The sequence below is a fragment of the Marinobacterium sp. LSUCC0821 genome (assembly GCF_012848475.1).
GTDB lineage: Bacteria > Pseudomonadota > Gammaproteobacteria > Pseudomonadales > Balneatricaceae > Marinobacterium_E.
On the sequence record NZ_CP051666.1, the window covers coordinates 1009085 to 1124427 of the forward strand.

Consider the following 115343-nt stretch of genomic DNA (forward strand, 5'->3'; position numbering starts at 1 on the left):
TTACTGAGGTGTATCAAACAGCAAAATCACACCCTCACAAAGGTAGTTGGAAAAAGGCACTCACAGCATTTCGATCGCGACTCCATTGGCACTGCCACTTTATTCAGAAGTTTGAATCTGAAATCAGCATGGAACGTGAGCCAGTTAACCCCGGTTACATAAACTTCCCATGGCGAAATGATAGTAAAGTTGTACAGGATCTTCGTGCTTGGGAAGCAGGCAATACTGGAGTTCCGCTCATTGATGCAACCATGCGAGCACTCAATGAGACCGGGTACATCAACTTTCGCATGCGCGCCATGCTAGTAAGTTTTCTCTGTCACTATCTAAGAATTGATTGGCGTTTAGGCGTTCATCATCTTGCCCAACAATTTCTCGATTTTGAACCAGGCATTCACTACCCACAATTTCAGATGCAAGCAGGTGTTACGGGTATAAATACAATTCGTATATACAACCCTACCCTACAGGCACAAAAGCATGATCCAGACGCAGCGTTCATAACTAAGTGGGTCCCTGAATTAGCGAGCTTACCCGTCGAGCTAAGGTTTGAGCCCTGGAAGATGGGTATGCTTGAGCGAATGATGTTAGATCAGGATTATAAGTACCCTGACCCAATTGTAGAACTGGAGAAGGCAGCAGCAGAAGCGAGAGATCTGTTCTGGGGATGGCATAAACGCGCTGAGGTGAAGCAGTTTAATTCAGAGGTATTAAAGCGGCATGTAGTGGGGTCAGAGTAGTCTAATAAGACTACTCTGACCCCGATGTGCGAAGTGCATAGCCAAGTAGATCAAAGTACTTTCGAAAAGCTGCATCAACTTTTTGAGCCTCACTCTCAAGCAGATACCTACCTTCGGTGTCTCGCATCAAATCTTTAGGATTAATCAGCAGACTATTTTTAATCACAGCTCTAGAAATCCACGACTCGAACGCACGAGCGAATAGCTCTTCTGGCAAGCTCCAATAGAGTCCACCTGCACGCTTATCAAGCACTACAGCGCGTTTTACATAGTCACTAGCACTTTGATGGTCATCTGATAGAAAAATCGTTTTAAAAAGCTTTAATAAAGCATTATTAAGCGGGTGTGGTTTGAAGGTGAAATCAGCTAACCAAGCGGTGGTGGCAAACCTAGCTCCTGTATCCTCTTCAAAGCAGGTACTTGAAAGGTAGTGATCCAGTGCGTGGGCCCACTCATGAGCAAGACTTCCAATGCCTGCATGCTTAGCAAGCGCCAATACTCTTGCAGATGGCTGATAGTGTGCACAGACACCCGGTTGACCACCGGTACCGTAGTGAAGAGATAGGGTGCCACGCAGGGAGATGGCAAAATTGGGCAGGGCTAATATCTCTTGAAGATCGAGCAGCGCGATGAAGAACTCCTCTGCACGCTGCTTCTGTTCGGCATCCTTTACCCAGGCCCCAATCTTAACGGAGCGGAAATCGAAGAAATTTCGCACCTCGTTAAAACCAGGTGAATGACCTAGGTTTCTGGCAGGGCCATTGCGCCATACGCGATTAAGTGCCAATGAAAAATGGCTCCAGATTAGAGATCAATTTCCAACAGAGGTGTTTTACTACGAGAGCAGCAGACAGTGATCTGACGGTTAGCCGCATGCTCCTCATCACTCATGTAGAGATCTCTATGGTCAGGCTCGCCTGAGATCACATCCACCAAACAGGTACCGCAGACACCCGACTCACAAGAGAGTGGTACGAAGACGCCAGCATCTTCGAGCACTTGAGAAATGGTCTGGTCTACTGGAATCTGATACTCTTCACCCGAAGATTTTAGCTTCACGGTAAAAGGCTTATCACCATCCTCTAACTCTGGGACCGCTGCATTGAAGTATTCTCGGTTAAGTTGATCTGAACGCCACCCTGCCTCTTTGGCCACTTCCAACACTGCATCAATAAAGCGCTGCGGGCCACAGACATAGAGCTGCTCATCAGCGCCAGGAGCTGCAACCTTATCTGCTAAATCAAGAGTCCCCTCTGATGAGAAACTAAACTGAACAAAATCACTATTTATTAAATCAGAATAAAAAGCCGCTTTATCTGAAGACTTTGCCCGGTAGAGAAGATCAAATTTGCTACCACGTCCTTCAAGTTCACGTGCCATAGCCAACATCGGAGTGATACCAATACCTGCGGCAAAGAGGCGGTGATTTGAGGCTGTCTTCAAGCCGAAATGGTTTTGCGGCTCATCTGATTCAATAACGTCATCCACAGCTAAAGCAGCAACTGCTTTAGAGCCACCACGCGACTCACTTTCAATAAGCACTGCCAACTCATATGCTGCAGGACTCTCTGATGGGTTACACAGCGAGTACTGTCTGCTCAGACCTTTACCAAGGTGAAGGTTAAGATGCGCACCTCCGCCAAAACCTGGAAGCGCTGCACCATCAGCCGACTCTAGTTTTAAACCAACAATCTGATCGGTTAGTTGAGTTTTACTCGCTACACGTAACTTGAGCATCAAGCACTCTCCTGTTCAGCTTTGATTGCCCTATCAATTAAACGACGCGCCTGCACACCACCCGCATCGATATCAAGCTTCAGAAGGTCACGATCTGGGTAACGCGACAGGTTACGCTGCTGCGCCTCAAGAACCTCTAAATCTTCTGCGAAAATACCACCCTGCCCTTCACGGATCTTGTCGGTAAGCTCTGCATCTTGCGCCTGGAAGTTACGTGCCATGCCCCAGAAATAGTGCATGTTCTCATCAGTCTCTGGTGTTATGAAATCAACTACAACACTGCCTGCGCGTTTCTCTGCCGGCGCTTCAAAACCACCATTACCGGCAAGTGCGACACCCACATCAATCATGATATGGCTAGGTGTGTTAAAGCGGCAGATCTGCCAACGATCAACGTCAGCATCCTTATCAAGACCTTGAAAGCCCATCGCCATCTGCCAGAAGGGAGGCGCTTTAATATCACTCATGTAACGCTCGGTAATAACCTGATCACCCTCCATACGAGTCTTTACAGGTGTCTCATCGATCTCTTTCTGACCGATACTAGTCGAGTGAACATAGGTCTCGTGCGTTAAGTCCATAAGGTTATCGATCATTAGACGGTAGTCACACTTGATGTGATAGTGGCCGCCACCGTAGGCCCAATCGTCCGACTCTGCCCAGTGGAAAGTCGGTACTGGTGTCTCGGCCGCAACCGCTTTATCGCCAGGCCATACCCAGATAAAGCCGTACTTCTCTTCTACAGGAAACGACTTAGTACAAGGGAAGCGATCGGTACGCTGCTTAGGCATAGAGAGGGTATTACCATCCGGCCCCATGCGCAGTCCGTGATAGCCACATACCAGCTCACCATCTTCAACGTAACCTAAGGACATGGCTGCACCACGGTGCGGACAGAAGTCCTCAATAGCCGCAATCTTGTCACCCTTGCCACGGTATAGCACTAAGTTGTGGTTACAGATAGTGCGACCCAGCGGCTTATCAGCCACCTCATTAGACATGGCAGCCACGTACCAAGCGTTACGGATATGCATGACGAACTCCTTTTAATTTTATGAAGCCAGTATCGCAATTTACTGCATACTTCCCAACGCAAAAAATCGCTATAAAATTGCACTTTTCGATCAAATAATACAAATTAAGTTGAATTACTTAAAATAGATTTACTTTTTTCGTCATGCAGAGCTCTAATAAATCACAACAAACGCCCAACTATGCACTCTATGGTGATAGCCAAGGTGACGCTGAAGCGGGGTTTGTGCACATAGAAACTGTGCAAAAGAGTAGTAAGCCCTATAAAGGTGTCATTAAACCGCACCAACATCGCGATCTTTTTCAAATATTAATCATCGAACGCGGTGAAGCTGAAATTCAGTTGGGGGATGACCAGATATCCATCAATGAGCCAGTCGTAGTCACACTGCCACCAGAGAGCAGACACGGTTTCCATTTCCATAACGGTATACGTGGAGTCATTTTAAGCATTGCCCTTCCTCTAATAGAGAGTAGCAGAGAACGGCTATCGAACAGTGCCTCCATTTTACTATTGGGCGAGAAAGCGGATACCGCTAAACAGATACTCACCATCGCTAATCTTCTGATAGAGGAGCAACAACAACCCACTGATCAACAAGGTGTATCACTTCACCTAATCGATACGCTGTTTGCCATGATTAAGCGGGTAGATAACGCACTCACACTCAGTGACAAGTTACCGGAGACTTTAAAACGCTTCTCACAGCTAATCGAAAACAAACTGGACCAACGACTCGATATAGATGATTACGCAGCAAAATGCGGTGTATCAACTAGCACCTTAAATAGACTTTGTAAGCAGCACTTTGGCAAAAGCTCGCTGCAGATGATTAATCAGCGATTAGCCATTGAGATTAAACGAAGATTAGCCTTTACCCAGCGTTCTATTGCGCTGATCTCAGATGAGTTAGGTTTCAGCGAACCGGGGTACTTTACCCGTTTCGTGAAACGAGAGTTAGGTGAAACACCGATGGCGTTTCGCAAGAGACATAGGTTTGGGCAATGACTGTAGGAACCTACCCGAAGGGTCGGTGACCTAGTTCGGCACCCCTACGGGGAGCCTCGTACAGTAGAGCAGGCCTTTCAGACCAGCGCCGCCGCAGCCCCAATCAGCCCTGGCTCATCCGCCATCATCACATAAGTCGGGATAGAAGCCATATAGCCATCAAAGCGCCCTTTCGCTTCAAAACGAACACGGAACGAGCTCTGTTTGAAGAAATCGATCATACGTGGAGCAATACCACCGGTGATGTAGACACCACCCTGCGCACCATAAGAGAGTGCGAGACTTCCAGCCACACTACCGTATATCGCACAGAACTGATCTAGGGTTTCAAGAGCAAGCTGATCGCGTTTCTCAAATGCTAGATGTGAAATTTCAGCGGGCTTCAAACGCTCTACCGGTTCATCACGGATATCACCTAGCGCCTGGTAGATATTTTGAATACCCATGCCTGAAACCAAACGCTCAGCGGAGACATGCGAGTAGCGCTTCATCAACCAGCGAAGGATCTCAATCTCTTGTTCGTTGATCGGGGCAAAATCTACATGACCACCCTCGGTCACCAGTGGAATAGCAACACCGTTTGAACGCACCAACCCAGAAACACCCAGGCCAGTACCCGCACCTAAAACAGCGATAGGGAAACCCTCGAGTGGGGCACCCTCACCCACTTGAATCAGCTGCTCAGACTTAAGCACTGAGGCTGCATAGGCCATGGCAGCATAATCATTGATGACGCTAAGCGTCTTAAAGCCAAACTTAGCTTGTAGTTCTGATTTAGAGAACTTCCAGCCACTATTGGTCATGCTAATCATGTCCAGATGGGTAGGACAGGCAATTGCAATACAGACACGTTCCGGAACATCACTGCCAATCTGTTTTAGATAGGCTTCGATAGCATCATCAATATTAGGAAAATCTTCAACAGCAAGATTCACAACCTGCGTGGGATTTAAACTTCCAACCTCAACCAAAGCAAAGCGCGCATTGGTACCACCGACATCAGCAATTAGAGATACGTTTTGATCGTACATATTCGTTAATAACTCATAAGTAAGTTTATTACAAAATTTTATAACTCTTTCCAAACACTGGAGCTCTGAAGTTGGAATTTATAGTTATCAGGCTTTCTGATAAGTTAAGCGTCAAGGCGTGTTTACGAAGGCCTAGTGGAGCTATGTCTAGAAAACACAACGCAGAGGGTTAATTTATCTGGAAGCCCCGAAGGGAGCGCTAGTTCTGCTAACTAAAAATTCCACCGAAAGAGCGACCTCATTTCGCTGGATAGCGAGTATCCTTCAAGCTGTCTTTAATCGCCTTAAGGTGTTTCAAGAAATCCGGACCACGGCGAAGTGTTACACCAGTCGCCAGGATATCAATCACAGTCAAATGCATAATTCGTGAAGTCATCGGCATGTAGACATCGGTATCCTCTGGTGCGTCCACATCCACAACAATCGAACAGTGGTCTGCCAACGGTGAATTAGGCGCAGTAATACCTATAACGGTAGCTCCAGACTGACGGCCGATTTCAGCCACATCAACAAGGTCTTTAGTACGTCCCGTGTAAGAGATCACAACGATAACATCACCTGTACTAGACGCTGCAGCAGACATACGCTGCATCAGGATATCATCGTACGCCGTTACAGGAATATTAAAACGGAAGAACTTGTGCTGTGCATCAGTCGCCACAGGCCCAGAAGCACCTAGACCATAGAACATGATCTGCTTAGCTTGAATCAGCTGATCCACAGCCAAGTTGATTGTCTGTGGATCGATATTCTTCTTAGCTTGTACAAGGGCTGCGATAGTCGCGTCGATGATTTTGTTAGTGTAACTCTCAGCATCATCGTCTGGCTCTACGTTACGGTTGACGTAAGGCACACCACTCGCCAAAGCTTGTGCAAGATGGAGTTTAAAATCGGGAAAACCCGCTGTATTAAAGCGCTTACAGAAACGGTTAACTGTAGGCTCACTCACCTGTGCAGCGCGCGCCAAAACAGCAATAGAGGAGCGCGTAGCAGCCTGCGGATCAGCAAGAATCACCTCTGCCACCTTACGTTCAGACCGATTCAATGAGTCAAGTTCGTTACTGATCTCTTGAACAATATTGGTCGCCATCGCGTTCATCTCCTAACACTTAAAACTCAATACTAATCTGGTACTCAGTTCGCATAAATTATTAAATCTGCGCCACTGACTCTTGAATCAATCCTGATACCCAACTCAATTGGTAAGAAGATTCAACAAAGAAGTTACTAAATTACCGAGAGAGATTAACAAAACTGAAAAGAAATTACTTCATTTTTGTATCAATTACATAAAAATGAGTATCTGCCTAGTGAACCAAAATGAGAGCAAATAACCCTTACAACCCATTAAATATTGAAATATACATAGAGATAGATGGTATAAAGAGTTTGGCAGCAGCTATTGTACTAAAGTTAAAAAAGGGTAAAAATGTACGTAATTTTACAACATTTATAAATTAACTAACTTACCTAGAGCTAACTTGCCTAAAAAGTTACTTAAAGAGTTACGTAAGAAATTACATAAAAAATTACATAAGAGAGGTTCAACATGACAATCCGCGTAGGCATTAATGGTTTTGGTCGTATCGGCCGCATGGCATTTCGTGCCATTGCTCAGGAGTTCAACAGCGATATTGAAGTTGTGGGAATTAACGATCTTCTAGATGCTGAATACCTAGCCTACATGTTGAAATACGACTCTGTGCACGGTAACTTCAAAGGGGATATCAAAGCTGAGAATGGCAACCTCGTCGTCAACGGCAAAACGATTCGTTTAACCGCAGAGCGGGACCCAGCCAACCTAGCTTGGGACGCAATTAATGCGGATCTTGTGCTTGAATGTACCGGTTTCTTCCTCACGGAAGAGGGTTGTCAAAAACACATCGATGCTGGCGCCAAAAAGGTAGTTATGTCAGCACCATCTAAAGATGGCACACCGATGTTTGTATACGGTGTGAACCACGAAACTTACGCAGGACAAGCGATTGTCTCTGCTGCATCGTGCACAACAAACTGTTTAGCACCTGTTGCTAAAGTACTGAATGACAACTGGGGCGTGAAACGCGGTCTAATGACCACCGTACACGCAGCTACAGCAACACAAAAGACTGTCGACGGCCCATCATCTAAAGATTGGCGCGGTGGCCGCGGTATTCTTGAAAACATCATCCCCTCTTCAACCGGCGCTGCAAAAGCGGTGGGCGTTGTCCTTCCAGAACTTAACGGAAAACTAACCGGCATGGCCTTCCGAGTACCTACATCGGACGTATCCGTGGTTGACCTAACGGTTGAACTAGAAAAGCCAGCGAGCTATGAAGAGATCTGTGCAGCAATGAAAGCAGCCTCTCAGAGCGGTGCTATTAGCGAGACCTTGGGTTACACAGATGAAGCGGTGGTTGCCACCGATTTCCGTGGCTGTAACAAGTCATCCATCTTTGACTGCGCTGCCGGCATCCAATTGGATGAAACCTTTGTCAAAGTCGTCTCTTGGTACGATAACGAATACGGCTACACCTGTAATATGTTACGTTTTGCAAAAGTTGTCGCAGCGTAAATCAAAACTGAATAAGCCAGGCCTCTATGCCTGGCTTATTCGTGATATAACATACTCTTAACACAAGAGTGTTTTGATTAGTCGGACTTAATGATTAATCAAAACATTTTTGCTGATGCACTAACTGTGTCAGCCCATTTAAGGATTGATAATGGAACGCAGAACGAAGATTGTAGCGACCCTTGGCCCAGCAACTGACAGTCCAGAGGTGCTAGAGCGCCTAATCCAAGCAGGCGTCAATGTGGTGCGCCTCAACTTCTCGCACGGCAGCCCTGAAGACCACAAAAATCGCGCTGCGATGGTACGTGAAGCAGCTGCAAAAGCGGGTCGATTCGTCGCTATCTTGGGTGATTTGCAAGGCCCAAAAATTCGTATTGCACGATTCACCAATACAAAAATCCAGCTTGCCGTCGGAGATAAGTTCGCCCTTGATGCCTCAATGGATAAGACCGCAGGTACACAAGAGGCGGTTGGCATCGATTATGAAGCCCTCGTCGATGACTGCGATGTGGGTGATCTTCTGCTACTTGATGATGGCCGCGTGCAACTTCGCGTTACAGAGAAAAAACCACAGCGCCTAGAGTGTGAAGTGGTGATTGGTGGCCCTCTTTCAAACAACAAAGGGATCAACCGTCAAGGCGGCGGTCTCTCTGCGGGTGCACTGACAGATAAAGACCGTGCAGACATTAAAACAGCAGCTGAAATTGACGTGGATTACCTAGCCGTATCCTTCCCAAGGTCGGGCGATGATATGCGCCAAGCTCGCACCCTGATGAAAGCGGCAGGCGGCAATGCAGGACTGGTCGCTAAAATTGAACGCGCAGAGACTGTTAGCTGTGTTGAGAACATCGACGAGATCATTCGCGCATCTGACAGCGTCATGGTGGCACGTGGCGACCTGGGTGTAGAGATTGGTGATGCAGAACTCATCGGCATCCAAAAACTGATCATCGCACGTGCTCGCACACTCAATAAAACAGTTATCACAGCCACCCAGATGATGGAGTCGATGATCAGCAGCCCAATGCCAACACGTGCAGAGGTATTCGACGTTGCGAACGCCGTACTGGATGGTACCGACGCTGTCATGCTTTCAGCAGAGACAGCGGCAGGTGACTACCCTATCGAAACGGTAGAGGCAATGGCACGCGTTATCATCGGTGCAGAGAAGAACCGCTCTTCTCAGGTCTCTAAACACCGCATGGATGAAGAGTTCACCAACGTTGATGAGTCCATCGCACTGGCTGCAATGTACACTGCAAACCACCTGAAAGGTGTTAAAGCGATCATCTCCATGACAGAGACCGGTGCTACCCCGCTACTGATGTCGCGCATCCGTTCAGGCCTGCCGATATATGCGTTTTCACAACACCCAAAAACCCAGACACGCGTTGCACTCTACCGCGGTGTTAAAACCGTCCCATTCGACAGTGCTGACATCCCTAACCAGGAGGTCAACCAGCGCGCTGTAGACGAGCTACTGCGTCGTGGCGTTGTGTCAGAAGGCGATATCGTACTCATCACTAAAGGTGACTACGTCAACGCACAGGGCGGCACCAACACCATGAAGATCGTCCGCGTCGGCACCGCGATTCAGTAAATTCTACTGTCAACCTCTGTGGGTCTGACCTCCGGTCTGACCCAACCCTATAAGCATCTTCCAGAGATCTGAGCGTAACTCGACAGTGGGGTCAGTCCAGAGGACAGACCCCAACACCCAAACCAACTACGCAGCTCCGGGTCTGACCTATGGTCTGACCCAACTCTAGCAGCATCTTCCAGAGACTCAGCGTAATTCGACAGCGGGGTCAGTCCAGAGGACAGACCCCGGCGCCCTATCCAACCACAAAGCGCCGGGTCTGACCTATGGTCTGACCAAACCCTATCAGCATCTTCCAGAGACCTTAGCGTAATTCGACAGTGGGGTCAGTCCATAGGACAGACCCCAACACCCTATCCAACCACAAAGCGCCCGGTCTGACCTATGGTCTGACCCAACTCTCGCAACATCTTCCAGAATCCTGGGCGTAACTTAACAGCGGGGTCAGTCCAAAGGAGAGACCACGGTGTACTGAACCAACCCTATCTAAACACCCAAAGCCTTGCCAAAACGAAGGTCAGCAACGGCACAACAAAAATCATCGGCACAACTGCAAATAGGTAATCAACCTGCAACACTCCAGTGACGACCCAAACAGCAAATGAGTTTAGAAGCAATCCCGATAAAGCCACTACCAAAAACCTAAATTGATAGTTAAAGGCCTTGTGTATTTTTTCGCCTTGCGTTTGTATGCGAAATGTCCAGAAAAAATGGCCGGAGTAAGAGAAAAAGAAAGCAATAAGAAAGGCTATCAAATTGGCTAACATTGGCTCCATATACCAACCCAAAATGCCATAGACAAGCGCATGCACACCTGTAGCTATCAAACCCACTGATGCGAACTTCGAGAGCTGAACTAAAAGAGAAAGCAGCTTAGTGGACACAGCCTACTTTTCAGCCTCTTCGTCAAAACCCACTTTTTCACGAATCAGATAAATCGGACGACGCTTGGTTTCAATAAAGATTCGTCCTATATACTCTCCAACAACACCCAGCCCCATAAGAATGGCGCCATTGAAGAAGAGCATAATAGCGACTAGCGAGGGGTAACCTGCCACACTATTACCATACAGGAGCGTATCCACCACAACGTAGAGAAGATATAACGCAGAGAAGACCGACAATCCAAAACCAAGATAGGTCCAAATACGCAATGGCGTAGTGCTAAACGAGAAGATACCATCCAGAGCAAAGTTCCAAAGTTTCCAACTACCCCACTTACCCTCGCCAGCGAAACGCTCTTCACGCTTAAAATAGAGCTGTGTCGTTTTAAAGCCTAACCAAGCAAATAAACCCTTCATGAATCGCGTTCGCTCAGGAAGCTGCTTAAGCGCTTCAACTACTCGCCTATCCATCAAACGGAAATCACCCGCATTATCTGGCAGATCTACTTCACTGACGCGACTAAAAAGCTTATAAAAACCATTCGCTGTAAAGCGTTTCATAAAACTATCTGTCGAGCGATCCGAGCGAATCGCCAATACAACATCGAAACCTTCTTGCCACTTGGCGATCATATCTGGGATCAACTCTGGAGGATCTTGCAGATCGACATCCATCGGAATCACAACATCACCGCTGCATAACTCTAACCCAGCCGTTAAGGCCGGCTCTTTACCAAAGTTACGCGATAGATCTACTACCTTGATGTTTGGGTAATCAGTCCTCAACTCACAAAGCTGCGTGTAGGTGGTATCACGACTTCCATCATTCACACAGACAATCTCGTAATCTAAGCCAGTCGATTTCAGAATCGGTGTAATACGCTCAAAAAAAGGAGTAAGACTCTCCGACTCATTAAAGACAGGAACAACAATCGAGAGAAGAGGAGAAGATGGAGTAGCGCTCACAGGCAAGGTCACTTATTTATGGATGGTGGTATAGCAATGTATTCAATTTGAATCGGTTTGTCAGCTTTTGATGGGTGCCAAATGAATGCGCGGCGCTTTGCATCTGAAAGTTTGAATCCTTTAGACTCAATAAAATCACTCATAGAAGCAGATAATGCCTGCCCTGCCAGCCAAGCAACCAGCACACCATCTTCCGAAATATCATTATCAGAAACCCATGGCGATTTAACTAAATCGGCATCAATACGCACGCGTAACTTCTTGCCACCACTAGAGGTAATCAAACCACCCAACCAATCAGTAGCTGCAACGATTTTAATTTGCGATCCTGTCTCAGATTGATAAGCAGATCTAAGCTCACGAGCGATTTCTGCTTGGGGCCACAGAGTACGCATAGGCTTATCACTCATATCCGCGCGGTAGATATGCTGAACAGCATAAAGCACACCAACTAAAGGTAGTAACAGCAGAGCACCCAAAATGATTCGTCGTGCTCGAGCATCCGTAATCCGACCACCCAAGAAGTAGAGCACCACCAAGCCACAGAAATTAAACATAGGCGTGCCCCACATAGGCTTAAGCCCCATGCCCGCAATAACTGGCAGTAGAGCAACCATCACAACAGGGGCAACAACAACCAACCATAGGAAGGTGGTTTTATCAGCAAGACGAGCCGCCTTAGCCACTAATGCACTGCGCCCCACTAAGCCACCAACTATAAGTAAAATTACAAAAAATAGATGGTCAGCCAGCTGTGCAGCTATGAACGAGACACTGTCCGCAATACCACCACTACTCGCACGATCTTGTGCGTAGTGAATAGGAAGAAAATCGGAATCGATTAAGTACGACACCTGTGGCCAGGCAATGACCAAAAAGAGAATACCCGTTAACCAAGGGCCTATACCTTTAAATGAGCTACGCCCAGCTGGAGTCACTAGCAACCAGATGAATACCCATAAAAGCAGGATTCCTGCAGAGTACTTCGACCAAACCATCGCACCCGCAATTACGCCCAACGCAAACCAATAGAAAAGCTTCTGAGTAGATACCGCCCGCCAAACAACTAGAGTCGCCATAGCCCATAACGGCATCTGCAACACATTGTGGTTAAATTCCGGCGTTGGCCAGTGGTAGTAGAAGATAGAGCTCGTAAGCAGCGTAGCGACTAGTGCTTTCTGCTTGCCGATAAACTCTCTGCTTAAGAGATAGATAGCAATATAGGCAACAACTATTGAGAGCTGAGAGAGTAGATAGACAGCCTCAACCTTACCAGTGATACCTATGAATAGATCGAGCAACAAGCCAGGTAGGTTTGGATGTTTGTAGTTTGCGATGACACCTTCACCACTGAGAGTCATTAGTTCAGCGACATCGAGCGGGAGCGCGGTGTGGAAGGCAGGTGCTATTAGGCCCCAAACAAGGATTTGGAGTGTAATTAGAAGCCAAAGTGAATAGCGTTCGATGAAGTTCATAACAAAGGGGTCAGAGTAGACTTGCAACAAGTTGTAAGACTACTCTGACCCCGACGTCGTAACAATGTTTGGACATAAAAAAAGAGGGGCTAAAAGCCCCTCTACTATCTAACAAGCTGCTGAGTCTAGCTCAGCGCTAAATTAGAATGCGTAAGATAGACGAACGCCGAAGATATCTTTAGAAGCTGTAGTGTTGTACTCAGCAGAACCAGCACCAACGATTACGTCAGCGCCAGCGATACCAGCAACATCTTCTAGAGTGTAAGAACCGAAGATACGATCTTCTTCGTTAGCACCGTTTTCGTTCTTCTGCATAGCAACACCAAAGCCCATGTAAGAAGCATTGATGTTAGAAGACTTAGCAGTACCTTTCTTACCGTAAGAAACGTTAAGAGCAACACCGTTTAGGTCCATGCCAGCAGTAGCAGATACACCAGTAGTACCAGCAGCTGAATCATCTTCAATAGCAGCTTTAACAGATACACCTGAAACTGCAGTAGAAAGACCTAGAACAACTGAAGTGTCAGCATCAGTGATGCGCGAAGCAACAGAAACACCTAGGTTATCAATAGAAGTAAGGTTAACCTGAACGTTACCAGAGTTACGACCGAAAATCGCAGAGTTCTCGTAACCACCAGCCAATGCAGCAGCAGCAGCAGTTGAAGTTGCTAGGCCGTTAGAAGTGTTAGCTGCTTCGAAAGTATCAGCACCTGAAGAGAATGCTTTGAAAGTTTCGAATTCACCAAGCTGTACGTTTGCATCTGCATTACCAATAGTTAGCGTAACGTCATCGAATGCAATTGCTTCGGTAGAAGTAAAAGTGCTTTCGATAAGAGTAGAACCACCAGCTGTAGTAGCAGCCTGGGCGTTTGTTGAACCCATATTTAGGTTTACAGTAGCACCGTAAGATGCGAACGCACCGTTAGCGCCTTCTGAACGGCCAGAAACAGCTAGCTGTACACGACCAGCAGTAGCAGTAGCGCCGTCAGTATCAGTTACCTGGTAACGAGCAGAACCGCCGATAGTTAGGTCAGCCATTGCTGGTGCAGAGATCGCAGTAGCGATCGCGATTGCAAGAATCTTTTTCATTTGGAAATCTCCAGAATTTTTAATTTAAGCCTCAAATATCCGGCCAAATCTTCGTCAATGTACGGATACACCAAACCCGTTTGGCTTTGGACAGAATGCACTTTAGCGCCCGATATTACTGAGGTCAACTTAGGTTTTACAAAAAGTTCCCACAATTCCAACTTTTTCTTGTTAATTTTCTGTTAAGAAAACGCATAAACTATAAAAATCATTTAAAAACATACACTTATATTAATTGTTCAGCTTTAGTTAATTTTGATATTTTTTTGTTATATAGAACCTATTATTTTGGAATATAATCTATTTTCAAAGAATTAGCAGAATTTACCTGGGGTCAGAGTCATTCATGCGAATGACTCTGACCCCGACATAAAACCACTCCCAAATCCAACACCGATGTAGTAAACTTACAGAAATTATTAAAAATCGATCTATTAATCGATATATGTAAGTTAAATTACGTAAAAAGAGACGTTCGAGGACGATATGAACCTACTTAGCTCTTCAGTAACATGGAAAAAGTTACAACAATTAGCAAACGAGACTACTAACGATCGTATTGCTGACTATTTCTCAGCCGATAAGAAGCGCTTCGATAAGATGAGCATTCGCTTAGGTGAGCTTTTCCTCGACTACTCTAAAAACAAGATTAACGACGATGTATTAAAAGCACTGATCGATCTTGTTGAGCACTCCTCTCTTCGCCAGCGCCGCGCTCAGATGTTTAGCGGCGACATTGTAAACGTTACAGAGAAACGACCTGTCCTACATACCGCCTTGCGTAACCGCGGCGAAGAACCTGTCATCGTTGATGGCAAGGATGTAATGCCAGAGATTCGTGCGAGCCTAACTAAGCTGAAAGAGTTTAGTGAGAAAGTACGCAGCGGTGAGTGGAAAGGCTTTAAAGGCAACCGTATTACTGACGTCGTAAACATAGGTATAGGTGGTTCTGACCTTGGCCCTAATATGGTGGTACGCGCCCTACTTCAAAATAAACACCCTGACTTGAAGTTCCACTTCATCTCAAACGTAGATGGCCAACATATAAAGAAAGCTTTAAAAGGCCTGGATGCTAAATCGACACTATTTGTTGTCTCTACTAAGACCTTCTCTACCCAAGAGACTCTACTGAACGCTAAAACCGCACGCCGCTGGTTCCGTGAACAGACCGGTGGTCATGAGGACATCAGCCAACACTTTGTAGCGGTTTCAACAAACCAAGCCGCTGCGATGGAGTTTGGTATTGCCCAAGAGAACATCTTTGAATTCTGGGCATGGGTTGGTGGTCGCTACTCGCTTTGGTCATCTATCGGATTACCCATCGCACTATCAATCGGATATGACGCTTTTATAGAGATGCTGGAAGGCGCCTACGAGATGGACCGCCACTTTGTAGAAGCCCCGATGGATAAGAACATGCCTGTGCTTATGGCATTGATTGGCATTTGGCATATCAACTTCCTAGGTGCAGAGACTCAGGCGATTATCCCTTACGACCAAGCGCTGCATCAGCTACCTGCTTTCCTACAGCAGTTGGATATGGAGTCAAACGGCAAGTCAGTTGATATCAATGGAGACCCAGTTGATTACGCAACGGGGCCTATCGTTTGGGGGCAGACTGGCTCTAATGGCCAACACGCCTTCTTCCAGCTTCTGCATCAGGGTACACGCTACGTCCCAATCGACTTTATCGCATCCCTTGAAGCTGATGAGCAGACGGAAGAGCACCACTTCGCACTACTCACTAACATGCTTGCTCAAGCAAACGCATTTATGAATGGTGATGATTCGGATGGCTTGCTTGAGTACCAAACCTGTCCAGGTAACCGCCCGAGTAACGTGATTTTGATGGATAAAATTAGCCCACGCAGCCTAGGTGCACTTATTGCCCTCTACGAACACAAAGTCTTTGTACAAGGGGCAATCTGGAACATCAACTCTTTTGACCAGTGGGGTGTACAGCTTGGTAAGCGCCTAGCGAATGAGATTAGTCATAACATTGGTGAGTCGACTAAGGATTATGACCAGTCTACACAAGGTCTGATGGCGCTTGTTCGCAAACACATGAAATCATAATCCAACATCGGGGTCAGAGTAGTCTTATTAGACTACTCTGACCCCGTCATCAACTGGTTTGATTCACATCTTTCAGGTAAGGTCACTGTTCATCAATAATCCATGAATTTCATTACAGATGAACTCTCTACTTCGCCCAAAGCCAACTATCTTCATCGCAACCGCCGTTGCTATTTTTCTACTTAACCAGTCTCTATTTAGCACCGTAAACGCCATTGGAGCCTATCTCCCTGAGAGTCTATGGGTGCTCATTACCAACCTTGGCGATACCTCTGTGGCACTGGCCATTATTCTTGCACTTTATGCATACAAACAAGACTCGGGGGTTCGCCTGCTAATCGTAGCGATCATCGGTACTTTGGTTATTCAGGGGCTGAAACATCTATTTGGTGTAGACCGCCCGCCAGTAGCTTTAGATTTGAATAGTTTTCACCTAATCGGTTCCACGGTTAAATCCCCCTCTTTCCCATCCGGCCATACCGCAACTGCATTTATCGGTGCTGGTATTCTGGCGGCCCAGTATCCGCTTACTTGGGTTAAGCGAGTCGTTTTGATTTGCGCTGGTCTAATAGGTCTATCGAGAATCATGATGGGTGTGCACTGGCCTTTTGATGTCTTGATTGGTGCAATACTTGGCTGGGTTATTGGATACTACGGATATCAGAAGTTAATGACCGTGCAATTTAATAAACGACTATCAACCTGGATTAGTGGCGCTGTCGTTCTAATCATTCTGATTAACGCTATAACTTATCACCTACCCTATAGCGAGTTTTGGCCAACGGTCTATGTTCACTATGCAGCGGTAGCATTAGCACTTATTGGCGCGTTTCGTGCGGTTAAAGTTCTTACTAAGGGGTGATCGAGCTATGAAAATTATGACTGTTTTTAAGCGAATAACAGTAGTAGTAACTTTTATCTATTTTTCAGCATGCGGGTATATGTACTTCGCTCAGGACTCATTGATCTTTAAACCTACACACGAAGTAAAGCCGGTAACCGAAGTATTTCCCGGTGCTAGCGAATATTGGATTAGCACCACAGAGGGCAATACCCTTCAAACCTGGTACAAACCTGCCTCTTCAGGTAAAGAGACTCTGGTCTATCTACATGGCAATGCGGGCAACCTGAGTACTCGTGGACGTTTGATCAATATTCTCTCTGAAGATGATCGCGGTCTTCTGATCTTTAGCTGGGGTGGTTTTGGTATGAGCGAAGGCCAGCCCAGTGAGCAGAGCTTCTATAGTGATGCACGAGCAGTATTTGATTGGTTAGAGAGTAACAAAGGACTTAAGGCTAGCGATCTTATTGTCTACGGGGAGTCTTTGGGTACTGGTGTCGCTGTGCAGTTGGCGACAGAACTGAACTTTAAAGGCGTTATTCTCGCCGCACCTTATACATCTATCGCGCAGATGGCTGCGAACGACTACCCTTGGCTGCCGGTTAATCTACTTCTCAACCATCGCTTCGACTCAATTGATAAAGTCACAGCGATCACCGAACCCTTGGTCGTGATGCATTCGACTGATGATGACACCATTCCTTTTGAACAGGGAGAGTTGTTGTTTAAAGCTGCTACTGAGCCGAAGTTGTTTATGCCTTTTACTGATCGGCAGCATACGAAGTTTCGGTCTGAGGATGTTGATCGGGCAATTCGGTGGATATTGGACAAGCAATGAATAGCAGAAAAGGATCATGAACTTGGCGCGAGACTGAGATATACAAATCGCTTTGCGATTTGATCGCGGCTTGCCCTTTGGGCAATGCGCTCCTACAGGCACTCTGTAGAAATTTTAGAGATGACGTAAGAACGGCTTAAAACAAAAAAGCGACCCTAGGGTCGCTTTCCTTCATAGCTAGTAACGAATTACTTCATTGCCCAGCCAGTCACTTCAGATAGGGCTTTGCCGATATCTGCTAGTGAACGTACAGTTTTAACACCTGCGTCTTCTAGTGCTGCGAACTTCTCGTCTGCAGTACCTTTACCGCCAGAGATGATTGCACCAGCGTGGCCCATGCGTTTACCTGGAGGAGCTGTTACACCAGCGATGTACGACACAACAGGTTTAGTTACGTTTGCTTTGATGTAAGCAGCCGCTTCTTCTTCTGCTGAACCACCGATCTCACCGATCATTACAATCGCTTCAGTCTGTGGGTCGTTCTGGAACATCTCTAGGATATCGATGAAGTTAGAACCAGGGATTGGGTCACCACCGATACCAACACAAGTAGACTGACCGAAGCCAGCGTCAGTTGTCTGTTTAACCGCTTCGTACGTAAGAGTACCAGAGCGTGAAACGATACCAACTTTACCTGGTAGGTGGATGTGACCTGGCATGATACCAATCTTACATTCGCCCGGCGTGATAACACCTGGACAGTTAGGACCGATTAGACGCACGCCTAGCTCATCACACTTAACTTTACACTGAAGCATGTCCATTACTGGGATGTGCTCTGTGATACATACGATTAGTTTGATGCCAGCGTTAGCCGCTTCAAGGATCGAATCTTTACAGAACGCAGCTGGTACGTAGATTACTGATGCTTCTGCGCCAGTCTGTTCTACTGCTTCTTTAACTGTGTTGAATACAGGAAGGCCTAGGTGAGTTGAGCCACCTTTACCTGGAGTAACACCACCAACCATTTTGGTGCCGTACGCGATAGCCTGTTCAGAGTGGAAAGTACCCTGACCACCAGTGAAACCCTGACAGATTACTTTGGTGTCTTTGTTAATTAGTACTGACATGATTAGTTGCCTCCTGCTGCTTTAACTGCTTGCTGTGCAGCGTCAGTCAGACTGGTTGCCGCGATGATATCCAAACCAGATTCAGATAGCAGTTTAGAGCCGAGGTCAGCGTTGTTACCTTCAAGACGAACAACAACAGGTACACTTACACCCACTTCTTTAACAGCGCCGATGATACCTTCTGCGATAAGGTCACAACGAACGATACCACCGAAGATGTTTACAAGAACTGCTTTAACTTTGTCATCTTCTAGGATGATCTTGAACGCTTCAGTTACGCGCTCTTTAGTCGCGCCGCCACCAACGTCAAGGAAGTTAGCTGGGAAACCACCGTGAAGAGAAACGATGTCCATAGTACCCATTGCAAGGCCAGCACCGTTAACCATACAGCCGATGTTACCAGTGAGTGCAACGTAGTTAAGATCCCACTCAGCCGCACGTGCTTCACGAGCGTCTTCCTGTGATGGATCTTCCATCGCCTGGATGTCTTTGTGACGGTATACAGAGTTACCATCGATAACGATTTTCGCATCTAGACAGTGAAGGTTGCCTGCATCAGTGATTACTAGAGGGTTGATCTCTAGAAGTGCTAGGTCTTTCTCTTCGAACATTTTCGCAAGACCCATGAAGATGCTTACGAACTGTTTGATCTGGTCACCCTGAAGACCAAGCTGGAACGCAAGTTCACGGCCCTGGTATGGCTGAGCACCAGTTAGCGGATCGATAGTCGCTTTAAGAATCTTCTCTGGAGTTTCGTGCGCAACTTTCTCAATCTCAACACCACCTTCAGTTGACGCCATGAAAACAATACGGCGTGAAGAGCGGTCTACAACTGCACCAAGATACAGTTCGTTTGCGATGTCTGTGCAAGTCTCTACAAGAATCTTAGAAACTGGCTGACCGTTCGCGTCAGTCTGGTAAGTTACAAGGTTTTTACCCAACCAGTTAGCTGCAAATGCCTGCGCTTCTGCTGGAGAGTCTACCAATTTCACACCGCCCGCTTTACCGCGGCCACCAGCGTGTACCTGTGCTTTAACAACCCACTTGTCGCCGCCAATTTTTTTGGCTGCTTCAGCGGCTGCTTCCGGCGTATCGACTGCAATGCCCTGAGACACTGGCAGACCGTACTGTGCAAACAGCTGCTTGCCCTGATACTCGTGAAGATTCATTCTTTAATCCGTTACTTAGTCGGTTATACGAACATGGGGGTCACCCCATGCAACGTGCAGTAAAAGGTGCTAACGAGCTTGTGGCTCGCCGCACCTAGTTACAGCGATTAACGCTTTTTGCGATTAGCAATGTGGATAGCGTGGTTATCCACAGCAAGAGCTGCTTCGTGGATCGCTTCACTCACAGTTGGGTGAGCAAATACGGTCAACTGCAGATCTTCCGCACTTGATGCAAACTCCATTGCGATAGTGCCCTGAGCGATAAGCTCAGATGCGATACCACCTACAATGTGGACACCAAGAATACGGTCGGTGGTTTCATCAGCAAGGATCTTAACGAAGCCCTCTGTTGCATTCGCTGCCATGGCACGGCCAGATGCTGCGAATGGGAATTTACCACTCTTATACTTGATACCTTCTGACTTCAACTGCTGTTCAGTCTTGCCGACCCAAGCAAGCTCAGGGAAGGTGTAAATGATGTTAGGGATACAGTCGTAGTTCATTGCAGCTTTGTGACCAGCAATGATATCCGCAACCATAATGCCCTCTTCTGAAGCTTTGTGTGCAAGCATTGGACCACGTACAGAGTCACCGATAGCGTAAACGCCAGGAACTTCTGTACGGCAGTTCTCATCAACGAAGATGAAACCGCGCTCATCCAACTTAACACCTGAATCTGCTGCAAGCAGGCCGTTGGTCTGTGGCTTACGGCCTACAGCAACGATGAGCTTATCAACAACGATCTCTTTGTCGCCTTCAGCGTCGGTGAACTTAACAGTAACCTTCTTACCTTTAACTTCAGTGCCCGTACAACGTGCATTGAGTTTGATATCCAGACCCTGTTTAGTCAGTAGTTTGAACGCCTCTTTAGATAGCTCCTGATCAGCAAGTGATAGGAAACTATCCATCGCTTCAAGTACAGTCACTTTAGAGCCACAACGTGCCCAGATAGAGCCCATCTCAAGACCGATAACACCAGCACCAATAATACCAAGGTGCTCTGGCACTTCATCTATATCAAGAGCGCCTGCGTTATCAAGAATTAGTCCATCTGTAAGTGGCGCTGGTGGAATCTCTACAGGTACTGAACCTGATGCAAGAATCACGTTGTCCGCTGAGTAAACAGTCGCTTTACCATCGGCTGCAGTCACTTCTACTTGCTTACCCGCAAGTAGCTTACCCATACCAGCAAGCAGCGTTACGCCATTTGCTTTAAATAGGCCAGCGATACCGCCTGTTAGGTTTTTAACGATGGTGTTCTTACGCGCAACCATCGCTTTAGTGTCGATACGAACGTTATCGGCAACGATACCCTGAGATGCGAAACCGTGTTGTGCTTCGTGAAGTTTGTGAGTCGTTTCAAGTAGCGCCTTCGATGGGATACAACCCACGTTTAGACAGGTACCGCCTAGGACAGCGCCACCTTTATCATCTACCCATTTCTCTACACACGCAGTTTTCAAACCAAGCTGTGCTGCACGAATCGCTGCAACGTAGCCACCAGGGCCTGCACCGATTACGATTACGTCAAATTTATCAGACATTCTCTATTCCCTGTCTTTAAGCAACTTTAGATTGCGATTCTGCTATTAAACGTCAAGAAGCATACGTGCTGGATCTTCCAGCAGGTCCTTGATAGTAACCAAGAATTGTACCGCTTCCTTACCATCGATCATACGGTGGTCGTAAGAGAGCGCTAGGTACATCATTGGCAGAATTTCAACCTGACCATTCACAGCCATTGGACGATCTTGGATCTTGTGCATACCAAGGATCGCAGTCTGTGGTGGGTTAAGAATTGGCGTAGACATTAGCGAACCAAACACACCACCGTTAGTGATAGTGAAGGTACCGCCCTGCATATCTTCCATGCCCAGTTTGCCGTCACGGCCACGCTTACCGAAGTCAGCGATAGTCGCTTCAACTTCTGCAAGGCTCATCGCGTCTGTATCGCGAAGTACTGGAACCATAAGACCACGATCAGTAGATACCGCTACACCAATATCCTGGTAGCCGTGGTAAACCATATCGTTGCCATCGATTGATGCGTTTACAGCTGGGAAGCGTTTTAGCGCTTCAGTTGCTGCTTTAACGAAGAACGACATAAAGCCTAGACGTGTACCGCCGTGAACCTTCTCAAACAGATCTTTGTACTGTTTGCGAAGCTCCATCACTGGCTTCATGTTCACTTCGTTGTAAGTTGTTAGCATTGCTGCGTTCTGCTGTGCTTCAACAAGACGTTTAGCGATAGTTGCACGTAGACGTGTCATTGGTACACGTTTAGAGATGCGCTCACCCGCTGGAACATTCAATGGAGCAACTGCTGGTGCAGAAGCCGCTGGAACTGCTGCTGGAGCAGATGCCGCTGGCTTAGAAGCAAGGTAGTTCATCACATCTTCTTTAGTGATTCCGCCATTCTTGCCTGTCGCAGGAATCTTGCTTGCATCAAGACCGTTTTCGTCGATCAGTTTGCGCGCTGCTGGGCCAACTTTATCAGCATCACCCGCTGGTGCTGCTTCAGCTGCTGGAGCTGCCGCTGCTGCTGGAGCCGATGCGCCTGCTGCGCCCGCTTCAAATTTAGCAAGGATCTCTTCGCTAAGAACGGTCTCGCCCTCACCTTTTAGGATCTCTGTGATCACACCATCAGCTGGTGCAACAACTTCCAGAACAACCTTATCAGTTTCAATATCAACGATGAGTTCATCAGCTGATACAGCTTCACCCGGCTGTTTGTGCCATGTAGCGACTGTACCGTCTGCTACTGATTCCGGAAAAGTAGGCGCTTTAATTTCCATTGACATGCTATTTCCTTTATTGCCTTAAGCTCGTCTTGTGAACGAATTCTTTCTATTAACCGTTAAGTGCGTCGTTAACCAATTTCTCTTGCTGCTCTGCGTGTACAGACATGTAACCTACTGCAGGTGCTGCAGCGTGTGGACGGCCAACACCGTCTAGGTGAATCTCTGGTTTCACGCGGCGAAGCGCAGCGCGCATGTGGTGCTGACTACAGTACCAAGCACCCTGGTTCATTGGCTCTTCCTGACACCAAACCACTGATTTCAGATTCTTGTACTTAGCAAGCTCTTCAACCAACTGCTCTTCTGGGAATGGGTAAAGCTGCTCGATACGAACGATTGCAACGTTCTGCTGAGCAAGCTCTTCACGACGGTTGTATAGGTCGTAGTAAACCTTACCGCTACACATCACTACGCGATCAACTTTGTTTGCATCTAGCGCATCCACTTCACCAATCACTGGCTGGAAGGTACCTTCTGCTAGCTCTTCAAGTGTCGAGATCGCCTGCTTGTGACGAAGTAGAGATTTAGGCGACATGATCACCAACGGCTTGCGAAGTGGGCGAATCACCTGACGACGCATGAGGTGGAAGATCTGTGCTGGTGTAGTAGGCACACAAACCTGCATGTTGTGCTCTGCACATAGTTGCAAGTAACGCTCTAGACGCGCTGAGGAGTGCTCTGGGCCCTGACCTTCAAAACCGTGCGGTAGAAGCATAGTCAGACCACATAGACGCTGCCACTTCTGCTCACCAGAGGTGATGAACTGGTCGATAACAACCTGCGCACCGTTTGCGAAGTCACCGAACTGAGCTTCCCAAATAACCAATGCATTAGGTGTAGTCGTTGAGTAACCATATTCAAATGCAAGAACCGCTTCCTCAGAGAGGTAAGAGTCGTGAATTGTGAATGGCGGCTGATCTGGTGCCATGTTCGCAAGTGGCGTGTAGATGTGCGCATCTTTCTGGTCATGCAGTACCGCGTGACGGTGCGAGAAGGTACCACGACCTACATCCTGACCTGTCAAACGAATTGGGTGACCTTCAGCCATGATCGTTGCATAAGCAAGTGTCTCAGCAAAGCCCCAGTTAGCAGCCATCGCACCGTGTGCCATCTTCTGACGATCTTCATAGATCTTAGCAACCTGGCGCTGTACAGCGAATCCTTCAGGAACAGTAGCGATGTTAGACGCAAGTTCTTGAAGCAGTTTGATATCAACACGAGTATCACACTCGAATGACCACTTGTGGCCAAGGTACGGCGTCCAGTCAACAAACAGTTTGCTATTAGGCTCAAGTACTAGTGAGTGAGCAACGTGTTGGCCATTTTCAAGTGCCGCACGGTAATCCTGCTCCATCGCTTTGCTCTGCTCAGCGTTAATCACGCCTTCGCCGATCAACTTAGCTGCGTATAGCTCACGCGTAGTCTTCTGCTTTTTGATCACATCGTACATCAGTGGCTGAGTACCGCTTGGCTCATCCGCTTCGTTGTGACCACGACGACGGTAACAAACAAGGTCGATTACGACGTCGCGTTTAAATTCATTACGGTAATCAACAGCAAGCTGAGTGACGAAGCGAACCGCTTCTGGATCATCACCGTTCACGTGGAAGATAGGCGCCTGAACCATCTTAGCGACATCAGTACAGTACTCAGTAGAGCGAGCATCTTCCTGCTTAGAAGTGGTGAAACCAACCTGGTTGTTGATCACGATATGGATAGTACCGCCGGTCTTGTATGCGCGCGTCTGAGACATCTGAAGTGTCTCCATCACAACGCCCTGACCTGCGAATGCCGCATCACCGTGGATGTTTACAGGTACTACAGTAGTACCTACTGGATCTTCACGGCGATCCTGACGAGCACGTACAGAACCTTCAACTACTGGCGCTACGATCTCAAGGTGAGATGGGTTGAACGCCATCGCGATGTGAACTTCACCGCCGTCGGTCAATACGTTAGAAGAGAAACCCTGATGGTACTTAACGTCACCAGATGTCTCTACAAGTTTCTTACCTTCAAACTCGCTGAATAGGTCTGCAGGGTTCTTACCGAAGATGTTTACCAGTGTATTTAGACGACCGCGGTGCGCCATACCGATAACAACTTCTTTGGCACCAAGCTTGCCGGCACGCTGAATCAGAGTGTTAAGAGAGACGATCAGTGATTCGCCACCCTCAAGACCGAAGCGTTTAGCACCAGCGAAGCGTGAACCAAGGTACTTCTCAAGACCTTCAGCTGCAGTTAGGCGCTCTAGCACCATCATCTTCTTATCAGCTGGTACTACAGGGTGTGCACGAGTTGGCTCTAGACGAGACTGAAGCCATACACGCTCTTCAGTATTAACGATGTGCATGTACTCAGTACCCACCGTTGTACAGTAAGTCTGTTTAAGGCCATCAATAATTTCACGAAGTGTTGCTTCCTCTTTACCAAACTGCAGATCACCCAACTGGAATACAGTGTCGAAATCCGCTTCAGATAACTCATGGTAACGAGGATTTAAGTCAGCAATAGCTTCACGCTGAAGTAGATTCAGCGGGTCGATATTAGCGACCTGGTGACCACGTACTCGGTAAGCGTTGAATAGTGCTAGTGCACGAACCTGTTTTTTCTCGTGTTCAGAGCTTACAGATGAAACTGCTGCTGGCTGAGCACGTTTTTGATTCTTTGCGATATATTGGAAATGTTCGCGAATCGGCGCGAGGGGAACATCTTGAGAGAAGTTGTCGCCGACTTTAGGGAGTTTATCAAACTCTTCTCGCCACTCAGTTGGAACAGAGTTCGGATCGAGAAGGTAGGTTTCGTATAGCTGCTCCACATAGGAGAGGTTGCCGCCGTATAGATGAGCATTCTTCCAGAGTTGCTCCATCAGACCGTCTTGCATTATTTAATCACCCTCGTTGCGGGGGATATGGACCTCCAAAGCTCTTTTGAAGCCTCTTCATCCTTCACCCTGCTGATTCTATTTTCTCATTTCAGCTGTTTATCGAGACCCACCCCGATAAAACTTGCGTAGTGTACGCCTTTTACACACCTTATAACACCGGTGTTTTTTCAATTTTATACTAAAGTAATCAATGTTTTATCGCTGTATGGAATAAGGTAATTCGTTTGTATTTTAAGAACGGCTTTTTATGCGCGTTTGGCTATTAAGTAAGAGTTTTTTGAACTATGTTAGTGGCAATTTCACGCACAAGGAGAGACCGTGAAGCAGTTTTTGACCCTTCGATCTGTGTCGAGCATGACACTTTTTGGCGCTATGCTCACAACATTAGCAACACAGATCAAAATTACTGACCTGACTACTCTCTCCGGCGCACTTATCTGGATCTACACACTACTCTCGTTTGGCAATCTAAAAGAGAAACAGAAACGCCAAATTGGAACGCTTTTTACTATAGGGACACTCTGCCTGCTAATCGCCTTCACCATCAAGCCAAGCGGCGATGCACTAGAGCCACTTATATATGCCAACCAATTAATTATCACACTACTTGCGGCCGTTTCGTTTCTTCGAACGATTGCCAGCATCAATAGTGATAGTCAGCTGGCTTCCGGGAAAAGCTCAATAGCCAGAACTCTATTAGGCAGCCATATTATCGGCGCGGTTATCAATATATCAGCAACCCAGCTGTTTGCTGATCGCATTCAAAGAGAGAGCAAACTATCAAGACTCCAGGCCATCACACTATCCAGGGCATTTGGAATCTGCGCCTTTTGGTCTCCCTTCTTTGCTGCAATGGGCGTCACACTCACAACCGCAGCAGGCGCACAACTCTCAACACTCGTTGTTTGGGGCTTACCCGTTGCACTAGTCAGCCTCGCCTTCACCTACTTCCAGGTCGCTAAAGCCGCGTTATCCGAACCTTTCCACGGCTACCCTGTATCTTTTGAAAGCTTAGCACTCCCAGTATCGCTTGCTGCATTGGTATTGATAGCGCACTTCGGCATGCCATCAATATCGGTCATCGTTTTGGTCTCAATGACTAGCGTACTGATGACACTGATAATTGCCGCATTGAAAGCCAAACTATCTAAGGTTACACATCATATTCACGATGGGCTTGCCGACTCATCAGGGGAGGTTTCCCTTTTTCTTGCCGCTGCCGTTTTAGCGACTGGAATTAGCGCACTGTTAGGTGCAACCGAATTAAAACTAACACCAAATCAGTTTGGCCCCTTTGAAGCTTCAGCAACACTTTGCATTCTTATTGGTTTAGCGATGATTGGTGTGCACCCAGTAACATCCAACCTAATTACTGGCACACTCCTTGTGCCTGTGGTTACCGATCCAAATCTACTAGGCATGACACTTCTTTTTGCCTGGTCACTTGGAGTGACCGTATCACCACTCTCTGGCAGCCAGATTCTTTTGCAAGCAAGGTATGGCGTGAGGGCGAGAGATTTGATGCAAGCAAACCTGCCCTATCTTGGGTTGATGTTGCCAGTCTGTTTTGGGGTGCTTTATCTATACGGGATTATCTATATGGGGTCAGAGTAGTCTAACAAGGATTTGCTAGACTACTCTGACCCCGGAATCTCATGACCCAACCTTTTCCGCGTTTCCCAGAAAAACAAAAACCCGCCGAAGCGGGTTTTTCTTTCACACGAACCTTTGTTATTAGGTTGCCTGCGAGATAAGCATGTTACGGATCTTACCAATCGCTTTGGTTGGGTTAAGACCTTTTGGACATACGTTTACACAGTTCATGATGCCGTGGCAGCGGAATACGCTGAATGGGTCATCAAGATCAGCTAGACGCTCGCGTGTTGCGGTGTCGCGGCTATCTGCAAGGAAACGGTACGCCTGTAGCAAGCCAGATGGACCGATGAACTTGTCTGGATTCCACCAGAACGAAGGACAAGAGGTCGAACAACATGCACAAAGGATACACTCGTATAGACCATCAAGTTCTGCACGCTCTTCTGGAGACTGCAGACGCTCGATCGCTGGAGCTGGTGTATCGTTGATCAAGAATGGCTTGATCTTCTCGTACTGCTTGTAGAACTGAGTCATATCGATAACAAGGTCACGAATAACTGGCAGACCTGGAAGCGGACGAAGAACTAGCTTGTCGTTTTTAACCACTTCAGAAAGCGGAGTAATACAAGCAAGACCATTCTTACCGTTCATGTTTAGACCATCCGAACCACACACACCTTCACGGCATGAGCGACGGTAGGTCAACGTTGTGTCTTTCTCTTTGAGCAACTGGAGAAGATCCAGCACCATGATGTCCTTACCGCCAGGGATATCAATGTGGATATCCTGCATGTAAGGAGCATCATCGATCTCAGGATTGTAGCGGTATACACTCACTAGCATCTTAATGGCTCCTTAGTAAGTTCGAACTTTCGGTGCGAATGCTGGAACGGTTTTCGGTGCAAAGTTAACTGCACGTTTACCGACAGACTTATCCGCTGGGTAGAACACAGAGTGGCATAGCCAGTTTTCGTCATCACGTTCTGTGAAGTCGTTACGAGCATGCGCACCACGAGACTCTTTACGAACCTCAGCTGCGATAGCAGTTGCTTCAGCAACTTCCATCAAGTTCTCAAGCTCAAGCGCTTCGATACGAGAGGTGTTAAATGCACCGCTCTTATCGTCTAGGTGTAGGTTATTCACACGCTGACGAATCTCTGCAAGCTTAGCTAGACCAATCTGCATTGACTCACCATCACGGAATACACCGAAGTAAAGCTGCATGGTGTTCTGAAGATCTTTACGAACATCAGCTACTTTCTCACCGCCAGTCGAGTTATTTAGACGGTTCAAGCGAGCCATTGCCGCTTCGATATCAGCTTCAGTAGCATCAAGAGCTTCGTAGCCATCACGCATCTGCTGTTCGATCTGGATACCCACAGCGCGACCGAATACAACAAGGTCAAGAAGTGAGTTACCACCGAGACGGTTAGCACCGTGAACAGATACACAAGCCACTTCACCTGCAGCAAATAGACCTGGAACGATCTTATCTTCACCAGTTACTGGGTCTGGGTTGATCGCCTGACCACCAATGTTGGTAGCAACACCACCCATCTGGTAGTGACAAGTAGGTACTACTGGGATTGGTTCTTTAACTGGGTCAGCAGCAGCGAATGTCTGAGACAGCTCACAGATACCAGGAAGACGAGAGTGAAGAACCTCTTCACCTAGGTGATCAAGTTTCAAGTAAACGTGATCGCCATCTGGACCACAGCCACGACCTTCTAGAATCTCAAGGATCATAGAACGTGCAACTACGTCACGACCTGCAAGGTCTTTAGCGTTTGGCGCGTAACGCTCCATGAAGCGCTCGCCATCTTTGTTTACAAGGTAACCACCTTCACCACGACAACCTTCAGTTACAAGCACACCAGCGCCTGCAATACCGGTTGGGTGGAACTGCCACATCTCCATATCCTGCGCAGCAACACCAGCACGCAGAGCCATACCCATACCGTCACCAGTATTGATCAATGCGTTAGTTGTTGAAGCGTAGATACGACCTGCACCGCCAGTAGCGAGTACAGTTGCTTTAGCTTTAATGTAAACCGTTTCACCAGTTTCGATACAGATTGCGATAGTACCTACAACAGCACCTTCAGCATTCTTAACAAGATCAACCGCGTACCATTCGTTAAGGAATGTAGTACCGGCTTTCATGTTTGCCTGGTAAAGCGTGTGAAGTAGCGCGTGACCTGTACGGTCAGCAGCAGCACAAGTACGTGCAGCCTGGCCACCTTCACCGAAGTTCTTAGACTGACCACCGAATGGACGCTGGTAGATACGACCTGTCTCAGTACGTGAGAAAGGAAGACCCATGTGATCAAGTTCGAATACAGCACGTGGACCTACAGAACACATGTACTCGATAGCATCTTGGTCACCGATGTAGTCAGAACCCTTAACGGTGTCATACATGTGCCAGCGCCAATCGTCATTTGGATCAGCTGAAGCGATTGCACATGTAATACCACCCTGCGCAGACACAGTGTGCGAACGCGTTGGGAATACTTTAGTTACACAGGCAGTGTTAAGGCCAGACTGAGCCAACTGCAGTGCTGCGCGCATACCTGCGCCGCCGCCACCTACTACGATGGCATCAAATGTAAGCGTACGAAGCTTAGTCATTGATTAAACCCCCCACAGAATCTGAACGCCCCATACCACGTAGATAAACGCGAGCAGGCCACAAACAGACTGGAAAACAAAACGGATACCGGTTGGTTTGATGTAGTCAGTAGAGATAGACCACATACCGATCCAAGAGTGCGCTACTAGTGAAAGCAGAGCCAATAGGGAGAAGATGCGCATCGCCGTACCTTCGAACAGACCCTTCCACGTGTTGTAGTCAAGATCTGGATTAAGCAGTACGTACGCAACCATAAAGATCGAGTAAGACGCTAGGACAACAGCAGTTACACGCTGCATCATCCAATCATATAGGCCACTACGACCAAAGCTAGTAATAGAAGTTACCATACCCAAACTCCTGCCAGCAGAATTGCAACAGCAGACAGAGCTAGCGTTACTTTCGCAGCAGCTTTGCCTGATTCAATCTCTTCACAGTAACCCGCATCCATTACTAGGTGCTTGATACCAGCGAAGAAGTGGTAGAACAGCGCAGATAGAAGACCCCAAGCGATTAGCTTAGCTAGGAACGAGTCAGTCAACAGTTCAGCAGCTGCATCGAAACCTTCTTGAGACTCAAGAGAGAGGCTCAGTGCGTACATCATGAAGATCGAGCCAAAGAATAGCGCGAGTCCCGATACACGGTGAAGGATTGACGTTACAGCCGGTAGCGGCTGTTTAATTGTACGAAGATCGAGGTTTACAGGTCGTTTTTTGTTCACGGCTCTAGTTCACACTTTTGTGCCCTTCTACGGGGCCTCGGTTACTAGTTAGTACCTGGTATACGGTGGCAATATTGCAACCGATCAGGACGACGAAGAAATTTACTTTATGCACTATGGAAATAAGCTTATTTCAATTTGTGCAGTGCGCAATTTCCGAGTCGTGATTATACCAATCGAACCTTTTTTGACAATCGAACTTAGCGCGTATTAGCCAATGGTTTAATACGATAAGAACCAATAACCATGCAATTTGCGCCAAACCCCCAACTAAAGGGGCATATATCATTTTGCAATTAGATTATGACTTTTGCGCTGCACAAAACTAACGTTGACAAAGATTTTCGCGTCACTATAGTGAAACCGCCTTATAGAGATCCAAGCCACCCTTGGATACCCTCTTGAGAAGCTCAGTAAACCCTACTGAGCTGTAACGGATATAGATAGGAGCCTACAATGGCTGAGAAATTTGCACGTTTAAGTATTGATGGTCTGGAAAAAGAGATCCAGCTTCCAATCTACAGTGGCACAGAAGGTCCAGATGTTATCGACGTTCGCCCACTAACTGGCGAAGGCCTTTTCACTTACGACCCAGGATTTGTATCAACTGCGTCATGTGAATCTAAAATCACCTACATCGACGGTAACAACGGTGTACTTCTTCACCGCGGCTACCCAATTGAAGAGCTTGCAGAGCACTCAGACTACCTAGAAGTGTGTTACCTACTTCTTAATGGCGAACTGCCAACACCTGAGCAGAAAGAGAAGTTTGACTACACTGTTGCTAACCACACAATGGTTCATGAGCAACTACGTACCTTCTTCCAAGGTTTCCGTCGTGATGCACACCCAATGGCTATTATGTGTGGTGTAGTAGGTGCACTTTCAGCGTTCTACCACGACTCACTCGATATCAATAACCCATACCACCGTGAAGTGTGTGCGTACCGCCTAATCGCGAAAATGCCTACTCTTGCGGCTATGTGTTACAAGTTCTCAATCGGCCAGCCGTTCATCTACCCACGTAATGATCTTGGTTACGCAGAGAACTTCCTGCAGATGATGTTTGCAACGCCTTGTTCTGATTACGAGATCAATCCAGTACTTGCTCGCGCAATGGATCGTATCTTCACACTGCACGCAGACCACGAGCAGAACGCATCGACTTCGACTGTACGCCTAGCGGGTTCATCAGGCGCTAACCCATTTGCTTGTATTGCAGCAGGTATCGCAGCACTTTGGGGCCCTGCACACGGCGGTGCTAACGAAGCTGTACTTAAGATGCTTGCTGAGATCGGTTCGGTTGAAAACATCCCAGCATTTATTGAGAAAGCGAAAGATCCTAACGATCCGTTCCGTCTAATGGGCTTCGGTCACCGCGTATACCGCAACTTCGACCCACGCTCACGTGTTATGAAACAGACTTGTGACGAGGTTCTTGCAGAACTGGGTATCGTTGATGACCCAATGCTAGATATCGCGAAAGAACTTGAGCGTATCGCCCTTGAAGATGAGTACTTTGTAAGCCGTAAGCTCTACCCTAACGTAGACTTCTACTCAGGTATCATCTTGAAAGCGATCGGTATCCCAACTTCAATGTTTACCGTAATCTTCGCCCTATCTCGCACAATCGGCTGGATCTCTCACTGGAACGAGTTCCACTCAAGCCCGAACAAGATCGGTCGTCCTCGCCAGCTATACACTGGTGCAGAGAAACGCAAACACCCACGCGCTAAGTAATTAGAACGTAGGTTTAAAAAACCCAGCTTCGGCTGGGTTTTTTATTGGTCGGCATCCCTCCGGGGAACCTCCTACAGACGCACCCTGTAGGAACCTCCCCACAGGGGTGGTGAAATCTACCTTCGCACACGCAATAAATTTAAGAAGTAATTAAGTTACATCTGAGACTTGTTACTTAATCGTTCTTTGTTAGTATCTTTATCCAAGCTAAATCGTTTAAGTAAAACCTTAAGTAATTTAGTTTTCTTACGAGAATATTTTCCAAAGTGCGGAGAAAAAATAATGAAAACAGCATTTAAACCTAGCTTGCTAGCACTAGCAGTAGGCCTATCATCTTCAGCTATGGCTGCTGATCTAATGTACCCAATTGGTGAAGGCGCATTCAGCTGGGACGCATACAATAAATTTGCTGCTGCAAATGACTTTACTGGTGAAACCCTCACCATGACAGGTGCTACAACAGGTAACGATGCACAGCGCTACCGTAACCTTTACGCTTACTTCACTGAAGCAACTGGCGCTAAAGTAGAATACTCTGGTTCTGAAAGCTTCGAGCAGGATATAGTTATCGCTTCTAAAGCTGGCGGTCTTCCAGACGTATCTGCATTCCCTCAGCCTGGTCTTGCAAAAGACCTAGCGAAAGGCGGCTTCATCAAAGAACTTACAGCAGAACAAGATGCTCGCATCCGCAATGATTTTGCAGCAGGTAACTCATGGGCTGACCTAGGTACTTTTGATAACGGTAAAGGCGGTAAATCGCTATTCGGTATCTTCTTCGGTACTGACGTTAAATCTCTTGTTTGGTACTCACCAGAGCAGTTCGAGGAAGGCGGATACGAAATTCCTCATACTCAGGAAGAACTTATGGCTCTGAGCAAGCAGATCGTAGCTGATGGTGGCACACCTTGGTGTATCGGTTTAGGTTCAGGTGCAGCTACTGGCTGGCCAGCAACAGACTGGGTTGAAGATATGATGCTTCGCACTGTCTCTGTTGAAGAGTACGATCAGTGGGTTGCTAACGACATGAAGTTCAACGACCCTCGTGTAATCAATGCAATCGAGAAGTACGGTGAATTCGTTCACGCTGCTGGCTTTGCTGATGGTGGTCCAGAAGCTGCTGCATCTGTCGACTTCCGCGACAGCCCAGATGGTCTATTTGAGCTTCCACCAAAATGTTACATGCACCGTCAAGCTTCATTCATTCCAATCTTCTTCCCAGAAGGTGTAGAGATGGGTAAAGATGCTGACTTCTTCTACTTCCCACCTTTCGAAGCAAACGCTGAACTTGGTCGTCCAGTATTAGGTTCTGGTGGTCTAGTATCTCCATTCAATGATCGTCCGGTAACTACTGCATTCATCAACTTCCTGCAGACACCTATCGCACACGAAATCATGATGGCTCAGGGTCAGTTCTTGACTCCGCACAAAGATGCGAACCTAGATATCTATACTAGCGATACTCAGCGCCAGCTTGGTGAGATCCTTACTACTGCAACAAGCTTCCGTTTCGACGGTTCTGACTTGATGCCAGGTGAGATTGGCACTAACGCTTTCTGGACTGGCATGGTTGACTACACTACCGGTACAGACGCTAAGACTGTTGCTGATGCAATCCAGAAACGTTGGGATAGCATTAAGTAATTCGCGTTAAATAGGGTTTTCTTTTCAGAAAACCCTACATCTATACGGCCCGGTCTCTCCGGGCCGATTTTAATCTAGGAGAGTGATAATGAGCCCATTGGTTCAGGGTATAGTAACCATCGCACTTGGCGTTGGTGGTAGCATTGCCTACTTTTACCTATCAAATCTATTTCTCGACAAGGTTCTCTTCCCTGCACGCGGTGAGAACATTTCAAGAAACATAAACCGCGCAAATACGATTAGACCCTGGTTATTTCTTGGTCCAACGGCTTTGTTGCTTGCTATTTATCTCTTCTACCCTGTAGTTGGCTCTTTCGTACGCTCACTGTACAACCGTGATGGTGATCTCTTTATAGGTTTTGACAACTACACAACATTTTTCGCTTCAGATGGCTTTCAAACAGCCTTCATGAACAATGCTTTATGGGCGCTAGTTGTTCCCGCCCTATCGACATTCCTAGGCCTTGTTATCGCTCAATTAACAGACCAGTTAAAGTGGGGAAACATTGCCAAATCTATTATCTTTATGCCAATGGCAATCTCTTTTGTCGGTGCTTCACTGATTTGGAAATTTGTCTACGCAAACGATCCAGACATAGGTCTGATTAATGCAATACGCGGCTCTTTCGGCCTAGAATCAATGGATCCATTACAGGTACCTTTTTGGAATAATCTATTTCTCATGGTGATTCTGATTTGGGTACAGACCGGATTTGCAATGGTCATTCTATCTGCTGCTCTACGAGGTATTCCAGACGAGACTATTGAAGCGGCTATCATTGATGGAGCCAACCCATTCCAAGTTTTTTTCAAAATCCAAATACCACAAATCACAACAACAATCGTAGTTGTATGGACAACTATCACTATTCTAGTCCTGAAGGTATTCGATATCGTTTATGCCATGACAGGCGGTAACTTCGACACTCAAATTCTACCGAGTTACATGATGCAGTTTATGTTCCGTGATGATGGTCGAGCGACTGCTATTGCAGTTGTCATTATGCTTATTGTCTCACCAGTAATGATTCAAAACGTTCGTCAAGCACGACGTGAGATGAGATAAGGAGTAGACCATGGATAATATTGCAGGCAAAAAATCAGCTCTGACCTGGGCAACTCGACTAACAGTTTTTGCACTTGTTGTAATCTGGTTAATCCCAACGACAGGTCTCTTAGTTTCATCCTTCCGAGATCGTGATCAGATTTCCGCTACGGGCTGGTGGTTATCCCCTTTCTCTGTCGAACAGGGCCTCCGCGGTAGAACAACTATCGAAGGTGTAATCAAAGAGGGTGATACATATATCTCTAGAGGTTCACTTTTCGATGATGAAGAGATATTAAAATCGGTAGGAGATACACGCCCTCCTATTTCAGCGTTTGGTACAACCGGTCGCGATCCAGGCAAATACCCATCTGGTGAGTTAGCCGACATAGGCAAGGGCAACAAACTAGTAGTTAATGCCGATGGTACTTATGAGTTTTTCTCTTCTAAAGCTCCTGGAAGCACAGGACAGCGCGTATATGTAATCGCATCTATGCCACCTGACTTTTCTTTTGAGAACTACATAACTGTGTTAACAGCTGACAAAATGGATGTTGCTTTCATAAACACACTGACGGTTACCATCCCAACGACCATTATCCCGATTTTAATGGCAGCCTTTGCTGCATACGCACTAGCTTGGATGGATTTTAAAGGCCGAGGGTTGCTTCTGGGCGCAGTTGTAGCGGCACTTGTTGTGCCACTGCAGCTTGCACTCGTACCCGCCTTACAACTACACAACGCTGTAGGTATCGGGCAAAGTTTTCTAGGGATCTGGTTAGCACACAGCGCGTTTGGACAACCTCTTGCTGTCTATCTACTTAGAAACTATATGATCGGATTACCTAAAGACATCATAGAATCAGCACGTGTTGATGGAGCAACTGACTTTCAGGTATTTGTGAGAATAGTATTACCGCTCTCCTTCCCTGCTTTAGCATCATTTGCAATTTTCCAGTTCCTATGGACTTGGAATGACCTACTGGTTGCGAAGGTCTTCCTTCCCTCAGCAGACGAAGCAAAAGTTATGACCGTAAAAATTGCTGATGACCTGCTTGGTTCACGCGGCGGTGATTGGGGCATTTTAGCGACAGCCGCTTTCGTATCGATTGCAGTACCTCTACTAGTATTCTTTACACTGCAACGCTACCTCGTACGTGGATTACTGTCTGGGTCAGTTAAATAAATAAGAATGTGGTTGTAGACAACTACTGTCAGTTAGAAATTAGATCTAATCCATTAGTGGGTAGTAGATCAAAAACCTTTAAAAGAGGGAGCCAAAAATGGCTGAATTAAAACTTAGTGGTGTTCGCAAGACTTATGGCGGCGAAATTGATGTTCTAAAAAACATCAATCTAGAGATTAACCAAGGCGAGCTAGTTGTATTTGTTGGACCTTCTGGTTGCGGTAAATCAACACTTCTCCGAATGATTGCAGGCCTTGAAAAGATCTCTGACGGCACCCTAGAAATCGATGGCCAGGTAGTAAATGATGTGCCACCTGCACAGCGTGGCATAGCCATGGTTTTCCAAAGCTACGCGCTCTACCCTCACATGACGGTGCGTGACAATATGTCTTTCGCACTGACTCTAGCGAAAAAATCTAAAGAAGAGATTAACGAAGCAGTAAACAAAGCTGCTGATATTCTTCAGCTGTCGGATTACCTTGATCGCTTACCAAAAGCGCTTTCAGGTGGTCAGCGCCAACGCGTGGCTATCGGTCGAGCTATTGTTCGTGACCCTAAGGTATACCTATTTGATGAGCCTCTATCAAACCTTGACGCAGCTCTTCGTGTAGCAACTCGAATTGAGATTGCTCGCCTTAAAGAATCGATGCCAGACAGCACTATGATCTACGTAACTCACGATCAGGTTGAGGCCATGACTTTAGCTTCACGCATCGTTGTACTTGCGGACAAAGGCATTGCCCAAGTAGGTACGCCGCTAGAGCTTTATGAGACACCAGAGAATGAATTTGTTGCTCAGTTTATCGGTTCCCCTTCAATGAACCTGCTTAGTGGTGAAATTGTTGCTACCGGTACGCAGACAACAGTGAAACTTGATGCCGGCGGAACAGCGACCTCATCAATCGCAACGAATAATGACCAACTAGGTGCACGAGTTAATATTGGTGTACGCCCAGAAGACTTTGAAATCTGTGAAGGTGATGACTGGTTCTTCCAGGGTAAAGTTGACATCACAGAGGCACTTGGTGAAGTAACATTAATGTACTTCGAGCCAATCAATGGAGCAGATCCTGTCGTAGGCAAGCTACAAGGCATCCATAAGGACGTACGCGGTACAACTGCCAAATTCTCTGTTGCTCCAGAGAAAGTTCATCTGTTCAAAAACGGCATTACAATGCGCTAAGCGCGAAGAATTAATTAGTAACTAACTATCCCGGCTCATTGACTATATGAGGCCGGGATTTTTTTAAGGAAAACGAAGCTATGAATACGGATTGGTGGAAAGGCGCGGTCATTTATCAGATTTATCCGCGCTCATATCAGGATTCAAATAACGACGGAATCGGTGATATCCCAGGTATCACCTCACGTTTGGAACACATAGCAAACCTAGGTGCTGACGCCATTTGGTTATCACCTATTTTTACATCGCCCATGAAAGATATGGGTTATGACGTTTCAGATTACTGCGATATCGATCCGTCGTTTGGCACGTTGGCTGACTTCGACGCTATGATCGAAAAAGCTCACGCTCTCGGTTTGAAAGTCATGATAGATCAGGTGATTAGCCACTCATCAAACGAGCATCCGTTCTTTCAGCAGAGCCGAATGGACAAAACAAATGATAAGGCTGACTGGTATGTATGGGCAGATCCAAACCCAGATGGCAGTGCTCCAAATAACTGGCAAGCAATCTTTGGTGGTATAGGCTGGAGTTGGGAACCACGTCGTCGCCAGTACTACCAGCACAACTTCTTGGCTGAACAGCCGGACTTCAACTTCCACAACCCTGAAGTGCAGCAGTACCATCTAGATAATATGCGCTTTTGGTTAGATCGAGGTGTTGACGGTTTCCGTCTAGATACTGTGAACTTCTACTTCCATGACAAGCTGCTTCGTAACGACCCAGCGAATCCAAAAACAGATCCAGAAAAAGGTGAGTGGAATCCATACCACTACCTTTACCATATGTTCTCCAAAAACCAGCCAGAGAACCTGGTATTTCTGCAGAGGATGCGTGCCCTATTGGATGAGTACGATGATCGTACTTTGGTCGGTGAAGTGGGTGAAGCACACCACCCCATCGAGATTATGGGACAGTATACGACTGACAATCGCTTACACATGGCGTATTCGTTTGAGATGCTTAGCTATCAATTCACTCCTAAACACTTCCGCCATCAGGTTGAGGCTTTCTTTGAAGGAGCTCCTAACGGCTGGCCATGCTGGGCATTTTCGAACCACGACGTAGTACGTCACGCTAGTCGCTGGTACAAAGAGGGCATGGATCGTAATGACCTTGCTAAGCTTGCAGGTGCGTTGCTGCTAACCCAACAAGGTTCGATCTGTATCTATCAAGGTGAAGAGATGGGGCAGCTTGAGACTAACCTTGAATACAGTGAACTTACCGATCCTCAAGGAATTCGTTTCTGGCCTGAAGATAAAGGCCGCGATGGTTGTCGAACACCAATGACTTGGAGCGCCAACGAGACCAACGGCGGTTTCGGCAATGTTAAACCTTGGCTTCCAGTTAAACAGCCTCAGCTAGAGCGTTCCGCAGATACTCAAGTGGGGGTCGATGGCTCTGTATTTGAAACCTATCGTGAGATTCTGAAGATTCGCGGCGAGTCGCAGGCGCTACGCACTGGAGCTACTGAGTACATCACTTCAGACGAAGCTATCTTAGACTTCATTCGTGGCGGAGAGATTCAGTGTATTTTCAACCTCTCTGATAAAGCTCAAAGCTACACAGCGAAAAACGGCACGGTGCTCATCAGCAACCAAGCTGAAGAGCATAATGGTCAATTTACGCTTAAAACTAATGGTTTTGTCCTGCTTCGACTGAACTAAGAAGCATTAGGGTCTATTAGGTCTGACATTGAGCAATGTACTGGCCAATAGATCCTTTTTTATTTCTGCGGAGATACACAATGAAATATAACGGATTTGAGCGTAAATGGTGGAAAGAACAAGTGGTCTACCAGATCTACCCTCGCTCATTTAAAGACTCCAACGGTGATGGCATTGGCGATATTCAGGGCATCATCTCGGAGCTTGATTACCTTAAGGATTTGGGTGTCAATATTATCTGGCTCAGCCCCCATTTCGACTCACCCAATGACGATAACGGCTACGATATTCGCGACTACCGCAAAGTGATGGATGAGTTCGGCACAATGGCAGACTTCGATGAGATGCTCGCTGGCATCAAAGAACGCGATATGAAGCTGATTATCGATCTTGTGGTTAACCACTCCAGTGATGAGCACGAGTGGTTCGAACAGAGCAAGTCCTCAAAAGATTCTCCCTACCGTAATTACTATATCTGGAAACCTGGAAAAGATGGCGCACCGCCCAATAATTTTCCCGCCTTCTTTGGCGGCTCCGCTTGGGAGCAATCTGGCCAAGACGGCGAGTACTATCTGCACTACTTCGGTAAAAAGCAGCCGGATCTTAACTGGGAGAACCCCAAGCTGCGCAGTGAAATCTATGAACTGATGCGTTTCTGGCTAGACAAAGGGGTAGATGGCTTCCGTATGGACGTTATCCCGTTGATTTCAAAAGATCAAAACTACCCTGACCTAGATGCCGAGACCCTGCACCACCCAGAGACATTCTATGCATCCGGTCCTCGGCTGCACGAATTCCTGCACGAGATGAACAACGAGGTGATGTCACAGTACGACGCATTTTCGGTAGGCGAGTGTTTCGGTATCAATGCCGCGCGAGCACAGCGTCTAACTGACGAACGTAGGAGAGAACTTGATCTGGCCTTTATCTTTGATATCGCGCGAGTAGGTAGAGACAACTGGCGCCAGACTGGCTGGGCCCTACCCGATTGGAAAGGGCTCTTCTCCGTTCAGGCGGGAGCAGATCAGTTCCACTGGCCTACCATTTTTTTGACCAATCACGACAACCCTCGAGCTGTTAGTACCTTCGGGAACGCCTCAGCCGAATATCGTGACCAGTCTGCTAAGTTGCTAGCGATGCTGCTGCTGACACAGAAAGGCACTCCCTTCATCTATCAAGGTGAAGAGATCGACATGACCAACTACAACTTCACTGACTTTAGCCAGTTTGATGATATTGAAGTGCGAGGCATGCTGCCTCAGGTAACCGAAAATGGAGTTCCGCAATCAGAGTATCTCTACCATCTAAACCAGACGGGGCGTGACCATGCGCGCACGCCGATGCAGTGGAGTGATGCGCCAAACGCTGGATTCACCAGCGGTGAAAAGAGCTGGTTCTTAGTAAATCCAAATTTTAGCGACATCAATGTGAAGGCAAACCAGCAAGATCCGAACTCCGTACTGGCCTTCCATAAGCAGCTTCTATCGTATCGCAAAGAGAATCTAGATCTAATCTATGGCGACTACTACGATATCGATCCCGATCATGGCTCAGTATTTGCCTATTCCCGTTCGACCGAAACATGCACCCACCTTGTGGTTCTTAACATGTCGAACGAGGCGATCGCCTTCGTGCTGCCAGAGCAGTTCGACGGATACGATTGCACTCTGTCGAACTACCCTAACAAGAGCAAAATCACTCAATCTACAGCTAATCTAAGACCATGGGAGGCTCGGCTTTACCGATTAGCCATGTAATAAAAAATTCTTAAAGGCAAGAGCGCTCCCCTTGGGATAGCGCTCTTGTGTTTCATAATCAACGTAGACAATCCCAAACCGCTGTGAATAGCCAAACGCCCACTCAAAGTTGTCCATTAGTGACCAGGCGTAATAGCCTTTCACTGGAACCCCTGAGGATATTGCTCGATCAACAGCGCCTAAATGTGTTTGAAAATACCTTTGACGCTGCGCATCCTCGCATTTGCCACTTACAATAACGTCATCCGTAGCAGCGCCATTCTCGGTAATAAACCAAGTTGGCATAGGCCAGCTTGCTTGGAGCTCTTTAAGAAGCTGTTCTAAACCCTCTGGATATACTTCCCATCCAATATGAGTTCGCTCAACATTTGGAATATTTACTTGTTCATACCCCCTAATATTATCAGCTTGCTCTATAACCGCTCTGGTGTAGTAGTTAACACCAACAAAGTCGATGGGCTGACTAATTAAATCGAGATCTTCTGGCTTAAAGAGATCGCTCATAGATAGGTTCGGCAGATCTAAACATTCTGGGGGTTTCTTGCCATTTAAAGGATCGAACCAAAAATCGTTCAATTCAGCCTGATGGATTTCAGCCGCTTTTTGATCACGTTCAGAGGATGTATGTGGAAATGACACTATTGGATTAATCACAATACCAAGCTGAGCCGAGGGGTTAATCTCTCTCATTTTCTTGATCGCTTTGCCATGTGCCATCAAAAGTCCCTTACCTACAGCCATCGCTTCATAGCGATCTGTCTTACCAGGAGCGTGAATCCCTAGATCAAAACTCAAGAAGCTAGAGCACCATGGTTCATTATGTGTCGCCCAATACTTAACACGGTTTCCATAGCGTTCCATTACCAAAGCCGCATAATCGGAAAACAGATTTTGAACGTCAGAATTTGTCCAGCCACCGATCTGCTGAAGATGGTCTGGTAGATCCCAGTGATAGAGAGTGAGCATCGGCTCAATGCCTCTCGCTAACATTCCATCGATCAACCTTTCATAGAACAACAAACCTAATTCATTAGGATTGCCATTGATATCTACAACGCGTGGCCAAGCAATAGAAAATCGGTAAGAACTAAAACCAAGCGATTTGATGAGATCTAAATCCTCTTCGAAAAGGTGGTAGTGATCACAAGCAACACCACCCGTTGAACCATCTAAAATTCGCCCCTTCTCTTCACAAAACGCATCCCAAATCGAAGCCAAGCGACCATCAAGGGTAGCTGCACCTTCAATCTGATAACTCGAAGTAGCAACTCCCCAGACAAAATCCTTGCTGCGCATTATTGATGTTTCGCTTATCAACTCATCAATTTTTATTTTATTCATTGTTTATCCATACCCTAGATCTCATTGATGTCACAAGACTACCCTGCCCTCTAAAAACTTACAGGCACTTTTCGCACACGCGGTAAATTTAAGAGGAAGTTAAGTGCATTTACGATACTTACAGAGCAACAGATTTGATACGATTTCTAAAACGTTTAAGAAAACGTAAAAACCATCATTACCTGATAATTTCTACCTTAATGTCTAAGCCAATCCACGCATCTGATCTACAGCATTTCCAAGCCCCAAAAGGCTGGATAAACGATCCTAATGGATTGGTCTATTGCAATGAAACCTATCACCTCTTCTACCAGCATCATCCTGATGGGATGACCTGGGGGCCGATGCATTGGGGGCATGCTACTTCAAAAGATCTAGAAACCTGGTCTCATAAACCGATCACTCTAGTTCCAGACGAGCTTGGCGCATGCTTTTCTGGTAGTGCGGTTGTTGATTGGAAAGATAGTTCAGGCCTATTTAAAGGCAAATCAGGCCTAGTTGCTTTCTATACTGTGCATCGCGAGTTAGATGGTTTTGATCGCGGTTACATTCAGGATCAGTGCATTGCATATTCAAGTGATGGTGGTGAGAGCTGGACTAAATACGAAAATAACCCGGTTCTTCTTAATCCAGGATTTTCTGATTTTCGCGATCCTAAGGTCTTTTGGCATGAAGAGAGTCAGCACTGGATTATGTGTTTGGCAACACGTCAAAGCATTAGTTTTTATAGATCTAAAAACCTGACCAAATGGCAATTTTGTTCTGAGTTTGGTGAGGGGCAAGGTGCACATGAGTGGCACCCGTGGGAGTGCCCTGACCTATTTAAACTAACTTCCGAATCAGGTGAATCTGCTTGGGTACTCATTGTTGGCATCGGCATGAGCCCAGATGTTCATTTTGGCTCATACACACAATATTTTGTGGGTAGTTTTGATGGTAAAACTTTCACTAATGCGAATAACCCCGAGACAATTCTCTATCTAGATGAGGGGCGTGATTACTACGCTACTCAAAGCTGGTCCGACGCCCCCAATGGTGCGCGACTTGGCATCTCTTGGATGAATAACTGGCGATATGCAAACGAGATACCTGCCGTGATTCGTCGCGGTCAGATGGGGATCCCACGCTCATTTAAACTGGTTAGTTGTGATGAGGGATTACGAGTTGCGCAAAGTTTCGCACCTGAGATTGCTTTGGATCGTCTACTTGAAGAGGAACTTAATGATCAGGAGTTTCTGACTCTAGATACTGCAACAAATGAGCACGGTAAAGCGACCATCAATTTTGCAGTGCACAGTGTTGTTGAGCTTCGTTTTGCTAGTGCGACCGATCAGATCAATATCGCACGTACCGAGACCGGTTTTACTATTCAGATGGTTCGTATCAGTGATTCAAGTGACTTGCTGTTTAAAGAGAACTTCTCTCACGACTACACACGTTCGTTTGCTTACTCCTCTTCTGAAATAACCATTGAGTGGTTGGTGACTCCTTTTGGTGTGGAGCTTCTATTGGCTGATGGGTTGGTGAGTGTAACGCAGCTGTTTGAGACTGCTGGACTCTCTGCCGACTGAAAAAGCGGATGACAGGCTGAAGGCCTGTCACCTGCATACTGAACCAACTACGAAGCTGCCGTGACTGGCTTCAGCCTGTCAACGGCTCTACCAGCGTCTTCCAGACACAGATCCGTTCGCACCCGCGTAACGTTTCAGCAAATTTAAGCTCGAAAAACCGTTGCCTCTCCCCTTAAATTTGCTAGCATCTAAATCGTTTAAGTAATTTCTTATTAGGAGCACAGGGATGGCCAGTTCAAACCCTTGGTGGAAAGGCGGAATCATCTATCAAATTTACCCACGCAGCTACATGGATAGTCGCGGGGACGGCATTGGCGATCTTAAAGGCATCACCATGAAGCTTGAGTATGTCGCTTCGTTAGGCGTTGATGCTATCTGGCTCTCACCTTTCTTCAAATCACCGATGAAAGACTTTGGTTACGACGTAAGCGACTACCGCGATACCGATCCAATGTTCGGAACCATCGACGATTTCAAAGCTCTGGTTGCTGAAGCTCATCGCCTCAACATAAAGGTGATGATCGACCAGGTTATTAGCCACAGCTCTGATCAACATGAGTGGTTCCAGGAGAGTCGTTCATCACGTACCAACGCAAAAGCGGACTGGTATGTGTGGGCAGATCCTAAAGAGGATGGCACACCTCCAAACAACTGGCTATCTATCTTCGGTGGCTCAGCATGGCAGTGGGATACTCGTCGTCAGCAGTACTATCTGCACAACTTCCTTGTAAGCCAGCCAGATCTGAACTTCCATAACCCTGAGGTGCGCAAAGCCAATCTTGATAACATGCGTTTCTGGTTGGATCTTGGAGTAGATGGTTTCCGCTTGGATACGGTTAACCTCTACTACCACGATGCTGAACTTCGTGATAACCCACCTTGGCCTGCAGATCAGCTTCCAACAGGGGGCATTCCTCGCAGCAACCCATTCTCGCGCCAGCGTCACATCTATAACTTGAGCCGACCAGAAAACCTCGCATTCCTGCAAGATATGCGCAAACTAATGGATGAATACCCTGAAACAACCTTGGTAGGTGAGATTGGAGTGGACCCATACAGTGCACTTGAGCGTGTAGCAGAGTACACCAGTGGCGGTGACAAACTTCACATGGCTTACACCTTTGACCTGCTAGAAGAGCAACACGATACGGAATACATCCGCACAGTATTACGAAACTTCCGCGCAGGCGCAGGCGATGCTTGGCCATGCTGGGCAATCTCTAACCACGACGTACAGCGCAGTGCTACTCGTTGGGGTCGTGATGAGGATCCAACGCGCTTCCCACAGGTATCACTAGCAATGCTAATGAGCCTTCGCGGCAGTGTATGCCTCTACCAGGGTGAAGAGCTTGGCCTACCTCAAGCCGATGTACCGTTTGAGAAACTTCAGGACCCCTATGGCATTGAGTTCTGGCCTGAATACAAGGGCCGTGATGGCTGTCGTACCCCGATGCCATGGACAGACAGTGACCACGGCGGTTTTGCTCTAGTAGAGCCTTGGCTTCCAGTCGATGCAAACCACCTACCCCTTTCAGTCTCAGAGCAGGACCAAGAGGCTAACTCTGTTCTAAACGCTGTTCGGACATTTATCCATTGGCGTCAGAAACAGAGTGCACTGATCGATGGCGAGATGGAGCTTGTTGAAAATACGGGCGATGCTCTTATTTTCAAACGATGCAATCAGGAGCAGAAGCTATTAGTCGCTATCAATATGACGGGGAACGATATCTTCCTGCCTTGGAGCGAAGAGGTGAAATCGGTGCATACTGAGCACGGATTCACTGGACGTTTCATTGATGGCGAGATTCAACTGCCAGCTTACCAAGCGCTGTTTGCAGAGATCTAACAAACGGGGTCAGAGTCGTCTTATTAGACAACTCTTAATTTGATTACTCAGACCCCAGTGTAGGAAACGCTATGACCAAAAAAATGACCATTAAAGATGTCGCCAAAGCGATCGGTGTATCGACAGCCACTATCTCTAATGCCTTTAATAGACCAGACCAGCTATCAGAAGCCCTACGCACTCGCATTCTTGCCCAGTGTAAAGAGCTAGGCTACGTAGGACCAAGTGCTGCTGGGCGCTATTTAAGGACTGGTCGTAGCGGGGTTGTTGGGGTGGTGCTTAGTGATCGCCTTGCTCACTCAATGAATGATTACGTTGGCAGTCACTTTCTATCAGGTTTAGCTGAAGAGTTTGATAAGGCACACATCAACATGCTGCTGCTCTCAGCTCGCGATATGGATCAGTCCAATCGTCAGCGCCTGCACGAATCGATGGTTGATGGCTTTATCGTCTATGGCTCTGTGCCCAGCGGTAAAACCCTCGATCACCTCTTGCGGCAGCAAAAACGCTTAATCGTTGTCGATCACTTTCTTAAGGGCTACGCATCTATCAATATCGATAACCGCTCTTCATCGCGAGTCATCACAGAACATGCCCTGAAGCATAACCCCAAGAAAATTGCGATTATGGGCCTTAGGTTGAACTCCGATACTGAGATGAAAATGGTGCAAGAGGCAGATCTCGATAACCTTGGGCTGACTCTCTCTATCGACCGCTTAAACGGCACCTTCGATGCATTAGATGCAGCCGGTATTGCACGGCCTTGGAATCGCATATGGAACCTACCGGCTAACGATCATAATCTTGCCAGCAGAGCCGCTTTTGAAGCGTTGAGTTCTCCCGATAGACCTGACCTATTCATCTGCCAGTCTGATGTCATTGCCATCGCCACCCGCGCCATGGCAACACAGATGGGAATTAAGATTCCAGATGAGATTAAAATTGTCGGTTTTGATGGCATCCCCCAGGCACAAAACTTTCACCCCACCATTACAACTATTCAGCAACACTCCACCGAGAAGGGTCGCATGGCCGCCAAGCTGTTTATTGATGGCAAAACCAAAGATGATGTCATCATGCCGACTGAGCTGTTAATCGGAGAGTCTTGTCCTTAAATCAAGGCAACAAAAAAGGCGCCTAAGCGCCTTTTCATTTATTTTGATTCAACTATTAGTGAGCACGCATCAGTGGTGAGCTAAATACTTGAGAGACAGCGCGTTTGTTAACGATCTGCTCCACCTTAGCTTTCACTTTAGCAACTGCAGCTTTAACAACCTTAGCCATCTCTTCACGACGAAGTTGTGCAGCGTACCACTCAACAAGCTGAATTTTCTGGGTTTCAGAAAGATCGTTGCTATCAAGTAGTTCAAGTAGTGTCTGTTGATCTAGGATTTGTGACTTCATTTTGTCGGCTCCCATCGTTAATTTAAGATGGGACTAATATATACGACCAAGGTCTAACTACTCAACGGATCTATTTTCACAGGATTGATGAGTTTTATTCAATAAAAAAGGACACCCTAGATGGGTGTCCTTTTTTTGGGGTCAGACCCGCAACGTTGAATCAGATTAACCCGAAATCATCCCATGCTCACGCATGATACCTTCGATCTCTGGCAAGCTTGCTGGATCGTCGATAGTTGAAGGTACAGTGTATTCCTGGCCATCTGCAATCTGACGAAGCAGTTTACGAAGAATCTTACCTGAACGCGTTTTAGGTAGACGCTTAACAATGAGCGCACGTTTGAAACAAGCGATAGGGCCAATCTCTTTACGGATGCTAGCAACAAGCTCTGCTTCAAGCTGCTCGTTTGAGATATCCACGCCATCTTTAAGGATCACAAGACCAATTGGTTCCTGGCCTTTCAGCTGCTCTTGGATACCGATAACAGCACACTCTGCAACCGCATTATGCGCAGCAACAATCTCTTCCATCTCACCCGTTGATAAACGGTGACCGGCAACGTTAATCACATCATCGGTACGACCCATGATGAATACGTAACCATCTTCATCCTTGTAGCCGCCGTCACCCGAAGTGTAGAAGCCTTCAACATCTGATAGGTAACCTGATTTGAAGCGCTCGAAATCACCCCAAACAGTCGGTAGACAGCTTGGTGGAAGTGGTAATTTGATTGCAATAGAGCCCTGCACACCTGCAGGCAGTTCATTACCCGCTTCATCAACGATCTGCACGTTAAAGCCTGGGCTAGGCAGCGTTGCAGAACCTGGCTTAGGCGGCATAGGTTCAACACCCATTAGGTTGCCACAAATTGCCCAACCTGTTTCAGTCTGCCACCAGTGGTCAACTACAGGTTTGCCTGTCTTCTCGATAGTCCAATCGTAAGTTGGAGGGTCAAGACGCTCACCCGCCATGAAGATAGTCTGAAGGTTCGAAAGGTCATACTTGCCCACCTCAAGCGCTTCTGGATCCTCTTTCTTAATCGCACGGAACGCAGTTGGCGCAGCAAATAGAATCTTCGCTTTGTACTCTTCACACACACGCCAGAAAGCGCCTGCATCCGGAGTACGAACTGGCTTACCTTCGTAAACGATCGTTGTACAGCCAGCTAGAAGTGGTCCATAAACAATGTATGAGTGACCTACAACCCAACCCACATCAGAAGCGGCCCAGAATACATCGCCGGCTTTCACGTTGTAGATCGCTTTCATTGAGTAGTTCAGTGCTGTCGCATGACCACCGTTATCACGAACAACACCCTTTGGCTTACCAGTGGTACCTGAGGTGTAGAGGATGTACAGAGGATCAGTACCCTTAACTGGAACTGGCGCTACTGCAGGGGCTTTAGCCATCTCTGCAGACCAATCGCAATCACGGGCATTGTTTAGTTCAGCCAATGCCTGTTCACGCTGGAAAACCACCACACTGCTAGGCTTGTGCGAAGAGAGCTCAATCGCTTCATCGACCATAGGTTTGTATGGAAGCACTTTAGCCACTTCAATACCGCATGATGCCGAAACGATCACTTTCGGCTCAGCATCTTCAATACGCACTGCAAGTTCGTGAGGTGCGAAACCACCGAATACAACAGAGTGAATCGCTCCTAGACGCGCAACGGCCAGCATGGCAACAACGGCTTCAGGAATCATCGGCATATAGATAACGACACGATCGCCCTTTTCCACACCCTTAGACTGCAGGACACCGGCAAAGCGAGAGACCTGATCTTTAAGTTCAGAGTAGGTAATTGTCTGCTTAGTGTTAGTTACAGGCGAATCGTAAAGCATCGCTGCTTGGTCACCACGGCCTTGCTCAACATGGTAATCAACCGCCATGTAACAGGTGTTCATCTCACCATCAGCGAACCAACGATCAATACCATTCTCATCTTTGGATAGAATAGTTTTTGGTTGGCTAAACCAAGGAAGGTCTGCCGCTTTTTCTGCCCAGAATAGTTCCGGGGTTTCGATCGATTTGCTGTACTCACTCTGATAAGACATCGTGGATCCCTTTAGCTTTTAAACGATTAATCCTTAAGAAAAGGCCGATTGTTGACACTTTTTCTCAATTTATGGATGCAACCTTACACAATAAATCGACAGTTTTATTTAATACTTAAGGCGATAGATACAAGGGAATACAGGGAAGAGAGCCGTATTTCGGGATATTCAGGGGGTATTAGATTTAGGTCTAATATGAAGTAGCGATTAGACAGATTGTCGACAATCTGAAGATTGTACTATCTGAAAAAGCGGATGACAGGCTAAAAGCCTGCCAGCAAAACACTAAACTAACTACAGAGTCGCAGTGACTGGCTTTCAGCCTGTCATCTGCCTTATCCGCGTCTTCCAGACATTCACCGCTCTTTGCCATCCATGGCACCGCGGCATACCGTTCGTCCTGAACATAACCGCTCCTTGCCATCCATGGCACCGCGGCATACCGTTCGTCCTGAACATAACCGCTCCTTGCCATCCATGGCACCGCGGCATACCGTTCGTCCTGAACATAAAAAAGGGGTCAGAGTAGTCGAGCATGCAGGCATGTTCGACTACTCTGACCCCGATGTCTAAATTACATATCTGCAGTTTGAACAGGAATCGCGTTCTTAGATGAGGTCATCTTGTTACGCGCACGCAATGCGTCGTCACTGATACTTGGGTCATACTCATTTTGAGCGTTTTCGAAGTAGCAGAGTGTTGGCTGGTGAAACTTCGCCTCTTCATCATCTAGCTGAACATAGGCAGCGATAATGAGTAGGTCACCTTTGTTCGCACGGTGTGCAGCAGCACCATTCACCGAGATAACCCCACTACCCGCTTCAGCACGAATAGCGTAGGTGGTAAAACGCTCACCATTGTTGATGTTGTAGATGTGGATCATTTCGTATTCACGAATACCCGATGCATCTAAAAGATCAGAGTCGATAGCACATGAGCCTTCGTAGTGAAGCTCTGCGTGAGTCGCTGTTACACGGTGAAGTTTTGCCTTCAAAAATGTTTGGTACATCTCAGAGATACCTCTCTTTGTTTCGCGTGCCTACTGCTGGTTAAAAGACCACCAATAGGAAATTGGCGCGGATGATATAGCTTTTTCTTCTGGATCTCACCATTTTCAAAAAAATATCAACTAAAGATGCAATTTACATGAGTTCTATTCAAATAAGCTTGAACACTTATCAGGCAAGGCGATGCCACTTTGATGTATCATTGCGCCCCTTAAAGCTAGGTCCGAATAAATGATAAGCAAGGATGTGCGCGTGCGCGATTACAAAGCGATAGAAGCTCAACTAAAACAACTACTTGAAGAACGCATTTTGATGCTCGATGGTGCCATGGGTACTATGATTCAAGGCTACAAGTTAGAAGAGGCTGACTACCGTGGCACGCGCTTTGCTGACTGGCATTGCGATGTTAAAGGCAACAACGACCTGCTAGTGCTAACCCAGCCGCAGATTATTGAAGAGATCCACTACAAGTACCTTCTAGCGGGTGCTGACATTATCGAGACCAACTCATTTAACGCCACCACTATCGCAATGGCTGACTATGAGATGGAAGAACTCAACCGTGAGATCAACGTAGAGGCTGCACGCGTTGCACGTCGTGCCGTCGATCGCATGAACGCAGAGACGCCAGACCGTCCTCGTTTTGTTGCCGGTGTCCTTGGCCCAACAAACCGCACAGCGACAATCTCTCCTGATGTAAACGATCCAGGTTTCCGCAATGTCACTTTCGATCAGTTGGTAGTAGCTTATACAGAGTCTATCGACGGTCTTGTTGAGGGTGGCTCAGACATCATTTTGATTGAGACCATCTTCGATACCCTAAACGCCAAAGCAGCTGTATTTGCTTGTGAGCAGTACTTCGACGATCACGGTTTCCGTCTTCCTGTGATGATCAGCGGAACCATTACTGACGCCTCGGGCCGTACCCTTTCAGGCCAGACAACTGAAGCCTTCTACAACTCGTTACGCCACGCTAAACCACTCTCAATTGGCCTTAACTGTGCATTGGGGCCGAAAGAGCTTCGCCAGTACGTAGAGGAGCTTTCGCGTATCTCCGACACCTATGTATCGGTTCACCCTAACGCTGGTCTACCAAATGCCTTCGGTGAATATGATGAAACCGCACAGCAGATGCGCGATGAGATTGCCGACTGGGCTAAAGATGGTTTTGTAAATATTGTGGGTGGCTGTTGTGGCACCACGCCTGAGCACATCCGCGTGATTCGTGAAGGTGTGATTAAACAATCACCTCGCAAGATTCCTGAAATCGCAATTGAGTGTCGTTTAGCCGGTCTTGAACCACTGACTATTGGCCCTGAAACGTTATTTGTGAACGTGGGTGAGCGTACTAACGTTACCGGTTCTGCAAAATTCCGTCGTCTCATTAAAGAGGGCGACTACGAGACCGCACTTGAAGTAGCGCGTCAGCAGGTTGAGAGCGGTGCCCAGATCATCGATATCAACATGGATGAGGGTATGCTCGATGCGGAAGCGGCAATGTGCCGTTTCTTAAACCTGATTGCTTCAGAGCCAGATATCTCTCGAGTGCCTATTATGATCGACTCTTCAAAATGGGAGATCATTGAAGAGGGTCTAAAACGAATTCAAGGTAAGGGCGTTGTTAACTCAATTAGCCTCAAAGAGGGCGAAGAGAAGTTTATCGCTCAGGCAAAACTGGTTAGACGTTACGGTGCTGCTGTTGTGGTTATGGCCTTCGATGAAGTGGGCCAGGCAGATACCTATGAACGAAAGATTGAGATCTGTGAACGCTCGTACCGCGTCCTGGTCGATAAAGTGGGCTTCCCTCCAGAAGATATTATTTTCGATCCAAACATCTTCGCTATCGCCACCGGCATCGAAGAGCACGACAACTACGCCGTCGACTTCATAGAAGCGACAGCATGGATCAAGCGCAATCTGCCACACGCCATGATCTCTGGCGGGGTTTCTAACGTCTCATTCTCTTTCCGTGGTAACGACAAAGTTCGTGAAGCAATCCACTGTGTATTCCTGTACCACGCCATTAAAAACGGTATGGATATGGGTATCGTCAACGCGGGTCAACTTGCTATCTATTATGACCTCCCAGAAGCACTTCGAAAGCACGTTGAAGATATCGTCTTGAACCGTCGTGAAGATGGTACAGAGCGCATGCTTGAACATGCAGAGCAGTACCGCGGCGATGCAGCAATGCAGGCAGCAGGTGCTGACCTTGCGTGGCGCGAACTCCCAGTTGAAGAGCGCCTTTCACATGCGTTAGTCAAAGGTATCACCGACTACATCGATGAAGATACGGAAGAGTGTCGTAAGCTCTACCCTCGCCCACTTCTAGTTATTGAAGGGCCGTTGATGAGCGGTATGGGAATTGTCGGCGACCTATTTGGCGCCGGTAAGATGTTCCTGCCACAGGTTGTTAAGTCTGCGCGTGTAATGAAGAAAGCGGTAGCCTACCTCATGCCATTTATCGAGGCTGAAAAAGAGGGTAGCGAGTCGAGCTCAGCCGGCAAAGTGATCATGGCAACCGTAAAGGGTGACGTGCACGATATCGGTAAAAACATCGTAGGCGTAGTACTGCAATGTAACAACTTCGAAATCGTCGATCTTGGCGTTATGGTGCCAGCTGAGACCATTCTTAGAACGGCGCGCGAACAGAACGCGGACATCATCGGTCTATCGGGCCTCATTACTCCATCACTTGATGAGATGGTACACGTTGCAAAAGAGATGCAGCGCCAAGGTTTCGATATCCCACTTATGATCGGTGGCGCAACCACATCTAAAGCGCACACTGCCGTGAAGATTGAGCCCTGCTACAAGAACAACCTAGTGGTGCATGTCACCAACGCCTCACGATCTGTAGGTGTAGCCTCTGCCCTACTCTCTAAAGAGCGCCACCAAGCCTTTGTGGATGAGACTCGTACAGAGTACGAAGCAGTGCGTGAGCGCCACCATGCACGTCAGAACGAGCAGCGCCGCGTCAATATCGATGCTGCACGCGCCAATTCTGAACCGGTTAATTGGGAAGGCTACGTTCCACCAGTCCCAAAAGAGCCTGGCGTGCATGTTCTAAAAGAGATCCCACTTGAGTCACTGGTTGATTACATCGACTGGACACCTTTCTTCCAATCTTGGGAGCTTGCTGGAAAATACCCACGCATTTTGACTGATGAGGTCGTAGGCGAACAGGCAACGAAACTCTTTGCCGATGCCAAGGTGATGCTTGCAGATATTATCGCCAACAAGCGACTTGAAGCGCGAGCTGTGGTGGGTCTATTCCCTGCTAACCGTGTAGGGGACGACGTTGAACTCTATACTGACGAGGCACGCCATACACCACTGATGACAGTTCACCACCTGCGCCAACAGACTCAGAAGATAGAGGGCAAATACAACCACTGTCTTTCTGATTATGTCGCTAACAAAGATAGCAATACCGCAGACTACCTAGGTGCCTTTGCCGTTACTGCAGGTATAGGTGTTGATGAGATGGTGGCTGAGTTTGAAAAGGACCACGACGACTACCAGTCAATTATGGTGAAAGCACTTGCAGACCGCTTAGCAGAAGCACTTGCTGAGAAGATGCACGCCGATGTGCGTCGCAACTACTGGGGTTACGCATCAGATGAGAGCCTCGATAACGAAGCACTTATTCGCGAAGAGTACGTCGGCATCCGCCCTGCACCTGGCTACCCTGCTTGCCCAGACCATACCGAGAAGGGCCTGTTATGGGAGCTATTGGATGTCGAGGCAAATATCGGCATGACCCTTACCGACAGCTACGCAATGCTGCCAACAGCAGCGGTTAGCGGTTGGTACTTTAGCCATCCAGAAGCTAAGTACTTTGGTGTCGCTAAAATCAGCGAAGATCAGGTCGAAGATTACGCCCACCGCAAAGGGATGTCGTTATCTGAAGCCGAGCGTTGGTTGGCGCCAAACCTTGGGTATGAGCCGGAGTCGCTCTGATCGCTTGATAAGCGGTTGACCAAAATGCGGGGGACAGGCTGAAGGCCTGTCATCGGTCTTTGAGTTAAAACTAGATAAGATGCGTTCTACTCGCCTAAAGGCGACCAGCCTTACTTTTCCCTTGTCGGAAAAGTAAGCAAAAGGACACCCCGCTCCTTCGGCCTTCGGCACACTGCGCGCGATACTCTTTTTCTGAAGCTTATCAGGACCGCACAAGGTCGGCATCCTGCCTCCGTTGTGCTCTTCGGCCGTCCATGGCCTCAGCCTGACAAGCCCTTAACCGAAAAAGAGCACCGTGCTCGTTCTCAGTCGGACGGGGAACCGGGGTGCCTAATTCGAATCTCGTGCCAGCCGTCCACGTCCGATCGAGAGTGAGTACGATGGTTTTTCACGATTATGAGTTCAATCGGCTGAGGCCCGGATGGCCGAAGTCTGCAACGGAGGCAGGAGCCGACTTTGCAGTGTCCTATTGGACTTCAGTGAAAAATCATTGAACGGAGCGTGCCGCAGGCCGAGTGAGCGTGGTCAGTTTTTGGGTACTTTTTGCTGACCAAAAAGTAGCAATGGCCAGCCTTTAGGCTGGGTATTCGCTTTTGATTTTGATCTGGCTTTTAACTAAACCTCAGGTGTCTGGCTTTAGCCTGAGATAGACTCTCTTCGCGTTCTACAGTTAACAGCGAATGAAAGGCTTAAGGCCTGTCACCGGAGCTTCTTGGTAGGAGCTAGCTCGAAGAGCGACGCGATTTAATTATTCGCTTCGCCCTGCGGGCTAGCTCCTACGCCAACATTTCGATAGAAGCGGATACCTTATAACCAACCCGACTTAACTTGTAGCAAATCGACATATTCTCCAATAGCAGTACAGACCCCTTGTACTATATAAAATAGCTCTAAGGAGACGTATAATGCGCGCTGCGAAAACCTACGCAGATTCCTATGGAGAGTAGAACGAGGTCACAAACTTCGTTCTCAATGGAATCCAATTTGATAACATTTCGGGGACTAGAATGGCTAAAAAACCAAGTACTATCGTCTACACCCTTACAGACGAAGCACCGGCGCTTGCGACCGCATCCTTCCTGCCAATTATTCGTAAATTTGCTAAATCAGCTGACATCAATGTTGAGCTATGTGATATCTCTCTTGCAGGGCGTATCCTTTCTTCGTTCCCAGAGTACCTGAACGATCAACAGAAAGTTGAAGACGGCCTTGCTCAGCTAGGCGATATGACAGCTGATCCAAACCTTAACCTGATCAAACTGCCAAACATCTCTGCATCTGTACCGCAGTTGAAAGCAGCGATTGCTGAACTTCAGGCTCAGGGTTACCACATTCCAGATTTCCCAGATGCTGCACGCAACGATAAAGAGCAAGAGATCCGTGATCGCTACTCTAAAATCCTTGGTTCTGCTGTTAACCCTGTTCTACGTCAGGGCAACTCAGACCGTCGCGCACCAGCAGCTGTAAAAGCTTTCGCTCGCAAACACCCACATAGCATGGGTCAGTGGAGCAAAGCGTCACGTACTCACGCTGACTACATGAACGGCGGCGACTTCTTCTCTAGTGAACAGGCTGTCACTATGGAGAAAGATACTAAAGTACGCATCGAATTCATCTGCGGCGATGGCAACATCACTGTTAAGAAAGAGCTAAGCCTTCTTAAAGGTGAAGTACTTGATGGCATGTTCATGAGTGCCAAAGCGCTTCGTAACTTCTTCGAAGAGACTCTTCAGGACTGTAAAGAGTCTGGCGTAATGTGGTCTCTACACGTTAAAGCGACGATGATGAAGGTTTCACACCCTATCGTTTTCGGTCACGCGGTAACCGTGTTCTACAAAGAGGTTTGGGACAAGTGGGGCGAGAAGTTCCAAGAGATCGGTGTTAACCCTAACAACGGTCTAAACAGCGTTTACGAAAAGATCGCTGAGCTACCAAACTCTGTGCGCGAAGAGATCCTTCACGACATCCACGAAGCAGCTATGCACCGTCCAGAGATGGCGATGGTTGATTCGGTTAAAGGCATCACTAACCTTCACATCCCATCTGACGTAATCGTTGACGCATCTATGCCTGCAATGATCCGTAACTCAGGCAAGATGTGGGGCCAGGATGGTAAAGCTAAAGATACTAAAGCAGTAATGCCAGAAAGTACTTACGCTCGCATCTACCAAGAGATGATCAACTTCTGTAAAACTCACGGCGCATTCGATCCAACTACTATGGGTACAGTACCTAACGTAGGTCTAATGGCGATGAAAGCTGAAGAGTACGGTTCGCACGATAAGACTTTCGAGATGACTGAAGATGGCATCATGCGCGTTGTTGCTGAAGACGGCACAGTGCTAATGGGTCACAAAGTCGAGAAAGGCGACATCTGGCGCGCATGTCAGACTAAAGATGCTGCGATCCGCGACTGGGTTAAACTAGCCGTGACACGTGCTCGTCAGTCTAACACTCCTGCTATCTTCTGGTTGGATGCAGAGCGTGCACACGATCGTGAACTTCGTAAGAAAGTTGAGCTTTATCTACAAGAGCATGACACTGAAGGTCTAGATCTTCGAATCATGTCTTACGTACGCGCTATGCGCTCTACTTGTGAGCGCCTAATCCGTGGCCTAGATACTATCTCTGTAACGGGTAACGTTCTACGTGACTACCTAACTGACCTATTCCCAATCATGGAACTGGGTACATCTGCGAAGATGCTATCTGTAGTACCAATGCTTGCGGGCGGTGGTATGTACGAAACAGGTGCAGGCGGTTCAGCACCTAAACACGTACAGCAGGTACTTGAAGAGAACCACCTACGTTGGGACTCTCTAGGTGAATTCCTAGCACTTGCAGTATCTCTAGAAGAGCTCGGCATCAAAGAGAACAAACCACGCGCTAAAGTGCTAGCTGAAACTCTAGATCGCGCTACTGGCCTACTACTTGATAAAGGTAAATCACCTTCACGTCGTACTGGCGAACTAGATAACCGTGGCAGCCACTTCTACTTGGCTCTTTACTGGGCTCAGCAGATTGTTGACCAGACTGAAGATGCTGAACTAGCTAAACTATTCGCACCAGTTGCTGAAGCGTTGACTAGCGGTGAAGCGAAGATCCTTGAAGAGCTTTCAGCAGTTCAAGGTTCACCTGCAGATATCCAGGGCTACTACCACGCACCGATGGAACTTGTTGAAAAAGTGATGCGCCCAAGTGCAACACTGAACGCAGTGATCGATGCTTAATCGGTAGACCAGCATTAAAAAACCCGCTTCGGCGGGTTTTTTGTTGTCTGTGTTAACTCTAGGCCTTAGCCCTAACCGTCAACACCCCACCAAAGACAATTAGCACCATGCCAAGAATGGTGATCCAATCTAGCGTCTCATCCCAGATCATCCAGCCCACTAGCGAGGCAATAATGACTGAGCTATAGGTGAAGGGGCCCAAGTAACCTGCAGGGGCACTGTGGTACGCACGAGTAATAGAGAGCTGTGCGATGGTGGATAAGCCAGCAATAATGGCGACCCCTGCAAGCTCAACCCATCCCATTGGCATCCAATCTTGGAAAGCCAGTGGCGCGCTAAATAGCGAAGAGAAAAAAGCAAAGTAGAAGACTACACGCCGTGAAGGTTCCGTATCCTTCATCATACGGATCACAACCTTCGCAAAACCACCCAATAGCGCACCAAGCAGACCCAACAGCAGGACCCACTGCATACTCTCCCTATCTGGGTTGAGCACTAGCGCTACACCTGTAAAACCAATGGGTAGTGACCAGATCAAAATCGGCGAGATCCGCTCTCTCAGAAACCAGAGCGCAAGCAGAGGCATAAAGAGTGGTGCTGTCTGCTTTAGAAGCGCAGCTGTACCCAAGGGTAGATGGGTCCAGGAGTAGTAGAGGCAGGCCATTGCCGACACACCCACAGCAGCACGTGTTACATGAAGGTGTATTCTTGAAGTACGTAACGACACGCCTTTACCCAGAAAGACGATCGGCAGCATTATTAGCAAACCCAGGGCATTGCGAAGAAAGACAAGCTGCGCCACCGGCAGTGAATCGGCAAGAAGACGAATCACAATACCCGTGACTACAAGCACTGCCTCCGCGAAAATAATCAGCAGAATACCCTTTAAGCGCTGATTATCGATCTCTAGCTGATCCAAGATGGCGTACTAACCTAGTTTATGAATTCAGGATTAAAATCTACAGGGTAAATTGTTGATAGTTTGCAGGCAGCTTTTCAGCTAACGAGCTATTGGTCACTATAGCTGTTAACCCTTTCGCTGGGTCAGCAAGATATAACTCTGTTACTCGCTTAACATCTTCCAGTGTTACCGCAAGAATGCGGGCACGAAACTCCATGCGCTGCTCTGGTGTACGACCAAACAGGCCATTCATAAAGGTCGCTTTAGCCTCGCCCGCCGGCGAACCCGGCTTATCCATTGAGCCGACCACACCGAGAATCGCCTCTTCTAACTGAGCCTCAGTCGCGCCCGTATTCAACAACCACTCGATTGAACGATCAAACTCTTGCACCGTCTCAACTGTGCGTGGGTCACGGTAGGAGAAGAATCTAAACAGGGCATCACCACTATCCTGACTCGCACCCGAGCCATACGCACCACCCTGCTCACGAACTGCACGGTGCAGATAGCCGTTTCTTAGCAGTTCGCCCACCACCGTAAGCGGTGCTGAATCCAAATGAGCAACTGGCACAGTTGGATAAACTTTTGAACAGAAACTCACCTGCGTATTCACTAGCCAAGCCTGTGCGCTAATAGTCTCTGTAGTTTCAACAACAAACGGTGTAGCAAGAGCGCTACTTTGAGTGAGACGTTTAAACTGCTCGGAAAACTGCTGAACAAACACCTGCTGATGCTCATCATCAGCCACCAACAACGCCTGCGGTTTCGACGCAACAACTAGTGCATGAATAGCCTGCAGTTCAGCTGCGAGTGTTTCCACTCCAGCCTTCTCTTTAACCTGCTCAGCTAACTCACGCGCCAATATAATTGATGGTAAACCACGTGAACGGTTAGATAGTGCGGCACCTGCAGCAAGACCTGCACTTGCAACCAACATCGCCAGCGAATGTCCCTGGCCCGACACTGATTGCTCTTTACGAGATGCATTTTGTGCAACTAACTCTGCAATGCGTGAGTACTCATTAAATGGCGCACTGGTCAGCATATCGACCATCAACTCAGATAGAGCGACCTGATTTACCGCCAATCCTTTACCAGAAAGCGTCAAGATTGCGCGCATATCTGCTGGCTGGTCAGTCGCACCTCTGGCATTGAGGTAGGCATGAATACCGCCACTAACAGCGCTCTCAAGGGCCTGATGCTCTTTATAGGTACGACCCGCACTACCAAGCTCAGTCAGACACTGTGTATAGAGAGGGAATAGCGCTTGCTGACGATCTGTCAGTGCAGGCACATCAAAGAAAATCTGCTGATAAACCAAACCATTGGTCCCGGCACTGTACCAATTGATACCAGGCATCACCTCCGCACCTGTTGGGAAGTGGATCTCTGAAGGGACATCATCAAGTGTCACCTTAGGTAGAACACCTGGGTCATCCTGTTGTGCCTGTCGTGCCTCAAGCGCTTGAGCTTGCTCATCAATCGCTTGTAGCTGCTCATTAGTAAGCGATGCTTTCAATTGCGCAAGGCGAGCAGCTTCAGCTTCATCCTTACGCTCGCTCAACTCAGTATCTGGACGCAGCGTTAATAGGAGACGGTGCGGATTATCTAACAACCACTCCTTCACTAGGTTAGGTATATAGGCTGGATCTTCAATTTCAATACGCATCTGATCCAGTACAGTATCGATATTGAGACTGGCTATAGGATCACCACGGTGTATCGCACTTGATAGAGAAGCCAAAATCAGCGACATCCCAAAGGGGTAGTGATCGCCAGTAATTTCACGCTGTTGCAGTTCTAATTGGTGCAATTGCGCGGCAACCATCGATTGGTCAACGCCCTTCTCTACCACCTCTGCAAGCGTGTCGAGCACCATCTGCTCGAAAGCACGCCCGTGCTCTGGATCACTCCCCTCAATGCCACACATGAAAGAGATCTCGCGATTGGAGTCCTCTACACCACAAAGCGGTGATGGAGCGGCGCCCAAATCAGTCGACTCTAACACAGCACGCAGAGGCGAACTTGAGTTATCCAATAGCACGCGCGATAGCAACTGCCCCTGCAGCTCAGCCTTCAGGTCAATCGATGGTTTAGTGAGCCATGCCAGTACATGGTGGGTTTTGCCTTCAACCTCACCTTGATCAAGTGCATAGGCCTCCTCCACACGAATCGGTGCAAAGTAGCGCTTCTCACTCGGTACCGAGAGCTCAATATCACTCTTCTCAAAACGAGCAAGCGCTTGCCGATCAAAACGCGCTTGCAACTCACCCACTTCGATATCACCAAAGGTCATGAAGGTCGCGTTGGATGGGTGGTAGTGAGTACGATGGAACTCGCGCAGCTGTTCGTAGCTTAGATCTGGAATATCTGCAGGTTCACCACCGGAGTTGAAGTGGTAAGTGGTGGTCGGGAATAGGTATTTAGACACTGCCTGCCATAAGGTCGAAGTGACAGAGCTCATCGCCCCTTTCATCTCATTGAAAACGACCCCTTTAAAGAGAAGATCAGATTCAAGATTTCCCGCCTCAGCAAATTCCACACGGTGACCCTCCTGGGCAAAATCAAGTGGATCTAGGCGTGGAAAGAAAACAGCATCAAGGTAGACATCTAGTAGGTTGAAGTAGTCTTTACGATTCTGGCTAGCAAATGGGTAGGCGGTCCAATCACTACTGGTAAAGGCGTTCATAAATGTATTCAGTGAACGGCGCGTCATCATAAAGAAGGGGTCGCGCACTGGGTATCGCTCACTACCACACAGGGCTGTGTGCTCTAGAATATGGGCAACACCGGTTGAATCTTCTGGCATGGTGCGAAACGCTACCAAAAAGACGTTTTCATCGTAGTCACTGGCTAGATGGTAATGACGCGCACCCGTAGCGATGTGCTCGAACTCTGACATCTCTACATTTAAAGAGTGGATCATCTCAGAGCGAATAAAACGAAAACTTGGGTGTGCCTTAACTACAGTCATTTAATATTTTGCCTACAAAAAAATTACCGGAAAGATTCTACAGAAATTACTTCCCAACCGCACGAACAGATCACCAAAACCCCAGTATTCATAAGGTTTTAACGGAATATTTATAAATTAAAACTTGAAAAAACCAGAAAAATACCCAAGATAGATGGTAGGAATTAAATGACCAACGTTCTAACAAATAATTAAGAGGACATTATGGCCACGTACGACTCGATTAACACTCAAGTGACAGGTGCTGTTCGCGATACCAATAAGATGATTCGCAACACTTACATGCTGCTTGCGATGACTATGGTATTCAGCACTGTAACTGCTGCTATCTCTATGGCAATGAACCCTCCGTTCATCGTCTACCTTGGAAGTGTGATTGCTAGCTTCATCCTGCTATTTGTTATTAACAAAAAGCAAAATACAGCTGCAGCACTACCGCTCACATTCCTTTTCACAGGTCTCATGGGCTTTGGATTGGGTCCAATCCTTAACCACTACCTAGCACTACCTAATGGTGGTCAGATCGTGACTACAGCGCTTGGTATGACTGCAGTGACCTTCTTCGGACTAACAGCGTATGTGATGAACACCCGTAAAGATTTCAGCTTTATGGGTGGCTTCCTAGCAGCAGGCTCAATTGTGCTTCTTGTCGCTATGCTTGCGATGTTTATCCTACCTATGTTCGGTGTGAACATCTCTGGCATGCAGCTAGCATTCTCTGCTGCGGTAGTATTCTTGATGGCTGGTTTCCTTCTTTACGACACTAGCAACATCATCAACGGTAACTACAACAACTACATCATGGCGACTGTGGGTCTATACCTAAACGTATACAACCTGTTTGTACACCTGCTTAGCCTAGTTGGCGCATTTAACGACGACTAATACTCGTATTGAACGTCCAAAAAAATCCCCGCTTAGTGCGGGGATTTTTTTGTTCTATTTGCAGGCTCCTAAAGCAACCAACTCTTTAAGCAACCCAATCAAGCAACCGCCTCGATATACTCAGGTAGCTCAACAGCCGCTTGTTCACCGAACCAAGCGAGCTTCTCTTGAAGCTTAACCACCTCACCGACAATCAGCAGCGCAGGGCCAGGCAACTGAGCTAGATTTTGTCGCTCAACAATATTGGCCAGCGTTCCCGTCAGCACCTGCTGATCTTTACAGGTTCCCTTAGATACAATCGCGATCGGTGTAGCGCTATCTTTGCCAGCGCCCACCAATCCAGACACTATATCTGGGAGAGTATGCAGACCCATGTAGAAAACCAGCGTCTGGTTCTCTACTGCTAATTCATTAAAGTCGAGTGCATTTTTACGACTCTTGAGCTGACCGGTAACAAAGCGCACCGACTGAGCATAGTCTCTATGGGTTAAGGGAATTCCAGCATAGCTACTACACGCGCTGGCAGCTGTAATACCTGGCACCACTTGAAAAGGCACGCCCTGCTCATGCAGCGTTTCTAACTCCTCACCACCACGTCCAAAGATAAAAGGATCACCCCCCTTCAGACGAACAACTCGCTTACCCTGCTTAGCAAGATCAACAAGAAGTTGATTAATATCCTCTTGTGCTAGGGCGTGATTAGAGCGGCGCTTACCAACAAATATTAGATCTGCATCACGACGACACAAATCCAACACCTCTGCAGAGACTAGTGCATCGTAGAGCACTACATCTGCCTGCTGCATGAGCCGCAGCGCTTTAAATGTAAGCAACTCAGGATCACCAGGTCCTGCACCAACCAGATAGACCTCACCTGTCGGCTGCTGGCCATCTGACTGCTCTATCTGCTGCGCTAAGAGACGCTCTGCTTCATCTAACTGTCCGGCATAGACCTTTTCAGCGACAGGTCCCTCAAAGACACTCTCCCAAAAAGCGCGACGGCCATTGATATGGGAAAATTTCGCTTGAACCTGCTTACGGAAACGCCCTACAAGAGTACCCAACTGGCTGTAACTCTGAGGAATTAATGTCTCCAATTTCGCACGAAGGTTCCTCGCCAAGACAGGCGCTTTGCCTGCAGATGATATACCAATCACTATGGGTGAACGGTCAACGATTGCTGGAAAGATAAAGGTACAAAGCTCTGGGCTATCAACCACGTTCACTTGAACGGAAGCATTTTTAGCATCCACAGAGATACGACGATTGAGCATATCGTTATCCGTTGCAGCTACAACAAGCACCTTGCCCTTTAGCTGAACTGGGTGGTACTCGCCCACTTCAACAGAGCCACCTGAGGCTACAACAAGTTCGGACAACTCGGGATCAACTGCAAGGGCTACTACCTCAACCTTTGCACCAGCACGCGTTAGCAAACGCGCTTTGCGCAGAGCAACTTCGCCACCGCCCACTAAAAGAATCGATCTATCTTTAAGATCAAAAAAGAGTGGTATGTATTCCATAATGCCTCCGGGTGTCCTTACCTTCAACGCGCATGCACTCGCTTAAAGCTGAGTGTGCAATCCGCATTCACGCGTCTCTAGCGCCTTGGTTGGATCAAAATAATCCAACTCATTTGGCAGGCTATGCTCTGCCAAATAGTCATCTAGATCCGCTTCACTTAGGTTGAATAGAGGTGCAACCTTAAGCACGCCATCTTTTGAATAGCTCAAAACATCGAGCGTTTGTCGAAACTCTGTCTGATCCTTGCGAATCGCGTTAAACCAAACATCCGGTTTCAACTCTGCCAAAGCTCGCTGAAACGGTTCAATTTTCACCTGGTAAGAGAAGGCCTCATGTAGCGGATCTGTTACATCTGGGATACCTCCCATCAGAACGTTGCGGCGCGCTGCTGTCATCTCAGGAATGTAGGTCACAACATTGAGATTCAGGTCTTTAATTAACTTCTCAGCAAAACGGTAAGTAGCCGAGGTGTTATAACCAGAGTCAACCCAAAGCACTTTGATATCCGGACGCTGCTGGGCAACCAGATGGAGGATAACCGACTCATAAGGACGAAAATTGGTGGTCAAAATTGGAGCACTACCCTGCGCCAACGCCCAAGTAACAATCTCTTGCGGGGTTTTACCGATGAGAGATTGGTTTGCTTGTGTCAGATCTAGTGACATTGTTATACCCCCTGTCTGTATATAGGTTCAGCGATATCTTGCGATGCCTGATAGCGCACCCCGATTTCGGTGTAAGCACGTTCTAGCGATGCGACATCTTCAGAAAGCGGCAACAACACTGAATCAAACCCACAACGCTCAAGGTAAGCTAAACGATCACGACTTACTTCACCCGAAGCACGAATTTCACCGGTGAAACCTGCACGTCGTAATAGACGCGCAAAACTGAAACCACGGCCATCACGCAGTGCTTCGAAGCGCACAACAACTAGGGTAACTTTATCTAGTTGCGCTAGCAGCGTATCGATAGACTCCTCAGATGAGATCACTACACCTATTTCTGCTTTCGAAACACTACTCTCAAGTTGCTCTAATCGAGCCAATGAAACGATTTGAGTTTGACCTGCAGTGAGCAACTGCTCATCAGAGATTTCACTCCAGCTATCATCATTTACAAACTGGCGGTTTTTAAGCAGTTGCATATGCACCCTCCTTGAATGGTTCTACACCAACGCGACGCACACAATCGATAAAGCGTTCATCTTCACGTCGAATATCAACATACACCTCTAGAAGGCGCTTTAAGGTATCTGCAACTTCATCTGCAGCTACAGCACGACCCAACACCTTACCTAGCTGAGCATCTTCACGGCTAGAGCCGCCAATCGTAATTTGATACCAATCCTCGCCCTTCTTATCGACACCTAAAATACCAATATGACCGACATGGTGATGGGCACAAGCGTTGATACAACCCGACATATTGAGTCGAATATCACCGATGTCATAGAGGTAATCGACATCATCAAATGCATCATTAATCTGCTGAGCTATGTTCAAAGTTTTAGCATTTGCCAACGAACAGAAATCAAAGCCGGGGCAGACGATCATATCGGTCAACTTACCAATATTGGCACGCGCTAAATTTGCCTCTACTAAGGAACGCCAGAGTGAATAGAGGTTAGCTTGCTGAACATCTGCCAACACCAGATTCTGCTCATGGGTCGAACGGATCTCACCAAAAGAGTAACGGTCAGCTAGATTGGCAACTATATCCATCTGCAGCTCACTGATATCTCCAGGAGCACCTAGTTGCGGTTTTAACGAAAGCGTTACTGCACGGTAGCCAGGTACCTTATGTGGATGGGTATTATGGCGGTACCAGTGTCGGAACGCCTCATCACTCTCCAAATAGCTATCCAAGCTTAGATCGGCCGCAGCGTCCTGTGCATAAGGATGTTTACCAAAAAAAGCTGTTACACGAGCAATCTCAGCTTCAGGTATCTGTAGCTCAGTTCCTTTAAGGTGCTGCCACTCTTGCTCGACGAGGTCACGGAATGCATCTTCACCCATCGCTTCAACAAGAATCTTAATACGTGCTTTGTACTTATTGTCCCTGCGGCCATGTAGGTTGTAGACACGCAAAATAGCCTCAAGGTAGGAGATCAACTCATTCGCAGGCAAAAACTCGCGAATCACCTTGCCAATTTTTGGCGTACGACCCAAACCACCTCCAACAAGAACCTTAAAGCCTAGCTCGCCTTGCTCACTTTGAATTAGATCCAAGCCGACATCATGAACCTGAGTAGCAGCTCTATCCTCTGGACCCGATGTTATCGCGATCTTAAATTTACGCGGCAGGTAGGCAAACTCCGGATGCAAGCTTGACCACTGGCGAATCAACTCACACCAAGGGCGCGGGTCAGAAACTTCCAGTGCGGAAACACCGGCAAAATGGCTAGTGGTTGTATTACGGATACAGTTACCCGAGGTCTGAATCGCGTGCAGTTGCACCCTGGCTAGATCAGCTAGAATATCTGGAACCTCTTCTAGTTTCGGCCAGTTAAACTGAATATTAGTGCGCGTTGTAAAGTGCCCATAACCACGGTCGAACTTACGCGAAATAGCAGCCAACGCGCGAAGCTGTTCAGAGGTAAAGGTGCCGTAAGGAATAGCAACGCGTAACATTGGCGCCTGACGCTGAACATAGAGCCCATTCATTAGGCGCAATGCCAAAAATTCATCATCACTCAACTCACCTCTCAAAAAGCGAGCGGTCTGATCACGAAACTGTTCAACACGTTCGTTTACGATCTGCTGGTCTACATCATTATAGATATACATCTTCCCTAACCTCTTTGAACAAGCCTTAACTTGCTAAAACAAACTTCAAGCCAATGGTCATCAGAAGTGACCCCATAATTGGCTGCATCAACTTAGGCGACAAAGTCGCACCTAGCCTACTTCCCAACCACACACCTGGCAGCGAACCGATAAGCAGTGAACCCAAAAGGGCAAAATCGACTGTACCTAGCTGGTAGTGCCCAAGCCCTGCGAATCCAGTGATCAAAACTGCGTGCAGAAGGTCGGTACCAACGATCTCTGCCATACTCCAACGCGGGTAGAGAAGAATAAGAATCGCTGTACCCAAAGCACCTGCACCTACAGAGGAGAGTGTCACCAACACCCCCAGCAAAAGACCGGCCAAGACAGTAAAAATTGGTCTTAACTCACGCAGTTTGTTAGCAAGCGCTGTACCCGATTTAGCAAGTGCAAACGCTCTAATATGACTGCGAAAAAAGACTGCCAGCGAGGTCAGAATAAGCGATATCCCCAAAGTTAAATTGATGATGACCTCAATACTTTCAGGGTTGCTTAGCTGTCCCAACCAGATAAGCGTCAACGATGAGGAAGGCACACTACCTAAGAGTAGAAGTGCTGCGACCTTGAACTTAACCAACCCTCTTTTGGCATATTCAAAAATGCCACCCGCTTTAGTTACAGAGGCGTAGAGTAGATCGGTACTAACAGCAACAGCCGCAGGAACGCCAAAGCCGACCATAAGAATAGGAGTCATTAAGGCACCACCTCCTATACCTGTTAGGCCGACAACGAAGCCAACAACTAATCCTGCTAAACTGTATAACCAATCCAAGGGACACCTTTGCATTAGATGCGCACCGCTTGCGCACTTGTTTATATTCGAAATGGAATATACATGATCGCTTTATATAACTAATAATAATATTTAGTCATCTGGTTAGCTCGAATCGTTATACCCTAAGGTAATATAAAAAGAGTTTTCTTATAACTTTTAGTATATAAGTAATTTCAATATATTCTTTTTATAAATATAAAATGGTAACCATAATAGCTCTCAGTTATTTGAGGGCCTATTATGGAACAGCTATCACAACACCGTTTGACTCACCTCCGCGAATTGGAAGCGGAGAGCATCCACATAATTCGTGAAGTCGCTGCAGAGTTTGGCAACCCAGTCATGCTTTACTCGATCGGGAAAGACTCGTCTGTGATGTTGCACCTTGCGCGCAAGGCCTTCTATCCAGGCAAACCGCCATTCCCATTGCTACATGTAGATACCACTTGGAAGTTCCGAGAGATGATTGAGTTCCGGGACAAGATGGCCAAAGAGGCGGGTATGGAACTGCTTGTTCATACCAACCAAGAGGGTGTTGATATGGGCATCAACCCCGCGATTCATGGCTCAGCTAAACATACTGACCTAATGAAGACGCAGGCGCTGAAACAGGCTCTAAACAAATATCAGTTCGATGCAGCCTTTGGTGGTGCGCGTCGTGATGAGGAGCGATCTCGCGCGAAAGAGCGAGTATTCAGTTTCCGAGATAAGAACCACCGCTGGGATCCCAAAAACCAGCGTCCTGAACTGTGGAACATCTACAACACCAAAGTAAATAAAGGTGAGAGCATTCGTGTCTTCCCTCTATCTAACTGGACCGAGCTAGATATCTGGCAATACATATACTTAGAGAACATTTCCATAGTCCCACTTTACTACTCAGCGCCACGACCTGTGGTTGATCGTGACGGCATGATTGTGATGGTAGACGACGATCGCCTCCCATTAGCTGAAGGTGAGGTGCCACAAGAGAAATCGATTCGCTTTAGAACGCTTGGCTGTTACCCGCTCACTGGAGCTGTCGAATCTACTGCAACTACCCTTCCAGAGATCATTCAGGAGATGTTGCTAGCAACGACGTCTGAGCGACAAGGGCGTGCGATTGACCATGATGGTGCAGGTTCCATGGAGCAGAAGAAAATTGAAGGGTACTTCTAACCTAACAGGTCAGTTTTAAGGTTTAGGTAGCGAGCGTTATAGGATTAATAGGAAGAGAATTATGAGCCACCAGTCAGAGCTAATTGCGAGCGACATCAACGCATATCTTCAACAACACGAGAACAAAGAGCTGCTTCGCTTCATCACCTGCGGCAGTGTCGATGATGGAAAATCAACTCTGATTGGTCGTCTTCTTCACGACTCAAAAATGATCTATGAAGATCAGTTAGCTGCGATCCACAACGACAGCAAACGTGTCGGTACAACCGGCGAAGCCCCTGACTTGGCACTTCTAGTAGATGGTTTGCAAGCAGAGCGTGAGCAAGGTATTACCATTGATGTGGCTTACCGCTACTTCTCAACGGCGAAACGCAAATTCATCATTGCCGATACACCGGGACATGAGCAGTACACTCGTAATATGGCAACGGGCGCATCCACTGCAGACCTAGCCATCATTTTGATTGATGCCCGTTATGGTGTGCAGACCCAGACACGTCGTCACAGTTTTATTGTTTCGCTACTGGGTATTAAGCATGTCGTTGTAGCGATCAATAAGATGGATCTTGTTGAATTCAGCCAAACGCGATTCAACAAAATTCAGGCAGAGTACACAATTTTGGCTCAGTCACTTGGTATCAAAAACGCACAGTTTGTCCCTATCTCCGCGCTTAAAGGGGATAACGTCGTCGATCGTTCACTTGAGACACCTTGGTATCAGGGGCCTACCCTCATGGAAGAGTTAGAGGTCGTTACGATTGAAAGCGCTGCTGATGAGAAGTTTTTCCGTTTTCCAGTCCAGTATGTAAACCGCCCTAATCTTGATTTCCGCGGCTTTGCAGGCACTGTAGCTTCAGGCTCAATTGAGCCAGGTGATCAGATCAAGGTACTACCTAGCGGTCAAACATCGACGGTTAAATCCATCGTTACGATGGACGGTGACCTAGCAGAGGCCTTTGCTCCTATGTCAGTTACCCTTACGCTTAATGATGAGATTGATATCTCTCGCGGTGACATGATCGTAAAGGCTGACTGCCCAGAACTACCTACCCAAGCTTTTTCAGCCAACCTAGTGTGGATGGATCAAAAGCCGCTACAACTTGGGCGTACCTATGATGTGAAATTTGTCGCGTCACGCTCAGCTGGACGCGTTAGTGCCATCCAATACAAAGTAGACGTCAATACACTTGAAAAACAGGCAACTGATCGCCTTGAACTCAATGAGATAGCGGAAGTTGAGCTACAACTTGAACGCCAACTTCTTATCGACCCTTACTCACACAGCCGCGCAACAGGCGCGTTCATTCTGATCGATCGCCTAACTAACTCCACAGTAGCAGCAGGCATGGTGAGCGCGCTCGCACAAGCTCAGACAGATAACGATATCTATCAACAGAGTGCAGTAAGTGTCGATCAACGTGCTAATCGCCTTGGACAGTGGCCAAGTATCATCGGGTTCAACAACGCGTCAGAAGCACTGCTATTCACCCTAGAGAAGCGACTATTCGATCGTGGTTACTTGCCTGTAGTAAGTGACCAGCGAGAAGCCTTCTCTTCATTGAAGCAGGCCGGTTTGATTGTATTGACCGATAAAATTGAGGCTGCAGAGGTGATTGTTGGCAACCACCCTGATGCGCAAATCTATATCGACCCAAGCCTATCTTTGGAATCTCAGCTAGAGTTGATCATCTCAAGTCTTGCCGATTTTAAATTGATCTAAAACAACCCCAAAGGTGGGCGAAAACCTCACCTTGGGGTACAATCTTGTGCCATATAAACCACGGTTTTTGTGTACCTTTTTCACAAAAACCTCATCCTAGATTGGTAGCGGAAGTGAGAGCGAATGAGTGAGTTCTTGATGATTCTGATCAGCACAGTGTTGGTGAACAACTTTGTGCTCGTTCAATTTCTCGGTCTCTGCCCGTTTATGGGGGTCTCTAACAAGCTTGAGACTGCAATGGGTATGTCGCTTGCGACCACCTTTGTACTCACCCTCTCATCAGTCTGCAGCTATCTGGTCTACACCTATCTGCTAGTACCGTTTGAGCTTAACTACCTGCAGACCGTCTCGTTTATTTTGGTGATTGCAGTGGTGGTTCAGTTCACTGAGATGGTGGTTCATAAAACCAGCCCAATGCTCTACAAACTGCTAGGGATTTTTCTTCCGCTCATTACAACCAACTGTGCAGTATTGGGCGTAGCGCTTTTAAACATCCGCAAACAGAACGACTTCATAGAATCGATCGGTTATGGCTTTGGTGCGGCTGTCGGATTCTCATTAGCACTGATTCTATTCTCTGCGATTCGTGAACGTATCGCGGTAGCTGATGTTCCAGTGGTATTCAAAGGGCCTGCAATCGGCATGATTACTGCAGGGTTAATGTCATTAGCATTCATGGGCTTTGCCGGCCTGGTTCAGTTCTAAGGACGTCCCGTGAGTACTGTTGCAATCGCAATCATCGTCTTTCTAATCCTGGCACTGATCTTTGGTGTACTGCTCGGCTATGCCGCGGTTAAGTTCAAAGTCGAGGGTAACCCGATCGTAGAACAGATCGACGCCCTACTTCCGCAAACTCAGTGTGGTCAGTGTGGTCATCCAGGCTGTCGCCCATATGCTGAAGCGATCGCGGGTGGCGAAGCGATCAACAAGTGTCCTCCAGGCGGCCAATCCACTATCGATCAACTCGCAGAACTGCTTGGCGTCGAATCGATGGAGCTTGATGCAGAACATGGCGCAGAAGATGTTCGTAAAGTGGCCTACATTCGTGAAGATGAGTGTATCGGCTGTACCAAGTGTATTCAGGCCTGCCCGGTCGATGCGATATTGGGCGCAGCAAAACTGATGCATACAGTGATTGTTGATGAGTGCACTGGCTGTGACCTCTGTGTAGAGCCCTGCCCGGTAGACTGTATTGATATGATTCCCGTTGCGACAACCACCGTAAACTGGAAGTGGCCAGCACCACCTAGCCCGATGCAATTAATTGCGACAGACCGACAAGTCATTCGTGAAGAGGGTGGCGTGCAGTGATCAAGATTCATAGCTTCCACGGTGGCATTCATCCACCTGAAAACAAGAAACAGTCGACTCGTGCTGATATCGATCGTTGCCCGCTGCCTAAGATTTTGGTTGTGCCAACCCAGCAGCATATCGGTATGCCTGCTGACCCTATCGTCAAAGTTGGGCAAAAGGTCCTTAAGGGCGAGCTGATAGCAGAGTCGGTCGGACGTATCAGTGCATCTATCCATGCACCGACCTCTGGAACTGTTATTGAGATATCGGAGCAACCTGTCCCTCACGCTTCTGGTCTCACCGCTGAATGTATTGTCATTGAGTCAGATGGTGCTGATCAATGGATTGAACACGAAGGTTTGAGTGACTACCGTGAAATTGAGCGCTCAGAACTTGTCAGCTACATCCATAACAAAGGGATTGCCGGCATGGGTGGTGCTGGATTTCCAACCGATGTGAAGCTCAATCTCAGCCACGACCATATCGTGAATACGCTCATTATCAACGCCGCAGAGTGTGAACCCTACATTACCGCTGATGACATGCTGATGCGTGAGCACGCGGATGAGGTTATCAAGGGCATCGAGATCATTGCCCATCTGCTCACCCCTAGCCATATCATCATTGGCATAGAGGACAATAAGCCCAATGCCATTCGGGCGCTAAACCTTGCACTGACTAAGACAGAACTTGCGATTGATTTAGCTGTTGTGCCTACTAAGTACCCGTCTGGTGGTGAGCGCCAGCTTATTCAGTTGCTTACAGGTGTTGAAGTACCTAGCGGCAAAATCCCTGCGGATGTTGGCATCGTTGTCCAAAACGTAGGGACCACACGAGCATTACACCGTGCTGTCGCGTTTGGTGAGCCACTTATCGAGCGTATCGTTACTGTAACCGGTAATGCCGTTGCCCATCCTCGAAACTTCCACACACTAATCGGCACCCCATTTGCAGATCTTCTGAAAGCAGCAGATCTCGATGAAGATGCCCTATTCCACCTTGTCATGGGTGGCCCGATGATGGGGGTTGGCGTTGATAACCAAGCGATACCAGTTATCAAAACGACTAACTGTATTATCGCAGCAAGCGAATCAGAGATGCCGGAATCGCCAGCAGCACAGGCTTGTATCCGATGCGGCATGTGTGAACAGGCCTGTCCTGCTCAGCTTTTACCACAACAGCTCTACTGGTTTGCGAAAGGGAATGAGTTTGAGAAAGCGAAGAATCATAACCTCTTCGACTGTATCGAATGTGGTGCCTGCGCCTATGTCTGCCCAAGTAGCATTCCACTGGTTCAGTTCTACCGCTACGCCAAATCTGAAATTCGCGCAGAACAAGTAGAGCAGCGTAAAGCCGATCATGCGCGTGCTCGCTTTGAAGCGCGTAATGAACGCCTAGAGCGTGAAGCGATCGAAAAAGCTGAACGTCGTAAAGCACGCGCTGCCGAAGCTGCAAAAACACAAGCTGCTCGCAAAGCCGCTGCTGAAAAAGGTGAAACAGCAACAGATGCCCCAGCAATCGATGCGAAAGCACTTAAGACTGCTGCAGCGGTTGCTCGAACCAAGTTGAAAAAGTCTGAAAAAGCACTCGCAACAGCTATTGAACAAAAGTTGAATGATTCTGAACTGCAACAACTTAGAACTGAGGTTGAGCAGGCGGCACAGAGAGCCGATGAAGCAGAAAAAGCGCTCGTTGCTGGAGAGAGCACTATTGCAGCACCCGATGATAAAGCACTTAAGATAGCCGCAGCCTCTGCTCGCACTAAACTTAAAAAAGCTGAAGATGCGTTGAAGAGTGCACGTGATAAAGGACTTGAAGGTTTAGAAAAACTGGAAGCGACTGTAGCTAAGCTTAAAGCTGCGGCTGATGAGGCGGAGTCCGCTTATGCAGCCGTGCAAGAAGCGCAAGCCAATAGCGCTAGTACTGCTGATACTTCGCAAACTTCAGCGTTATCGTTAAAAGATCTGAAACAACAGGTCTCTATCATGCGCACCAAACTGAAGAAGGCGGAGTCTAACGACCCAATCGATGAGGCTGAAGTAGAGACTCTTAAGACGCGCCTTAATGAAGCAACCTCCGCTTTTGAAACAGCCGACAACCAGTTAATTGAGTTGGCTGCCAAGGATGGAATAGACCTCAAGCAGCTTCGCATTGATGTGGCACTTGCTAAGGTAACAGTGACAAAACTTGATCGGGCAATCGCTAAATCTGAGGACGAAGCGGAGCAAACCCAATTAACAACGGAACTAGAATCAGCGAAGCAGAGCTTTGCTGAACTAGAGTCCACCCTAAACCGATACGAATAGAGTGATAACGCAACTATGTCATTAATTCGAATGAGCTCACCCCATGTAACCCGCAGCAACTCCAGCCGCGGCGTGATGCAGTTGGTGCTCTTTGCAATGATTCCAGGGTTAATTGCACTCACCGCATTTTTTGGTTGGGGGACGCTGATTCAACTTGCGATCTGTTTAGCTGCTGGCCTTCTATTTGAGGCGATTGCGCTGAAACTGCGCGGAATGCCTATAAGCTACTACCTAAATGACTACAGCGCTGTAGTGACTGCCGCACTCCTGGCCGTTTCAATACCACCTTCAGCTCCATATTGGGTCGGTATTGTTGGCATGTTTGTGGCCATTATGATCGGCAAACAGGTCTATGGTGGCTTGGGTAATAATCCATTTAACCCAGCGATGGTCGCCTACGCACTGTTGCTTGTCTCTTTCCCTGTTCAGATGAGTGGTTGGAACCTACCTTATGTTTTAGTGGACCAATCTAGCTGGGGCATTCCATCATTCAAAGAGACTTTAAGTGTCATCCTAGGCCAACCCTCGGCAATTATTGATAGCTACTCAGGGGCTACGCCGCTCGACATCTTGCGCAATCAGGGTGCTGCTACCACTGAAGAGCTGTGGCGCAACAATGTGACATTAAAAGATGGAGTCGCTGCTTACCATGCGGTTGCTGCGGCCTGGTTTATGGGCGGTATCTTCCTGCTCTATCGCAAAGTATTCACCTGGCACACCCCGTTTAGCCTGTTGATGACGCTGTTTGTAGTGAGCGCCCTCTTCTACGGCTACGACCCTAGCAACTATGTCGACCCATTCAACCAGATCACACTGGGGGCGGCGATGCTGGGTGCCTTCTTCATTGCAACCGATCCTGTATCTTCAGCAACGAGCAATCGGGGTCGCATAGTATTTGGGATTGGAATTGGCCTTTTGATCTTTATTATTCGCACCTGGGGCAACTACCCAGATGCAGTGGCCTTCTCTGTATTATTGATGAACCTTGCTGCACCGATGATCGACCACTACACCCAACCGCGTAGTTATGGCCATAAACGTGCACGTGTCGGACCTAAGGGTAAATAGACGATGAGCGAAGAGCAGCAGAACCAAGAGATAAGCTTTGGCGGTTCCATCGGCAAAAGCATGCTGGGTATCGGCATGTTCGCTATTCTAGCGGCGGGGATTATTGCCGTTACTCAGGTCTCAACCAAAGATCAGATTGCTGAGAATATTCGCGCAGCCCAATCACGTGCGTTATTTGAAATTTTTCCAGCAGATATCGATCCTCACTTGTTCGACCACACTGTCGAGTTAGCCGCTGATGAGCTTAATCTTGAAGAGGAAGCGGTAAACGGGTACCAAGTTATTGATGGCGAAACTGTAAAAGGCGTCATCCTCCCAGTTCGATCTGAAGAGGGTTACTCCGGCAACATCGATCTGATGGTGGGCATTAACGCCGATAGCTCTATCGCCGGCGTTCGTATTATTAGCCACAAAGAGACTCCAGGGCTTGGTGATAAGATTGATCGCGCAAAAAGTCTATGGGTCGACTCTTTCATCGGCAAGATTCGTCAAGGAAGTGATGATAGTCGCTGGGCGGTCAAAAAAGATGGTGGCCAGTTCGACCAGTTTACCGGTGCAACCATTACGCCACGTGCAGTCGTGGGTGCTATAGGTACGGCAATCACCTACTTTGAGAATCACCGAATCGAGCTTTTACAAGCGAAGGAGCAGAGCCAGTGAGTAGCAACACCTCAACGCTGATCCGTAATGGCTTATGGGACAACAACCCAGGCCTAGTGCAGCTGCTTGGTCTCTGTCCTATGCTGGCGGTAACCAACTCGGTTGTGAATGCTCTTGGCCTAAGCCTTGCGACACTCGTAGTACTAACAGGTAGCAACCTCACCGTTTCGCTGTTTCGAAAACTTACGCCAGAAACCGTGCGCCTTCCGATTTTTGTAATGATTATTGCGGCTTTTGTAACCGCAATAGAGCTCATGATGCAGGCATACACCTATGAGCTCTATACCATTCTCGGCATCTTTATCCCATTAATTGTGACCAACTGCGTGATCATGGGCCGTGCTGACGCGTTCGCCTCTCGCAACCCTATCTACGAATCCTTTGTCGACGGCTTCTTTATGTCGGTAGGCTTTATGGCGGTTCTTCTAGTACTGGGAGCGATGCGAGAGCTTTTAGGCACAGGTGCAATCTTTGCCAACATGGATCTGCTATTTGGTGAGTCGGCTAAGGGCTGGCAAATAGTGGTAGCGGACGACTACCCCAACTTCCTTTTTGCCATATTGCCACCCGGTGCATTCATTGGATTAGGTGTACTGATTGCTATTAAAAACTGGATAGACCTGCGTATCAAAGCGTCACAAAAACCAGTTGTTGTTGAAAAGTCAGAGCCTGTAGCGCCTGGGTCTAAGCGCGTTCGAGTAACAGGCTAACGGATGAACAAACAGAAGCGCACGGAGATCTTTGAAAGGCTCAAAAGGGATAATCCCAAGCCAACAACAGAGCTTGAGTACTCATCCCCGTTTGAACTCCTGGCCGCAGTACTGCTCTCCGCGCAAGCGACCGATGTAGGTGTAAACAAAGCGACCCGCAAACTATTTCCCATCGCCAATACTCCTCAAGGAATTATCGATCTAGGTATCGATGGCCTTAAAGAGAAGATCAAAACCATTGGGCTATTCAACACCAAAGCTGAAAACCTAATGAAGACCTGTCACATCTTGGTCGAAAAACACAATTCCGTTGTTCCGGATAACCGTGAAGATTTGGAAGAGCTTCCAGGCGTTGGCCGCAAGACAGCCAACGTCATTCTAAACACCGCGTTTGGCCAACCCACCATGGCCGTAGATACACACATCTTTCGTGTATCAAACCGAACCGGTATAGCGCCAGGTAAAAATGTACTAGAAGTTGAAAAGAGACTAATTCGCCTAGTACCAGAAGACTACCTGATCGATGCACACCACTGGCTCATATTGCATGGCCGCTATGTATGTGTCGCTCGCAAACCTCGCTGCGGAGCCTGTATCATTGAAGACCTCTGCGAGTTTAAAAAGAAATCTGAATACGCTTAAGTGAAAGCATAAAGACTATGAACGAAGAAGATAACAAACCCTACCAGGGCGAAACTAATCAGACCAAGAACGGTTTTCTAACACTGATGTCACGCTTAGTGATTGACGAGAAACTACCAGTTCGCTTCATGTACAAAACCGTACCCGAGCATCTGAACGATACGGGATGGCGCCTATTTACAGGCTATGAGACTGAAGAGTTTCTAGAGAACGAAGGGGTGAATATGATCCCAATGCCAATGGAGAAGGTTATCCAAATAGACCCTTCTCTAGAGCCGCTTCTCGAATACAACGCCGGTACTGTATGGGAACGTACTCCAGAGTCGGAAGGCTGGGAGCGCGTCTACGACTACAAAATCCCAAGCGCCAACGTCGAAGTAAGCATCACCAACGACGTCGATCAGTTCGCTAAGCATTAATCAAAACCACCCCTGTAGGAACCTCCCCGCAGGGGTGGTGACCCTATTATCATTACCAAGTTGTTAAAGTCGGGGCTGACCCTGGCACGCTGAAACTTCGCAAGTCCCGGTGTTCGACCTATGGTCTGACACCACTCTCTTCCACATTTCCCATCTCATCAGCGAATTAAATTTTCCTATACGGATAATTTTCACTAAACTTAAACAAATTTGTAAAAAAGCTGATGAGACAACCCTCTATGAGCCATGAAATAACCGGTCTATTTAACGTTTACCATCCAAATGCAAAAGTCGTGAAATACTTCGAAGAGATTCAGAAGTTTGAGGATGAGTTTGGTTGGATTCCTTCTCGCCCAATTCTTGGCAAAGAGGTGAACTTCGAAGTCAGTGTAAAAATCACATCTGAGTTGATTCGTGTAAATTTAAACGGTGAAGCAGATGCTGGCAGCAAAGTCCTTGCACGCATTCAAGAGCGCATCAATAAAGTTCAACACCCAATGGTTTACGATGAGTACATCAAGCCAAGCAATGGGTCAGAAGAGAAACTGACTCGCTGGGTGAATGGCCATATCTCTGATGAAGTTAAAGGCAGCAGTGACGTGAAGTCGTTCAGCGCAGCAAGTCTAGAAAAATCTAAAGAACTGCTTCCAGAACTTCGCCCAATCACACTCGACGAAGATGACGGCTTCGACGATTTCGATTGATACTATTTGCAACCTGCGGATATCTTAACGGTCGTCATTTGATCCGATTCGGCACCTCTGCGAGGAACCTCCTACAGCGCACTTTTTGCGAACTGTCCAAAATCACTCTTTACGAACCTCCCCGAAGGGGTGGTGACCCGCGATTCGGCACCTATTCTAGCGACCTACTGCGAAGTACTCTGTAGGAACCTCCCCGAAGGGGCGGTGACCAAATATTTCATAACCAAACAGCATTCCAAAATGGATAAGTGCGAACAGATTTAACAATCCCCGCTCGAACTGGATTCATCACGATATATCTAGCCACATCCTCAAGATCTTCCTCTTTTCTAATCGCTCTATCGTAAAAACCCTTCTGCCAACTCAGTTCTATATTTTCGTTATTAGAAAACCGGATAGTCGAAACTTTAAGAGACTTTATAAGATCACCCAACTGAGCAACGTTATCATCTATTTGCACAAGCCAATGAAAATGGTCCGGCATAACAACGAACGCTAGCGTTTGTTGCTCAGTGCGATAAAGCTTCTTAGATAAGAATTGTGCCAATTCAAAATTTGAAAAATAATTGACTCTATTCAGAGTTGATGCGGTCAAATGGTAAATCTGATTAGGTATAGATACTCTTCCCTTACGCAAAGAGCTGTATCCAGGCTTATTATTCATACCATCATCCTTGATGTTATTTTATTGATGTCGGCACCTCTTCGAGGAACCTCCTACAACACACTCTGTAGGAACCTCTTAAATACACTCTGTACGAACTTCCCCGCAGGGGTGGTGACCCGAGTCGGCACCTCTTCGAGGAACCTCCTACATCATACTCTGTACGAACCTCCCCGCAGGGGTGGTGACCAAATTATCATTATCAAGCACTTAGAGTAGTGTCATACCCTTGCACGCAGAAACTTCGCAAGTCTCGGTGTCCGACCTCTGGTCTGACACTACTCTCTGCCACCCTACCCAACTCACCAACAAATCCTTCAACCGGCTTCAAATACTCCTGCACCTTATTCTTAGGCTGATACTCACCTTTCTCAATTAGATGAAAGACACTGGGGTCCAGGACCTCACTCCCCTGCGGTAAGCTTCCTAAAATTCGATACTGTCGATCACGAAATAGATCGTAGATACCTGCTAGGAACTCATTAAACGAATCAAAGGGATTGAAGTGGCTAGATGCAAAGTGGCTGGGCTCAATTGAAAGCCCTAAGTTAGTGAGCTCTGAAACCATCCACTGGAAGCTAAGCGCAGATAGGCCGCTCTCAGCTCTACCTCCCCCGATATCAGAGTGAGAACCTGCAAACCAACGTTGTTCTATTCTTTGTTCACTTCTATTTGGAGACCAGAGGGTTGGTTTGAAATCGGGACGATGTTCATCTATCGCCAACGCATGAAAACCATTACGAACATTAGATGCGAGTTTGGTGTCGTGGAACTGCCATAAGTGCCGATTCAAACCTTGAAAGCTTTTGAGTGGGATACCAAGCGAACCAACCGTATCCCAAACAGCAATCGCTTCTATTTCGATGGTATCGCTGAAGCGCCGTTTAAACTCATTAGCCTCGCGACGCTGACTGCGGCGATAGATACTGTAAGCATCTTTTACCCTGTCGATATGGGCTGTTTTAAGGAGGCCAACTCGATCAATCAATCCAGATAGACTGCGCGCAGCATAGGCGCCTCGACTGTAACCTACCAAAAATACCTTATCGCCAAAGCGATAGTGTGTGCCTAGCCATTGATAGGCCTGAAGTATCTTCTCGGACAATCCCCACCCAAACACTCCTCCTCGAAATCGATCCCAGAAATGGGTACCTACACCTGGCTGATAGAAGTACATCTGTTCAACGCCATCTAGCGTCTGACTATTAAGATGGTTAACAAGACGACTGACATGGGTATTTTGATTGCCGTCACTGAAGTCGTTATCCGGCGCCTCCCAGGTGCCATCAAACGCTATAACTAGATGTCGCATTGGTGTTTCCTAATTGACCAAGCGACCTCTAATTTGGAAGAGTAATTAGGAAGAGCAGGTCAACATAATCCCTGCGGCCCAATCGGGCGGTGTTCCGGCATACTCAGCCATACTCTTAGAGAACTTGGTCGGTTCACGAACCAGCGCCAACAGATCATTCACTTTACGATAATCCCCATCTTGGGCATCACGAATGGCCTCTTGGCACATGTAATTACGTAAAGTGTAGACAGGGTTTTTCGATTTTGCCGTCTCAACACGACTATTGAGAGAACTTGGCTCTCTCTGTTTAGCTTCCTGATATCTAACTAGCCAATCAGAAAAAGCGTCAGCAGCGCCCTCTTGAATACCTATAGCATCACCTAACGGCTGCTCTTCAACCAGTAGCCGAATGGCTCGATTGAGATCACCACCCAATTCAGCAAGCAGATTCAAAAATTGATCGATGAGCTCACGATGCTCGAGTCCACTACCAGGCAACGCTAGACGTGCTCTCATCTGAGCATAGAAGGCATTGAAGTAGAGCTCTGCATACCCCTCTAATACCTTTTCCAACTCCTCTTTAGGAATCAGGGGTAAGAGAGACTGTGCTAGCGCTGCAAGATTCCACTGCATCATGGATGGCTGATTACTAAAGGCATAACGACCCTGATGGTCGTTCTTATTGGCGATATGATCGGGCTCGTATCTGTCCATAAAGGTAAATGGGCCGTAATCGAAAGACTCACCAATAATCGACATATTGTCGGTATTCATCACTCCGTGAACAAAGCCATAGCTCTGCCATAGGGCAACCAAATTAGCACTTCGCTTCACTACCTCTTGGTACATGGCTAAGTAAGGGTTTGTTGCTTGCTGGAATTCTGGGTAGTAACGTTCAATCACATAGTCAGCGAGCAACTGCAGGTCGTCATGTTGCCTGCTGTAGTAGAAGTATTCGAAGTGACCAAAGCGGATATGGCACGGCGTGACACGAAGTACCATAGCGCAGGGCTCTGCTCCGTTGCGCATGGTGTATTGTTCACTACCAAATATCGCAAGTGCACGTGTGGTAGGAATTCCTAAGCCATGCATCGCCTCACTCACAAGGAATTCACGAATACTTGAACGAAGCACTGCACGCCCGTCTGCAAATCGCGAGTAGCGCGTTTGGCCAGCCCCTTTTAAATGGAGATCCCAGCGCAGGCCATCAGGAGATAGGTGCTCTCCTAAGAGAAGACCGCGGCCATCGCCTAGGTCTGGGTTATATACTCCAAATTGGTGGCCGGTATATTTCATTGCCAGAGGATCTAACCCTTCCAGCAGTGTCTCAGAGGTAAATGCCGATACCAGCTTAGAGGGGGTCCAATCACAGGGATTTAAACCAAGTTGTTGGGCAAGCGGCGCGTTAAAGCTAATGAGATGGGTATCTTTTAACGGCGTTGGTTTGCTCTTTTCAAACCAATGTTCTGGAAGCGTTGCATAGCTGTTATCAAAGTTAAAACTCATAGACTAGTCGCTAAAACGGTGTGCTTCAGATTGAATATCTTCAAGGCGGTTACCCAGTAACGAGACCTGCCCGGAATAGCGTTCATCACCTGTGGTCGTAAATTCAAAGTTGTAGCGACGCCAAGCCTTCAAATGGCCCTTATCATCACGACGTAACCAGAAACGGCGCAAAGAGACATTCTGATCTAATAACTGTAGACCCAGCTTGTTACAGTAGTTCTCAACCGCGCGCAGTGCATGTTCGCGCACCTGCAAACCCTGATACCAAAAGAGGACAACAGCACCAACAATGAAAAGAAGAAATAGATCTGAAAGCTCGATATACACGATTTAATCCAATGAATTTTAATGGTTTATAGCCTAACTAAGTTAGCGATAGATGGCGATATAAACATTAATAAGAATAACGAGTCGGCACCTCTTCGAGGAACCTCCTACAAAAATCTTGTACGAACCTCCCCGCAGGGGTGGTGACCTTTACCAAACTTTACGCAAACTAAACCCTACTTAACATTTATCTGCGCAACAATAACTCCATCGAAACAACATACGTCGATTTACATATTGGAGTTCATTATGAAAAAGATCCTAACAGCCGTTTTCGCAGCAACCATCGCAACAGCATCAATCAACGCAGCAGTAGCGGATGAAGCTCTGCAGACGCAAACCCAGCAGAAATTGATGATCCACTCTGCGGATGGAACAGCGGCAGGTACTGGCACGATGACACAAACCAAAACGCAGACTAAAACCATGAAGAAGTCTGGCGATGGTTCAAGCAGCCAGCTTAAAAAGCAGTTCAAAAAAGGTAAGAAATAAATTCTTACCAGGGATCAGAGCTTTTAGACCTGATCCCTACATCTCTTTAAGCTTCTAAATGTAACACTCCCCTGCTACATTGCGTTCCATGAACGCTCAGATTAAAGCAATTATCGGCACTGCTAGACCCAACTTCCTTATCCTTACACCCGCTTGTCTATCCATAGGGATCGCAGCGGCTGCTCGTCATTCAACACTTGATATGGGTCTGGTTGCACTTGTTTTGATTGCAGGATTGCTAGCGCATATAAGCGTCAATATGCTCAATGAGTATCATGACTTCAGATCGGGACTGGATTTGAATACGCAACGCACCCCTTTTAGTGGCGGGAGTGGCTCTTTACCAGCAATACCTGGAGCGGCAAACAAGGTGCTTTATATAGCCCTTGGCACGCTGACGGTTACAACAGCAATTGGGTTATACCTAATATCACTTAGAGGCAGCGAGCTTATTTACCTAGGTTTGGCAGGAATATTAGTCGTACTTGCCTATACGCCAGTACTCAACAAATATCCATTTGCCTGTTTAGTTTCAGCAGGTTTCGGTTTCGGGCCTGTGATGATTCTGGGTACCGAGATTGCTTTATCGGGTGAGACTTCGGTACTGACATTGGTAGCTAGCCTAGTGCCCTTCTTCCTAGTCAACAACCTGCTGCTGCTCAACCAGTTCCCTGACATTGAGGCTGACAAAGCCGCCGGAAGGAATCATTTGCTGATCGCCTATGGACCAAAAACTGGGGCAATCGTTTACTTACTTTTCAACGTGGCAATGTTGATAGCCTTTGCCCTCACACTGTATTTCATCGAAGCGAGTTGGCAGTGGGTATTACTGTTACCTGTGACATTCGCATCTATAAAAATATCGAGGGATGTAGTGGCAAATCACTCAGATGTCGGTAAGCTTCTCGGCTCTATGGGGCCTAACGTTGGATTAACTCTTATTAGCCCCTTACTCGTTTCATTAGCAATAGTTACTGCATAAACATGGCCAAAACCAAAGCATCTATCCGCGAGAGCGCAGAAGCGTTCGCATCAGAGATCGAATCACAAATTGACAATGTAGTTCGCGAGCCTTCACGTCCGGGAGCTCTCTATATTCGCATCACAGCCGAGAAGTTCAAACTGACCATCTCGATAGATCTTGCCTCAGCGACACTGAGCTACAGCTCAGCAGTTGATTTAGAGCACGAAGCGCGATTAATCGCTAAATCAGCGGCAGCGAATAACATTAAACTTGAGCGAGTGATTCTATAATCTCCAAAACAAAGCGTATTTCGAGCACATAAGATAATAATTATGTTTATATGCTGTATCAGTTTAATCAAGTAAAGCTTATGGAACTCGATATAACTCCATTCTCAAACGTACTGAACAAATTAGTGGAAGGACTGACGAGATATCAATCTGATATCTCCGATGAACAAGTACGTGACGTACTCATTCAACGTTTTGAGTTTACTTATGAACTCTCACATAAAATGATCCGTCGTTACCTTTCTCAAAGTTCGGCAAACCCTGAGTCAATCAATGAACTTAGTTTCCAGGCTTTAATTCGTCTTGCCTCTGACAAGGGAATTATTAAAGGAGACTGGTCTGATTGGAGCACCTACCGTGAAATGAGAGGTAAAACCAGTCACACCTATGACGAGAACATAGCAATTCAAGTAGTTAACGGTATTCCAGCCTTCATAGAAGAAACAATCCATCTAAAAGAAGAACTTTTACAAAGATGCCAGAGCTAAGTATTGAGAGCTTAAGTCTTAGTGAAGCTGAGTTAAATACAGTTAAAAAGATATTAGCGGCTGAGGTACCTAATATTTCAGTTCTAGCTTTTGGCTCACGCGTAAAAGGCAATCCCCGAAAATACTCAGATCTGGATTTAGCTTTGCTTACTCACACACCTTTAAGCTTGTCTGAAACAGCACGACTTAAAGATGCATTTGATAGTTCAAATCTTGTATGGCCAGTCGACATTACTGATTGGGCGACGACATCAGAGAGATTTCGAGCGATCATCAACGAAAATTTCGTTCGAATACAGTAATAGGAGTGGTGGAGCATAGCGGGATCGAACCGCTGACCTCTTCGCTGCCAGCGAAGCGCTCTCCCAGCTGAGCTAATGCCCCACAGCAAGGAAATGCGATCATAGGTAAGAATCGCCTTAAATTCAACTTCTATTGACTAGCTGGTCGTACCAGCCAGCATCCCACAATATGAAATCCACTATCTGAAACCATTTCCACAATATGAATAGTTAGGCAGAATAAATGGACAATAAATGGAGTGCCTAATGAGCGATACCAGCGGTTCTAAAATTCAAGTTATTGATCGAGCAGTACAGATACTAGAAGCACTAGCGCGCTATTCAAAGCCTGTAAAACTTAAGATATTGAGTGCTGAAACGGGTCTTCACCCTTCGACTGTACACCGCATTCTGCACTCTCTGATTGATAACCATTTTGTCGAGAATAACGGTAACGGCGAATACCGACTCGGGCAGAAACTTATTCAGCTGACTAATGGTCTTCACTCTGAGATCGATATCCGAGCTGTTGCCCTTCCCCACATGGAAGCACTACGCGATAGAACAGGTGAAACAGTCAACCTAACCCTGCGAGAAGGCGATGTTGTCATCTATTTCGAGAAGGCTACTCCAAACCGCATGATGCATGTAAACCAGCTCATTGGCAGCCGCGCACCGCTTCACGTAACGGCAGTAGGTAAGCTGATGCTGGGTCTAGGCGGGGAGTCTGGGATTGAGGGGTATGCCAAACGTACCAACCTGCCTGCATACACACGAAACACACTTAGCAACCTCGACAAACTCAAAGAGGATTGCCTGATCAATGTTGAACAGGGCTATGCATTGGATAATGAAGAGGCAGAGATTGGCGTAGGTTGTATCGGAGTACTGTTATACGACCGTAACGGTAAGGTAGCTGCTGGGCTTTCAGTATCTGCGCCGATTGAACGCCGCAAACCCGAGTGGATTGAAGATATTAAACGCGTCGGCGCTCAAATTTCCGAACAGCTAGGATACCGAAGCTAAGCAGGGATTATGCTGGGGTCAGAGTCACATTCATGTGACTCTGACCCCGGTGCGTTTGAAGAAGTGAAAAACTAACTTTAAGCCTGTAGAGTCTGGAACTCTTTTTCCCAAACCTTAGTTTGTTTCTTAGATGGTCCACCCACGATATCCAGCGCATGACGCAAACGTGCACGGCTCATATCAGGTCCTAGAATCGACATCGAATCCACAACGGATACAGACTGTGATGTACCTGCAATCGCCACAAATAGCGGGAACAGGAAATCACGAATCTTAATATCCATCGCGTCACTCAAACCTTTGAGGCTATTAAAGAGTGAATCACGGTCCCAGGCGCGCTGTTGATCCAGATGCCATACTGCAAACTGCAGAATACGACGCACCGACTCTTCGTCGAGTGATTTGTGTGCAAAGCTCTCCAGCGAAATTGGCATCATTCCTGATAAGAAGAAGCTTGCTAAAGGTGCGACATCCGAGAACTTCTCAACACGCGGCTGAATCAGCGGAATAATCTGCATAAGGTACTCAGGGTTGAGTGCCCACTTCTGGAACTCAGCTGCAAAAGCGGCAGGATCTAGCTCTTCACGAATCCATAGACCGTTCAACCAGCTCAGCTTCTCCTGATCGAAAACGGGACCACCAAGCGATACACGCTGAATATCGAAATTATCGAACATCTGCTGACGCGTGAACTTTTCAGACTCATCTGGCATAGACCAACCCATACGACCGAGGTAGTTCAATAGTGCTTCAGGTAGGTAGCCCATACGCTTGTAGTACAAGATTGAGGTAGGGTTCTTACGCTTAGAGAGCTTCGATTTATCTGGGTTACGTAGCAGCGGCATATGACACAGCTTAGGCATATCCCAGCCAAAGTACTGGTATAGCAACTTATGCTTAGGCGCTGAGTTGATCCACTCTTCACCTCGGATAACGTGCGTAATCTCCATCAGGTGATCATCAACAACGTTCGCTAGGTGGTAAGTTGGCATACCATCAGACTTAAGAAGAATCTGTGCGTCGACTAGCGCCCAATCTAGTTCAATCGTGCCACGCAGCATATCGTCGATTTCACAGATACCTTCGACAGGCACCTTCATACGAACAACGAATGGCGCACCTGCAGCCTGACGTTTTTCAACTTCATCAGCAGGTAGTGCCAAGTCACACTCTTTAAGCGCACGGTTAATACCCTGCTCTTTTAGAGAGGCACGCAGCTCATCAAGCTCTTCACCGGTACGGTAACAGATGAACGCAGTACCCTCTTCAACAAGACGCATCGCAAAGTCTTTATAGGCATCTTTACGCTCAGACTGACGGTAAGGACCGTGCGGACCACCCACGTCTGGACCTTCGTCCCACTCCAAACCTAACCAACGCATAGAGTCTAGGATCGCCTGCTCCGACTCAGGTGTAGAACGCGTCTGATCGGTATCCTCGATACGCAGAATGAACTGACCGCCATGCTGGCGAGCAAAAGCAAGGTTAAACAATGCGATGTAGGCAGTACCTACGTGTGGATCGCCTGTTGGAGATGGAGCAACACGTGTACGAACAGTCATAAACTTAATAGATCCGAAAATTAATAATGGCGTGAATTATAAAGAAGTGTTGTCAGATCTTAAACCGACAAATCGATTGTAGGTACAGAGTTTATCGCGCCTACGTTAGACCTCTCCAACGGTGCGAACTTAACCTGTTGGAGCCTTATCGAAGATGAGGCGATTAGACTTAAATTAGAGCTTCGCGGCCTATTCTAGACCGCTCCAACGGTGATCAGACCGCCGCCACTTTACGAATTAGTGCTTTTCGCTCTCTTGAGCTTCCTCTTCAGATGCAGCTTGCTGAGCTTGCAGCGATTTCATACCTAGCTCTGCAGCCTGAGCGAACTGACTGACTACCATTCCGCGCAATGCATCAATCTGATTCAGTGCATATTCAAGATTAGGGAACACAGCTGGCAATGGGCGAACTTGCTCATCTTCACCAACAAACACCGTATTAATGACTACACCTGCAGGTGTAAGCTCAACGTTAAACGCACTGCGCCCACGGATCTGCTGTTGGTTTTCATCAGCAGTTACTTCAGTCTTGTTATCTTCAGCCATATTGTTCTCGATATAAGTTTTAATCAGTGGGGAGTTTCAGGGTAAAACAAAAGACTATTTGCGTTCAATGTCTGGCGCAACATCTTTGTCGGTATGTCGACGCCCTTGATTACCAGCATCATTGAACACGTCAATCTTAGAATCCAATGACTGCCTACGATCTATGTCTTGTCTTCTGTCATCAAGCCGCTGACGCCGCTCAACACCTTTATACTCAGAAAATTCATGCTTTACCCACCAATACTTTGCTTGGACTACATTGTCATATATAGGGCTAAGTACCTTACCTTCTAAACTCTCCCAATAATATTGAGGTTCGCCTGAACGAAGATCTTTAACCAAGTGGAGTCGTCGGTTGCTTTTCCAAACCACAACCAAGAGCACCAACACTATACCTAAAGCTAGAGAAACTAATGTAAATTCAATCATCACAATTACCTCTAACCTAAGTATAGACGTTGAATCACTTTAGACCATCATAAGCAGCACTAAAGCCCTGTAGGGAGAAACCTAAGCTGTTTTGTTGCTGGCTAATTGGGGTAAATGCTAGCGTACCGACACTGGCTTTCTTAAAGTTATCCAGCAACTCCTGGTCGTTCTCAGCAAGCACAAAGCATGCAACATTATTACAGAAGCGCACATCTCGCTTGAGCGTTGGGCCTCCCTCAAAAGATAGCGACACCCCTTTAGAGAGATCAACCATCAATGGAACTGCCAGCTCAAAGACAGTCACCTCTGCATTGGGACGGTACCAATTTAACACCGCTACAGTTTGGCGCTGTTGATTTCCAAGCGTCTGAGTAGCACGACACTGTGAAGCGTCGGCTCTTTCAACACAGATCGACTCCCAATCCTTGAAGCGTTGACTGGTTGTCTTCTCATCCGGACCTTCAGCAAATGCATTTAAAAATGTCACTGCTACAAAGAAAGACAAAAGTGAAGAGAGTATTAAACGCATCTTAAACCTCACACATAAAACCAAAACAGCGCCCTCTATAGGTAAAGAGCGCTGTAAGAAACACTAATTAGTATGCAGTGTCGTTTGGATTAGCGTAAAGTTCTTTGTTTAGAGCATCAATCTTAACTTGTGCACTTCGGCCGTATGGAGGAATTGCACTACCAAACCACTTACTAAATAGCTGCTCCATCTCGCCACTAGTTTGCAAATCGGCAATCGTACGATCTGCAATGGCTTTAAATTCCGCATCACCCTTAGGCAGCATACACGCATAACCTGAAGGGTTAGAACCCACTAGGTTAACCTGATAGCTAGTTGAGTCGTTTAGACGCAGCATTTCACGCATAACAAGACCTACGTTACTGAAGAAACCATCAGCATCGCCTTTATCGACAGCATCAATTGCACGAGGGTTGTTCGGAAGCTTTACAAGCTCAGCATTCAGTGGTTGGGCGTTGGCAACGTTTCGAGAATCTTCAACAACAGCAAGGCGCTTGCCTGCTGCACTCGCTGCATCAACTATGCCACTATCCTGTTTAGATGCAATTGCATCGCTTGAGATGAAGAAGGTATTGGAGAAATTTACAAACTGCTCACGGCTTTTTTGATGTGAGGTAGACGTACACTCGAGATCAATAACATTTGCAGAAACCAATGCTATACGAGTAGAGACTGTCATAGGGTTCCAACGAATTTCAAGCTTATCCAAGCCCAGTTCAATTCGAACCTGTTCAGCTATGCGTTGGCTTAGCTCTGCACCAAATCCCTGAACACCGTTATTATCTAAGTAGCTGAACGGCATACCCGTCTCGTAGTAGCCCAAAATAATCGTTTTGTGCTCTTTGATACGTTCCAGTCGGCTAGTCTCAGTATCGGCTGCGTATACAGCTGATGAACCTGCGATGCTTAAACCAAGAAGTAGTGAACTTAGCTTTTTCATGTTTATCTCCAGTTAGTAACTTTAAAAACTGATTTCTCTTACGATTACTGAGGCAACTGCGTTGAACAACCTTTCAATCAGTGAACGACTCTGTGTATTAATGACTGCAGAGCCAACACCAACTGTATTTTGTTCAGGCAGCTGTTCCAACTTAATTTTTACTCCATAGAGGGTTGATGCAGGCGTCAGACCTTCCTGATCAGCCTCCACTAATACCTCACCACCAAAGGCTGCACTTAGGGCAACACTTGGAAGATTTGTTGTGCGCTGGTGATTAATGCTGATCACTTTACCTTCTAGTGAGTCAGTTGGGTTGTTAGCTGAATAAAAAATAACAGCATTACCCTCTTCAATCAGCGCAATCTCATCCTGTTGGACAAAGGCTTCTACTATTGTTTGGTTAGAATCAATTAACGTTGCTAGCGGCGATTGATCATTAACAAACACACCCTTAGCAAGCATGGGATCAAGGTCAGTCACCCTACCAGCCATCGAAGCTACAACTGTAAGCTTGTCTATCTGTGCTAGAGCTTGTTTCTCTTGAGCATCGATCTTTTTCCACTGTTCCAAAAGACCGGCGCGCTCGCTCTCACCACCCCTAATGCCGATTAAACTCGTCAGTTGTTCTTCAATGGAAACTTTTTGTGATCTTGAAAGAGCGACAGACCAACTCAAACTAGAATCTTCAATCTCAAACAGTACATCACCCTGTTCATAATAGTGCCCCTCAAAGGGGATACTTCGCAACACACCTGAACCAGATGCGTACACCGAGCTAGCATTCTCTGCTTCTAAAAGGGCTGGTGCAGTAGTTGTGCTTTTCCATGGAATAACCATTAACGCGATGAGCCCAGCGAGAAGTGAAATCAATAACAGTTTTCGATTCAATTTTGTTCCGGCCCAACCCTCTTTCCATACACCAAACTCTTTAAATACAGGGCGCAAAACAAACCACCATATCTCGACAATACCTAAGAAGATCCCAAGTGCTTTAAAAAAGAAGTAGTAGACCGCTACTGCAATTCCAATGAATACAATGACGCGATAGAACCAAGTCGCTATTGCAAAACCTATGTAGAAGCGACGGCGACGAGAAGAGGTAACCTCAGGGTATTCGATATCCCAACCCAACAAAATACGGCGTAAGCAAGTTTTTGCGGCATCCCCTGCGCGTTGGTGCAAGTTTGGAATATTTAGGGAATCAGAAAGGATGTAGTAACCATCAAAACGTAAGAATGGACTCACATTGATCAGTAACGAAATTACCCAGGCTGTCGTAGCCAAAAAAAACAGACCATTACGCAGTGGTCCATCGGGTGTTAAATTCCATGCAAGCAGAGCAAAGACAGCGATAGACAACTCTGTCGCAACACCTGCTGACGCAATGCCCAAGCGATGTTTAGAGCGTTTTAAACGCCAGGTTTCGCCTGTATCGGTATAAAGCATGGGCCACATAACAACAAAGGCAACCCCCATATGAGAAACACGGGTCCCAAAATGGGTAGCAGTGTATGCATGGCCTAATTCATGCAAGCTTTTTGTGATAATTAACGCGACCATATAACCTGCAATACCCTCAAGGGTCAGAGTATCAACAAAGGTCGCAGCAAAAAGATCGAATTGCTGCACAGTGAAATAGAAAGCAGCAAAGGCAGAAATCATCAATACGATTAATGCAGTTTGACTAAACAGCCCCTTCACATAAGGGTAAGTAGCTGAAAGGAATCGATCCGGATGAAAAATCGGAACCCTGAAAAAAAGGTAGTTATGTAGTAACTGTTTCCAAATAGGTAATTTGCGTTTTTTAGACTCTTCGATCAAAGCCGAAGTCGCCTCGTAACCCCGCTGCACGACAAGTTTTGACTTAGTTAAAAACTCTAAAAGCCCCTCTAGCTCTTCTGATGAAGCATTAAGAGGTGTTTCTTTGTTTGTCTTTTCAAGAATTGACTCTTTTTTACCTAAGCGCCATCGTGAAAGGAGTTCAAACTCCAACCAACCGATCTGATAAAACTGATTAGTAATGGGGTCCTGAATAGTCCAACAGGGTGAACCATCGTCATGGGGTGCAGCAGTGTGCAAGCGCAAATCTTCACGCAAAGCAGGTACCGCGCCAATAAAAGCTTCTTGAGGAATCATAGACCCAACCACTGTCTAAGCCCCCCTATTGGTCGACGGAACATCCAGTAAGCTAAAGATCGCTCCTCACCATACACTTTGGCGACGCCACGTAAGCCGATTCGTGGTGATTGATTCTCTTGTAACTCACCACGCAAGTAGTAGGCTGCAATGCCATTTGGTGACTGGCTAACTCGATAACTTGTTTTAGATAGTGTTGCGGCAATTGGATTGAGAGGATCAATCTGCAGGAATATGCGCACATCCGCACCCTGCTCAAGGTTAATCGCATCATTTGCAGGCAACCAAAGCGCAACGCCTAACCGAGTTTCATCAGCCAGTTCTGCTACTCGCTCACCTGTTACAACCGGTTTACCTAACCAATCGTTTTTATCGCTATAGATAAATAGACCATCACGGTTCGCTTTTGCAACCATGCGATCCGACAAATCTTTTAACGAAGCGAGTGTTAACTCTTGTTCACGCAGTTTACCGCGTAAAGAGGCCAACTCAGCTTTACTCTGTGAGTCGTTAAAAGATTGCTGCTGGGCACGATGTAGGTCAGCCTTTGCTATCTCAATCGTCTGCTTGGCAACTGCAATTTCGTTTTGTAGCTCTCGCTGATCCAGCTCAAACAGTGGTACGCCTACTTTCACAGGGTTGTTTGGTTCTACAAAAAACCGCTCTATGACACCAGCAGCAGGTGAACTCACCACTTCAGAGTTTAAAGAGATGATTTCTGCTTCAGCCATAGCAGTAAGTCGAACGGGTATAAAACCTGACGCGATAAGCGCTGCTAAACAGACCCAGAGAATAGGCTTAGTCGATGTTAGGCGTGCAAAAAGGGAAGGTTTTTTACGATTGACCTGCGCCGCTATACAGTGCTGCCACTGTTCAGCTAAAAGATTGATAAGTTGCTGGTCTGTTTCACTCCATGCTTTTTCACGAACTAAAAAGACCACACCAATGCACTTTTTGGCCTCTAAAACAGGGACAACATAAGCAAACGCAGGCCACCACTCACCCCAACCATCAGCCAAGTCATTTGGAAGATCTTGCTGAGTGAAAGGCTGCGGGGACACTATCGAACCATTCTTGAGAAGGTATTTTTGAACACGATCTAGCCATAGCGTGAAAGGGGTCGCTTCTTTGGTCGGCGTTAACCCTGTTACAGAAGAGATTTTTAATCGACCAGTCTTCGTTGGAAGGTAAACCGAGGCCTGACGGAACTTTAAAACTTGCCAAGTATCATTAACTATAATGAAGCCGAGCTCTTGTAAATTTTCAGCTTTAATTAAACGTTGATTCAACGTTAAAAGGGCTGATAGTACAGACTCGGCCACAGAAAATAACCCTTAGCGAGAGAACTGAGCATTACCGCTCATTCCAGGAAGTAAGTTGCTTGGCGCTTTAGTAATTTCAGCTTCAACCTTAATAGTATGACTGACACTATCTACGGTAGAGTTGATTGCAGAAAGTTTTGCAGCGTAAGATTGACCCGTCTCAGAAATAGACAGGATCACCTCATCCTTCAGCTTAACCTCTTTTAACCAACTCGCCGGGATGTTCATAACGGCTTTTAGCCCATTGGTGCTGATGATATCAACCAGAGGTTCGCCCTGCGCAACTCCCTGATGAGGATTCACTCGAACGTTGGCAATCTTTCCAGAGAAAGGCGCACGAACATCACACTGGTCTGCCAAAGCTTCAAAGTAATCTAACTGAGCCTTAGTACGACTAGCTTCTGTCGCTGCTAGCGTCACTTCGATCTCACCCGCTTGTGACAGCCCTTGAAGCTTCAGCTTATTTTCATAAGCCACTTGGGCAGCAGCAAACTCAGCTTCACCCATACCCACCTGAGCATCACGGTCAGCACAGACAAATGAGATCAATAGATCACCCTTCTTAAACGACGAACCAAGTGAAACATTATGTTTAGCCACACGACCAAACATAGGGCTTGCAAGCGTGGTCTCAATAGGTGCGATCAACAAAGCAGGCACCTGGTTATCAGACGTTGGAGCAGCAAGCTGCTGCTCAATTTGACTGATAATCCTGGGTTTCTCTGATTCAGCTGCTGCTAGATCCCCACTTGTGGCAACTAGCGCTAGAGCAAGAGTAAGCAGAGCTTTATTAGCCATACTCAATCTCATTTAGTTGATGCGTTTGCCAACCAACCACGGATCTGGCCAACGTTTGCCAAAACCGCTGATTCTGCAAATGTTTGGATCACAAGATCACTAGGGTTAGCGACCAAAGTAGAGCTATAAGTAGCTGAATCAACAACAGTGCCGAAGGCATCGACCAGTTTTAGCTCCCAGCTAGCTGGACGAACACGGCGCTGAATAGGCTCAATGTTAAGAGACATATTCAACATGTAGAGTGCATCGTTGCTAGTTTCTAGCTGATTACGCTCAAGCAAAGCGTCGATCGCCGTCAAAAGACCCGCTTTTGAAGCGTCGCTAACACCGTTCATCATCAAATTAATAGAAGGTAGTTCAACCGGAATCACATCAGCGTGTGCAAAGAAGTTATCTTCAACTTCAGCAACGTAATTTGTAATAGCACCACCAACTTCAGCTAGAGCGCCATCTTGGTTTAGGCCTGTTGGAATAACCTCAAAGCCAACTGAGTTGTAGATTCGACCAAAAGCAGCCTGAGCCGCAGCATAGGCACCGTAGCGTTTGAATTCAGAGTTAAGCGCACGCGTCTTGGCACGAATCACTTCAAGTTCTGCGTTCAACTCAGAACCCTGTGCCGCTTCAGCAAATGCCGCCATACGCTGGTCAACTAGGAAAGACTCTTCGGCTGTATCGAGTTCTTTTAGAGTCAGTTTGTATCGTTCAATAGCTACTCGAACCTGAGTCAACACAGCGATCGACAGTGCCATACGGCGAGTATCGTCAACGGTCTTCTGATCTTCGAGCGTATCATCCAGTGTACGGTAGCTAAGAAGTTTAAATAGGTTCCAGTTAATGCTTGCACCCGTTTGGATCCAATCATCTTCGTACAGGTATTTATTAGAGTCGTACTGTAGTCCAAGCGAAAGTGCTGGATTAGGCAGCAATGAAACCAGTTGTTTCTTAGCTTCGTCTGCAGTAATACGAGCGTTGTAATCTTCTTGACGAAGTTCTGGACGCTGTTGCAAGGCTAGTTCTTCAAGTTCAGCAACGTTAAGTGGAGCAGGTTTTAGCAGTGGTTCATCAACTTCAGCAACTGTGAACTGAGCTCCTGGCGTCACGTTCATAAGCGCTGCAAGCTCACGCTTAGCCAGATCAAGTTCTGTACGACGGCTAGCTAGTAGATCAAATGCATCGATTAATAGACGCTGGTAGGTTAACGCTTGTTTCGGTGGTACTAGACCTTCTGCTTCAGCACGACGAGAACGCTCAAGCGCACTGTTAACCTCTTCAATCAGCTCATCCGCTTGTTTAACTAGACGCTGTGCACCAAGCGCACGCCAGTAGGCAGAACGAACATCCGCTAGAATGTTTTGAACAACACGACGTCGACGCTCTTCAGCAATTAGAACTTGGTTAGCCTTTTGTTTTGCGCTGTAGTAACCAATACCTAAATCCAAAGCGTTCCAAGTAAACTCTGCTGAACGAGTACGGTTATGTTCTGGTTGGCTACCAGAGTAAGAATCTGTAGATGTAGGCTCAATAATAGAACCATCAGTGTTACTAACTCGATAAGACTTCGAAGCGCTGACATTATTTCTATGAGTATAGCCTGCTGACACCAGTAGATTTGGCAACATGTCATACGAAGCTAATTCAGCTAAACCACGCCCCTGTGCACTTTCCATAAGTTTCAAGCGCAAATCCATGTTGTATTTCAATGAACGCGCTAGTGCTTCTTCGAAGGTGATTGGTGCAAATATAGGATCCTGAGCAGAAAATAATGTAAATTGGTCTGCTTGTACTCGCTTACGAACATCTGAAGTCGTAAGAGCCTCTGGAGAGATAGAACAGCCCGCAATTAGTGCCGCCAACGAAACGACACCTAATTTTTGAAAGTTTGCTCTTTTCTTTGAAATCATCATTCTGATTTTTCCTATTCGAAATCGATTAACTATTAGAATCTTTGAGGTTAGAGTTAACTGGTTCAACCGAATTCAGCACATGAGCTGAACTACGAGATATACCCGCCCCGTTATTAGTTTTAGCTGCAGCTAAAAGCTGTGCTGTAAATTCTTGATGCTCACTATCCACCTCTGTGACGTTTGCAACGAAAAACTCTTCAGTCTCATCATCAAGTGAATCAAAAAAGCTTGCTTCAGTAAGCTCCTCACCAAAGAAGCCTTGCTGTAGCTCTTCACCGTCATCAAATACAGGGGCAGAAAGCTCTGATATTGGAGCCAAAGAGTCCATTGCAAGACTTGATCGAACAACTGATGAGCCCATGTAAGCATTGCCGTCATCAGAGGCTAGACGACGGAACAGACTTACTGTATCAGAACGCGCCTCCGCCACAGCTGGCAGTACATAGAGTGCTATTTTGCCAGAGAGCTTATCGATCTGCGATTGAGCTTCTGTCGCAATTGCATCAGCAAGTCCATAGGCATCCAGGCTCTCTTTCACTTCTTTAAAAGCATCGCTGTAGTCGATTACTGTTTTCTGAACGACTACCTCTTTAAAATCTTCACCGCCCTCTTTAGGAAGTGGCTTGCCACCAGAATCAACGCCAGTTAAGTCGTTATCAAGTTCGTAAAGATTCAAAGAGTCAGCAAGATTTGGAACGTTAGCGTAGTCGTAACGCACACCCGTACCATCATCAACGATTAGGTTGTAACCCGTGTCTTGGATATTTGGATCGTCTGTGTAATAAGCTTTAAGGCCAAAGTTTTCTAAACCTTCATAGTTATTATCATCTTCATTAGCAATGGTTACACCTACATAAAACTTAGTACCATCTCCAGGAGCAATGAAGGAGACTGAAGCATCTTGAGAACCTTCAATGTTCACTAAAGTAGCGGTTTTATTGAAGACTTCGAACGTCAGGTCTTGGTAGTTACCACCAACAGCATCAATTTCAAAAACTGCGTAGGTTGAGTTTTCATTGATAGGACCAATACCCGATACCTGAACGGTACGGTCTTCGGGATCAAGAATAGTACCTACACCTGTTCCATCGCCTATGACAGCATTGGAACTTACGTTGCTTAGGTTAACGTTAAAGGTCTCTGTTCCTTCCCAAACACCTGCAACCTCACCCGTTTCATCATCAATGATGCTAACGGTAACGAACTTTTCAGTTTCATTGGCTGCAAATGTTAATTGAGTCGTAGAGATTGTAGTGTAGTCAGCAGGGTCAACAGCAGAGACATCAGCGGTGCTGTATGAAACTGTTGAAGTCTCTTCAGTATTACCTGTTTTAGTAATGGTGAATGTAGCTGTACCATCTGTTTCATTAACAGTAACGTCATTGATGCTGAAGCTTGGACGATCGTCATCACTGGCTGACGTAGTACCGTTAGAAGTACCATTGTCCCAAATCTCACCAATACCCTGGCTATCTGAAATAGTCGCCTGTGTAGCAGATGATAGATCAATGTAGAACTGCTCGTTACCTTCATAGATATTGTCGTTTGCGATATTTAACGTAACAGTTTGAGTTGCAACATTTGCCGCAAACTGCAGTGTTCCATTTAAGGTTCCAGACGCATCTGTACCAGATGCCGCTGTGCTACCGACTATCGCTGAATTACTGCTAATGGCGTAATTGACTGTTGATGTAACGGCGGTAGCACCTGTCTTAGTAACCGTAAAGGTGATAGTGCCCGCGCCTTCATTAACATCAACATCATTGACGCTAAAGCTTGGACGGTCATCGGCAGCAGATCCATCATTATCATCACCATCATTAGTACCGTCATCGTAGATAGAGCCAGTGCCGGTATCAGTAGCGGTGATTGCGGAGTCCGTAACGTCAGCTGAAAGGGTAAATGTTTCAACACCTTCAAATGTAGAGTCATCTACTGCGGTAACACTCACTTGAAGTTGAGTATTTCCAGCTGGAAGGATGTATTTACCATCTGTAGCTGTCAATGTGGTCAAGGTGCCACCGTTATTGTACTTAACAGTCATGCTGCCATAGTCAGCACTGCCCTCAGTTGTCACATCCGTTAAAGTGAATTCTACTTCAACATCAGCTTGAGTCGCATTAGACAAGGTTGCATCAAATGTGAGCGTACCACCTTCATCTTCAGTCGCATTACCAATGGTCAACGTTGGGCGATCATCATCACTACCAGCACCCGATCCACCATTGGATGCGTTACCAGTACCATCATCTTTAATAGTACCCACACCCGTAGCATCACTGATAACAGCACCTGAGGCGTTCGCAAGTACTACGTTAAATGTTTCACTACCTTCGTAAACAGCAGGCGAATCATTAGTGATTGTCACTGTAACCGTTTTCTCGGTTTCACCCGCAGCAAAATTCAGCTGAGTACTTGCTATTGCAGTGTAATCAGAGTTACTGGCTGATTCAGCTGTACCATCCGAAGTACTGTATTCAACAGATGAGGCTAGCTCGGTATTACCTGATTTAGTTACGGTAAAGGTTGCTGTACCTGAAGCTTCGTTAACCGTTACATCGTTAATACTAAAGCTTGGCTTGTCATTATCTGCAGTACCGTCATTATCGTCGCCGTCGTCAGTACCATCATCATAAATGGTGCCGGTACCGTAATCGGTATCGATAACAAATTCATTAGGGAAGTCTGCCACGAGCCTGAACGTTTCAGTTCCTTCGTAAGTAGAGTTTTCAACAGCATCAACAGTTACTCGCATCTCGTCGCCTCCTGCTGGTAATGTATATTTACCGGCAGTTGGTGTAAGAACAATCCATTCAGAACCATTGTTGTAGCTAACAACCATGTTGTTGATATCTGCTGAGCCTTCAGTAGTGATATCAACTAATGAAAACCCAACTTCAACATCCGATGCGATGTCACCGTCTAGTGTCACATCGAATGAGAGTGTGCCGCCCTCATCTTCTGCTGCATCAGAGATAGCAAGTGTGCGCCTAGCCGTTCCATCTGAAATGATACCTTCCCCAACAGCATCATCAATAAGACTGGTTCCACCAGAGTTATTAGATAGTGTGACTGTTAGAGACTCATTACCTTCATCAACAGTAGAGTCACTTACTGTTGAAACAGTAAATGTTTCGGAGTTGCTACCAGCAGCAAATGTTAAAGTACCACTAGCGGCAGTGAAATCCTCTGTTTCAGCTGTATCACCAGATTCTATAGAAGTAGCGTATTGAATAGTTTGCTCAACGGATGTGTCACCTGAACGTGAAACAGTAAAAGTAAAAGTATTACCTTCAGTTTCAATCTCATCCGAAATAGTGAAACGGGCTCTATCGTCGTCTGAACCACCATTACCGGTACCATCATCTTCAATGGTACCGATAGCTTGAGCATCGCTGATAGTAGCTGAACTGCTCACATTAGAGAGATCTAGCGTAAAAGTTTCAGTATCTTCAAATACCGTATCATTAGCTACGGTGAGGGTAATGTATTTAGTTGTCTCACCTGCGGCAAAAGATAGTGAGCCATTCGCAGTGCCAGTTATATCACCACCTGATCCAACAGTTGCAGCATCAACACCCGTACCGCTATTAGCTATCCAGTCAAGTGTAGTAACTTGGGTTGTAGCACCTGTTTTCACAACAGCAAAAGTAATAGTTCCTGCACCTTCGTTCACTGTTACATCATCAACACTGAAACTTGGTCGATCGTCATCGGTCGCTGAAGTAGAACCATCTGAAGTACCATTATCCCAAACAGCACCAACACCCTGGGCGTCTGATATTGTCGCTTGTGATGCAGACGAAAGATCAATATAGAATGTCTCTTCACCCTCGTAAACGCTGTCATCAGTGACATTAAGTACAACAGTTTGAGTAGAGACACCGGCGGCAAACGACAACGTGCCACTCAATGTACCATAAACATCTGTTCCGGTAGCCGCAGAACTACCTACCGCAGCACTGTTACTGCTGATCTGATAGTTAACGGAAGAAGCAACCGACGTAGTACCAGTTTTAGTCACTGTAAATGTGATTGTTCCGGCATCTTCATTAACGTCGACATCATCTACGCTAAAGCTAGGGCGGTCGTCATCCGCGGTTGTATCGGTATCAGAATCATCACCAACGTTACTACCATCGTCATAAATAGTACCGGTACCGGTATCTGTGTCAGTAATTGCTGAATCGGTTACAGCTGCAGACAAAGTGAAGGTTTCTACACCTTCAAATATTGAGTCGTTTTCTGCAGTTACGCTGACACGCATTTGTGTGTAACCAGCTGGCAACGTATATTTGCCAGAAGACGCTGTAAGTTCAATCCATGTCGAACTTTTGGAGTTGTAATACTCAACTGTCATGCTGCCATAATCGTCAACACCCTCTGTATTGACATCAGAAAGAGTAAACGCAACTTCAACATTTGATTTAGTTGCATTTGAAAGAGTGGCATCAAAAACTAATGTACCGCCTTCATCCTCAGTAGCATCCCCAATGGTGAAAGTTGGTCGGTCATCATCAGACCCACTACCATTGCCTCCGCTATTGGCACTACCTGTACCATCATCTTTAATAGTACCTACACCATTCGCATCGCTGATTGTTGCGCCGGAAGCATTTGATAATACAACACCAAAGGTTTCAGAGCCCTCATAAATTGCATCATCATTAATAGCTACACTAATAATTTTAGTGGTCTCGTTCTTAGCAAAATTTAAAGTGTCAGCTTTGGATACATAGTCTCCACTATCAGCTGTACCATTATTCGTAGTTGCATACTGAACCGAAGCTGATACAGCTGTGTTACCTGACTTAGTTACAGTAAAGATTGCGTATCCAGCTTCCTCATTGACAGTCACGTCACCAATACTGAACGATGGACGGTCATCATCACTCGCTGATGTAGTGCCATCAGAAGTCCCATCATCCCAAATGGTTGCAACGCCCTTCTCGTCGGAAATAATCGCGTTGGTAGGATTACTTAACTTAATAAAGAACTGCTCTGAACCTTCATAGATTGAATCATTCGAGAGCGTAACGGTCACTGTTTTAGTGAGATCTGATGCGGAGAAATCTAGCGTCCCAGATTTATGAACAAAGTCCTCACCTGCAGTGGCTGATGAACTTTCAAGGGTGTAATAAACCGTTGATCCCAAAAGGGTATCGTAGTGTTCAGTTTTACTAACAGTAAAAGTTAACGTTCCTGCCGATTCGTTAACTGACACATCATTCACAGAGAATGATGGACGGTCATCATCAACTCCGCCCGATCCAGAGCCATTGTCGAGAATTGTTCCTACAGCCTGAGTATCATCGAGTGTTAGGTTGACTGCGTTACTTAAATTTACATAGAAATTTTCAGAACCCTCAAAAACATTATCATTAGTAACGTTTAATGTAATAGTTTTTGTTGTATCCCCATCAGCAAAAATTACAGTTCCACTTAGATCATCGTCTGGAGTAATATCCTTACCACTGGTACCAACCGTCGCGGTATTACCTACAACCGAGTAATTAACAGAGGCAGTTCCAGAACCAGAATCACGAATCACAGTAAACGCAATTTTACCTGCGCCTTCATTCACTGTTGCATCAGAGATAGACAAACCATCTGGCTGAAGTATTGTTGCTGTAGCAGTTACTGCTTCAGTTGATGTAGAAGAGCCTGTATTGGTAAATGTACCAACTGGCGCCCCCATAGTTAGAGAGAAGAGTCGTTTACCACTAGTCTGCCCAGTAACACCTAAACGAACATCAACACTTGTACGTGCAACATCGAAAGTTGTCTGGTAGGAAGCAGTATCTTCAAATGTAATACCGCTCAAGTTCGAAGTAATACCACTAAAGCGTGTAAAGCCATCTCGGTAATCTTCAGTAATATCTAGCTTACTAGTTTTATCTACTTGGTAAGAGGAGAAGCCGCTTATTTCAGCATACTCTTGATAATTGCTACTACCATCTACGTCCACCCCACTCACATAGAAGTTCTCTAGGGCAACAGCAGTGTAGGAACTAGGCCCTGTATAGTCTTTAACAAAGGAGAACGTAAAATCAACTGCACTTCCACTACTACTGGTAGAGTTAATTTCAGGCTGGAATCGTGAAGAGTTACTACCATCATTATCAAGAGTAAAACTTGAAACATTCGACATACCAGTAATAGAAACAAGTACATCGATCGATTGAGAGTTAATGGTGACAGCATTTGCAGCTCGATACACTGCACCCTCACTATTAGCTGTACCTGATACTAAAGTTAATCCACTTATATCAATAGTTTTATATTCAGCGTCATAAACGCTTGTGCTAGCCATTGATGTAGCAACTTCATATACATTTAAATCAAAGGTTTCACCATCATCATCTACACTATCATTAACGATAGGAACCCTGACTAAAACAGCTGAAACACCACTACCTACTGAGAAGGGTGTAGTGTACGTAACCCAATTTGACCCACCATCTAGGCTATATTCAAATCCAGTACCGTAATCTGTACCACCACCTGTAGCAGTACCACCAGAAAGATCCATTGCAAGCGTTTTACTAGCAGTGCCGTTGACTTCAAACTGTGCGTACGTATCTGTTTCTTTGACAGTAATATCACTAATAGTAATGGGTACAGGTTCAGCGGCACCAGTGATTGTGATCGTTACAGTCTGAACTGATGAATTAACACCACTGCCATCAGTAGCTTTAACATTGTAGCTGAATGTCAGGGTATCACCCGCTCCGAGGAAGTTTAAATCTTCATTAGTGCTGTATGTCCAGGTACTACTCGAAGAGTTTGCACCTAAGACAAAACCATTAACAATAGCATCGACATTAGATTGACTTAGCTGCAATGTTTGGGTAGCACCACCTGACACCCAAACCATATCATTATTGTATGTTTCCGAAAGAGTTACTGAGTCACCACTATCTGGATCTGTAACTGTAATAGTACCGCTTGCACTTCCAGAGCTAGCTTCTTCAGCACCATTTCCTGTGCCCTCAACTTCAACTAAGGCACCTGTATAAGTAATCGCACTGATTGTTGGTGCATCATTAACTTCAGAGACGGTTATAGTCCCTAAGCCTGTACTGCTCCAATAACCTGAACCAACAGAAACCCTCCCAGTCCAAGAAAAGCTTCCTGAACCGTTCGCATTTGATGCTGGCTCGAAGGTTAAAACATTACTGCCTGTTAAATCATAAGCCGTATCAGCTGATACCGCAGCACCATTGTATTTAAAAATTCCGATCGACGAGTCTGGCAATGTGGCAAACTTAATTTCGCCTGCAGGGTCATTGCCTAGCTTAAAAATCGCATCAGAACCATCAACATCAATTGTGAGAGTAGTATCTTCAGTAACGTCAACTTGAAGATTTTCTACCGGATCACCTGCAGGTTCTGGGGCATTAGGATCTTCCGGAACTGGATCGAACGGAGTGCCGTTTTTAGTGGTGGTACCCGCTATATTATCTATATAAAGGTGTGGACTTAAAATTGTATCGCCCAGATTAAATACAGCTAGTGAAATAGTGTAGGTCCCACTTTCAGTTATCTGAATTGTTGATTCTTGCCAGCCAGTACTACCGTAAGAACCAGTAGTATAATTACCCGTTCCTGGATTCGTTGCCCCTAGAAGGGTTATTTCAGCTTTTACACCATCTAGAATAGCAAGTTTACTAGGATCACTTTTGTCAACAAGCGTAAGAATAGAACCGTCATTGTAGGGCTCGTAATCTGTAGAGATGTAGTTCCAAGCAACCGTATAAGTCTCCCCAGCTGTTGCACTGAATGTCTGAGTTACATAAGCCATGTTAGTTGGCGTCATGTAAGAACTGGAGTAAAAGGTATCATTTATGTAGGTCATGGTGTCATTAGACACACCTGATAGCGACTGAAAATCGTTACTTAACTCTGACCAACTACCAGATGGTTCCAGCTTAATCATTTTCGAGTCAGAACCAGTTACGACCCAAGTATTAGACCCTGCGTTTATAGTTTGCGACCCTGTTATGACCGCTGCATCATTTGATGACCAACTAGACAGATCAGTTTCGAAACCAGCATTACTTATAGCAAGATTGTCTTTATAACTAACAAGTGAAAATCCAACACTCTCTACAGAACCAGAAGCGACCTCTAGCTCCCAGTCTCCACCAGCACCTGTAACATCATCCGAAGCAGCCACATCAGCTTGAGTCAAAGTTGCGATCTCTTGGATAAAGGCTTCGCCATCACCTGAAGCAGCCACGTTACAACCGTATAGAAGAATATCCCCCTCAGCTGTCAGTGATTGCCCGATAGCAGCTAGTTGAGCTGAGTATGAATCTAGATTGGAATCAGACAGTGTTACCGATCCAAGTTGCGCTTCACCCACAGAACCGTGACCCAAAACATGAATAGCAGAGATACCACTTTCGTTAGCCAAGGTTTCGGCCATGAATGCAAAACCATCCACACCCGCTTCGACCATAAAGATTTCAGCATCAGTTGGTACAGCATTAATCAAGGTTTGAACATCTGCCAGCGAAGCATCTATGAAGTAAACTTCTCGAGCAGTAGGTGTTAGGCGAGAATCTACAAATTCACCTAGTTTTTCAGAAATCACTGCTTCTATGTCAGAATTTGAAGCACCACCATCTATCCAATCTTGGTTCAAATAGATAACAGGGTTGCCATCTGGCCCCTCAGCAGAGAAAAGACCTGTGTTACCCTCCATAGAGGAGTCACCTAGGAAACCAAGTGCAACGGAGACTTTCCCATCAGCCATGTCAGATTGAAGCTGATCTAAAGCACTATTCCACTCTGCTGTAATAACAGTTTGCCCACCGCTAAATGAAGCAAAAATATCGTCACGATTGGCACTCAGTAAATTTGACTCTACAGCACTGACTGCTGCTTCTGCCGATTGAATTACGTGACTTGAAACAGACTCACTAGCAACTACATCAGGCCCATCAACATTATCCAGATTCAGCGCCATATCAAATATAGCGGAACCATCAAAAAGTGTACGAGCTTCCAAAGCGAACGAACGATTGCGCTTTAGGTTTTGCTTAGTGTTCTCTGACATAAAAATACCTCTGGCTTAGGCCAATATGTGCACCGTCTCTTTAATTTCAAACGGAATAACAAAATTATCTCGCGAGTTTATTACAGGCCAATTTCAAAACCTTGCAAAAACTTACATTAAACTTAAAAAATAAACCTTACTTTTTCTGACATTCAAGAGCTACTAGACCTCGGATGTACTTGAAGCATCAGAAGTGATTGCCTTAAGAATAGAATTTTCTGAAGGCTTAAGTGGCATCTCATGCGCAACTAAATGGTTACGTAGAGACTGCCAGAAATCCCCACGAGCCTGTATTTTGGCTAGGAAGTTCTTCACTTTGAAGATCAACATGTACGACGCAACCCAGTTACCATTCACGTTTTCTATACCTGTAAAGATCAACTGATGTGCTGGTTTGCTACCGCCCTTACCGAGCACGTAATCTGCATCCTCAATGATCTCATTGACTACCTCTTCTACACGTGTAGGCTCAATATCAGGACTAAGATGGAAAGCAAGCTCCATACGCAATCCGCGAGGAACATCGTTATGGTTTTCGATCTTCGCTTCCGAGACCTTACCGTTGGTCAAACTCACTACCGGCCCATCCAAAGATTCGATACGCACCGTACGCCAAGTGATATCCGCAACACGACCAAACACGTTATCGACCTTGATAAAGTCACCCACCTGAAATGGACGCTCAAGGTTGAGCACGATACCTGAGAAAACGTTGGCGATGTTCGCTTGAATCGCTAAGCCGATAATCATCGCCAAGACACCAGACGTAGCTAATAACGATGTCAGCTGTTGGCCAAATACGAAAGCCGTTATGCCCAAGACTGCGAAGATGTAGATCACTGTTGCCCCAAATCCACGAATAACATTCGGGATCTTACGGCCAGTATGGGATTCTAGTGGAATCCAGACAAAGCGCTCCAAGGCAATAACAAGCAAGCGAGCAGGTATAAACCACCAAAGAGCACTGTATGTCAGTGCCACCATTTCTGTGGTGTAGACACTCAAGTTCTGTGCTGAGAAGTCTAGAATCAGACTACCCGCAGCAAGCAGAAGCAGTGGCCAAGAGATGACACGAAGAATCCATGAGTGGAAGTTCCAGAAACCACCTCGTTCTTTACGGTCCATACCCACGGCAAAAACGCCACCCAAGATACCGAAGATTGCTAGGTACACAAAGTAATCTGGATCGACAAACTTCTTAAGATTGAACTTACTCTTCTCAAGAATGATACCTGCTTCAATAGTTGAGAAGTCAGGCGAAGAGCTGGCATGGCCAACATACTTAGGATTACCCAATACACTGCGTGTTTTAATATCTTGACCAATCCAAGCGCGATCAATCTGCCAACCTAGATTTGGATTCAATGCACGAGTTTCATTGAGCGATGTTTCAAATGTTTTCCCTGAAGAAAGCCCCAAACCAAGGAAATCGACAACGTATTGAAGGTTATCTTTGTTCAACAATTCATGTGAGAACGAGACACCCGCCTGATACTGGCCGTAAGGTGGCGACTTTTCACCAAAGTTCATAAAGAACTTACCTTTAACGCGGTATAGACGGTAAGTCATATCACCCTGTTGTTCATTGAAAACAGGCTCACCAAGCGAGATATCCTCTGCGTTGTTTTTGAAGACAATATCTTGCGGATCGAAGTTTCCACGGAAGCGGAACCACATTCCAAAATCAAGCATCACAGTGCCATCATCAAGATTAATATCAGAGATCTCATCAATCTGAAGGCCTGTGTAGATTACGTTTGTTTTGTACATGAAACGGTCGTTAACAAATAGGACGCGACCTTCACGGAACTCTGCAATGTAGTTCTTGTTACCACCTTCAAGAATTGGCTGTAACTGAGTAAGCGCGGAAACTAGAGTTGTACCACTGTAGTTACCAATGTAGTTTGCACGGCGAGCTTGATGGTATACATCAAACATAGGATCCGATGTACTTTTAGCAGCATTCAACGGTTTAGTATTTAGCTTTTCAATAAGTGCAGCACGTAACTCTTTTACGCTAAGGCTGTTTAGTCCTTCGACACTTTTAACTTCACTTGCAACAAGCTCAACAGCTTCAAACGCATGGGCAGCAACCCAATCCGGTGAACGATTTTCAGCATCAATAAAGTTGTTTTTAAAGTTCTGAACATGCTCACCTGCAGTGTCGAACATCAACGGAGATGTAAGCACCACACTATCAATGTAATCACCAGCTGTGCGGTATGAAGGTGAGTCACCTGGCTTTTCAAAGATAAGGTCATTCAGTGTCGTTCTGAATGCATGTGTTGCCAGGCCTGACAAACCAATCAACGCGTTACGACCACCGACATCACGAAGCTCTTTTACAAACTTAGCAGCCTTAACAGGCTCCAATGCGATAAAGACAGTACCCGTATCAACCTTAGCTTTAATCTCTGCAGCGATTTCAGCTAGTTGCTGATCAGAATCACCGCTTAGATCTACCACCCATTCGTAGTTTGTCTTAGTTTTAAACTTCTCATAGGTATCAGAGAAAGTTTTAGAGAGTGTAGCGCCTTTATCACTGCTATCACGAACGATAGAGACAACCTTCTTACCCAATACGTTTAGAGCATAGTTAGCAAGGAATTGGGTTTGGGTTTCTGAGCTAGGGGTCAAATTAAAAAGCGTTTTTGAACTATTCTTAGTGAATAAAGAAGAGAGCGGATTGATAACAGGCACACCTGCTTGATCATAGACCGCTGATAACTCATCACTGACAGGAGTAAATCCATGACCCAAAACCGCTAGGACGCCTTCATCTGAGGATACTTTCTTAGCGACTTCCAGAGCACCTTCAACCGTCCCTTTGTCATCTAGGGCCTCTAACTGCAGCAAATGCCCGGCTAAACCACCCGTTTGGTTAATCTGATCAACGAACAATCTCGCTCCGCCAAGAAGTGAGTCACCCACTAATTGACTCTCCCCCGATAGAGGTGCAGCTAAGACAATGCGATACGGACGATCAGCATCGGGTTGCAACACAACTGTACGAGCAATTAAAGAGAAGATGACAGACAGCACCACAATGACCGAAATGATCAAAAGGAATAGCTGTTGTCGAGTTAGCTCTTTGAACTTTTCTCTCAAATTAACCATGGTTAACGTTCCTTAATGTTTTCAAACTATTTATTTGTATTAGATGCAAAGGTAGATACAAATTGCTCGATTTGTTCATCGGCTATACTACCACCCTTCGCAGCAGTTATTAAAAGCTGATCCGCACTATTTTTACTTAGGCGAACCGCTAAAACTTTATCCCGCATCTCAAGCGCTACTGCTTGTGCACTTTCAAGAGCGCCAGAGACACTGTCACCTGATTCCAAATGATCTAACATTGTGTTTTCAAAAGCTGTTTGGACAACTTTCTGCTCTTCTGGAGTGAGCTCAAAGATATCAACTGTTTCACGCAATAAACTGTCAAAATCGCCACCGGAAGTCATGAAGCGTTCTGGTGTATCAGGAATTTCGGGAGCAATTTCAGGGGCTACATACTCCGCACTTGTTACACGAGACAGCGCATCTTCCATCGATTCACCACTAGCAATTGCGTCAAGAATAGCCTGCTGCACATCAGGTTTATCCAACAAGCCAGATGAAGATGAATCACCCGCTAGAAGAGAAACCGCCTCTTCTCCAGCATCCTTAACTTCAACTAGGCGATCGAAGGTGTTTTGTACCTGCTCTGCATTTGCTTTAGCAGTCTCCAACGCTTCACCCATTGACCCGCCTTCAGTTAGGGCTGTTAGCATCGCACCCTCAAAGGAACTTACTACACTATCATCAGCCTTCTCTTCATCTACAGGCATTGCATTAGTCAGAATCTCATCGACATCCACGTTTTCAGCATTCAACGCAACGGCAGGATCACTCATTCGCTCAGCCTCAGCAGCTGCAAGTTCTGCTTCACGTGCTGCCTGGCCATTCGCTTGTGCCATTGCATCTTCCATTGAAAGACCTGTTGCCAGCGCTTCAGACAATGCAGAGTCAAAGGCCGTAGCAACTTCAGCAGCAGCGGCTGCCGGTACGTTTTCTGGCAGTTCAATCTTAGGCCCTAGATCCGTTGGGGCTGCAGTACCGCTTAGCGAGTTTGTGACTGCCTGTTCAGCTGTAACAGGTGCTGAAGATTGCGCCAATGAGTTAGATACCGCTGTAGATGCCGCATTGGCCATCGCTAATGCTTCCGCAGGTGAAGCACCGCTAGCCAATGCTTCTGCTAGCGCATTATCAAAGGCACTTTGAACTGCTGCAGCGTCACCTGAAGGCATATCTTTTGGTACTGGAGGAGCTAGTGCAGAGCCTGCCGAGTCACCCGATAGTGCACTCACAGCTGAGTCCCCTGCACTCTTCGGTGCAGCCAAAGCCTCTGCTTTAGCAGCCATCGCTTGTGAACTACCCGCAGCACCTGACATCGCATCTTCAAGAGATGCACCACTTGCCAATGCTTCAACCATGCTCTCACCGAATGCCTGCTCAGCTGCAGCCGCTTCTGCAGGCGATGCATTCTCTGGGGTCGATACAAGCTCATCGAGCGCACCTGCACCTTCACCGCCTGATGCAATGCCGCCCGTTGCTTCACCCATCGACTCAGCAATTTGCTCATCTGATTTAACACCGGCAGTTGCTGGCGGCTCTTCAGCAACAGGCTCTGCTGCAGCTTCAGGTGCAGCTGTTTCTGCTGGAGTTTCTGTGGGTGCTTCTGACGGTGTTTCCGCAGCAGGTTCGGCCGGCGCAGCTTCAGCCGCGGGCTCTGTTGATTCTGCAGCTGCAGGCTCAGAAGCAGGTTCTGCTTCAGCAACAGGTTCAGATGCCGTTTCTGCAGCAGGCTCCGGTTCTGGCTCTGCAGCTGGTTCTGCTTCAGCTGCTGTATCAGCTGCTGTATCAGCTTCTGGTTCAGCATCCGCTGAAGCCGTCTCTTCTGAGGCTGTAGTATCTTCTGCTGGAGCTTCTTCTGCTGGCGCCTCTTCAGATGGTGTTTCATCTGCAGGTGCTTCTTCCGCTGGAGCTTCTTCAGCAGGCGTATCTTCCGGAGGCGTATCATCAGCAGGCGCTTCGTCTGTAGCATCACCCTCAGTAGCGTCACCTTCACCCTCTGTATTGTCACCTTCTGTGTTGTCACCTTCCGAAGAGTCACCCTCAGCAGTATCAGACGTACTTTCCTCCGCAGGAGCATCAGACTCAGTCGTATCCACAGTGTCTGCACTTTCACTTGTACTATCAGTTGCAGGTGAATCGCCAGAATCAGTCGCGTCGCCACCCGTCGAATCGGCTGGGGTAGATTCAGCAGTAGAACCGTTATCCGCAGGCGTGCTCTCAGCTGCCGTTGATGTCGGCTCAGAAGTCGGTGTCGCTTCTGGTGCTGCAGTTGGCTCAGCCGTTGGTGCAGGCGCACTGGGTTCTGGCGCAGGCGCCGGAGCAGGTGCCGGAGTTGGCTCCGGAGCTGGTGCAGGCGGCGGTGGCGGCGGAGGTGGCGGCGGCACGACTGGCGGTGGAATAATGATCGGCAGTGCTCTAATAACAAGCGAACCATTCACATACGTAAAGCCATATCCCAGATCTGACGTTGCTGTCGCTGTAAGAACATGTGTGCCCACCGTATTCGTTGGCCGTGCAACAGTGACAACCGTATTATCGTAGGTCTCATCTGAGTTAACGTAACCCCTCACAGTGTACGTGAGTGCAGGAATCGTTGTGCCTACGGTAATCGCTGTCGGTGAATCCGTCGTCACGGTTAACGTTGGCTGCTCACGATAGATGGCATAACTACCCGTTGAGCCTAGAGCAGTCACAAAGTTCGACGTTGTTTTCGTTGAGTTGTAACGTGAATGACCTGCACCAACAAGTGTAGAGAGTCCCGTACTTCCCGAAACGGTACCGGTATAGAAGCGTGCATTAGCGGATGTCGCATTAATCGTTGGCGAACCGCTAACAACGATGTTGCCTGTTTTAGCGTACGCCACAATCGAGGTGCCCGTGATACCTTCAGTCAGCGTGATATCACCTGTTTCTGCTGTGATATCAACAGCACCGCTTGAGTTAATACCTGTTGGGTTGACACTACCCACTGTAAAGCCGGTGCTATTTACAAAGTTCAGTGCACCAATGGCTGTTGAGTCATCATTACCCGCAGCCAGTGTACCGATAGCATTGGAGGTTGAATCCAGCGTAAAGCTACCCGTACCTTTCAGCGCGAGCTTGCTCGCTGATACATAGCCACTCGTACCATCAGTCACGGTACCACTTGAAGTAATGACAAAAGCTGAACTACCGGAAACTGTCAGCGCAGCATTCAGAGCCAGATCACCTGACGTCAATGCAACAGGACCTGACAGAGTTGCTGCACTATTCAATGAGAGCTGATCTGTTCCAGCAGAGACAGTTAGTCCAGTCAGTGCTGTCGTTCCGCCAAGCACACCATTCAGGGTAACGGCTGCGTCAGACGAAACACCCTCGGTATCAATCGTTAGAACATGGGCACCATCGACATCGCCGCTTACGGTTAGAGCACCACCGTTGATGCTATTGATAGTGGCATCACCCGCTAGAGTCATAGTGCCCGACAACTCTACCGCAGTACTTGAACTATTGTAGATGGCTCCGCTTGATGAAACTCCGGTTCCTTCAAGAGCGATAGCATTCGATAAGGTATGACCAGCAAGATCTAAAGCTGCGCCAAAGTGGATCGTTACTGCATCAGTACCCAACGGACCATTCGTGACGCTACCAGTAGATGAAGCACCCAACTTAATCGTACCGCCCGTGATATCCGTACCGCCGCTGTATGTATTGGCTGCAGTAAGGGTCAGCGTACCTGCGCCCTGTTTATTGAGGGCACCGGCACCCGAGATCACACCGGAAATCGTGTCATCACCCGCATCGCCGGTAGTCAGGGTAAAGCCCGAGCCAATCACTACATTACCGGCACCCGATAGACTTTGGATCGTGTCACTTGAGGCAACCGTATATGTACCACCGTTGAGAACATCGACACTATCTGCTAAAGCACCCGATACAGCTAATCCACCTGCACTGATAGTCACATCACCCGAAAACGTATTAGTACCCGCGAGGCTCAAGGTACCTGTGCCCAACTTAGTGATGCCGTAACCATTACCTGCGTCTGAAATTACTCCACTGATACTTAACGTATCGCTTGAACCAACATCAAACGAACTATCTGCGGTAAGAAGTATGTTACCGCTCCAACTACTTGATAAATCTTTAACCGTACCGCCTGCAAGAGTAAGAGGCTCTGATAAAACATCGACGCCATAGAGATCTAATACAGCACCAGAGGAGATCAACACTCCGCCAGCAGCTGTACCTAGTGACAGATCATTGGTCACCTTCAGTGTTCCCGAAGAAACAGTTGTGAGGCCCGAATATGAATTCGCTGCAGTAATCGTTAATGAGCCATTGCCAGACTTAACTAGACTACTCGCACCAGCGATAGCCCCATCAAACGAGCTATCACTAGACTGTTCTACGGTTAGCGTATCGCTATCAGCAATTGTGACTGAACCTGCACCCGTTAACGTAGCTACTTTGAATAAAATGTCGCCTGAGCCACTCGTTGTGGTTCTAAATGCAGACATAAGATGTAGATTGCCTGCATAGATATTAGCCGCATTAGCCACTGTCCAAGTACCCGCATTCGAGAGCGCGACATCCGACGTAGAGCCAGAGCTACCTACCGTCAACGAAGAACCGATATTTACATCGAAAGAACCTGAGCTTGTCTTGACCTGTGCCGCATTAACAGTACCACCGATAGTAATCGACCCAGACTGGGCGCCAGCAGTAAAAGACATACCAGAGCCCGTAATAGTGGCATAACCATTACCGCTATTACCGGTCATAGTGCCACCCGAAGGATCGGGCATCGAAGCATTACCAGCTACTGTGGTGCCGTTAGTAACGCCCCCAATATAGCTGGAACCACCGCCACCGCCATGAAAACCTGAACCGCCGCCATAGTATCCACCGCCGCCTGCGGCACCGCCCCAACTCCAACCGTTGCTATTAGCACCAATACCTAATGAACCAGCCGAGTACAAAGACCCACCACCTGTACCAGCTGCACCTCCAGCACTTTGAGTACCACCAGCACCAGCACCGTGCGAATCGGTTATCGCATTACCGGCTCCACCAATAACTCCACCGCCATATCCTCCAGTCGGAATAACTGAATATTTATAGCCTGCGCCACCGCCACCGCCGGCAACGATAATCCTATCAATTAGAGTTGTACCGCCTACTCGAATATCAGTAGCACCACCGCCGCCACCGCCACCGGCACCCGAATGAACCGCACTACCGCCACCATTCCAGCCACCAGAAGCCGTAGTCGTAGTATCTCCATTTGGTGCACTATCTGCTCCAGCACCACCTACATATACATAAACTGTTTGGCCTGCTAATAGCGTGTAGTCACCAGAGGCATATCCTCCTAAACCACCCGAGGCATTAGCTTGAGCGGATGCACCACCTTGAGCACCCCAAGTAGAAAAGTTATAGGAGCCTGTTACTGACGCAGTAAAAGATTGCACAGCCCCAGTGTAACTGTATGTCTGATTAACATTTACAAGTGAGCCCGAGCCACCCAACGCCAATAGACCCAGGACAGTATTCGAACCAACACTTCCAACAACATTAACCGCACCAACACCACTTTGAATAAATAGGTTATTTGAGTTAGCAGTAGCACCATCGATATCACCGGAGAAAGTTATTGCGCCCCCAGTAGAACTATTACCAAGAGTTGATAAATTGACATTCGACCCTGTTATAACAACGTCAGAGTTGTAGGTTTGCGAACCTTTTGTTGTGATATTTGCTGCTAGGTTAATTCCCCCACCTGATGAAGTATTAAAAATAACGCCAGCAGTATTCAAGATAACATCTGAAGCAACTGTTATAGAGGTTGTATTGGAGTCACCGAATGTAAGATTGCCTGCAACATTTAACACATTCATTAGCGCAGAACTAACGACACGATCTGCACTACCGCCGATAGATAGGGTCCCCGTGGCTCCATAAATCATCGATCCGGCTGTGGAAATTGAATTACTTCCAGCGAAAGAGAACGCATCAAAATCAACCGTCAATGAATCTGTTGCGGTGGAATTTGTAGCAATCGTAGCAACAGAACTCATCGTCAACTGATGGCCACGCATGACAAGTTTTGCATCAAATAGATTTGTTGTATTAAGAGTAAGCGTACCGGCCCCGCTAGTATCTGAATCAGCAAGATAACTTACAGTACCAGAGCTAGTAATAGTTGTTCCCGACACATCGTAAATATCACCTGTAGCTGACAATGTAACATTCCCAGAACTACCAGCAGCCGATGTATCTATATTGGACTTAATACCAATAGAGTTGGCGTTGATTGATACAGACCCAGAACCTACTACTGGAGTTCTAAGTTCAACCGCTCCACCGTACACAGTGAGTGAATCGGCAAAACCTAATTGCGTATTGCCAACAGCAAAACCGCTTTCATCTACCGAATGGGTATCAACAACGACGTTGCTTGTACTACCGACTTTACCAACTGTCACATTCCCAATAGTCTGATTGTGTTGGTTCCAGTATATCCAGCTTGTGTATATTCCTTGCCCAAAGCTAGTTTCACCAGAGCTAGGTTCCCAAGTAAAATCACCAGAGGAAGCTATAGCTGGCTCATATCCATGCCAAGAGAAGGTATAACCTTGAAGTGTAATATCAGAAGTACTCGTAGATAGATCAACGCCATGGTCTGTCACACCAGCTTTAGAGCCAAGATTTAAGTTACCGCCAATCTCTAGCAAAGACTGGTTTGCAGTTAACAGATTGATCGCACCCGACTTTGCAAGTATCTCACCTTCCCAAATACGAATATTGTAGGTACTACTATCCTGTTCAATACTTTGAAGCGTTATACCACCCGTGCCAGTTGAGTATATTTTCTGATTGCCGAAAGCGATTCGAACGCCTTCATTACCAGAACTAGTACCGACGATTTTTATTGCATCATCGGCACCTACAGAAGAATCAGATGCTGAAGAGTGAATATATAGATTTGTCGTGGTGCCACCAGAATCCTCAAAGAAAACACCGCCGTTATATCCCACGCCAGATTGAGAAATACCTTCAATCAAAATACGACCGCTTCCGGCCTCAATCACAGAAGTACCGCCAGCACCATTCCAGGTACCTACCCCCCAAGCACCTGTAGCGGATCCACCAGCTGTTGTATGAGACTTACCACGCAGTGTTATATCACCGCCGGTATCGGTGCTATTCCCCGATGTATCAAGTGATAGACCATAATCAAAGCGAACACCCTCAACATACGTGCTATCAAAACCCTGTGCATACCCTGTACCAGATGTATTACCACCACCAAATGTAATATCACCACCATAGGTGTTAACCGTGGCACCACCCGACAAGCGTATCTGACCACCATTCACACCGTCGCTATCTGCGGCAAATACAACATTACCACCCGCATTAGTTGCATCACCGGTTGCGATAGTTATGGCTCTTGGGGCAATGATTGTCGTTTCTGAAATCAACGAGATATTACCAGTCGACTTAGTCTCTATCGGCACAATTCCATTTACAGCCGTTGCGTCATAACGCTGACCTAAATAAAGACCCGTTGATAAATAAAGTCCCTCTGCAGCAGAAGTACTACCAGTCGCCATAAGCGAGATATCTCCTGCTGCTGTCAAGATTTGTGTTTTAGAACCAGTCCCGTAAAAATCTAACGCAATACCATCGTGATTACTTGCAGTCGACCCGGTAATCACAATGTCACCAGTA

The 115343-nt window shown here is 46.9% G+C and carries 83 protein-coding genes and 1 tRNA gene (2 of these 84 running past the window's edge); 38 read left to right on the forward strand and 46 right to left on the reverse strand.

Annotated elements, in window-relative coordinates; all coding sequences use genetic code 11:
• A protein-coding gene (locus HH196_RS04915) for a deoxyribodipyrimidine photo-lyase (RefSeq protein WP_169451046.1) crosses the window boundary here: on the forward strand, window positions 1–740 show its 3' portion. Its footprint begins 712 nt before the window's first position; only the last 740 of its 1452 coding nucleotides appear in the window; its start codon lies off the left edge, out of view; it ends in the stop codon at window positions 738–740.
• A gap of 10 nt (window positions 741–750) precedes the next feature.
• Here HH196_RS04915 and HH196_RS04920 read toward each other — a convergent pair whose 3' ends face one another.
• The 3 genes from HH196_RS04920 to HH196_RS04930 are packed head-to-tail and all read right to left on the reverse strand — an operon-like array spanning window position 751 to window position 3511.
• Entirely contained in the window at window positions 751–1527 is a 777-nt protein-coding gene (locus HH196_RS04920; protein WP_169451047.1) for a CLCA_X family protein, read from the reverse strand.
• A 17-nt stretch (window positions 1528–1544) separates the two neighbouring features.
• Window positions 1545–2477 (reverse strand): PDR/VanB family oxidoreductase, encoded by a 933-nt coding sequence (locus HH196_RS04925; RefSeq protein WP_169451048.1) that lies wholly within the window; start codon window positions 2475–2477, stop codon window positions 1545–1547.
• Window positions 2477–3511: an aromatic ring-hydroxylating dioxygenase subunit alpha gene (locus HH196_RS04930; protein WP_169451049.1), complete on the reverse strand. Its 1035-nt coding sequence runs from the start codon at window positions 3509–3511 to the stop codon at window positions 2477–2479. The genes HH196_RS04925 and HH196_RS04930 overlap by 1 nt, the downstream gene beginning before the upstream one ends.
• Before the next feature lie 143 nt (window positions 3512–3654).
• On the opposite strand from HH196_RS04930, the gene HH196_RS04935 reads away from it, so the two are divergent.
• Window positions 3655–4518 carry a helix-turn-helix domain-containing protein gene (locus HH196_RS04935; RefSeq protein WP_169451050.1) on the forward strand — a complete coding sequence of 288 codons (864 nt, stop codon included), beginning with the start codon at window positions 3655–3657 and terminating at the stop codon, window positions 4516–4518.
• 77 nt (window positions 4519–4595) lie between these two features.
• On the opposite strand, the gene HH196_RS04940 is transcribed toward HH196_RS04935, so the two are convergent.
• Complete coding sequence (locus HH196_RS04940) at window positions 4596–5549, reverse strand: glucokinase (protein WP_169451051.1); 954 nt, start codon at window positions 5547–5549, stop codon at window positions 4596–4598.
• 238 nt (window positions 5550–5787) lie between these two features.
• On the reverse strand, window positions 5788–6639 hold the full coding sequence (locus tag HH196_RS04945) for a MurR/RpiR family transcriptional regulator (protein WP_169451052.1): 852 nt from the start codon (window positions 6637–6639) through the stop codon (window positions 5788–5790).
• 459 nt (window positions 6640–7098) lie between these two features.
• On the opposite strand from HH196_RS04945, the gene gap reads away from it, so the two are divergent.
• Window positions 7099–8103 (forward strand): type I glyceraldehyde-3-phosphate dehydrogenase, encoded by a 1005-nt coding sequence (gap, locus tag HH196_RS04950; RefSeq protein ID WP_169451053.1) that lies wholly within the window; start codon window positions 7099–7101, stop codon window positions 8101–8103.
• Between the two features lie 151 nt (window positions 8104–8254).
• Complete coding sequence (gene pyk, locus HH196_RS04955) at window positions 8255–9703, forward strand: pyruvate kinase (protein ID WP_169451054.1); 1449 nt, start codon at window positions 8255–8257, stop codon at window positions 9701–9703.
• 482 nt (window positions 9704–10185) lie between these two features.
• Here pyk and HH196_RS04960 read toward each other — a convergent pair whose 3' ends face one another.
• The 4 genes from HH196_RS04960 to HH196_RS04975 form a co-directional block, all read right to left on the reverse strand.
• Window positions 10186–10536, reverse strand: a complete 351-nt coding sequence (locus HH196_RS04960) for a GtrA family protein (RefSeq protein WP_169451055.1) — start codon at window positions 10534–10536, stop codon at window positions 10186–10188.
• A gap of 54 nt (window positions 10537–10590) precedes the next feature.
• Window positions 10591–11553, reverse strand: coding sequence for a glycosyltransferase family 2 protein (locus HH196_RS04965; protein WP_169451056.1), 963 nt, complete (start codon window positions 11551–11553; stop codon window positions 10591–10593).
• Window positions 11554–11561: 8 nt separating this feature from the next.
• A complete protein-coding gene (locus HH196_RS04970) occupies window positions 11562–13058 on the reverse strand; it encodes a glycosyltransferase family 39 protein (RefSeq protein ID WP_169451057.1) in 1497 nt (498 codons plus the stop codon).
• 111 nt (window positions 13059–13169) lie between these two features.
• A complete protein-coding gene (locus HH196_RS04975) occupies window positions 13170–14117 on the reverse strand; it encodes a hypothetical protein (RefSeq protein WP_169451058.1) in 948 nt (315 codons plus the stop codon).
• A 486-nt stretch (window positions 14118–14603) separates the two neighbouring features.
• On the opposite strand from HH196_RS04975, the gene pgi reads away from it, so the two are divergent.
• The 3 genes from pgi to HH196_RS04990 all read left to right on the forward strand — a co-directional run bounded on the left by pgi (window position 14604) and on the right by HH196_RS04990 (window position 17872).
• A complete protein-coding gene (gene pgi, locus HH196_RS04980; protein ID WP_169451059.1) occupies window positions 14604–16193 on the forward strand; it encodes a glucose-6-phosphate isomerase in 1590 nt (529 codons plus the stop codon).
• Between the two features lie 118 nt (window positions 16194–16311).
• Complete coding sequence (locus HH196_RS04985; protein WP_169451060.1) at window positions 16312–17055, forward strand: phosphatase PAP2 family protein; 744 nt, start codon at window positions 16312–16314, stop codon at window positions 17053–17055.
• Window positions 17056–17134: 79 nt separating this feature from the next.
• A complete protein-coding gene (locus HH196_RS04990) occupies window positions 17135–17872 on the forward strand; it encodes an alpha/beta hydrolase (protein ID WP_169451061.1) in 738 nt (245 codons plus the stop codon).
• Between the two features lie 188 nt (window positions 17873–18060).
• On the opposite strand, the gene sucD is transcribed toward HH196_RS04990, so the two are convergent.
• The 5 genes from sucD to HH196_RS05015 all read right to left on the reverse strand — a co-directional run bounded on the left by sucD (window position 18061) and on the right by HH196_RS05015 (window position 25793).
• Window positions 18061–18942: a succinate--CoA ligase subunit alpha gene (sucD, locus tag HH196_RS04995; RefSeq protein WP_169451062.1), complete on the reverse strand. Its 882-nt coding sequence runs from the start codon at window positions 18940–18942 to the stop codon at window positions 18061–18063.
• Window positions 18943–18944: 2 nt separating this feature from the next.
• Window positions 18945–20111, reverse strand: coding sequence for an ADP-forming succinate--CoA ligase subunit beta (gene sucC / locus HH196_RS05000; protein WP_169451063.1), 1167 nt, complete (start codon window positions 20109–20111; stop codon window positions 18945–18947).
• A gap of 107 nt (window positions 20112–20218) precedes the next feature.
• On the reverse strand, window positions 20219–21655 hold the full coding sequence (lpdA, locus tag HH196_RS05005; RefSeq protein ID WP_169451064.1) for a dihydrolipoyl dehydrogenase: 1437 nt from the start codon (window positions 21653–21655) through the stop codon (window positions 20219–20221).
• A gap of 45 nt (window positions 21656–21700) precedes the next feature.
• On the reverse strand, window positions 21701–22912 hold the full coding sequence (gene odhB, locus HH196_RS05010; RefSeq protein WP_169451065.1) for a 2-oxoglutarate dehydrogenase complex dihydrolipoyllysine-residue succinyltransferase: 1212 nt from the start codon (window positions 22910–22912) through the stop codon (window positions 21701–21703).
• A gap of 49 nt (window positions 22913–22961) precedes the next feature.
• Entirely contained in the window at window positions 22962–25793 is a 2832-nt protein-coding gene (locus HH196_RS05015; RefSeq protein ID WP_169451066.1) for a 2-oxoglutarate dehydrogenase E1 component, read from the reverse strand.
• Window positions 25794–26114: 321 nt separating this feature from the next.
• Between HH196_RS05015 and HH196_RS05020 the strand changes: the two genes are divergently transcribed.
• Window positions 26115–27410, forward strand: coding sequence for a hypothetical protein (locus HH196_RS05020; protein ID WP_169451067.1), 1296 nt, complete (start codon window positions 26115–26117; stop codon window positions 27408–27410).
• 120 nt (window positions 27411–27530) lie between these two features.
• Here HH196_RS05020 and HH196_RS05025 read toward each other — a convergent pair whose 3' ends face one another.
• Genes HH196_RS05025 through sdhC form a run of 4 tightly spaced genes read right to left on the reverse strand, consistent with a single transcriptional unit; the run spans window position 27531 to window position 30745 of the window.
• A complete protein-coding gene (locus tag HH196_RS05025; RefSeq protein ID WP_169451068.1) occupies window positions 27531–28235 on the reverse strand; it encodes a succinate dehydrogenase iron-sulfur subunit in 705 nt (234 codons plus the stop codon).
• 12 nt (window positions 28236–28247) lie between these two features.
• Entirely contained in the window at window positions 28248–30023 is a 1776-nt protein-coding gene (gene sdhA / locus HH196_RS05030) for a succinate dehydrogenase flavoprotein subunit (protein WP_169451069.1), read from the reverse strand.
• A 3-nt stretch (window positions 30024–30026) separates the two neighbouring features.
• Window positions 30027–30374 (reverse strand): succinate dehydrogenase, hydrophobic membrane anchor protein, encoded by a 348-nt coding sequence (sdhD, locus tag HH196_RS05035; protein ID WP_169451070.1) that lies wholly within the window; start codon window positions 30372–30374, stop codon window positions 30027–30029.
• Window positions 30368–30745, reverse strand: a complete 378-nt coding sequence (gene sdhC / locus HH196_RS05040) for a succinate dehydrogenase, cytochrome b556 subunit (RefSeq protein WP_169451071.1) — start codon at window positions 30743–30745, stop codon at window positions 30368–30370. Before sdhC ends, sdhD begins: the two co-directional genes overlap by 7 nt.
• 456 nt (window positions 30746–31201) lie before the next feature.
• On the opposite strand from sdhC, the gene gltA reads away from it, so the two are divergent.
• The 7 genes from gltA to HH196_RS05075 all read left to right on the forward strand — a co-directional run bounded on the left by gltA (window position 31202) and on the right by HH196_RS05075 (window position 40964).
• Complete coding sequence (gene gltA / locus HH196_RS05045) at window positions 31202–32485, forward strand: citrate synthase (protein WP_169451072.1); 1284 nt, start codon at window positions 31202–31204, stop codon at window positions 32483–32485.
• Window positions 32486–32767: 282 nt separating this feature from the next.
• Window positions 32768–34126 (forward strand): ABC transporter substrate-binding protein, encoded by a 1359-nt coding sequence (locus HH196_RS05050; protein ID WP_169451073.1) that lies wholly within the window; start codon window positions 32768–32770, stop codon window positions 34124–34126.
• Window positions 34127–34214: 88 nt separating this feature from the next.
• Window positions 34215–35192 carry a carbohydrate ABC transporter permease gene (locus tag HH196_RS05055; protein WP_169451074.1) on the forward strand — a complete coding sequence of 326 codons (978 nt, stop codon included), beginning with the start codon at window positions 34215–34217 and terminating at the stop codon, window positions 35190–35192.
• Between the two features lie 10 nt (window positions 35193–35202).
• The gene (locus HH196_RS05060) at window positions 35203–36357 is read left to right on the forward strand and encodes a carbohydrate ABC transporter permease (RefSeq protein ID WP_169451075.1); all 1155 of its coding nucleotides are present in this window, start codon (window positions 35203–35205) and stop codon (window positions 36355–36357) included.
• A 97-nt stretch (window positions 36358–36454) separates the two neighbouring features.
• Complete coding sequence (locus tag HH196_RS05065) at window positions 36455–37540, forward strand: ABC transporter ATP-binding protein (protein ID WP_169451076.1); 1086 nt, start codon at window positions 36455–36457, stop codon at window positions 37538–37540.
• Between the two features lie 80 nt (window positions 37541–37620).
• On the forward strand, window positions 37621–39207 hold the full coding sequence (locus HH196_RS05070) for an alpha-amylase family glycosyl hydrolase (protein ID WP_169451077.1): 1587 nt from the start codon (window positions 37621–37623) through the stop codon (window positions 39205–39207).
• Between the two features lie 80 nt (window positions 39208–39287).
• Window positions 39288–40964, forward strand: a complete 1677-nt coding sequence (locus tag HH196_RS05075; RefSeq protein WP_169451078.1) for an alpha-glucosidase — start codon at window positions 39288–39290, stop codon at window positions 40962–40964.
• Here HH196_RS05075 and HH196_RS05080 read toward each other — a convergent pair.
• Window positions 40953–42305 (reverse strand): GH1 family beta-glucosidase, encoded by a 1353-nt coding sequence (locus tag HH196_RS05080; RefSeq protein ID WP_211160822.1) that lies wholly within the window; start codon window positions 42303–42305, stop codon window positions 40953–40955. The two genes, HH196_RS05075 and HH196_RS05080, sit on opposite strands and share 12 nt — an antisense overlap.
• Window positions 42306–42505: 200 nt before the next feature.
• On the opposite strand from HH196_RS05080, the gene HH196_RS05085 reads away from it, so the two are divergent.
• The 3 genes from HH196_RS05085 (at window position 42506) to HH196_RS05095 (ending at window position 46837) form a co-directional block, all read left to right on the forward strand.
• On the forward strand, window positions 42506–43876 hold the full coding sequence (locus tag HH196_RS05085; protein WP_169451079.1) for a glycoside hydrolase family 32 protein: 1371 nt from the start codon (window positions 42506–42508) through the stop codon (window positions 43874–43876).
• 226 nt (window positions 43877–44102) lie between these two features.
• Window positions 44103–45722 carry an alpha-amylase family glycosyl hydrolase gene (locus tag HH196_RS05090; protein WP_169451080.1) on the forward strand — a complete coding sequence of 540 codons (1620 nt, stop codon included), beginning with the start codon at window positions 44103–44105 and terminating at the stop codon, window positions 45720–45722.
• A gap of 71 nt (window positions 45723–45793) precedes the next feature.
• Window positions 45794–46837, forward strand: coding sequence for a LacI family DNA-binding transcriptional regulator (locus tag HH196_RS05095; protein WP_169451081.1), 1044 nt, complete (start codon window positions 45794–45796; stop codon window positions 46835–46837).
• Between the two features lie 55 nt (window positions 46838–46892).
• On the opposite strand, the gene HH196_RS05100 is transcribed toward HH196_RS05095, so the two are convergent.
• The 3 genes from HH196_RS05100 to panD all read right to left on the reverse strand — a co-directional run bounded on the left by HH196_RS05100 (window position 46893) and on the right by panD (window position 50193).
• Window positions 46893–47126, reverse strand: coding sequence for a hypothetical protein (locus HH196_RS05100; protein ID WP_169451082.1), 234 nt, complete (start codon window positions 47124–47126; stop codon window positions 46893–46895).
• Window positions 47127–47291: 165 nt separating this feature from the next.
• Window positions 47292–49184 carry a propionyl-CoA synthetase gene (locus HH196_RS05105; protein WP_169451083.1) on the reverse strand — a complete coding sequence of 631 codons (1893 nt, stop codon included), beginning with the start codon at window positions 49182–49184 and terminating at the stop codon, window positions 47292–47294.
• Window positions 49185–49758: 574 nt separating this feature from the next.
• Window positions 49759–50193, reverse strand: a complete 435-nt coding sequence (gene panD / locus HH196_RS05110; RefSeq protein ID WP_169451084.1) for an aspartate 1-decarboxylase — start codon at window positions 50191–50193, stop codon at window positions 49759–49761.
• Between the two features lie 229 nt (window positions 50194–50422).
• Between panD and metH the strand changes: the two genes are divergently transcribed.
• Together metH and HH196_RS05120 are read left to right on the forward strand one after the other, a co-directional pair.
• Window positions 50423–54154 carry a methionine synthase gene (gene metH, locus HH196_RS05115; RefSeq protein ID WP_169451085.1) on the forward strand — a complete coding sequence of 1244 codons (3732 nt, stop codon included), beginning with the start codon at window positions 50423–50425 and terminating at the stop codon, window positions 54152–54154.
• 1007 nt (window positions 54155–55161) lie between these two features.
• The gene (locus HH196_RS05120; protein WP_169451086.1) at window positions 55162–57384 is read left to right on the forward strand and encodes an NADP-dependent isocitrate dehydrogenase; all 2223 of its coding nucleotides are present in this window, start codon (window positions 55162–55164) and stop codon (window positions 57382–57384) included.
• Window positions 57385–57442: 58 nt separating this feature from the next.
• Here HH196_RS05120 and HH196_RS05125 read toward each other — a convergent pair whose 3' ends face one another.
• Both HH196_RS05125 and HH196_RS05130 read right to left on the reverse strand, forming a co-directional pair.
• Window positions 57443–58303: a DMT family transporter gene (locus tag HH196_RS05125; protein ID WP_248276898.1), complete on the reverse strand. Its 861-nt coding sequence runs from the start codon at window positions 58301–58303 to the stop codon at window positions 57443–57445.
• Window positions 58304–58343: 40 nt separating this feature from the next.
• Window positions 58344–61259, reverse strand: coding sequence for an insulinase family protein (locus HH196_RS05130; RefSeq protein ID WP_169451087.1), 2916 nt, complete (start codon window positions 61257–61259; stop codon window positions 58344–58346).
• A 204-nt stretch (window positions 61260–61463) separates the two neighbouring features.
• Between HH196_RS05130 and HH196_RS05135 the strand changes: the two genes are divergently transcribed.
• Window positions 61464–62144 carry a Bax inhibitor-1/YccA family protein gene (locus HH196_RS05135; protein WP_169451088.1) on the forward strand — a complete coding sequence of 227 codons (681 nt, stop codon included), beginning with the start codon at window positions 61464–61466 and terminating at the stop codon, window positions 62142–62144.
• Window positions 62145–62242: 98 nt separating this feature from the next.
• On the opposite strand, the gene cysG is transcribed toward HH196_RS05135, so the two are convergent.
• The 5 genes from cysG to HH196_RS05160 are packed head-to-tail and all read right to left on the reverse strand — an operon-like array spanning window position 62243 to window position 67190.
• Window positions 62243–63667 (reverse strand): siroheme synthase CysG, encoded by a 1425-nt coding sequence (gene cysG, locus HH196_RS05140; RefSeq protein ID WP_169451089.1) that lies wholly within the window; start codon window positions 63665–63667, stop codon window positions 62243–62245.
• Window positions 63668–63709: 42 nt separating this feature from the next.
• The gene (locus tag HH196_RS05145; RefSeq protein WP_169451090.1) at window positions 63710–64333 is read right to left on the reverse strand and encodes a phosphoadenosine phosphosulfate reductase family protein; all 624 of its coding nucleotides are present in this window, start codon (window positions 64331–64333) and stop codon (window positions 63710–63712) included.
• A 2-nt stretch (window positions 64334–64335) separates the two neighbouring features.
• Complete coding sequence (locus tag HH196_RS05150) at window positions 64336–64815, reverse strand: DUF934 domain-containing protein (RefSeq protein ID WP_169451091.1); 480 nt, start codon at window positions 64813–64815, stop codon at window positions 64336–64338.
• Window positions 64802–66457, reverse strand: coding sequence for a nitrite/sulfite reductase (locus HH196_RS05155; RefSeq protein ID WP_169451092.1), 1656 nt, complete (start codon window positions 66455–66457; stop codon window positions 64802–64804). Before HH196_RS05155 ends, HH196_RS05150 begins: the two co-directional genes overlap by 14 nt.
• A 25-nt stretch (window positions 66458–66482) precedes the next feature.
• Window positions 66483–67190 (reverse strand): sulfite exporter TauE/SafE family protein, encoded by a 708-nt coding sequence (locus tag HH196_RS05160; protein ID WP_248276899.1) that lies wholly within the window; start codon window positions 67188–67190, stop codon window positions 66483–66485.
• Window positions 67191–67511: 321 nt separating this feature from the next.
• Here HH196_RS05160 and cysD point away from each other — a divergent pair, with 321 nt between their 5' ends.
• The 11 genes from cysD to HH196_RS05215 all read left to right on the forward strand — a co-directional run bounded on the left by cysD (window position 67512) and on the right by HH196_RS05215 (window position 77951).
• Window positions 67512–68429, forward strand: a complete 918-nt coding sequence (gene cysD / locus HH196_RS05165) for a sulfate adenylyltransferase subunit CysD (RefSeq protein ID WP_169451094.1) — start codon at window positions 67512–67514, stop codon at window positions 68427–68429.
• A 61-nt stretch (window positions 68430–68490) separates the two neighbouring features.
• Window positions 68491–70149, forward strand: coding sequence for a sulfate adenylyltransferase subunit CysN (gene cysN / locus HH196_RS05170; RefSeq protein WP_169451095.1), 1659 nt, complete (start codon window positions 68491–68493; stop codon window positions 70147–70149).
• A gap of 123 nt (window positions 70150–70272) precedes the next feature.
• Window positions 70273–70854, forward strand: coding sequence for an electron transport complex subunit RsxA (gene rsxA, locus HH196_RS05175; RefSeq protein ID WP_169451096.1), 582 nt, complete (start codon window positions 70273–70275; stop codon window positions 70852–70854).
• A 9-nt stretch (window positions 70855–70863) separates the two neighbouring features.
• A complete protein-coding gene (rsxB, locus tag HH196_RS05180; RefSeq protein ID WP_169451097.1) occupies window positions 70864–71460 on the forward strand; it encodes an electron transport complex subunit RsxB in 597 nt (198 codons plus the stop codon).
• Window positions 71457–73748, forward strand: coding sequence for an electron transport complex subunit RsxC (gene rsxC / locus HH196_RS05185; RefSeq protein WP_169451098.1), 2292 nt, complete (start codon window positions 71457–71459; stop codon window positions 73746–73748). The genes rsxB and rsxC overlap by 4 nt, the downstream gene beginning before the upstream one ends.
• Before the next feature lie 15 nt (window positions 73749–73763).
• A complete protein-coding gene (locus tag HH196_RS05190; protein WP_169451099.1) occupies window positions 73764–74816 on the forward strand; it encodes an RnfABCDGE type electron transport complex subunit D in 1053 nt (350 codons plus the stop codon).
• Window positions 74817–74819: 3 nt separating this feature from the next.
• Window positions 74820–75476 carry an electron transport complex subunit RsxG gene (gene rsxG / locus HH196_RS05195; protein WP_169451100.1) on the forward strand — a complete coding sequence of 219 codons (657 nt, stop codon included), beginning with the start codon at window positions 74820–74822 and terminating at the stop codon, window positions 75474–75476.
• Complete coding sequence (locus HH196_RS05200; protein ID WP_169451101.1) at window positions 75473–76186, forward strand: electron transport complex subunit E; 714 nt, start codon at window positions 75473–75475, stop codon at window positions 76184–76186. Before rsxG ends, HH196_RS05200 begins: the two co-directional genes overlap by 4 nt.
• Before the next feature lie 3 nt (window positions 76187–76189).
• Window positions 76190–76828, forward strand: a complete 639-nt coding sequence (gene nth, locus HH196_RS05205) for an endonuclease III (RefSeq protein WP_169451102.1) — start codon at window positions 76190–76192, stop codon at window positions 76826–76828.
• 17 nt (window positions 76829–76845) lie between these two features.
• Window positions 76846–77247, forward strand: a complete 402-nt coding sequence (locus HH196_RS05210) for a DUF2185 domain-containing protein (RefSeq protein WP_169451103.1) — start codon at window positions 76846–76848, stop codon at window positions 77245–77247.
• Between the two features lie 239 nt (window positions 77248–77486).
• The gene (locus tag HH196_RS05215; protein ID WP_169451104.1) at window positions 77487–77951 is read left to right on the forward strand and encodes a hypothetical protein; all 465 of its coding nucleotides are present in this window, start codon (window positions 77487–77489) and stop codon (window positions 77949–77951) included.
• A 217-nt stretch (window positions 77952–78168) separates the two neighbouring features.
• Here the strand turns inward: HH196_RS05215 and HH196_RS05220 are convergent, their stop codons facing one another.
• From HH196_RS05220 to HH196_RS05235, 4 genes are all read right to left on the reverse strand, one after another.
• Window positions 78169–78615, reverse strand: a complete 447-nt coding sequence (locus HH196_RS05220; RefSeq protein ID WP_169451105.1) for a transposase — start codon at window positions 78613–78615, stop codon at window positions 78169–78171.
• Between the two features lie 202 nt (window positions 78616–78817).
• Window positions 78818–79927, reverse strand: coding sequence for a DUF2235 domain-containing protein (locus HH196_RS05225; RefSeq protein WP_169451106.1), 1110 nt, complete (start codon window positions 79925–79927; stop codon window positions 78818–78820).
• 45 nt (window positions 79928–79972) lie between these two features.
• Entirely contained in the window at window positions 79973–81415 is a 1443-nt protein-coding gene (locus tag HH196_RS05230) for a YdiU family protein (RefSeq protein ID WP_169451107.1), read from the reverse strand.
• 3 nt (window positions 81416–81418) lie between these two features.
• Window positions 81419–81742: a DUF3301 domain-containing protein gene (locus tag HH196_RS05235; RefSeq protein WP_169451108.1), complete on the reverse strand. Its 324-nt coding sequence runs from the start codon at window positions 81740–81742 to the stop codon at window positions 81419–81421.
• A 249-nt stretch (window positions 81743–81991) separates the two neighbouring features.
• Between HH196_RS05235 and HH196_RS05240 the strand changes: the two genes are divergently transcribed.
• The 5 genes from HH196_RS05240 (at window position 81992) to HH196_RS05260 (ending at window position 84278) form a co-directional block, all read left to right on the forward strand.
• Entirely contained in the window at window positions 81992–82234 is a 243-nt protein-coding gene (locus HH196_RS05240) for a hypothetical protein (RefSeq protein WP_169451109.1), read from the forward strand.
• A gap of 88 nt (window positions 82235–82322) precedes the next feature.
• Window positions 82323–83216: a prenyltransferase gene (locus HH196_RS05245; RefSeq protein ID WP_169451110.1), complete on the forward strand. Its 894-nt coding sequence runs from the start codon at window positions 82323–82325 to the stop codon at window positions 83214–83216.
• Window positions 83217–83218: 2 nt separating this feature from the next.
• Complete coding sequence (locus HH196_RS05250) at window positions 83219–83488, forward strand: hypothetical protein (RefSeq protein ID WP_169451111.1); 270 nt, start codon at window positions 83219–83221, stop codon at window positions 83486–83488.
• Between the two features lie 80 nt (window positions 83489–83568).
• A complete protein-coding gene (locus tag HH196_RS05255; protein ID WP_169451112.1) occupies window positions 83569–83976 on the forward strand; it encodes an HI0074 family nucleotidyltransferase substrate-binding subunit in 408 nt (135 codons plus the stop codon).
• Window positions 83964–84278 carry a nucleotidyltransferase family protein gene (locus tag HH196_RS05260; protein WP_169451113.1) on the forward strand — a complete coding sequence of 105 codons (315 nt, stop codon included), beginning with the start codon at window positions 83964–83966 and terminating at the stop codon, window positions 84276–84278. Before HH196_RS05255 ends, HH196_RS05260 begins: the two co-directional genes overlap by 13 nt.
• A gap of 6 nt (window positions 84279–84284) precedes the next feature.
• Here the strand turns inward: HH196_RS05260 and HH196_RS05265 are convergent.
• Window positions 84285–84360, reverse strand: a tRNA-Ala gene (locus tag HH196_RS05265).
• 164 nt (window positions 84361–84524) lie between these two features.
• On the opposite strand from HH196_RS05265, the gene HH196_RS05270 reads away from it, so the two are divergent.
• Window positions 84525–85283 carry an IclR family transcriptional regulator gene (locus HH196_RS05270; protein ID WP_169451114.1) on the forward strand — a complete coding sequence of 253 codons (759 nt, stop codon included), beginning with the start codon at window positions 84525–84527 and terminating at the stop codon, window positions 85281–85283.
• Between the two features lie 77 nt (window positions 85284–85360).
• Here HH196_RS05270 and gltX read toward each other — a convergent pair whose 3' ends face one another.
• The 12 genes from gltX to HH196_RS05330 all read right to left on the reverse strand — a co-directional run.
• Window positions 85361–86845 (reverse strand): glutamate--tRNA ligase, encoded by a 1485-nt coding sequence (gene gltX / locus HH196_RS05275; protein ID WP_169451115.1) that lies wholly within the window; start codon window positions 86843–86845, stop codon window positions 85361–85363.
• 237 nt (window positions 86846–87082) lie between these two features.
• The gene (locus tag HH196_RS05280) at window positions 87083–87391 is read right to left on the reverse strand and encodes a hypothetical protein (RefSeq protein ID WP_169451116.1); all 309 of its coding nucleotides are present in this window, start codon (window positions 87389–87391) and stop codon (window positions 87083–87085) included.
• A gap of 54 nt (window positions 87392–87445) precedes the next feature.
• Window positions 87446–87823 (reverse strand): hypothetical protein, encoded by a 378-nt coding sequence (locus tag HH196_RS05285; RefSeq protein WP_169451117.1) that lies wholly within the window; start codon window positions 87821–87823, stop codon window positions 87446–87448.
• A 31-nt stretch (window positions 87824–87854) separates the two neighbouring features.
• Window positions 87855–88349, reverse strand: a complete 495-nt coding sequence (locus HH196_RS05290) for an invasion associated locus B family protein (protein ID WP_169451118.1) — start codon at window positions 88347–88349, stop codon at window positions 87855–87857.
• Window positions 88350–88416: 67 nt separating this feature from the next.
• Entirely contained in the window at window positions 88417–89289 is an 873-nt protein-coding gene (locus HH196_RS05295; protein WP_169451119.1) for an amino acid ABC transporter substrate-binding protein, read from the reverse strand.
• Window positions 89290–89310: 21 nt separating this feature from the next.
• Window positions 89311–91425 (reverse strand): HlyD family efflux transporter periplasmic adaptor subunit, encoded by a 2115-nt coding sequence (locus HH196_RS05300; protein WP_169451120.1) that lies wholly within the window; start codon window positions 91423–91425, stop codon window positions 89311–89313.
• Window positions 91422–92747 carry an HlyD family efflux transporter periplasmic adaptor subunit gene (locus HH196_RS05305; protein WP_169451121.1) on the reverse strand — a complete coding sequence of 442 codons (1326 nt, stop codon included), beginning with the start codon at window positions 92745–92747 and terminating at the stop codon, window positions 91422–91424. The genes HH196_RS05300 and HH196_RS05305 overlap by 4 nt, the downstream gene beginning before the upstream one ends.
• Before the next feature lie 12 nt (window positions 92748–92759).
• Window positions 92760–93545, reverse strand: a complete 786-nt coding sequence (locus tag HH196_RS05310) for an efflux RND transporter periplasmic adaptor subunit (RefSeq protein ID WP_169451122.1) — start codon at window positions 93543–93545, stop codon at window positions 92760–92762.
• A gap of 8 nt (window positions 93546–93553) precedes the next feature.
• Window positions 93554–95449: a TolC family protein gene (locus HH196_RS05315; protein WP_169451123.1), complete on the reverse strand. Its 1896-nt coding sequence runs from the start codon at window positions 95447–95449 to the stop codon at window positions 93554–93556.
• 25 nt (window positions 95450–95474) lie between these two features.
• On the reverse strand, window positions 95475–104513 hold the full coding sequence (locus HH196_RS05320) for a Calx-beta domain-containing protein (protein ID WP_169451124.1): 9039 nt from the start codon (window positions 104511–104513) through the stop codon (window positions 95475–95477).
• Between the two features lie 162 nt (window positions 104514–104675).
• Window positions 104676–107630 (reverse strand): ABC transporter substrate-binding protein, encoded by a 2955-nt coding sequence (locus HH196_RS05325; protein WP_169451125.1) that lies wholly within the window; start codon window positions 107628–107630, stop codon window positions 104676–104678.
• Window positions 107631–107656: 26 nt separating this feature from the next.
• Window positions 107657–115343: the 3' portion of an autotransporter-associated beta strand repeat-containing protein gene (locus tag HH196_RS05330; RefSeq protein ID WP_169451126.1), read on the reverse strand. The gene runs 8318 nt beyond the window's last position; the window shows 7687 of its 16005 coding nt (coding positions 8319–16005); the start codon falls outside the window, past its right edge; the stop codon is at window positions 107657–107659.

What these genes read in the sequence shown, in the direction of transcription:
- HH196_RS04925 (WP_169451048.1), bottom strand. Translation starts at nt 2,477, where the DNA reads ATGCTCAAGTTACGTGTAGCGAGTAAAACTCAACTAACCGATCAGATT.
- HH196_RS04930 (WP_169451049.1), bottom strand. Translation starts at nt 3,511, where the DNA reads ATGCATATCCGTAACGCTTGGTACGTGGCTGCCATGTCTAATGAGGTG.
- HH196_RS04935 (WP_169451050.1), top strand. Translation starts at nt 3,655, where the DNA reads ATGCAGAGCTCTAATAAATCACAACAAACGCCCAACTATGCACTCTAT.
- HH196_RS04940 (WP_169451051.1), bottom strand. Translation starts at nt 5,549, where the DNA reads ATGTACGATCAAAACGTATCTCTAATTGCTGATGTCGGTGGTACCAAT.
- HH196_RS04945 (WP_169451052.1), bottom strand. Translation starts at nt 6,639, where the DNA reads ATGGCGACCAATATTGTTCAAGAGATCAGTAACGAACTTGACTCATTG.
- gap (WP_169451053.1), top strand. Translation starts at nt 7,099, where the DNA reads ATGACAATCCGCGTAGGCATTAATGGTTTTGGTCGTATCGGCCGCATG.
- pyk (WP_169451054.1), top strand. Translation starts at nt 8,255, where the DNA reads ATGGAACGCAGAACGAAGATTGTAGCGACCCTTGGCCCAGCAACTGAC.
- HH196_RS04975 (WP_169451058.1), bottom strand. Translation starts at nt 14,117, where the DNA reads ATGAAAAAGATTCTTGCAATCGCGATCGCTACTGCGATCTCTGCACCA.
- pgi (WP_169451059.1), top strand. Translation starts at nt 14,604, where the DNA reads ATGAACCTACTTAGCTCTTCAGTAACATGGAAAAAGTTACAACAATTA.
- HH196_RS04985 (WP_169451060.1), top strand. Translation starts at nt 16,312, where the DNA reads ATGAACTCTCTACTTCGCCCAAAGCCAACTATCTTCATCGCAACCGCC.
- HH196_RS04990 (WP_169451061.1), top strand. Translation starts at nt 17,135, where the DNA reads ATGTACTTCGCTCAGGACTCATTGATCTTTAAACCTACACACGAAGTA.
- sucD (WP_169451062.1), bottom strand. Translation starts at nt 18,942, where the DNA reads ATGTCAGTACTAATTAACAAAGACACCAAAGTAATCTGTCAGGGTTTC.
- sucC (WP_169451063.1), bottom strand. Translation starts at nt 20,111, where the DNA reads ATGAATCTTCACGAGTATCAGGGCAAGCAGCTGTTTGCACAGTACGGT.
- lpdA (WP_169451064.1), bottom strand. Translation starts at nt 21,655, where the DNA reads ATGTCTGATAAATTTGACGTAATCGTAATCGGTGCAGGCCCTGGTGGC.
- odhB (WP_169451065.1), bottom strand. Translation starts at nt 22,912, where the DNA reads ATGTCAATGGAAATTAAAGCGCCTACTTTTCCGGAATCAGTAGCAGAC.
- HH196_RS05015 (WP_169451066.1), bottom strand. Translation starts at nt 25,793, where the DNA reads ATGCAAGACGGTCTGATGGAGCAACTCTGGAAGAATGCTCATCTATAC.
- HH196_RS05025 (WP_169451068.1), bottom strand. Translation starts at nt 28,235, where the DNA reads ATGCTAGTGAGTGTATACCGCTACAATCCTGAGATCGATGATGCTCCT.
- sdhA (WP_169451069.1), bottom strand. Translation starts at nt 30,023, where the DNA reads ATGACTAAGCTTCGTACGCTTACATTTGATGCCATCGTAGTAGGTGGC.
- sdhD (WP_169451070.1), bottom strand. Translation starts at nt 30,374, where the DNA reads ATGGTAACTTCTATTACTAGCTTTGGTCGTAGTGGCCTATATGATTGG.
- gltA (WP_169451072.1), top strand. Translation starts at nt 31,202, where the DNA reads ATGGCTGAGAAATTTGCACGTTTAAGTATTGATGGTCTGGAAAAAGAG.
- HH196_RS05050 (WP_169451073.1), top strand. Translation starts at nt 32,768, where the DNA reads ATGAAAACAGCATTTAAACCTAGCTTGCTAGCACTAGCAGTAGGCCTA.
- HH196_RS05055 (WP_169451074.1), top strand. Translation starts at nt 34,215, where the DNA reads ATGAGCCCATTGGTTCAGGGTATAGTAACCATCGCACTTGGCGTTGGT.
- HH196_RS05060 (WP_169451075.1), top strand. Translation starts at nt 35,203, where the DNA reads ATGGATAATATTGCAGGCAAAAAATCAGCTCTGACCTGGGCAACTCGA.
- HH196_RS05065 (WP_169451076.1), top strand. Translation starts at nt 36,455, where the DNA reads ATGGCTGAATTAAAACTTAGTGGTGTTCGCAAGACTTATGGCGGCGAA.
- HH196_RS05070 (WP_169451077.1), top strand. Translation starts at nt 37,621, where the DNA reads ATGAATACGGATTGGTGGAAAGGCGCGGTCATTTATCAGATTTATCCG.
- HH196_RS05075 (WP_169451078.1), top strand. Translation starts at nt 39,288, where the DNA reads ATGAAATATAACGGATTTGAGCGTAAATGGTGGAAAGAACAAGTGGTC.
- HH196_RS05080 (WP_211160822.1), bottom strand. Translation starts at nt 42,305, where the DNA reads ATGAATAAAATAAAAATTGATGAGTTGATAAGCGAAACATCAATAATG.
- HH196_RS05085 (WP_169451079.1), top strand. Translation starts at nt 42,506, where the DNA reads ATGTCTAAGCCAATCCACGCATCTGATCTACAGCATTTCCAAGCCCCA.
- HH196_RS05090 (WP_169451080.1), top strand. Translation starts at nt 44,103, where the DNA reads ATGGCCAGTTCAAACCCTTGGTGGAAAGGCGGAATCATCTATCAAATT.
- HH196_RS05095 (WP_169451081.1), top strand. Translation starts at nt 45,794, where the DNA reads ATGACCAAAAAAATGACCATTAAAGATGTCGCCAAAGCGATCGGTGTA.
- HH196_RS05100 (WP_169451082.1), bottom strand. Translation starts at nt 47,126, where the DNA reads ATGAAGTCACAAATCCTAGATCAACAGACACTACTTGAACTACTTGAT.
- HH196_RS05105 (WP_169451083.1), bottom strand. Translation starts at nt 49,184, where the DNA reads ATGTCTTATCAGAGTGAGTACAGCAAATCGATCGAAACCCCGGAACTA.
- panD (WP_169451084.1), bottom strand. Translation starts at nt 50,193, where the DNA reads ATGTACCAAACATTTTTGAAGGCAAAACTTCACCGTGTAACAGCGACT.
- metH (WP_169451085.1), top strand. Translation starts at nt 50,423, where the DNA reads ATGATAAGCAAGGATGTGCGCGTGCGCGATTACAAAGCGATAGAAGCT.
- HH196_RS05120 (WP_169451086.1), top strand. Translation starts at nt 55,162, where the DNA reads ATGGCTAAAAAACCAAGTACTATCGTCTACACCCTTACAGACGAAGCA.
- HH196_RS05130 (WP_169451087.1), bottom strand. Translation starts at nt 61,259, where the DNA reads ATGACTGTAGTTAAGGCACACCCAAGTTTTCGTTTTATTCGCTCTGAG.
- HH196_RS05135 (WP_169451088.1), top strand. Translation starts at nt 61,464, where the DNA reads ATGGCCACGTACGACTCGATTAACACTCAAGTGACAGGTGCTGTTCGC.
- cysG (WP_169451089.1), bottom strand. Translation starts at nt 63,667, where the DNA reads ATGGAATACATACCACTCTTTTTTGATCTTAAAGATAGATCGATTCTT.
- HH196_RS05145 (WP_169451090.1), bottom strand. Translation starts at nt 64,333, where the DNA reads ATGTCACTAGATCTGACACAAGCAAACCAATCTCTCATCGGTAAAACC.
- HH196_RS05150 (WP_169451091.1), bottom strand. Translation starts at nt 64,815, where the DNA reads ATGCAACTGCTTAAAAACCGCCAGTTTGTAAATGATGATAGCTGGAGT.
- HH196_RS05155 (WP_169451092.1), bottom strand. Translation starts at nt 66,457, where the DNA reads ATGTATATCTATAATGATGTAGACCAGCAGATCGTAAACGAACGTGTT.
- HH196_RS05160 (WP_248276899.1), bottom strand. Translation starts at nt 67,190, where the DNA reads ATGACTCCTATTCTTATGGTCGGCTTTGGCGTTCCTGCGGCTGTTGCT.
- cysD (WP_169451094.1), top strand. Translation starts at nt 67,512, where the DNA reads ATGGAACAGCTATCACAACACCGTTTGACTCACCTCCGCGAATTGGAA.
- cysN (WP_169451095.1), top strand. Translation starts at nt 68,491, where the DNA reads ATGAGCCACCAGTCAGAGCTAATTGCGAGCGACATCAACGCATATCTT.
- rsxA (WP_169451096.1), top strand. Translation starts at nt 70,273, where the DNA reads ATGAGTGAGTTCTTGATGATTCTGATCAGCACAGTGTTGGTGAACAAC.
- HH196_RS05190 (WP_169451099.1), top strand. Translation starts at nt 73,764, where the DNA reads ATGTCATTAATTCGAATGAGCTCACCCCATGTAACCCGCAGCAACTCC.
- rsxG (WP_169451100.1), top strand. Translation starts at nt 74,820, where the DNA reads ATGAGCGAAGAGCAGCAGAACCAAGAGATAAGCTTTGGCGGTTCCATC.
- nth (WP_169451102.1), top strand. Translation starts at nt 76,190, where the DNA reads ATGAACAAACAGAAGCGCACGGAGATCTTTGAAAGGCTCAAAAGGGAT.
- HH196_RS05210 (WP_169451103.1), top strand. Translation starts at nt 76,846, where the DNA reads ATGAACGAAGAAGATAACAAACCCTACCAGGGCGAAACTAATCAGACC.
- HH196_RS05215 (WP_169451104.1), top strand. Translation starts at nt 77,487, where the DNA reads ATGAGCCATGAAATAACCGGTCTATTTAACGTTTACCATCCAAATGCA.
- HH196_RS05220 (WP_169451105.1), bottom strand. Translation starts at nt 78,615, where the DNA reads ATGAATAATAAGCCTGGATACAGCTCTTTGCGTAAGGGAAGAGTATCT.
- HH196_RS05225 (WP_169451106.1), bottom strand. Translation starts at nt 79,927, where the DNA reads ATGCGACATCTAGTTATAGCGTTTGATGGCACCTGGGAGGCGCCGGAT.
- HH196_RS05230 (WP_169451107.1), bottom strand. Translation starts at nt 81,415, where the DNA reads ATGAGTTTTAACTTTGATAACAGCTATGCAACGCTTCCAGAACATTGG.
- HH196_RS05240 (WP_169451109.1), top strand. Translation starts at nt 81,992, where the DNA reads ATGAAAAAGATCCTAACAGCCGTTTTCGCAGCAACCATCGCAACAGCA.
- HH196_RS05245 (WP_169451110.1), top strand. Translation starts at nt 82,323, where the DNA reads ATGAACGCTCAGATTAAAGCAATTATCGGCACTGCTAGACCCAACTTC.
- HH196_RS05250 (WP_169451111.1), top strand. Translation starts at nt 83,219, where the DNA reads ATGGCCAAAACCAAAGCATCTATCCGCGAGAGCGCAGAAGCGTTCGCA.
- HH196_RS05255 (WP_169451112.1), top strand. Translation starts at nt 83,569, where the DNA reads ATGGAACTCGATATAACTCCATTCTCAAACGTACTGAACAAATTAGTG.
- HH196_RS05260 (WP_169451113.1), top strand. Translation starts at nt 83,964, where the DNA reads ATGCCAGAGCTAAGTATTGAGAGCTTAAGTCTTAGTGAAGCTGAGTTA.
- HH196_RS05270 (WP_169451114.1), top strand. Translation starts at nt 84,525, where the DNA reads ATGAGCGATACCAGCGGTTCTAAAATTCAAGTTATTGATCGAGCAGTA.
- gltX (WP_169451115.1), bottom strand. Translation starts at nt 86,845, where the DNA reads ATGACTGTTCGTACACGTGTTGCTCCATCTCCAACAGGCGATCCACAC.
- HH196_RS05280 (WP_169451116.1), bottom strand. Translation starts at nt 87,391, where the DNA reads ATGGCTGAAGATAACAAGACTGAAGTAACTGCTGATGAAAACCAACAG.
- HH196_RS05290 (WP_169451118.1), bottom strand. Translation starts at nt 88,349, where the DNA reads ATGCGTTTAATACTCTCTTCACTTTTGTCTTTCTTTGTAGCAGTGACA.
- HH196_RS05295 (WP_169451119.1), bottom strand. Translation starts at nt 89,289, where the DNA reads ATGAAAAAGCTAAGTTCACTACTTCTTGGTTTAAGCATCGCAGGTTCA.
- HH196_RS05300 (WP_169451120.1), bottom strand. Translation starts at nt 91,425, where the DNA reads ATGATTCCTCAAGAAGCTTTTATTGGCGCGGTACCTGCTTTGCGTGAA.
- HH196_RS05310 (WP_169451122.1), bottom strand. Translation starts at nt 93,545, where the DNA reads ATGGCTAATAAAGCTCTGCTTACTCTTGCTCTAGCGCTAGTTGCCACA.
- HH196_RS05315 (WP_169451123.1), bottom strand. Translation starts at nt 95,449, where the DNA reads ATGATGATTTCAAAGAAAAGAGCAAACTTTCAAAAATTAGGTGTCGTT.
- HH196_RS05320 (WP_169451124.1), bottom strand. Translation starts at nt 104,513, where the DNA reads ATGTCAGAGAACACTAAGCAAAACCTAAAGCGCAATCGTTCGTTCGCT.
- HH196_RS05325 (WP_169451125.1), bottom strand. Translation starts at nt 107,630, where the DNA reads ATGGTTAATTTGAGAGAAAAGTTCAAAGAGCTAACTCGACAACAGCTA.